The 115343-nt window shown below is 69.6% G+C and carries 84 protein-coding genes and 1 pseudogene (1 of these 85 running past the window's edge); 34 read left to right on the forward strand and 51 right to left on the reverse strand.

Annotated features, from left to right (window positions below; genetic code table 11):
• Positions 1-279 precede the first annotated feature (279 nt).
• A complete protein-coding gene (locus WI697_RS18045) occupies positions 280-3900 on the forward strand; it encodes a hypothetical protein (protein WP_345959414.1) in 3621 nt (1206 codons plus the stop codon).
• A 135-nt stretch (positions 3901-4035) separates the two neighbouring features.
• On the opposite strand, the gene WI697_RS18050 is transcribed toward WI697_RS18045, so the two are convergent.
• The 4 genes from WI697_RS18050 to WI697_RS18065 form a co-directional block, all read right to left on the reverse strand.
• Positions 4036-4245, reverse strand: a complete 210-nt coding sequence (locus tag WI697_RS18050; protein ID WP_409351435.1) for a HipA N-terminal domain-containing protein — start codon at positions 4243-4245, stop codon at positions 4036-4038.
• Positions 4242-4484: a helix-turn-helix transcriptional regulator gene (locus tag WI697_RS18055; RefSeq protein WP_345959415.1), complete on the reverse strand. Its 243-nt coding sequence runs from the start codon at positions 4482-4484 to the stop codon at positions 4242-4244. Before WI697_RS18055 ends, WI697_RS18050 begins: the two co-directional genes overlap by 4 nt.
• 195 nt (positions 4485-4679) lie before the next feature.
• Entirely contained in the window at positions 4680-6800 is a 2121-nt protein-coding gene (locus tag WI697_RS18060; protein WP_345959416.1) for a catalase, read from the reverse strand.
• Positions 6801-6934: 134 nt separating this feature from the next.
• Positions 6935-7408, reverse strand: a complete 474-nt coding sequence (locus WI697_RS18065; protein WP_345959417.1) for a CBS domain-containing protein — start codon at positions 7406-7408, stop codon at positions 6935-6937.
• A gap of 170 nt (positions 7409-7578) precedes the next feature.
• Between WI697_RS18065 and WI697_RS18070 the strand changes: the two genes are divergently transcribed.
• The 7 genes from WI697_RS18070 (at position 7579) to WI697_RS18100 (ending at position 31660) form a co-directional block, all read left to right on the forward strand.
• Positions 7579-8289: a UdgX family uracil-DNA binding protein gene (locus WI697_RS18070; protein ID WP_345959418.1), complete on the forward strand. Its 711-nt coding sequence runs from the start codon at positions 7579-7581 to the stop codon at positions 8287-8289.
• 209 nt (positions 8290-8498) lie between these two features.
• Positions 8499-24104, forward strand: coding sequence for an amino acid adenylation domain-containing protein (locus WI697_RS18075; RefSeq protein ID WP_345959419.1), 15606 nt, complete (start codon positions 8499-8501; stop codon positions 24102-24104).
• Positions 24105-24146: 42 nt separating this feature from the next.
• A complete protein-coding gene (locus WI697_RS18080) occupies positions 24147-27662 on the forward strand; it encodes an AMP-binding protein (RefSeq protein ID WP_345959420.1) in 3516 nt (1171 codons plus the stop codon).
• Entirely contained in the window at positions 27655-27849 is a 195-nt protein-coding gene (locus tag WI697_RS18085) for a type II toxin-antitoxin system ParD family antitoxin (RefSeq protein WP_062762379.1), read from the forward strand. The genes WI697_RS18080 and WI697_RS18085 overlap by 8 nt, the downstream gene beginning before the upstream one ends.
• A gap of 121 nt (positions 27850-27970) precedes the next feature.
• Entirely contained in the window at positions 27971-29824 is a 1854-nt protein-coding gene (locus tag WI697_RS18090; protein WP_345959421.1) for a methyltransferase domain-containing protein, read from the forward strand.
• 143 nt (positions 29825-29967) lie between these two features.
• Positions 29968-30126, forward strand: a complete 159-nt coding sequence (locus WI697_RS18095; protein ID WP_345959422.1) for a hypothetical protein — start codon at positions 29968-29970, stop codon at positions 30124-30126.
• A gap of 529 nt (positions 30127-30655) precedes the next feature.
• On the forward strand, positions 30656-31660 hold the full coding sequence (locus tag WI697_RS18100) for an SAM-dependent methyltransferase (protein WP_345959423.1): 1005 nt from the start codon (positions 30656-30658) through the stop codon (positions 31658-31660).
• A 2-nt stretch (positions 31661-31662) separates the two neighbouring features.
• On the opposite strand, the gene WI697_RS18105 is transcribed toward WI697_RS18100, so the two are convergent.
• Positions 31663-31968, reverse strand: coding sequence for a PqqD family peptide modification chaperone (locus WI697_RS18105; protein WP_062762373.1), 306 nt, complete (start codon positions 31966-31968; stop codon positions 31663-31665).
• Between the two features lie 421 nt (positions 31969-32389).
• Between WI697_RS18105 and WI697_RS18110 the strand changes: the two genes are divergently transcribed.
• Complete coding sequence (locus tag WI697_RS18110; protein WP_345959424.1) at positions 32390-34270, forward strand: asparagine synthetase B family protein; 1881 nt, start codon at positions 32390-32392, stop codon at positions 34268-34270.
• A gap of 15 nt (positions 34271-34285) precedes the next feature.
• Here the strand turns inward: WI697_RS18110 and WI697_RS18115 are convergent, their stop codons facing one another.
• The 3 genes from WI697_RS18115 to WI697_RS18125 all read right to left on the reverse strand — a co-directional run bounded on the left by WI697_RS18115 (position 34286) and on the right by WI697_RS18125 (position 36658).
• A complete protein-coding gene (locus WI697_RS18115) occupies positions 34286-35278 on the reverse strand; it encodes a putative 2OG-Fe(II) oxygenase (RefSeq protein ID WP_345959425.1) in 993 nt (330 codons plus the stop codon).
• Positions 35279-35342: 64 nt separating this feature from the next.
• Entirely contained in the window at positions 35343-35486 is a 144-nt protein-coding gene (locus WI697_RS18120; protein ID WP_345959426.1) for a hypothetical protein, read from the reverse strand.
• Positions 35487-35665: 179 nt separating this feature from the next.
• Positions 35666-36658 (reverse strand): putative 2OG-Fe(II) oxygenase, encoded by a 993-nt coding sequence (locus tag WI697_RS18125; protein ID WP_345959427.1) that lies wholly within the window; start codon positions 36656-36658, stop codon positions 35666-35668.
• A gap of 528 nt (positions 36659-37186) precedes the next feature.
• Here WI697_RS18125 and WI697_RS18130 point away from each other — a divergent pair.
• A complete protein-coding gene (locus WI697_RS18130; protein WP_345959428.1) occupies positions 37187-38098 on the forward strand; it encodes a LysR family transcriptional regulator in 912 nt (303 codons plus the stop codon).
• Here WI697_RS18130 and WI697_RS18135 read toward each other — a convergent pair.
• The 5 genes from WI697_RS18135 to WI697_RS18155 form a co-directional block, all read right to left on the reverse strand.
• Positions 38028-38999: an NAD(P)H-dependent flavin oxidoreductase gene (locus WI697_RS18135; RefSeq protein ID WP_345959429.1), complete on the reverse strand. Its 972-nt coding sequence runs from the start codon at positions 38997-38999 to the stop codon at positions 38028-38030. The two genes, WI697_RS18130 and WI697_RS18135, sit on opposite strands and share 71 nt — an antisense overlap.
• A gap of 3 nt (positions 39000-39002) precedes the next feature.
• Complete coding sequence (locus tag WI697_RS18140) at positions 39003-39575, reverse strand: cytochrome b (RefSeq protein ID WP_345959430.1); 573 nt, start codon at positions 39573-39575, stop codon at positions 39003-39005.
• A gap of 137 nt (positions 39576-39712) precedes the next feature.
• The gene (locus tag WI697_RS18145; protein WP_062762358.1) at positions 39713-40771 is read right to left on the reverse strand and encodes an ornithine cyclodeaminase; all 1059 of its coding nucleotides are present in this window, start codon (positions 40769-40771) and stop codon (positions 39713-39715) included.
• Positions 40768-41751 carry an arginase gene (gene rocF, locus WI697_RS18150; protein WP_345959431.1) on the reverse strand — a complete coding sequence of 328 codons (984 nt, stop codon included), beginning with the start codon at positions 41749-41751 and terminating at the stop codon, positions 40768-40770. The genes WI697_RS18145 and rocF overlap by 4 nt, the downstream gene beginning before the upstream one ends.
• 146 nt (positions 41752-41897) lie before the next feature.
• Positions 41898-42701 (reverse strand): PDZ domain-containing protein, encoded by an 804-nt coding sequence (locus WI697_RS18155; RefSeq protein ID WP_345959432.1) that lies wholly within the window; start codon positions 42699-42701, stop codon positions 41898-41900.
• Between the two features lie 168 nt (positions 42702-42869).
• Here WI697_RS18155 and WI697_RS18160 point away from each other — a divergent pair, with 168 nt between their 5' ends.
• The 4 genes from WI697_RS18160 (at position 42870) to WI697_RS18175 (ending at position 46749) form a co-directional block, all read left to right on the forward strand.
• Positions 42870-43322, forward strand: coding sequence for an Lrp/AsnC family transcriptional regulator (locus WI697_RS18160; RefSeq protein WP_062762351.1), 453 nt, complete (start codon positions 42870-42872; stop codon positions 43320-43322).
• Between the two features lie 102 nt (positions 43323-43424).
• A complete protein-coding gene (locus WI697_RS18165) occupies positions 43425-44930 on the forward strand; it encodes an amidohydrolase family protein (RefSeq protein ID WP_345959433.1) in 1506 nt (501 codons plus the stop codon).
• Positions 44927-45904, forward strand: coding sequence for a CobW family GTP-binding protein (locus WI697_RS18170; protein WP_345959434.1), 978 nt, complete (start codon positions 44927-44929; stop codon positions 45902-45904). The genes WI697_RS18165 and WI697_RS18170 overlap by 4 nt, the downstream gene beginning before the upstream one ends.
• 20 nt (positions 45905-45924) lie before the next feature.
• Complete coding sequence (locus WI697_RS18175; RefSeq protein ID WP_345959435.1) at positions 45925-46749, forward strand: IclR family transcriptional regulator; 825 nt, start codon at positions 45925-45927, stop codon at positions 46747-46749.
• 63 nt (positions 46750-46812) lie between these two features.
• Here WI697_RS18175 and WI697_RS18180 read toward each other — a convergent pair whose 3' ends face one another.
• Complete coding sequence (locus tag WI697_RS18180; protein ID WP_345959436.1) at positions 46813-47064, reverse strand: AbrB/MazE/SpoVT family DNA-binding domain-containing protein; 252 nt, start codon at positions 47062-47064, stop codon at positions 46813-46815.
• A 167-nt stretch (positions 47065-47231) separates the two neighbouring features.
• Here WI697_RS18180 and WI697_RS18185 point away from each other — a divergent pair.
• Positions 47232-47396, forward strand: a pseudogene (locus tag WI697_RS18185) (transposase); the annotation flags it as partial.
• Positions 47397-47559: 163 nt separating this feature from the next.
• On the opposite strand, the gene WI697_RS18190 reads toward WI697_RS18185, so the two are convergent.
• The 8 genes from WI697_RS18190 to WI697_RS18225 form a co-directional block, all read right to left on the reverse strand.
• A complete protein-coding gene (locus WI697_RS18190; protein ID WP_345959437.1) occupies positions 47560-48426 on the reverse strand; it encodes a hypothetical protein in 867 nt (288 codons plus the stop codon).
• A gap of 155 nt (positions 48427-48581) precedes the next feature.
• The gene (locus WI697_RS18195) at positions 48582-49811 is read right to left on the reverse strand and encodes an NAD(P)/FAD-dependent oxidoreductase (RefSeq protein WP_345959438.1); all 1230 of its coding nucleotides are present in this window, start codon (positions 49809-49811) and stop codon (positions 48582-48584) included.
• Between the two features lie 61 nt (positions 49812-49872).
• Positions 49873-51567 carry an ABC transporter ATP-binding protein gene (locus tag WI697_RS18200; protein WP_345959439.1) on the reverse strand — a complete coding sequence of 565 codons (1695 nt, stop codon included), beginning with the start codon at positions 51565-51567 and terminating at the stop codon, positions 49873-49875.
• 4 nt (positions 51568-51571) lie between these two features.
• Positions 51572-52402: an ABC transporter permease gene (locus WI697_RS18205; RefSeq protein WP_345959514.1), complete on the reverse strand. Its 831-nt coding sequence runs from the start codon at positions 52400-52402 to the stop codon at positions 51572-51574.
• A 29-nt stretch (positions 52403-52431) separates the two neighbouring features.
• Positions 52432-53373: an ABC transporter permease gene (locus WI697_RS18210; protein WP_062762340.1), complete on the reverse strand. Its 942-nt coding sequence runs from the start codon at positions 53371-53373 to the stop codon at positions 52432-52434.
• 70 nt (positions 53374-53443) lie between these two features.
• Positions 53444-55060 carry an ABC transporter substrate-binding protein gene (locus WI697_RS18215; protein ID WP_345959440.1) on the reverse strand — a complete coding sequence of 539 codons (1617 nt, stop codon included), beginning with the start codon at positions 55058-55060 and terminating at the stop codon, positions 53444-53446.
• A 268-nt stretch (positions 55061-55328) separates the two neighbouring features.
• A complete protein-coding gene (locus WI697_RS18220; RefSeq protein ID WP_345959441.1) occupies positions 55329-56507 on the reverse strand; it encodes an ATP-binding protein in 1179 nt (392 codons plus the stop codon).
• Complete coding sequence (locus WI697_RS18225; RefSeq protein ID WP_345959442.1) at positions 56504-57196, reverse strand: response regulator; 693 nt, start codon at positions 57194-57196, stop codon at positions 56504-56506. The genes WI697_RS18220 and WI697_RS18225 overlap by 4 nt, the downstream gene beginning before the upstream one ends.
• Before the next feature lie 192 nt (positions 57197-57388).
• On the opposite strand from WI697_RS18225, the gene WI697_RS18230 reads away from it, so the two are divergent.
• Both WI697_RS18230 and WI697_RS18235 read left to right on the forward strand, forming a co-directional pair.
• Positions 57389-58183: a phosphatase PAP2 family protein gene (locus tag WI697_RS18230; RefSeq protein ID WP_345959443.1), complete on the forward strand. Its 795-nt coding sequence runs from the start codon at positions 57389-57391 to the stop codon at positions 58181-58183.
• Positions 58184-58265: 82 nt separating this feature from the next.
• Positions 58266-58949 (forward strand): YkgJ family cysteine cluster protein, encoded by a 684-nt coding sequence (locus WI697_RS18235; protein WP_345959444.1) that lies wholly within the window; start codon positions 58266-58268, stop codon positions 58947-58949.
• Positions 58950-58995: 46 nt separating this feature from the next.
• Here WI697_RS18235 and WI697_RS18240 read toward each other — a convergent pair whose 3' ends face one another.
• Entirely contained in the window at positions 58996-59256 is a 261-nt protein-coding gene (locus WI697_RS18240; protein ID WP_062762332.1) for a hypothetical protein, read from the reverse strand.
• A gap of 166 nt (positions 59257-59422) precedes the next feature.
• On the opposite strand from WI697_RS18240, the gene WI697_RS18245 reads away from it, so the two are divergent.
• The 4 genes from WI697_RS18245 to WI697_RS18260 all read left to right on the forward strand — a co-directional run bounded on the left by WI697_RS18245 (position 59423) and on the right by WI697_RS18260 (position 62140).
• The gene (locus WI697_RS18245; RefSeq protein WP_345959445.1) at positions 59423-60547 is read left to right on the forward strand and encodes an AraC-like ligand-binding domain-containing protein; all 1125 of its coding nucleotides are present in this window, start codon (positions 59423-59425) and stop codon (positions 60545-60547) included.
• A 202-nt stretch (positions 60548-60749) separates the two neighbouring features.
• On the forward strand, positions 60750-61088 hold the full coding sequence (locus tag WI697_RS18250; RefSeq protein WP_345959446.1) for a hypothetical protein: 339 nt from the start codon (positions 60750-60752) through the stop codon (positions 61086-61088).
• A 136-nt stretch (positions 61089-61224) separates the two neighbouring features.
• Complete coding sequence (locus WI697_RS18255; protein WP_345959447.1) at positions 61225-61452, forward strand: hypothetical protein; 228 nt, start codon at positions 61225-61227, stop codon at positions 61450-61452.
• A 253-nt stretch (positions 61453-61705) separates the two neighbouring features.
• The gene (locus tag WI697_RS18260; RefSeq protein ID WP_345959448.1) at positions 61706-62140 is read left to right on the forward strand and encodes a DUF4276 family protein; all 435 of its coding nucleotides are present in this window, start codon (positions 61706-61708) and stop codon (positions 62138-62140) included.
• A 714-nt stretch (positions 62141-62854) separates the two neighbouring features.
• Here WI697_RS18260 and WI697_RS18265 read toward each other — a convergent pair.
• The 28 genes from WI697_RS18265 to WI697_RS18400 form a co-directional block, all read right to left on the reverse strand.
• The gene (locus tag WI697_RS18265; protein ID WP_345959449.1) at positions 62855-63454 is read right to left on the reverse strand and encodes a hypothetical protein; all 600 of its coding nucleotides are present in this window, start codon (positions 63452-63454) and stop codon (positions 62855-62857) included.
• The gene (locus WI697_RS18270; protein ID WP_345959450.1) at positions 63451-64155 is read right to left on the reverse strand and encodes a hypothetical protein; all 705 of its coding nucleotides are present in this window, start codon (positions 64153-64155) and stop codon (positions 63451-63453) included. The genes WI697_RS18265 and WI697_RS18270 overlap by 4 nt, the downstream gene beginning before the upstream one ends.
• A gap of 60 nt (positions 64156-64215) precedes the next feature.
• Positions 64216-65319 (reverse strand): hypothetical protein, encoded by a 1104-nt coding sequence (locus WI697_RS18275; protein WP_345959451.1) that lies wholly within the window; start codon positions 65317-65319, stop codon positions 64216-64218.
• A 6-nt stretch (positions 65320-65325) separates the two neighbouring features.
• Positions 65326-66792 (reverse strand): hypothetical protein, encoded by a 1467-nt coding sequence (locus WI697_RS18280; RefSeq protein WP_345959452.1) that lies wholly within the window; start codon positions 66790-66792, stop codon positions 65326-65328.
• Positions 66789-69539 (reverse strand): type VI secretion system Vgr family protein, encoded by a 2751-nt coding sequence (locus WI697_RS18285; protein WP_345959453.1) that lies wholly within the window; start codon positions 69537-69539, stop codon positions 66789-66791. The genes WI697_RS18280 and WI697_RS18285 overlap by 4 nt, the downstream gene beginning before the upstream one ends.
• 109 nt (positions 69540-69648) lie before the next feature.
• Entirely contained in the window at positions 69649-70158 is a 510-nt protein-coding gene (locus tag WI697_RS18290; protein WP_345959454.1) for a hypothetical protein, read from the reverse strand.
• Between the two features lie 756 nt (positions 70159-70914).
• Entirely contained in the window at positions 70915-72585 is a 1671-nt protein-coding gene (locus WI697_RS18295; RefSeq protein WP_345959455.1) for a formylglycine-generating enzyme family protein, read from the reverse strand.
• On the reverse strand, positions 72578-73798 hold the full coding sequence (locus WI697_RS18300) for an FtsX-like permease family protein (protein WP_345959456.1): 1221 nt from the start codon (positions 73796-73798) through the stop codon (positions 72578-72580). Before WI697_RS18300 ends, WI697_RS18295 begins: the two co-directional genes overlap by 8 nt.
• Positions 73798-74502: an ABC transporter ATP-binding protein gene (locus WI697_RS18305; RefSeq protein ID WP_345959457.1), complete on the reverse strand. Its 705-nt coding sequence runs from the start codon at positions 74500-74502 to the stop codon at positions 73798-73800. The genes WI697_RS18300 and WI697_RS18305 overlap by 1 nt, the downstream gene beginning before the upstream one ends.
• Positions 74499-76451: a vWA domain-containing protein gene (locus WI697_RS18310; protein WP_345959458.1), complete on the reverse strand. Its 1953-nt coding sequence runs from the start codon at positions 76449-76451 to the stop codon at positions 74499-74501. Before WI697_RS18310 ends, WI697_RS18305 begins: the two co-directional genes overlap by 4 nt.
• On the reverse strand, positions 76451-77854 hold the full coding sequence (locus WI697_RS18315) for a serine/threonine-protein kinase (RefSeq protein WP_345959459.1): 1404 nt from the start codon (positions 77852-77854) through the stop codon (positions 76451-76453). Before WI697_RS18315 ends, WI697_RS18310 begins: the two co-directional genes overlap by 1 nt.
• Complete coding sequence (locus WI697_RS18320; RefSeq protein WP_345959460.1) at positions 77847-78617, reverse strand: PP2C family protein-serine/threonine phosphatase; 771 nt, start codon at positions 78615-78617, stop codon at positions 77847-77849. The genes WI697_RS18315 and WI697_RS18320 overlap by 8 nt, the downstream gene beginning before the upstream one ends.
• Positions 78614-79330, reverse strand: coding sequence for a type VI secretion system-associated protein TagF (gene tagF / locus WI697_RS18325; RefSeq protein ID WP_345959461.1), 717 nt, complete (start codon positions 79328-79330; stop codon positions 78614-78616). Before tagF ends, WI697_RS18320 begins: the two co-directional genes overlap by 4 nt.
• On the reverse strand, positions 79312-83040 hold the full coding sequence (gene tssM / locus WI697_RS18330; protein WP_345959462.1) for a type VI secretion system membrane subunit TssM: 3729 nt from the start codon (positions 83038-83040) through the stop codon (positions 79312-79314). Before tssM ends, tagF begins: the two co-directional genes overlap by 19 nt.
• The gene (gene icmH, locus WI697_RS18335; RefSeq protein WP_345959463.1) at positions 83040-84596 is read right to left on the reverse strand and encodes a type IVB secretion system protein IcmH/DotU; all 1557 of its coding nucleotides are present in this window, start codon (positions 84594-84596) and stop codon (positions 83040-83042) included. The genes tssM and icmH overlap by 1 nt, the downstream gene beginning before the upstream one ends.
• 3 nt (positions 84597-84599) lie before the next feature.
• Entirely contained in the window at positions 84600-85943 is a 1344-nt protein-coding gene (gene tssK / locus WI697_RS18340; protein ID WP_062762927.1) for a type VI secretion system baseplate subunit TssK, read from the reverse strand.
• A 694-nt stretch (positions 85944-86637) separates the two neighbouring features.
• Entirely contained in the window at positions 86638-87171 is a 534-nt protein-coding gene (gene tssJ / locus WI697_RS18345) for a type VI secretion system lipoprotein TssJ (protein ID WP_345959464.1), read from the reverse strand.
• Positions 87171-88589: a type VI secretion system-associated FHA domain protein TagH gene (tagH, locus tag WI697_RS18350; RefSeq protein WP_345959465.1), complete on the reverse strand. Its 1419-nt coding sequence runs from the start codon at positions 88587-88589 to the stop codon at positions 87171-87173. Before tagH ends, tssJ begins: the two co-directional genes overlap by 1 nt.
• Positions 88590-88622: 33 nt before the next feature.
• Entirely contained in the window at positions 88623-91226 is a 2604-nt protein-coding gene (gene tssH, locus WI697_RS18355) for a type VI secretion system ATPase TssH (protein ID WP_345959466.1), read from the reverse strand.
• Positions 91227-91271: 45 nt separating this feature from the next.
• On the reverse strand, positions 91272-92312 hold the full coding sequence (tssG, locus tag WI697_RS18360) for a type VI secretion system baseplate subunit TssG (protein ID WP_345959467.1): 1041 nt from the start codon (positions 92310-92312) through the stop codon (positions 91272-91274).
• 11 nt (positions 92313-92323) lie between these two features.
• Positions 92324-94165 (reverse strand): type VI secretion system baseplate subunit TssF, encoded by a 1842-nt coding sequence (gene tssF / locus WI697_RS18365; RefSeq protein ID WP_345959468.1) that lies wholly within the window; start codon positions 94163-94165, stop codon positions 92324-92326.
• Positions 94166-95245: 1080 nt separating this feature from the next.
• Positions 95246-95707, reverse strand: coding sequence for a type VI secretion system baseplate subunit TssE (tssE, locus tag WI697_RS18370; RefSeq protein ID WP_231889400.1), 462 nt, complete (start codon positions 95705-95707; stop codon positions 95246-95248).
• A 53-nt stretch (positions 95708-95760) separates the two neighbouring features.
• Complete coding sequence (locus WI697_RS18375) at positions 95761-96624, reverse strand: type VI secretion system accessory protein TagJ (protein WP_345959469.1); 864 nt, start codon at positions 96622-96624, stop codon at positions 95761-95763.
• Between the two features lie 71 nt (positions 96625-96695).
• Positions 96696-98087 (reverse strand): type VI secretion system contractile sheath large subunit, encoded by a 1392-nt coding sequence (gene tssC, locus WI697_RS18380; RefSeq protein WP_062763859.1) that lies wholly within the window; start codon positions 98085-98087, stop codon positions 96696-96698.
• Positions 98088-98103: 16 nt separating this feature from the next.
• Complete coding sequence (gene tssC, locus WI697_RS18385; RefSeq protein ID WP_062763858.1) at positions 98104-99600, reverse strand: type VI secretion system contractile sheath large subunit; 1497 nt, start codon at positions 99598-99600, stop codon at positions 98104-98106.
• A gap of 5 nt (positions 99601-99605) precedes the next feature.
• The gene (tssB, locus tag WI697_RS18390) at positions 99606-100139 is read right to left on the reverse strand and encodes a type VI secretion system contractile sheath small subunit (protein ID WP_345959470.1); all 534 of its coding nucleotides are present in this window, start codon (positions 100137-100139) and stop codon (positions 99606-99608) included.
• 69 nt (positions 100140-100208) lie between these two features.
• Complete coding sequence (gene tssA, locus WI697_RS18395) at positions 100209-101351, reverse strand: type VI secretion system protein TssA (protein ID WP_345959471.1); 1143 nt, start codon at positions 101349-101351, stop codon at positions 100209-100211.
• A gap of 316 nt (positions 101352-101667) precedes the next feature.
• Positions 101668-102159, reverse strand: a complete 492-nt coding sequence (locus tag WI697_RS18400) for a peptidase S1 (protein WP_231889398.1) — start codon at positions 102157-102159, stop codon at positions 101668-101670.
• Positions 102160-102451: 292 nt separating this feature from the next.
• On the opposite strand from WI697_RS18400, the gene WI697_RS18405 reads away from it, so the two are divergent.
• From WI697_RS18405 to WI697_RS18465, 13 genes are all read left to right on the forward strand, one after another.
• Positions 102452-102925 (forward strand): Hcp family type VI secretion system effector, encoded by a 474-nt coding sequence (locus WI697_RS18405; protein WP_014747172.1) that lies wholly within the window; start codon positions 102452-102454, stop codon positions 102923-102925.
• Positions 102926-103095: 170 nt separating this feature from the next.
• Positions 103096-103728, forward strand: coding sequence for a hypothetical protein (locus tag WI697_RS18410; RefSeq protein WP_345959472.1), 633 nt, complete (start codon positions 103096-103098; stop codon positions 103726-103728).
• Between the two features lie 13 nt (positions 103729-103741).
• Positions 103742-104332, forward strand: coding sequence for a hypothetical protein (locus WI697_RS18415; RefSeq protein WP_062763853.1), 591 nt, complete (start codon positions 103742-103744; stop codon positions 104330-104332).
• Positions 104333-104336: 4 nt separating this feature from the next.
• A complete protein-coding gene (locus WI697_RS18420; protein WP_345959473.1) occupies positions 104337-106319 on the forward strand; it encodes a type VI secretion system Vgr family protein in 1983 nt (660 codons plus the stop codon).
• A 32-nt stretch (positions 106320-106351) separates the two neighbouring features.
• Positions 106352-107110 (forward strand): hypothetical protein, encoded by a 759-nt coding sequence (locus WI697_RS18425; protein ID WP_345959475.1) that lies wholly within the window; start codon positions 106352-106354, stop codon positions 107108-107110.
• Between the two features lie 46 nt (positions 107111-107156).
• Positions 107157-107570, forward strand: a complete 414-nt coding sequence (locus WI697_RS18430; RefSeq protein ID WP_296719815.1) for a DUF1795 domain-containing protein — start codon at positions 107157-107159, stop codon at positions 107568-107570.
• 4 nt (positions 107571-107574) lie between these two features.
• Positions 107575-112080, forward strand: a complete 4506-nt coding sequence (locus tag WI697_RS18435; RefSeq protein WP_345959477.1) for an RHS repeat-associated core domain-containing protein — start codon at positions 107575-107577, stop codon at positions 112078-112080.
• A gap of 17 nt (positions 112081-112097) precedes the next feature.
• Complete coding sequence (locus WI697_RS18440) at positions 112098-112928, forward strand: hypothetical protein (RefSeq protein ID WP_345959478.1); 831 nt, start codon at positions 112098-112100, stop codon at positions 112926-112928.
• A gap of 16 nt (positions 112929-112944) precedes the next feature.
• Positions 112945-113778 (forward strand): hypothetical protein, encoded by an 834-nt coding sequence (locus WI697_RS18445; protein ID WP_345959479.1) that lies wholly within the window; start codon positions 112945-112947, stop codon positions 113776-113778.
• A 50-nt stretch (positions 113779-113828) separates the two neighbouring features.
• Complete coding sequence (locus WI697_RS18450; protein ID WP_345959480.1) at positions 113829-114119, forward strand: hypothetical protein; 291 nt, start codon at positions 113829-113831, stop codon at positions 114117-114119.
• Positions 114120-114349: 230 nt separating this feature from the next.
• The gene (locus WI697_RS18455; RefSeq protein WP_345959481.1) at positions 114350-114709 is read left to right on the forward strand and encodes an immunity 22 family protein; all 360 of its coding nucleotides are present in this window, start codon (positions 114350-114352) and stop codon (positions 114707-114709) included.
• A gap of 88 nt (positions 114710-114797) precedes the next feature.
• Entirely contained in the window at positions 114798-115220 is a 423-nt protein-coding gene (locus WI697_RS18460; RefSeq protein ID WP_345959482.1) for a hypothetical protein, read from the forward strand.
• A gap of 10 nt (positions 115221-115230) precedes the next feature.
• Positions 115231-115343 carry the 5' portion of a hypothetical protein gene (locus WI697_RS18465; protein ID WP_345959483.1) on the forward strand. The gene runs 118 nt beyond the window's last position, so the window shows 113 of its 231 coding nt (coding positions 1-113); it begins with the start codon at positions 115231-115233; its stop codon lies off the right edge, out of view.

Genomic DNA, 115343 nt, shown 5'->3' on the forward strand with positions numbered 1-115343 from the left:
CCCGGCCGCTCATAAACACGGCGGGTTTCCGTCGTCCACATTCTGTCCGCTCCCATTTCCTTTGGGGCGGCATCGAATCACAACAGATTCACCGGATTCAATAACATTCCGGACGGGCTCTCAGGCCAGGCCGTTCATAAACCCGGCGGGTTTCCGTCGTCCACATTCTGTCCGCTCCCGTTTCCTCTGGCGCGACAGAGAATCACAACGGATTCACCGGATTCAATAACCTTCCGGACGGGCTCTCAGTCCTGGGATGCACCCCAGGGCCGCCTGACCGTGAACCTGCTGCTGGTGCCGGTGGGCGACCCGGCCCAGCCGCTGGGCCCCCCGACAGCCCCGGCCTTTCAGGGCACGGCGCTGCGCCTTGCCGCCCATATCTCGGATGATCCGGGGCGGGTGGCGACCCTGGCCGATGTGCCGGCCGGGCCCCAGGTCTTCGATCTGGCGCCGCCGCCCGGCCAGGCGGCGCTGTTCGACTGGCTGCGCGCCGAATTCAAGCTCACCCTGCCCGAGACGGTGCATGTCCGCAGCGACGACTTCCGGCTGCGCAAATACCTGCCGCTCAGCTATCGCCGCTCCCATGGTTTCGTGGCGCCGAAAACGCCGCTCGCCTCGATCGACGACACCTATCACTGCCTGCTGAAATGCCCGCCGCCCCCGACACGCCCCACCCCGCCCGAGACCGACGAAATGAGCTGGGGCGAAGGCTTCGCCGTGCTGCTGCGCCAGCCGCCGGTGGCCCGCGCCGCCGGGCTGATCCACACCGTCACGCTCGACCTGCCGGAACCGGCGCCGGGCCAGGCCCATCCGGGCGGCTGGCTGTTCTTCTCGCTGGCGGCCGGCCATCCCTTCGCGGCCGAGGCCGCCGCCGATCCGGGCTGGGCGAAGCTTTACGCCACCCGCCTGCCCCGGCTGGACCGGGCGGAGCCGCGGCCGGTCTTCACCGCCACGCTGTTCCCGGTGGCGGCGGATGCCGCGGCGGCGGCCGGTCTCGGCCCGCTGGACCAGGTGTTTCCGGAAGCCGCCGTCTTCGACGACGGTTTCGCCAAGATCGTCCATGCCCGCCAGCCGATCCATGCCGACGGCAGCGCCGAGGATGCCGCCGGCGGCCCGCCGCTCCGGCTCGACCCCGGCATTCAGCTCGCCTGGGACGACGAGGACACGCTGGTCGCCACCAACCGCGCGATCGGCACCGAGATGGACGGCTCGCTGCCGCCCGAGGCGCCGAGCGCGGTCTTCGGCTACCGGGTCGATGTGCGCGCGGCCGGCGATGCCGGCTGGACCTCGCTGCAGGCGGTCACCTCGCCCGGTTTCGCGGTCGGCGGGGCCGCGATCCCCGCCTTCGATGCCGAGGGCATCGTCGAGGTCCACCCCATGACCGTCGCCGGGCAGTTCTGGCTGCCGGTGTTCTTCGCCCGCTGGGCCGGCGGCTCGCTGGTCGCCCCCGGCGATGACGAGGTGCTGCTGCGCGGGCCGGCACGAACCGCGGCCCTGCCCTATTCCGGCACCGGCGCCGGGGCGGTGCCGCTGCGCTATGGCCGCGACTATGAATTCCGGGTGCGGCTGGCCGATACCACCGGCGGCGGCCCGGCGGCGGATGCCGATCCGGTCAACCCGGCCGCGGCACCGGTGGCGCGCCAGGCCTTCCGCCGGATGATCCCGCCCGGCCCGGTGCGCAGCCGCGACCTGGACGGGGCCGGCGCCCACACGCCCCGGCATTTCCAGATCCACCGGCCGCGGATCGGCTATCCCCAGGCGGTGTTCACCGGCTTCCCCGGCGCTTTCGACCATCTGGCCGCGATCGGCCGCGCCAATCAGGGCCGGCCGCCGGCCGCCTGGGTGGTGCCGGATATGCCCGACCCCGATGCCGATCTGCTGGAGATCCGCGTCCTGGTCCAGGCGCCGCGCTTCGACCCGGCCGGCGGCGATGCCGGCTTCACCCTGCTGTACCGCACCACCCGCGCCTTCCCGGCGCTGGTCGATCCTGCCGCACCCGCGGTGCTGGACCTCACCCTCGACTGGGTGGATTGCGCGCGCCTTTCCGACATCGCCTGGCCGGTGGATGGCGGCCTGCCCGGCACCGGGCCGGTGGTGGTGCCGCGCGGCCGCAATGTCCGGGTGCTGGTGCGGGCGCTGGGCCGCGCGGATCCGGGCTATTTCGGGTCCGAGGCCGCGCGTCTGGGCAGCCCGGGAGAGCTGTGGCCGGGCACAGTGACGGTGCCGCTCTCGCCCGAACCGCCGCTGTTTGCGCCCACCACCGATCAGGAGCGTCTGGCCTCGGTCTTCCTGCAACCGGAAGTACCGCGCGCGGCCGAAACCGCGGTGGCGGCCGCCCAGCCGGGGGCCACGAAGCTGATGGTCACGCGGCTTGCCGCCGCAACCGGGCTGGTGGCAGAGGACGGCACGCTCTACGGGGTCCCCGGCCGGCGCACGGTTTTCGGCTGCGCCGGGCTGAAACATCACCTGGCGCCCGATGGCGGCGCGCTGACCCTGACCAGCCCGGTGGAACTGGAACAGGTCTGGCTGAACCTGGTGCGCCTCAGGCTGGATCGCGACTGGAGCTGGACGGGGTTGTCCAGCCCCGCCGTCACCGTCTCGCGGCGGGTGGAGCTGCTGCCGATCGGCCAGATCTCGACCCGGTCGCTCGGCAGCATATCGGTCGATCATGCGATCAACGGCCAGGCGCTCAGGGCCGCCCCCGACCGCGAGAGCCTGGATCTGGTCTTCCTCGACGCGCTGGAACCGCCCACCGGCCCCGACGGCCACCCTTACGAGGTCCGTCTGACCTATACGCTGACCGCGCGTTTCGACGATGGCGGCACGCAATCGGTGGAGGTGGAAACCCGGCTGCCGGTCGCAACCGCGCCCAAGGTGGCGCCGAAACTGGTCTCGGCCGGCCATGCCTTTTCCGACTACACCATCCTTGGCGATTACGAGGCGACCGGCCGGCGGCGGCGCATGCTCTGGCTGGAATTCGAACCCGACCCCGCCCGCGACCCGCGCGACATCATCTATGCCCGGGTGCTGCACCACACCCCGGATCCGATGCTGATGCCGGGCTGGGAACCGGCGGCCGACCCCGCCCCCTATGCCGGGCTCGACCTCGACCCCGAGGCGGTGCGGGTGATCCGCCCCGGCCAGGGCGACGACCATGCCGGGCTGAACGCCATGCAGCCCCTGATCAAGGCGGTGGACAGCGACGTGCATTACGCCCTGCCGCTGCCGGCCAATCTCTCCAGCCAGTCGCCGGAACTCTTCGGCTTCTTCACCTATGAATTCCGGGTCGGCCATCCGCAGGGCACCGAGGCGGCGCCCTTCTGGTCCACCGCCCAGGGCCGCTTCGGCCCGGCGCTGGTGATCGAGGGCGTGCAGCACCCGGCGCCCGATCTCGCCTGCGCCATCCGCCGCACCCGCGCCGGCATCACCGCCAGTGCGGGCTATGCGGTGGCGGTGCAGGATGGCCGGGTGATGCGCATCCAGCCGCCCAACACCGAAATCTGGTTCGTGCTCTACGGCCGGGTGATGCAGGCCGACGGCCAGAGCTGGCGCAACATCCAGCTCGACCTCCGCCGCGCCCAACCGGCCCCCCGCCGCCCGACCCAGGGCCGCCCCGGCCTCGGGCATCCTGGCGCCGGGAATCCTGGCCTCGGGCACCTCGGCACACACCACCTCGCCCCCACCGGCCACACCGCCTGGACCACCGCCGACATCGAAGCCCGCCTCGCCGCCTTCGGCTTCGACGACGCCACGCCGCTCACCGCACTCGCCATCGAACTCCTCCCCGAACCCAACGGCGCCTTCGACGCGCCGCTGGCGGGCGATCTGGGCCAGGTGAGGATCCTGCGCACCTCGCCGCTGGTGGCGGTGGGTGGGGCGTGTTGTCCGCCGGAGGTGTGATCCGGAAGATCACGTAGAAGAGCCACTTCGCTCGCGACACCACGGGGTTGGGTCACCCCTGGCTCTCACCGGGTCTTCCCCGCGACCGTCAAGGCACAACGCTCGGCACGGTCGCGGATCATGCCAGCACACTGCTCACTGGCCGGTCGGTCCAAGCCGGACGGCGCAAGGTCCTCTGCGACGACTGAACGGCTCCGCCCGCTTCGGCAGCGAGGCGGACAAGGGCGGCACCTCTGCATCGCCCAGCCACTCCGGCGCATATGCGAAGCCGAGTTCACCGTGCGGGTTCTGTGTCAGCTGGCCGACCAGGCGCCCGTCCCACCAGATATCGAGGGCGCGCGTCATGCCTTCCGCCCTCCGTTGGTATCGGGCGGCGGTGTGATAGCGAAGGAGCATCCAAGGGCCGCCAGGACCTGAAGCGTCTTGCCGATCTGCGCGGTCGGCTTGCCCGCTTCGAGATCGACGATGAAGCGCAAGCCGACCCCGGCTGCGCCCGCAAGCTCGTCCTGCCGCAGGCCTGCGGCCTTGCGGGTGGCGCGGACAATGTCGCCGATCTCGGCAGGGGTGAGCGTGCGTCTGGCCATGATCTTTCCCGATCGGGAAATTATGATCGAGCCCCGGAGATTGTCCATTAAAATTTCCCGATCGGGAAAGCACCTCGCGCGCATCATGGTGGCGAACCGTCTTAGAGAGACATAAAAGGCAACCGCGGTCTCGGCAAAAAAAGCCCCGACAGGCCCAAACCCGCCGGGGCAATCCTTCATCAAAGACGGCCGCCCTCACACCGCCGCAATCACCTTCTCCCGCGCCCAGAAACGCAGGTCGCGGCAGGTTTTCAGGAAGGCGGGGGCGTCCGAGGGGGTGGCCAGTTTCGCGAAGCCGGCGTCGCGTTTGGGGGGAGCCACGCCCGCTTCGGTCATCAGCGCGTCGGCGTCGGGGGCCCAGGCGATGAATTTGCGGTGGGCGTAGGCGTCGCCGATGAAGTCGAGCGCGGCCGGGTGGGTTTTCAGCCGGTCGGCGCCCTCGGCCGAGGTCAGGATGGCGACGGCGTCGTACAGCACCGAGGGGCCGCCGTCGATCTTCTGGGCCGCCGGCACCAGCATGCCGTCGCTGAGGGTGACGCCGGCGATTTCGGGGGCGATCACCTCGATCATCGCACCTTCGGCCGAGACCGCCTTTTCAAGCGCGGCATAAAGATCGGCATCGGCGCCGTCGGTCAGCAGCACGCCGAGCTTGCGGCCGCGGAAGCTGTTCGGGCCGTTCAGCACGATCGACAGCGCCGGCGAGGGCGGCAGGTCGGTGCGGGTCGGCTTCGCCGCCGGGGCCGGGTCGGGCATGTCGCGCACGCCCAGCCCCGCCGCCACGGCATCGGCCAGATCCTCGTGCACGTTCTGAAGATGCGACAGCATGCGCAGGCGGATATCGGGGCGTTCCACCTTGCTCAGCTCGAAGACCAGCGCATTCGCCATATGGGTGCGTTCCTCGGGCGTCTGGCTGATGTAGAACTGCCGCGCCTGGCTGTAATGATCGGCGAAGCTTTCGGGGCGCATGCGCAGCTTGTCGGGCTCGTGCTCGGTGACCCGCAGGCTGGAGAAGCCGGTTTTCGGGTCTTCGCGCGGCCCTTCATTCCAGGAATTGGGTTCGTAATTGGCGCGGCCCTTGCGCACCTCCATGCGCATATGCCCGTCCTGCTGGAAGTGATGCATGGGGCAGCGCGGCCGGTTGACCGGGATCTCGTTGAAATTGGGGCTGCCCAGCCGCTTCAGCTGCGTATCGAGATACGAGAAGTTCCGCCCCTGAAGCAGCGGGTCGTTGCTGAAATCGACCCCCGGAATGATGTTCTGGGTGCAGAAGGCGACCTGTTCGGTCTCGGCGAAGAAATTGTCGACCACGCGGTCGAGCACCAGCCGGCCCACCCGGCGCACCGGCACGATTTCTTCGGGGATGATCTTGGTCGAATCCAGAATGTCGAAATCGAAGGCCTGGGCGAAGCTTTCGTCGAACAGCTGAAGCCCCAGTTCCCATTCCGGCGCGTCGCCCTTGGTGATCGCATCCCAGAGATCGCGGCGGTGGAAATCCGGATCGGCGCCGTTGATCTTCACCGCCTCGTTCCACACCACCGACTGCATGCCGAGCTTGGGCTTCCAGTGGAACTTCACGAAGGTCGATTTGCCGTCGGCATTGACCAGACGGAAACTGTGCACGCCGAAGCCTTCCATGAAGCGGAAGGAGCGCGGGATCGCCCGGTCCGACATGATCCACATGACCATGTGCATGCTCTCGGGCGTCAGCGAGATGAAGTCCCAGAAATTGTCATGCGCCGTCTGCGCCTGGGGGAAGCCGCGATCGGGTTCCTGCTTGGCGGCATGGATCAGGTCGGGGAACTTGATCGCGTCCTGAATGAAGAAGACCGGGATATTGTTGCCGACGATGTCCCAGTTGCCGGCCCCGGTGTAAAGCTTCACCGCAAAGCCGCGCACATCGCGCGCCAGATCGAACGAGCCCTTATTGCCGGCGACCGTGGAGAAGCGCACGAAGGCTTCGGTGCGCCGTCCCGCTTCCTGAAACGGATCGGCGGTGGTGATGTCGGCGAGCGATTCATATGCCTCGAAGAAGCCGTGCGCGCCCATGCCGCGGGCATGCACCACCCGTTCCGGGATCCGCTCGTGATCGAAATGGAAGATCTTGTCGCGGAAATGCACATCCTCCATCAGGGTCGGCCCGCGCGGGCCGATCTTCAGCGAGGACTGATCATCGGCGACCGGCATGCCGTGCGAGGTGGTGAGCACCGGCGTATCGCCGCCGGCGGTCTGGTGCAATTCCCCGCCAGGGCCGCGCAGCGCCTCCTGGTCGTGGATCTTCACGGGCGTGCGGGCATCGGGATCGGTGGTATTGGCCATCTGGTCGGGGCTCCGCTGGCGGGATCAGGCGATCCGGGGCTGGCTGAGTGAAGGGGGCAAAGAGAGGGAGGGCGGGCGGCCCGGCCGGGGAGGCGGGGCGGAGCGGCCGGGCCGCCCGCCGACGGGGGCAGGGCTCAGCGCCCGCCGCCGCCATTTCCGGCCGAGCCGTGCCCGGCGCGGCTCTGGTTGTGCGCACCGCCCGGGACGACCACGCCGGTCATCGCGGTGCCGGTGGAGTCCGGCGAATAGCCGAGAGCGCTGTCGGCCAGCGACAGCACGCCGACCAGCCGGTCCTGCCGGTTCATCACCGGGATGCGGCGGACCTGAATGTCGCCCATGTTCTGGACGACATGCTCCACATCCTCGTCCTCGTAGCAGTATTTCACGTCGCGGGTCATGACCTCGGCGACCTTGGCGGACCCGTCGCGGCCGGCACCGACGCCGCGAATCGCGATGTCGCGATCGGTCACCGCGCCGACCAGACGGTCGTTCTCGCCGACCGGCATATAGCCGATGTCGCAATCCGCCATCCGCTCCGCCACCGCCCGCAGGCTTTCATTCGGCGTGGCAAGCTGGATGTTGCGGTTCATGAGTTCCTGGACCTGCATGTCTCGATACTCCGTCACGGTGCCCGGCCGGAAAGACGGGGGCCGGGCCAGGGTGTGTCGGGGATCCGGGTGCGTCGGGATCTGGGCGCTCAACGCGCCCCGGCGGCGATGGTTCCGGAACGGATCGCGCGGAGAGGCGATTGAGGGGCCGTATCCCCAAGGAGCCCGCCATGCCCGCCCCCTCTCTCGACGACCACCCCGACAGCCAGACGGCCATCCGCTCGCTCGACGAGGCCCGCCGGCAGGCGGAAGGCTGCCGGCGCTGCGATCTCTGGGCCAATGCCACCCGCACCGTGTTCGGCGAGGGCCCGCCATCGGTGGAAGGGGTGACGGGGGAAGGGGTGACGGCGGAAGGGGTGACGGGGGAAGGGGCGGCGGGGGGCCCCCGGCTGATGCTGGTCGGCGAACAGCCCGGCGATCGCGAAGACCGGGCCGGTCATCCCTTCGTCGGCCCGGCGGGCGCGGTTCTGGACCGGGCGCTGGCCGAGGCGGGCATCGATCGGGCGCGGGTCTATGTCACCAACGCGGTCAAGCACTTCAAGAACGAGCCCAGGGGTAAGCGCCGGCTGCACAGGCGCCCGGATGCCGGCGAAATCGACCGCTGCCGCTGGTGGCTGGAGCTGGAACGCCGCTTCGTGCGCCCGCAGGTGATCGTTGCGCTGGGGGCAAGCGCCGCCCGGGCGCTCACCGGCCATGCGGTCACCATCTCGCGGGTCCGCCGCCGGGTGCTGGCCCTGGGCGAGGCCGGGGTCGCACCGGCGGCCCGACTGCTGGTCACCACCCACCCCTCCTGCATCCTCCGCCAGCGCGACGACGCCGCCCGCCGGCGGATTTTCGAGGCGGTGATCACCGATCTGGTTCTGGCCGCCCGCCAGACATGAGGCCCGGCTTGCCGGTGCACATGCCGGATCTCTGATGCGCAGTGTGCAACGATCTTTGAAGGTGGACCTCTCAGGCATCAATGAACGTCCATAAAGCCGCCGGGATGACTTGCAGGTGACACAACCTGCACTCTACTCTGCTCGAAAATCAGGGTCATGCCGGCGGTCGAACCGGCAGGCCCGGGGTAGTCGGGCAGCGGGAGGCTATCGTGAGCGTGATCGGTCGGGCAGGTCCGGGCGGGCGGCAGGATGCGGCGGCAGAGACCATCGCAGAGGCCGCACCTATATCACCGCTGCCGCTGTCGGGTGCGCAGGCCGGGATCTGGGCCGATCTGACGTCGGGCGGGGTCGGCCCTGCCGGCTACAACATCGCCGACCGGATCGATCTGGACGGGCCGCTCGACCCCGCGGCACTCTGCACCGCCATCCGGCTGACCGATCAGGCGACAGAGGCGGTGCGGCTGCGCTTCATGGTCGACGAGAGCGGCACCCCCTGGCAGTGGCTCGCCGATGCGCCGGGCCGGTTCGATTTTGCCCGCATCGACCTCTCGGACGCCGACGACCCCGAACTGCTCGCCCAAGAGGCCTTCGAAGCGCTGCAGGCCCGCCCCTTCGACACCGCCCACGGGCCGCTCTGCCGCCATCAGCTGCTGCGGCTGGCGCCCGACCGCCATCGCTGGATCCGCTGCTATCATCACCTGATCGTGGACGGTCAGGCGGGCATCATTCTGGCCGGCACCGTGGGGCGGATCTACACCGCCCTCGTCCGCGGCGACGCCCTGCCCGACCGGGATCTGCCGGCCTTCACCGACCATCTGGCGCGCGAAGCCGCCCATGTCGCCGGCCCGGGTGCCCGGGCCGATGCCGCCTGGTGGCGCAGCCGTCTGGACGGGCTGCCGGCCACGGCCGGCTTCCGGCCGGCCTCCACCGCCTCCGCCCGCTTCGACGGGCGGACCGGATCGGTGACCCGCCCGCTCGGCGCGGCGCGGCTGGCGGCGATGGACCAGGTGGCGCGCAGGCATGGCCTCGGCTCGCGCAGCAGCCTGGCGCTGGCGCTGTTTCTGGTGCTGCTGGGCCGGGTGGCCGGCACCGACACGCCCGTCTGCAACGTGCCGCTCGGCAATCGCATGGGGCGCGCGGAGCGGCGCACCCCGGGCGAATTCGCCTATACCGTCCCGACCGGCACCCGGATCGACGGCACCGAAAGCCTGGCCGGGCTTGCCCGGCGGATCGGTGCCATGACCCGCCGCGACCTCCGGCACATGCGCCTCGCACCCATGCGCTGGCCCGAGGCCGGCTTCTTCCCCGACAGGCCGGCCAGCCGCGGCGCGATGTTCAATGCCATGGACCTGCCCGCGACCTATGGCTTCGACGGGTTGCAGGTGCGGGTGGCGGACTCGATCTTCGGCGAGTTGCACGACGTGATGGCCTGTCTGCGGACCTACGGCGCCGCCGATGCCTCGGACATGCAGTGGAGCTTCCCGCCCGCCCGCATCGACCGGGCCCGGGTGGAAAGGCTGGCCGCCGCCTTCGACACCATGCTCGATGCCGCCCTCGCCGATCCGACGCAGCCGGTGGATCACCTGCCGGCGGGCGATCTGCCGTCACCCGTCGACACCGCCGGGCCGGTCCCGCCGCAGCCGGCGACGGCGCTGATCGACACCGCCACGCGCACGGCGCTTGAAGCCGAAGTCACCCGGCTGTTCGCCGACCTGCTGGATGCCCCGGGGCTCGGCGCCGACGACGATCTCACCGCCCACGGCCTGCACTCCCTGCGCGCGATCCGCGCGGTGGCGCCGATCAGCCGGCTGATCGGACGCGAGGTGACGGTGGCCGACATCCTGGATCATCCCTCGGCCGCGGCCCTGGTCGGCCATCTGTTCGGCCATCTCTCGGGGCCGCTTGAGACGGCGGCAGCGGCGGAAGAAATCCGACATACACAGGTTGCAGCATCTACGGAAACAACCTCTTTCCGGTTGCCGGCCCGGCTGGAGGGGCAATGGCTTGCCCGACGCGATGCCGGGCCCGGCACCAGCTATTCCATCGGGGTGATCTGCGACCTGCCGGCCGGGACCACGGCAGCGGCCCTTGAACAGGCCCTGCACCGGCTGCTCGACCGGCATCCGGCCCTGCGCTCGACCTTCGCCGAGGATGCCGGCGGCCAGGTCGTGCAGCGGGTCGGGCCGGTGCCGCCGATCCGGCTGGCCGGCTATGACGATGCGGCGGAAATGCTGGCGCCCTTCGACCCGGCGACCGGGCCGCTGATCCGCTTCGGCTGGGAGGCGGACCAGCCCGAGCGGTTGCGGGTGGTGGCCGATCATCTGGTCTTCGACGGCGAAAGCCGGGCGGTGTTCCAGCGGCAGTTGACCGCCCTGCTGACCGGGCAGCCCCTGCCGCCGCCGGCACCGGCCGATCCCGGTGCGCTCGACGCCGCGACAGAGGCGGCGGCGCGCGCCTTCTGGGCCCCGCGCCTCGCCCGGCTGCCCGAACGGGCCCTTGCCGCCGAACCCGATCCGGTCCCGCCGGGGGATGGCCGCCGGGCGATGATCCGGCTGGCGCCGGAAACCGCCCGGGCGCTGCACGGCCTGACCGGCCGGGGCGCCACGCCGACGGCGGTCTGGATCGCGATTGCAACCACAGCCCTGTGGCGAATTCTTGAAGACACGGAAAGGTTGTCGGTCGGCGTCACCTTTGCCGGGCGCGGTCGCCGCGACACCACCGATGCCATCGGGTGTTTTGTGAATTTGCTTCCTGTGGTTGTTGAACCGACCGCAGACGAGGCCCTGCCCCAGCTGGCCCGGCGGATCGGCCGCGACATTTCTCAGGTGCTGACCGTCCAGGATTATCCGCTCTCCCGGCTGTCGGCAGACTGGGCGCGCGCGGTGCCCGGCCGCGGGCCCGAACCGATCGATGTGGTCTGCACGCTGGAAAACGACCTCTCGGCGCTGGAAGCCGCCGATATCTCTTTCGCCACCGGCAAATTCCCGCTGCTGATCGGGCTGATGTGGCAGGGCGATGCGGCCGCGCTCAACATCGAATACGACCCGGCCCGCTTCGGCAGCGCCTGGATCGGCCGGCTGCAGACGATGATCACCCGGCTGATTGCCGCCGCTGCCGCCGATCCGTCGACCCCGGTGGACCGGCTGGACCTGCTGGGTGCCGAGGATCGCGCGGTCATCGCCGCCGCGAACGCAACCGACTTCGCCTGGCCGCGCGATACCGGCCTTGGGCAGCAGCTGGACCAGGTGCTGCGGGCCGATCCGGACCGCATCGTCCTCACCGAGGATACCGGTACCCTGGCCGCCGGAGATCTGCGCGCCCGGCTGGGTGGGGTTGCGGCAGCCCTTGCCGCCGCAGGTGTGCGGCCCGGCGCACCGGTGGCGCTGGCGGTGGAACGCGACGCCGACGGTCTCATCGCGCTGATGGGCATCATCTGGGCCGGCAACGCCTTCCTGCCGCTCGCCGCCACCTTCCCGGTGGCAACAGCGCGGGAGCTGCTGGCCGCCGCCGGCTGCACGGTGCTGGTGGCGGATGGTCCGGGCCTGGCCCGCTGGGCCGACCTCGCCCCCGACATCACGCTGATCCCGCTGCCGACCGGCCGGGCCGACCTCGCCCCCGCGCCACGCGGCCCCGAAGATCCCGCCTGCCTGCTCTATACCTCGGGCTCGACCGGCCTGCCCAAGGGCGTGGTGGTGCCGCATCGCGCGATCCTGCGTCTGGCCTATGGCGGCCTCTGCCCGCCCGGGGGCTGCATGGCCCAGGCGGCGCCCATGGCCTTTGATGCGATCAGCCTGGAACTCTGGGCGCCGCTGCTCAATCACGGCCGGGTGCGGGTGCTGCCGGCGACCACCATGTTCGATCCGCCGCTGCTGGAACGCACGATCCGCGATGACGGCATCGATACGATGTGGATCACCGCCAGCCTGTTCAACCAGATCGTCGACGAACGGCCCGGCACCTTCGCCGGCCTTAAAAGGCTGATGACCGGCGGCGAGGTGATCAGCCCCGATCATGTCCGCCGGGTGATGGCCGCCTGCCCGGGGCTTGCGCTCTACAACGGCTATGGCCCCACCGAGAACGGCACCTTCACCACCATCCACCGGATCACCGCCGCCGATCTGGAGGGCGGCCCGGTGCCCATCGGCCGGCCGGTTCCCGGCACGCGGGTGCATATCGTCGACGGTCGCGGCCAGCCGCTTGCGATCGGCATCTGGGGCGAGCTGGTCACAGCCGGTGACGGGCTGGCCACCGGCTATGCCGGCCGACCGGATCTGACGGCGAAATCCTTCGTCACCCTGAGCGGCGTGGACGAGCCGCTCGTCTATCGCACCGGCGACCGGGCGCGCTGGCGGGCGGACGGCACGATCGATTTCGGCGGCCGGCGCGACGGTCAGCTGAAGATCCGCGGCCAGCGGATCGAAACCGCGGCGGTGGAGGCGATCCTGACCGCACAGCCGGGCGTGCGGGATGCGGTGGTGGTGGGCGTGGGCCAGGGTGCCGATCAGGTCCTGGCGGCGCTGATCGCGGCAGACACCGCCGACGAGCCCGGCTGGCGCGCGGCCATCGCTGCACGGCTGCCGGCCTATATGGTTCCCGAACGCTTCCGGCTGGTCGACCGGCTGCCGGTCAATGCCAACGGCAAGGCCGATCGCCGGCAGGCGGCCGGGATGCTGTCCGAAGCCAACGCCGTCATCAGCGCGCCCGCCGCCACGACGACCGGCTTCACGGGGGCGGTGACCGGCGCCTTCGAAAGCCTGTTCCCCGGGGCCCGGATCGATGGCGATACCGATTTCTTCGATCTGGGCGGCCACAGCCTGGCCGCCATGCGGCTGTCCGCCCTGCTTCAGGCATCGACCGGCCGGCGCCCCGGGCTGGCGCAGATCATGGCGGCGCGCAGCGTGCGCGCGATCGCGGCCCTGCTCGACCGCCTGCCCGCCGAGGTGGTGGAACCGGCCATCCCCCGCGCCGCCGGCCAGGAGCACCCGCTCTCCCCCGGGCAGCTGCGGCTTTGGGTGCTGCACCGGCTGTATCCCCGGCTTGCGACCTATTCGGTGCCGATGCTGCTGGCGCTGGACGGCCCTCTCGACCCCGATGCGCTGGATCGGGCGCTGGTCGGTCTGGAAACCCGCCATCACGCCCTGCGCACCCGCTTCGTCGCCCGCCCGAATGATGGCGATGGCGTGCGGCAGATCGTGGCGCCGCCGGGTGCCCTGACCGCCCGCCGGCTCCACCTGGATGCGGCCGCAGCCGATCAGGCGATCGCCCGCGAAATTGCGCGGCCCTTCGATCTGGCCACCGAACCGCTGGCCCGCGCGGTGCTGATCCGCATCGACGAGCACCACCACCGCCTGCTGCTGGTCCTGCACCATGCCATCGCCGACGGCTGGTCGCTGCCGGTGCTGCTGCGCGATCTGGGCCGGCTTTATGCCGGCGCGGTGGACGGCCGGCCGGACGATCTGCCGCCGCCCGCCCGCCAGTTCGCCGATATCGCCGTCTGGCAGCGGGCGCGCGCCGCCGGCGCCCGGGGCCGCGCCCTGATCGACCGCTGGCGCAGCCGGCTGACGCCGCCGCCCCAGCCGCTCCGCCTGCCGGCCGACCATCCGCGCCCGGCGGTGCGCAATTTCGCCGGCGAGATTCTGAGCCTGACCCTGCCCATGGCCGCCACCGCCGCGGTCGACCGCATGGCCGCGGCCGCCGGGGTGACGCCGTTCACCGTGCTGACCGCCCTGTTGCAGGCCCTGCTGCACCGGCTGACCGGCGCCCGCGACATCGCCCTCGGCCTGCTGGTCGCCGGCCGCGGCGCGCCGGTGCCGGACGATCTGGTCGGCTTTCTGGTCAACACCGTCGTGCTGCGCCAGTCGGTCGATCCGGCCGCCCGCTTCGCCGATCATCTGGCGATCACCACCGACCGGCTGGCCGAAGCGGTGGCCGATCAGGATGCCCCCTTCGAAGCGGTGCTGCAGGCGCTGGGCACCGATCGCGACCCGGCGCGCAACCCGCTCTTCGACGTGCTGGTCACCTGGCAGGACGACATGCCGGCCATGCCGGCGATGGCCGGGCTGACGGTCAGGCCGCTGGACTGCGTGCTGCCCTTCGCCAAATTCGACCTCTCCTTCCATTTCCAGCGCGATGGCGGCCGGATCCGCCTGCATCTGGAATATGCGACCGAGCTGTTCGAAGCGGCGACCGCCCGCCGGCTGGCCGACCGTCTGGCGGTGCTGGCCACCACGCCCGGCCTGGAGGGCGGCCCGCTCGGCGCATTGCCGCTGATGACCGATGCCGACCGGGCGGCGCTGGCCCGCTGGAACGACACGGCATGCGCCTTCGATATCGCCCGGCCCCTGCCGCAGCGGCGCCATGCCGGCGACCCCGCCGCCCCGGCCCTGATGGCGCCCGGCCTCACCCTCGACAATCAGGGCCTCGACCGCCGCGTGGGCGGGCTGGCCCGCCGGCTGCTGGCGGCGGGCGTGCAGCCGGGCGATGTGGTGGCCCTGGCCCTGCCGCGCAGCCCCGATCTGCTGATCGCGGTGCATGCCGTGCTCGCCGCCGGTGCCGCCTGGTGCCCGCTCGGCCCCGACCTGCCGCCGCAGCGCCGGGCGCATATGATCGAGGATCTGGGCGACCCCTGGTTCCTGAGCGATACCGCGCACGCCGCGGGCCTGCCGGCCGCCCGGCTGATCCTGACCGGCAGCGACCTCGCCGATCTGCCGGTCGTGCCGGCGGGGCCGGACGATCTCGCCTATGTCCTCTTCACCTCGGGCTCGACCGGCCGGCCCAAGGGGGTGGAGATCACCCGGGGCGCGCTCGCCAACCGCATCCTGTGGATGCAGCAGACCTTCCCCATCGGCCCGGCTTCCATCGGTGCTGGGGACGTGATCCTGCAGAAGACCCCGGCCGGTTTCGACGTCTCGGTCTGGGAACTGGTCTGGTGGGCCTGGACCGGTGCCGCCGTCGCCGTGCCGCCGCCGGGCATCGAGCGCGACCCCCAGGCGCTGGCGGCGGCGATCCGCGAGCATCGCGTCACCGTGATCCATTTCGTGCCGGCCATGCTGCGCGCCTTCCTGGATGCGCTGGACGACGGCCGGATCGATGGGGCCCACCTTGCCACGCTGCGCCTGGTCTTCGCCAGCGGCGAGGCGCTGGATGCCGCCACCGCCGCCCGCTTCGACCGGCTGCTTCATGCCCGCTTCGGCACGGCGCTGCACAATCTCTACGGGCCGACCGAGGCCACCGTCGACGTCACCTGGCAGCCCTGCACGCCCTGGGATCCGGCGGCGAAAACGGTGCCGATCGGCCGCCCGGTCGCCAATACCCGGGTGCTGATCCTGGACCGCGCCGGCCGCGACCTGCCGCCCGGAGTGGCGGGCGAAATCGTGCTCGCCGGCCCCCAGGTCGCCCGCGGCTATCGCGGCCGGCCGGATCTGACCGCAGACCGCTTCCGCCCCGATCCCGACGTCGCGGGCGCCAGGGTCTATCACACCGGCGATCTGGGCCGGTGGACGGCCGACGGCGTGGTCGAGTATCTGGGCCGGATCGACGATCAGGTGAAGATCGGCGGCGTGCGGCTGGAACCGGCCGAGGTCGAAGCCGCGCTCGATGCCTGCCCGGGCGTGGTACGCGGCCTGGTGCGGGTCGGCCGGCGCGACGGCCTGGCCGAGCTGGAAGCCTGGGTGATGGGCGCAGCCGACCTGACGCCCACGGGGCTGCGCGCGGCGCTTGCCGACCGGCTGCCGGCGGCGATGATCCCGACCCGCTGGTTCCGGATCGATCAGGTGCCGCTGTCGCCCAACGGCAAGGTCGACCGCAAGGCGCTGGCGGGCGTGCCGCTGGCAGGCCGCCCGGCCGTGGCCGCCGCCCCCACGGGCCATCCGGCCGAGGCCGAGATCGCCCGGATCTGGCGCGAGGTGCTGCCGCCGGAAGCCGTGTTCGGCCCCGAGGACGGGTTTTTCGAAGCGGGCGGCAGTTCGCTGATGCTGCTGCGGCTGCACGACCGGCTGGAGGCGCGCTGGCCCGGCCGGTTCAGCCTGGCCGGCCTGTTCGCCGCATCGACCGTGGCCGCCCAGGCCGCCCTGCTGGATGACGGCGACACCGCCGCCGGCACCGCCGCAACCGCCGCAACCGATGGCGCGATCGCCATCATCGGCATCGGCCTGCGTGTCGCCGGCGCCGAGGATCTGGCCGGCTTCTGGCGGGATGTCGCCGCCGGTGCCGACCGGGTCGGGCCACCTGCCGCCGCACGGCTCGGCAGCGCCCGCCATATCGCCGCCGCTGCCGGCATCGCCATGCCGGCCACGCCGCGCGACGCCGCCTGGCTGGACGATATCGACGGTTTCGATGCCCGCCGCTTCCGCTTCTCCCCCGCCGACGCCGCCCTGCTCGATCCCGAACAGCGGCTGTTCCTGGAAACCGCGCACCGGGCGCTGGAAGATGCCGGGCTGGGCGGCACGGGGCTGAAGGGCGCCCGGGTCGCGGTCCATGTCGGCGGCAATGCCAACCCGCTGCACCGCCAGGCGCTGCGCCATCTGTCGGGCGCGCGGCTGGAACAGGCCTTCGCGCTGAACGTGCCGTCGAACATCGCGACCCGTCTGGGTTTCCTGAACGACTGGCACGGCCCCGCCAGCCTGGTCGACACCGCCTGTTCCTCAGGGCTGGTGGCGGTGGATGCCGCCTGCCGCGATCTCGTCCGCGGCACGGCCGATCTTGCGATCGCGGGCGCCGCCCGGCTGATCCTGGTGCCGCAGGGCGATGACCAGCGCATGACCATCGAAAGCAGCACCGGCCGCACCCATGCCTTTGCCGAAGGCGCCGACGGCACCGGCGCCGGCGAGGGCGCGATCGCCCTGGTGCTGAAGCCGCTGGCCCGGGCGCTGGCCGATGGCGACCCGGTGCATGGGGTGATCCTGGCCACCGCCGTCAACCAGGACGGCGCCTCCAGCGGTGCCGCCGCCCCCAACCCGATCGCCCAGGCCGATGTGATCCGCACCGCCTGGGACCGGGCGGGCGTGCCCTTCGCCAGCGTTTCCTACATCGAAGCCCATGGCACCGGCACCCGGCTGGGCGACCCGATCGAAATCGAGGGGCTGACCCGGGCGGCCGGACCCGTCGCCTTCGCCGCGCCGGCGATGATCGGCTCGGGGAAGGGCAATTACGGCCATCTGGACAATGTCGCCGGCGCGCTCGGCCTGGTGCGTGCGGTGGCGGCCCTTGCCCACGACACCGCACCGCCGCAGCCCTTTTTCGACCGGCCCAACCCGGCGATCGATTTCGCCCGGGCGCCGGTCAGGGTCGCCGCCCGCGCCACCCGCCTGCCCGATCGCGGCACCCCGCGCCGCGCCGGGGTCAGCTCTTTCGGCCTCAGCGGCATCAATGCCCATGCGGTGATCGAAGCCGCCCCGCCCCGGCCGGCGGCGGCCATGGATCCGGATGGCCATGCGGTCATCACGCTCTCGGCCGGCGACCGTGCGGCGCTCGGCCGCTATGCCCGCATGATGCACGATCGCATCTCGGCCGATGCCGGGCTCGATCTCGCCGGCATCGCCTGCACGCTGGCCCGGGGCCGCAGCCATCTGGGCCGGCGCTTCGCGGTCGCCGTGCCCGACCGGGCGGCGCTGCTGGCGGCGCTCGACCGGCTGGCCCGGGGCGATGATCGGAACACCGCCGAGGTCGCGACCGGCCGCAACATCCGCCACCAGACCGTCGCCGCCTGGCATGCCGATCCGGCCGCGGCCGATGCCGCCGCCCGCGCGGTTCTGGATGGTGCCGTGCCGGTCTGGCCCGACGATCTGCCCGCCCGCCGCCACCACCTGCCGCCGGCGCCGTTCAGCCGCACCCCCTGCCGGCTCGATCTACCCGTTACAGATGTAAATAGTGCGGTTAATGCCACTTATGATCCGGTCTGGGCCACCTTCCCCGGCGGCCGGGCGCTGGCCCTGCCGCTGGCCGATCCGGCGTTCTGGCCGGTGGCGGAGCACCGCCTGGCCGGCCGGCCGACCCTTGTCGGCATGGCGATCCCGGCGCTGGTCGCCGCCGATCGCGGCGCGGGCTTCGTGCTGCGCAACCTGGTCTGGCGCCGCCCGCTCCATGCCGGATCGGGCGAGGCGAGCCTGGTGATCGCCCGCGACGGCAGCGTCACCGCCGGCCATGCCACGGCGGACGGCGGCTGGGCGGTTGCGGCCGAGGCCCGGCTTGAGACCTCGTCCGCACCGGATCCCTCGGCCGTGGACCTGTCGACCGACGGCCTGATCGCCCTCGACCTCGCCCCCTTCGACGGGGCGGAGGGGGTGATGCAGGTGGGCCCGCGCTGGGATTGCCGGCAGGCGATCTGGCTGGCGCCCGATCGGCGCCGCGCCGTCGCCCGGCTGGCCCTGCCCGCCGCGGCCGCCGCCGATCGCCGGCTCTGGCCCTGGCATCCGGCCCTGCTCGACATCGCCGCCAGCCTGCTCGCGGGGGCAGGAGAGGTCCCGCGTGAGGTGGCGGCCATCCGCGTCCTGGCGCCCCTGCCCGACACCGTGATGGCCCGCGCCGACCGCCGGCCCGACGGGCTGGTCGACATCCGCCTGGCCGACGCGGCCGGCCGGCTGTGCCTGCTGATCGAGGGCCTGCGCTTCGTGGCGGCAGACGGCCGGGCGGCGCCCGAGCTTCTGGCGCCGGTCTGGGGTCCCGCCCCCCTGCACCCGGCCCCCCTGCCGGCCGACAGCCGCCTTGTCCGCAACGCCGACGATCTGGCGGCGGCTCCGGCCGATGCCGCGCTGATCCTGCAGCTGCCGACCGGCCCCGATCTCGCCCGCCGGACCGCCGATCTGCTGAAGATCGCGCTCGCCCGCCCGGGCACCAGGCGGATCGCCGTCACCGGTGCCGGCACCGCAACCGATCCCGACCGCGCCGCCGCCGCCGGGGTGGTGATCGCCGCCGCCCATGAAACCCGGCATCAGGATCTGCGCTATCTGGACGTGGCCGATGATGCCGCCGCGGCTGCGGTCGCCGCCGAATGGGCGGCGGCGGCGGTGCCGGAGCGCTTCAGCCTCTGGCGCGACGGTCTGCGCCATATCCGCCGCCTGGACCCGATCGCCGCCGATGGGGCACCCGCCTGGCCCGATCACGGCGTGGCGGTGGTGACCGGCGGCACCGGCGGTTTCGCGGCCGCCCTTGCCGAAGCGCTCAGCCATGGCGGGCGGGTGGCCCTTGCCCTGCTTGCCCGCCGCGCCACCGCCGATGACATGCTCGCCGCCGCCATCGCCCGGATCGAGGCCCGCGGCGGCCGCGTGCGGCTGTTTGCGACCGACATCACCGACCAGGCGGCCCTTGCCGAAACGCTCGCCCGGGTGCGCGCCGATCTGGGGCCGATCACCGCCGTGGTGCACATGGCGGGCATCGCCGACGGCGCCATGCTGGCGGTGCGCGACATGGCCGGATTCGACGCGGTCATGGCGCCCAAGATCCAGGGCGCGCGCAATCTCGACGCGCTCACCCGCGAAGACCCGGTCACCGCCTTCGTGGTCTTCGCCAGCCTGACCGGGCTGGTGGGGGCCGCCGGCCACACCGCCTATGCGGCGGCCAATGCCTGGCTCGACGGGTTCGCCCGCCGCCGCCGGGCCGCCGGCCTGCCGGCGCTGGCCATCGACTGGTGCGCGCTTGCCGATCAGGGCATGGCCGCACGCGCCGGGGCCGATCGCGCGGCCGGCGCGCCGGTGATCTTCCCCGCCCAGGCGGTCGGCGCCATGACCGGCGCGCTCTCCACCGGCGCCGCCCAGGTGGTGGTGCTGCCGGCGGGGCTTGCCGCAACGCTGACGGCGCCCCAGCCCGCCCCTCAACCCCAGCCAGAACCGGCATCCAGGCCCGAACCCGCCGACCTCGCCACCCGCATCGCCCGCATCTGGGCCGAGGTGCTGGGCCACGACAGCGTCGGCCCCGACGACGATTTCTTCGACCTCGGCGGCGATTCGCTCGCGGGCCTCGACATCGCCGAGCGGTTGACGGCGGAAACCGGCCAGCCGGTCACCCTGCAACTGTTGTTCGACCACACCACCCCGCGCGCGCTTGCGGCACTTCTGGCGCCCGAGGCCGCCCCCACCACCATCCCCGCTCCCAACCTGGCCCACCAGATCGCCGCGATCTGGGCCGAGGTGCTGGGCCACGACACCGTGGGCATCACCGATGATTTCTTCGATCTGGGCGGCGATTCGCTCTCGGGCATGGAAATCGCCGATCTGATCGCCGCCAGGCTGGGGCTGGCCGCCACGCTCACCGTGCTGTTCGACCACACGACCCCCGCCGCGCTGGCTGCCGCCCTGGCGCCCGCCGCCACCACGCCCGAACGGCAACCGGCTCCCCCCGAACCCGTCCTGGCCGATCCCCGCAAGGCGCCGGCCGGTCTGGACAGCTGGCCGCTCGCCTGGGAACAGCGCGCGGTGGTAGAGACCGAGGCGCTGGCCGGCATGGGCACCGCCTTCAACCTGCCCCATGAAATCGACCTGCCCGGCGATGTCGATCTGTCCCGGCTGCGGGATGCGGTGGCGGCGCTGGTCCGGCGGCATGCGGCGCTGCGCACCGGTATCCTCCGCACGACCGATACCCTCCGCACGACCGATACCCTCCGCACGACCGGCGGGCAGGATGGCGACGACTGGCGGATGGTGCCGGTCGATCCCGCCGCCGCGACCCCGGCCCTCGACATCCAGCCGATGGCCGCGGCCGCCGGCACGGCCCCCGCAGCCCCGGTCCGGCCCTTCGCGCCCGATGGCGGGCCGCTCGCCCGCTGGTCGCTGCATCGCGACCCGGCCGGCCGGCTGGTGCTGGCCTTCGACATCCATCACAGCATGTCCGATGCCCAGGGCGTCGAGATCCTGTTGACGGAACTGGGCGCGCTCTATCAGGGCCAGACCCTGCCGCCGGTCCGGGTGGATCTGCGCGATTACGGCTGGTGGTCGGCCAGGCACGGCGATGCGGCGCTCCGCGACGCGCGGGCCTGGTGGGAGGGGATCTTCCCTGCCACCCCCCATGGGCGCGACCTGCCCCGGCTCGACCTGCCGGCCGATCGGCCGCGGCCGCCGGTGCATGGCCATGATGCCGCAGCAACCGGCTTCGAGCTGCCGGCGGCGCTCTCGCGCGACATCCGCGATCTGGCGTCCCGCCGACGCACGACCCCCTTCACCGTGCTGCTGGCCGGCTGGGCAATTCTGCTCTCCCGGCTGGCGGGGCATGACGACATCACCGTGGCGCTGCCGGTCAACACCCGCGCCGCCGCCGGTTTCGACGGCGTGGTCGGCATGCATGCCGCCCTGGTGCCGGTGCGGATGCGCGTGCCCGCCGATGGCAGCGCCGCCGCCCTGCTCGCCCATATCCGCGACCGCCAGGCCGGCGCGCTCAGCCATCACGCCCTGTCGCTCGGCCGGATGCTGGCCGAATTCCAGGCCCCGGCGATGCCGGAACGCAGCCCCCTCTCGGAAGTCTCGATCTCGTATATGAACCATGCCGCAACCGCGGCGGGCGCGCTGGACGGCAGCGGCTTCCGCCTGCGCGGCGTGCCCCGCGCCGACGGCAAGAACGATCTGTCGGTGTTCATCGCCGATCGGGGCGAAGGCTTCGGCCTGGTGCTGGAATACGACACCGGCCTGTTCGATGCCGCCCGGATCGAGGCCTTCGGCCCGATGCTGACCCGGATCCTGGCCGGGCTGACCGCCGATCCCGACCGGCCGGTCGGCCGGCTGCCGCTGCTCGACGATGCGACGCTGGGCCTGCTGGCGGCGCGCGAGGCGGCAGAGGGGCTGTCGGTGCTGGACGATCGGGGCCAACCCGTCCCGCCCGGGGTCTGGGGCCATCTGCACCGGCTGACCGATGACGGCTGGCAGCCCACCGGCAGCAGGGCGCGCTGGCGGCCCGATCTGGCCGGGATCGAGACCGGCGGGCGGATCGATCGCCTGACCCGCTGGCAGGGCCATCTGCTCGACCCGGCGCTGATCGAGGCGCAGCTTTCAGGCCTGCCGGGCGTGGGCGCCCTGCGCATCCTGCCCCGCCCGGACATGCTGGTCGCCGCGATCACCGGCACCGCGCCCGATGCGACCCGCCCCGATGCGACCCGGCTGCGCCGCGCCGCCGGGGCGATCCTGCCGCCGGCCCTGGTGCCCGGCGCCTGGTATCTGCTCGACAGCCTGCCTGACGACGACACCACGCTCGCCGCCCTGATCGCCGCCACCCCGCCGCTGGCCGATCCGGCCCCTGGCGCCACCGGCCCCGGCCATCTCGCCACCGTTCTGGGCGTGGTGTCCGCGGTTCTGGGCCGGCCGGTGACCGATCCGGCGGCCGATTTCCATGCGCTCGGCGGCCACAGCCTGCTGGCCATGCGGGTGGTGAACCGGCTGGAGGCGGCGACCGGCATCCGCCTTTCCATGCGGGCCTTCTTCGCCGATGCGACCATGGCCGGCATCGCCCGCAGCCTGGCCGAGGCGGCCGGTGAGGCGACGGATGCGGCGGCAGACGATGCCATCCCGCCCGGCGCCGGCCCCGGCACCCACCCGGCCAGCCATGGCCAGCAGCGGCTCTATCTGTTGCAGCAGATGCAGCCCGAAAGCCCCGCCTGGCTGATGCTCTTCGTCCTGCCGGCCGGCGCCGTCGATGCCGGGGCGCTGCGCCTGGCGCTCGACCGGCTCTCGGCCCGCCATGCCACGCTGCGCACCGGCTTTGCCACCACCGATGCCGGCATCGTCCAGCTGGTTGCGGCAGAAGCGCCGCCGCCGCTGGTGGTGGACGATCTCCGCACCCGTCCCGACGGCGTCGACGAGGCTCTGCGCCTGGCCCGGCACGAGGCCGCCACCCCCTTCGACCTGGCGGCGGCGCCCCTGTTCCGCGCCCGGCTGATCCGGGTCGGCGACCATGAAAGCCTGCTGCTGCTGGTGCTGCACCACATCGTCGGCGATGGCTGGTCGAGCCGGATCCTGCTCGCAGAGCTTGCAACACTTTATCAGGCCGCAACCGAAGGACGTGGCGACCCGCTGCCGCCCCTTCGGATCGGCTATGCCGATTACGCCCGCTGGCAGCAGGGCCGGGACTGGCAGGCGGCGCTCGACGGCTGGCGCGACCGTCTGGCCGGGGCACCCGATGCGATCGCGCTGCCCACCGACCGGCCGCCCCGCCCCGATGCCTCGGGCCGCGGCGCCACCGTCCGGCGCGAGCTGCCGGCCGAAGTTCTGGCCGGGCTCTCGCGGGTTGCCCGGCGGCACAATACCGGCCTCGCCGCGGTCGGGCTCGCGCTCTTCGCGGCCGTGCTCTATCGGTTGAGCCGTCAGGGCGACATGGTGATCGGCATGGGCGTCGCCGGCCGCGACCGGGCCGAAACCGAGGGGCTGATCGGCTTCTTCGTCAATGTTCTGCCGATCCGGCTGCAATTGGACGACGACACCGGGCTCGGCCAGCTGATCGATCTGACCCGCGACCGCCTGGCCGAGGCGCTGGACCGGCGCGAGCTGCCCTTCGACCGGCTGGTCCGGGCGCTGGCCCCGGGCCGTGCCGGCGGCCGTCAGCCGCTCGCCAATGTGATCTTCGAATACCAGCGCTTCGACGACGTGACGGCGGCCACCACCGAGGCGCAGCTGCCGCCGCCGCCGGCCGATGGCGGGCGTCTGGAATCGGCCGTGGCCGGGCTGGTCGATGCCGCGACCGCCAAGCATGACCTGATCCTGTTCTTCGAGGATGGCGGCGACCGTGCCAGACTGTCCTTCGATTACGACACCGACCTGTTCGATGCCGCGACGATCGAGGCCTGGGCCGGCTATCTGCTGCGCATCGCCACCGCCGTTGCCGCCCAGCCCGACGACATCTGACCCGACGACGTCTGACCCCCTCCTGCCGCTTTCGGAGCCTCCATGAAGATCGGCGACCTGCTGCTCGACGACATCACGCCCGGCCCCCGCCCGGCCGAGGCCCCCGCCCCTGCGGTCGAGGGCACGGTCGTGGATGCCATTCTGCGCCGGGCGGCCGCCCATCCCGACCGGATGGCGGTGCAGGATGAAGATGGCGCGGTCAGCTATGCCGGGCTGGTGGCCGAGGCCCGCGCCATTGCCGGCGTGATCGCCGCGGCGGGCCTTGACGACGAGGCCCGGGTGGGGGTGATGACCGGCCGCAGCCGGCAATATATCGCCGCCGTGCTGGGGGTGATGATGGCGCGGGCGGCCTTCGTGCCGCTCGATCCCGCCATGCCCCTGCCCCGCCGGCAGATGATCGCGCGGGCCGCCGGGCTTGCCATGATCATCGCCGATCGGGACCGCATGGGCGATGCCCGCCGCCTGGCCTGGAGCTGCCCCGATATCGCCCATCTGGTCTGCCCGGATCTCGACGACGTCGACAGCCCGACCGAGGCCCATGGCGCGCGGATGAACGCCGAGCTCTGGGATCATCTGGCCGGCAGCGCCGCCGACGACGTCGCCGCCGCCGGCTGGCGCAGCCCCTTCACCGGCCAGCCGATCGCCGAGACGGTGATGGCGGATTTCGGCCAGGCCGCGGCGGGCAAGCTGTCCGGTCTGGTCACGCCCGCCAGCCGGGTGCTGGAAATCGGCTGCGCCTCGGGCTTCACGCTCCGCGCCCTGGCGCCGCTTGCCGGCCCCTATCTCGCCACCGACATCTCGCGCCGGGCGGTGGAGCGGGCGGGCGGGGTGGCGCGCCGGCTGGGCCTCGACCGGGTCGACCTGAAGCCGATGGCCGCCCATGATCTGGACCTGCTGGCGGGGCGCAGCTTCGACCTGATCGTGCTCAACAGCGTGATCGAAAGCTTCCCGGGCTTCGGCTATCTGGCCGATGTGCTGACCCGGGCGGCCGGGCTGCTAGCGCCGGGTGGCGCCATCTTCCTGGGCAATATCCGCGATCTGGACCGCCGCGACGCCTTCCTGGACGATCTGGCCGGCTTTGCCCGCAGCCATGCGGGCGACGCCCAGATCGGCACGCGGCTCGATGCCGCCGACGACCTCTTCGTGCCGCGCCGCTTCTTCGAAGACTGGGCCGCCCGCCATGGCGGCTTCCGGGTCACGGCAAGCGCGCTGGAGGTACCGGGCTTCGACCTTGCCCCTTATGTCTATGATCTGGTGCTGACGCGCGACGAGGCCGCACCCGCCGCACCGCCCCGCCACAGCCATCACGGCCGCGCGGCGCTGGCCAAAGCGGCATCCGGCCCCCTGCCGGCGGCCCCCACGCCCGACATGCTCGCCTATGTCGTCTTCACCAGCGGCACCACCGGCACGCCCAAGGGCGCGATGATCGAACACGGGTCGCTCGCCAATCTGGCCATGGCCGCCGCCGAGGTGTTCTACGCGCCGCTCCAGCCTTCCGACACGCGGCCGCTCGATCTCTGCTGCATCGCGCCCTTCGCCTTCGACGCCTCGATCATCCAGACCCTGCCGGTGCTGGCCCAGGGCCACCGGCTGCATCTGCCCGACGACGACACCCGCCGCGATCCGGCCCTGCTCGACGGCTTCCTGCGGGCGCGCAACATCGCCATGATCGACCTCACCCCCAGCCAGTTCACCCTGCTGCTGGACCACTGGAAGACGAGCGGCACCCACGCGCCCGTCCTTCAGGTTGTGCTGGGCGGCGAGCCGGTGACCACGGCGCTGGTGGAGCGGATCTTCGCCGAGCCCGCCCATGCCGGGCTGCGGCTGATCAACGCCTATGGCCCCACCGAATGCTGTGTCGGCGCCGCCGCCCATGCGATGACCGCCCATGGCTGGCGCGAGATCCTGCCGCCGCCGATCGGCCGCCCCTTCCCCGGCGTGGTGATCGAGATCCGCGATGCCGCCGGCCGGCCGGTACCGCCGGGCGTGGCGGGCGAAATCGTGATCGGCGGCCGCGGTGTCGGCCGTGGCTATCTGGGGGCGGCAGGCGCCGCCGCCGCCCGTTTCGAAACCGATGCCGCGGGCCGGCGCTGGTATCGCACCGGCGATATGGGCCGCAGCCTTGCAGGCGGTGCCATCGCCTTCATCGGCCGGGAAGACGGCCAGGTGAAGATCCGCGGCAACCGCATCGAGCTTGGCGAGGTGGAAAGCGCGCTGCTCGCCCATCCCTTCATCCGCGCCGCGGTCGCGACGCTCGCCGATGGCGCGCTTCTCGCCCATATCGTGCCGCGACCGGGCTTCGACGAGGCCCGCTGCCGCGCCGATCTGGAGGCGCGGCTGCCGGCGGTGATGATCCCGTCGCGGATCCTGGTCATCGACGAGATCCCGCTCACCGTCAACGGCAAGGTCGATACCGCCCGGCTGCCCCGGCCGGCCCCGGCCGGCACCGACCGCCCCGCCGCCACCGCCCCCCTTCGCCCGCTCGCCGACGAGACCGAGCGCCGCGTCGCCCGGATCATGGGCGAGGTGCTGGAGGTGGCCGTCGACGATGCCGCGGCCGATTTCTTCCGCCTGGGCGGGCACAGCGTGCTGGCGGTGCAGCTGGTCGACCGGCTGCGCCGGGACTTCGGCGTGAAGCTGCCGCTCTCGGACCTCTTCGCCCATGCAACCGTCGAAGGCCTGGCCCGGCGCCTCGCCCGCCAGGCCCGGGCCCGGCCTGACCGGCTGGTGGTGGTGAATGCCGCGGGCCACCTGCCGCCGATCGTCTGTTTCCACCCGGTCGGCGGCAATGTGCTCTGCTATCAGGCACTGGCCGCCGGGCTCGGCCCCGACCAGCCGGTGGCGATGGTCGAAGCGGCGGGGCTGGAGGCCGACGACACGCCCGAACCGTCGGTCGAAGACATGGTGGCCGCCACCCTTAACGACATCACCCGCTTCGCCGCCGGCCGGCCGCTCCACCTTGCGGGCTGGAGCTTCGGCGGCCTGCTGGCGACAGAGGCCGCCCGCCGGCTGGATCAGGCGGGCAGCCCCACGGGCCGGGTGCTGCTGTTCGACGCGGTCGCCTCGCCCGATCCGATCCGCGACCTGCTGGCCAAGGACGATGCCGACTACCTGGCGACACTTTTCGCCGGCATGGGCATCGCCGACGCCGCCACCTTCCGCGCCCTCGCCCCCGAAGCCCGGCTCGACCTGCTGATCGACCGCGGCAAAACGGCCCTCGGCCTGCCCGACGGCGTCGACCGCGACGCCATGCGCCGCCTGCTGGCGGTGTTCCAGAACAACGCCGTCGCCGCCATCCGCTACCGCGTCCCCCGCCTCGACCGCCTCTCCGCCCTCCTGGTCCGCCCCAGAACCCCCTCCGCCCAGGCCCCGGGCCTCCCCGGCGACCCCTGGAACGGCTGGCGCGACCGCTTCGGCGCCGGGGTGACGCTGGCCTGGATGGACGGCGACCACGCCTCGATGATGATGCCGCCGCATGTGGAGGTGCTGGCGGGGCTGGTCAGGGGGTATCTGGAGGGGGATGCGACAGGCGACAGAGGTGCGACAGGCCATGAGTGACGACAGCGGCAAACGCAATGACGCAGGCCACGCTGACGACGTTCTGCGGCGTGCGGACCGCACGGCAGATGACCGGCGCATCCGCGACCTGATGAACGCCCTCGACGCTGGCGAATGCTCCGGCGAACCGCGCCCCTGGGACCACGAGGCCTTTCTGGCCCGGATGACCGCCCGGTATGGCGGTTGAGCAGGGCGCCCCCGGGCCTGCCGGGCCCCGGCCGGCCCCTCCGCCCCCCGATCAGGACTTTCCTTCCCCTGCCCGCCCCGCCATCATCGCCCGGTCTCAACAGCCTGAGCCCGGGGGCCCCATGACCGATCCGATTGCCCTGTCACCGGCCGAGCTGATCCGGCGCGGCGCGGCGTTCAGCCGGGCCTGGCGGATGAAGGAGGCCTATGCCGATCTGACGGCGGCGCTGCGGCTGGCGCCCGATGATCCCGAGCTGCGCTATCAGATCGGCCGGCACCATATGCGCAACGGCCATGTCGAGATGGCGTTGATCGCCTTTCACGATCTGCGGCGCCGCGCGCCCGGCTACAGGGATGTGGCGGCGCGGTTCGAAACCTGTCTCGGCCGGCTGCGTTTCCCGCCGCCCTTCGACATCACCGCCGATCTGATCGCGGTGCTGGATGCGGGCCGGGCGGATGATCTGCAGATTGCCGGGGTCGTCACCCGGGTGCTGACCGGCCGCCACGGGATCGGTGCCGACATGGCGCTGGATGAGGCACGAATCGCCACCCTTGCCGGCAATCGGCTGTTTCGCCTGTATCTGCGGATCTGCCGCAACGTCGATCCGGCGATCGAGGCGGTGATGCGCCGCCTGCGCCGCCTGGCCGCGGGGCTTGAGCCCGGTCCCGCCCTGCCGCCGGGGCTGCTGGCGGATCTTGCCGTCGGTTTCGCCAATGGCGATTACGTGGTGGACCAGCCGGCCGACGAGGCGGCGGTGACAGACCGGCTGCGCGCCGGTCTGACGGGGGCGGAGGCCGTGGTGCCGGGGGCTGCCCCCGGCCCGGTGATGACCCTTGCGCTTTATGAGGCACCGCCCGTCGCAGCAGTCGCGCAGATCCGATCCGCGGGGGCGGATGACGACGGTATCGCCGCCTTCATCGCCCGGTTCCACGACGAGCCCCTGGCACTGGCGGCCGAGCCGGTAGCAACGCTCGGGCATGCGGAGCCGGCGACCACGGATGCCGTGTCGGCGCGCGTCCGCAGCCAGTACGAAACCGCCCCCTATCCGCGCTGGCGCGGCGTGGCGTCGACCGGGATCACCGATTTCCCCGGCACCCTGGCCCGCGCCCTGCCCGTCGCGGCCCTGCCCGACAGCGTGACCGCCGCCATGCCTGCGCAGCCCGATGTGCTGATTGCCGGCTGCGGCACCGGCCGTCATCCCGCCAACCGGGCCAGCGCGACCACCTGCCGGTCTCTGCTCGCCATCGATATCAGCCACAGCAGCCTTGCCTATGCCGCGGTCAAGGCGCGCGAGCTTGGCCTGGCCGACCGCATCCGCTTCGCCCGTGCCGATATCCTCGACCTGCCGGCGCTGCTGCCACCGGCCGGTTTCGACCTGATCGAGGCGGTGGGCGTGCTGCACCACATGGACGATCCATTCCGCGGCTGGCAGGTGCTGCGCGATCTGCTCCGCCCCGGCGGGTGGATGCGGATCGGGCTCTACAGCCGCACGGCGCGCCGCCACATCACCCGGGCGCGCGCCTGGCTGGCCGACCGGAACTGGGGCAAAACCCCGGCCGATATCCGCCGCTTCCGGCGGGAGCTGGTCGCCGGCCGGCTGGATCCGGCGCTGGACCCGCTGAAGGACATCACCGACATCCACAACCTCCACCATCTGCGCGACCTGTTGTTTCACGAACAGGAACTGACCTTCACGCCCGGGATGATCCGCGACCACCTCGACCGCCTGGGCCTCCGCTTTGCAGGGTTCACCACCGGCCAGCCCGAAACCCTCCACGCCTATCGCCAGCGCTTCCCAGAAGACCCCACCGCCACCGATCTGGACCGCTGGGCCGCCTTCGAAGCCGATCATCCGGATGCGTTTCTCGGGATGTATCAGTTCTGGTGTTATGACCCGCGGCAAAACGACATGATCACTGGCGAGAGTGCGGTCCGCATTCAAAGCAGCGGTAGATCGGTGCATCTTCCTGGGTGACGGATAAACTTTCAGAGTTTCATTTGGTTTAGAGAAATCATCTGTAGTTGTTGAGATGTATGATACGTGTCTTATTGGTTAGATATCGCCCTGCCGACTCGGCATACCATGGGATTGGTGCATTCAAACCGATGGAGATGCCGATGTCCCTGTACCACCACGAGAGCACCGCCACCCAAGTCGAGGCCGATGCGCTTCGCCCTGCACGCAAGACCTGGCAGCAGCCGGTGCTGAGTATCGACGCCCTGCGTGACACGGCCGTCGGCGCGTTCTCCAATGCCGACGGCAACATCGCTTCCTGAAACCTGCCCACGGGTCTTTCCGATCCGCCCGGGATTGCGGGCGCAACGGCCGGGTCCGCGTCCCGCTCGCGGGCCTGCCACCGCTGACGATTGTCTGCGCTGCTGCCGGTCATGACCGCTTTACCGCGGCGGTGAACGCCGTGCGGTCAACCGCCGACCATGCGGGTGACGGAGCCGGAAACCGAGCCGGGGCAGCCCCTGTTCATCCGCCGCAGGAGCGGGGTGATACCGGCGGCGGCGGCGATGATGCTGCGGCCTTCACCCGTTGTGCCGGCCATTCCCGTCGGCATGGTGAGAGCACCATCAACACCCACCGTATCCAGGGTTGCAAAAGACCGCCATCTTCAGGAACTCGTCTCATCTGGTTCGCAATGGATCGGCATAATCGATATGTTGTGGACATGGACCATGCGGAGATCCGGGCGGGTCGAGGCGTACACAGCGACGCCCCCGCCCCTGCCTCACGCTGGAACATGCCAACATGACAGACTCCAGCCTTGAACGGCCAGGTCACGGGAAGAGTTCGACAATGACTGAGATGTCCAACATCGGCAGTTTGACGGTGGTTGGTAGCGGCATCACCGCGATTTCCCATATGACCGTGGAAGCCATCGGCCACATCCGGGAAGCGGATATCGTTCTGCATAATCTGCACGGCGTCGCCGCGACCCATCTGGCCACGCTCAACCCGAACTGTGTCGAGCTTGGGCATCTCTATGATGAAGGCAAGCCGCGTGCCGCAACATACGTTCAGATGGCCGAGTTGATCCTCCGCGAAGTTCGGGCCGGCCATCGTGTCGTCGCGGCTTTTTTCGGCCATCCGGCCTTTTTCAGCAAGGCGACACGCCGCGCGCTTTCGATCGCCGAAGCCGAGGGCGCCGCGGTGGCCATGATCCCCGGGATCAGTTCGATCGACACGCTGCTGGCCGACCTGCGCGTTCATATCAGTTCACAAGGGTGCCAGATTCTGTCGGCCCACGCGATCGTCTCCGGACGGCCCAACCTGGCCACCGACGGCCACCTGATCATCCTGATGCCCAGTTCCATCGGTCACGAGACCGGTCCGTCAAAGGCGGGATATGATCGCGCGCGACCGGAACATCTCTTCCAGCGATTGGCGGAAACCTATGGAGCCGATCATCCCTGCGTCATCTATACCGGTGCGGCGATCCCGTCCGAGTCTGCGATGGCGTGGCGACGCTCGCTCGGCGTCTGCGCCTCGCCGGAAGGCCTGCAAGACCTGCCCTCACAATGGACCCTCCATATTCCTCCCCGCGTCCCGGCCGGGGCGAACGCGCCGACTGCGTCCGGTCCGGACGAGGAGGCCGACGAGGAGGCACCCCGCCATGTCGAACACTACGGCCCCTTCGAAAGGGCGGCCATCGCGCAACTCGACCGTGACGGCACCGTGGGCCGCAAACCCCGGGTGGGTGGCAATGCTATGCTGCTGAAGATCATGACCAGGATCGCCGAAAGCCCGGCGTTTGCGGCAACGGTGCCCTGGCTGCGTCGGGGTTTCCGGCAGGGTGGCTGATCTCAGGCCGGCTGCGCCGATGAAACGTCCTGGGGCCGAACGCCAATCAGGCCCTTTTCAGCCATACGGTCGAGCAATGCCAACACGTCCCGGCGAATGATATCGGGATCGGCATCGTATTCGGCGCTCAACGCCCGGCACAACCCTTCCACCTCGGTGGGTTCGGCTATGCGGTTCCAAACGTCGGTTCCGATCGGGTCCAGGTTGTAATAGGCACCGTTTTCGGTACTCATCATCACCAGTTCGCCATCGATTTCCGACACGAACACTTCCTCGGCTTGAAAGACGTGAGAGTTCAGGGTCAACATGGGCACATCCTTGTCCTGCGAGGCTTGCGGAGCGTAGCATGGTCCCGGATTAAATGGAAAGGCTCGGCTTTTGCCGGGAAACTCGGCTTTTGCCGGGAGACACTGGGCGCTCTCGCCTTTATGGCCTGACCATCGGCCCGGCAGGGCGATGTCCGGATCACCGTCGAACCAGTCGTCCCCCCGGACACCGACATCGTCGACATCACGGAGACTTCGGTATGTATCATGATGGTGGCGCCCTGGGCGAGCCGGGGCCCGATCGGTGTGCCGCGCCCGCCTTGTCTGACGAGATCGACCGCCGGGCCGCCGTTGCCGAGGCGCGATGCCGAGCCGATGCCGCGGGCAGCGCGGTCCCATGACGGGTATTTCCGGCCTTTGGTATCCTGATGGACGGCCGGGCGCAGCCGAAGACTGCGCCCGCATGCAGGCGGCACTGGCGGTCTACGGACCGGACCGCTCCGGCCTCTGGGATGATGGCGATGTCGCGCTGGGCTGCCGGCTCAAACGCCTGCTGCCTGAAGATCGACTGGACCGACAACCGGCGACCAGCGCCGACGGCCGCTTCGCCCTGGTGGCGGACGTGCGACTGGACAACCGGCCGGAACTGGCGGCGGAGCTGGGGATTTCCGCCGGGCGGCTGGCGGCGATGGCGGATTCGGCGCTGCTGCTGGCGGCCTGGGAGGCGTGGGGCGAGGCCGGTATCAACCGGCTGTATGGTGATTTCGCCTTCGCCGTGTGGGATGGACGCGCCCGCCGGTTATCCCTGGTGCGCGATTTTCCGGGCATGCGGCCGCTATTCCTCCACCAGGGGCGCGGCTGGATCGGCTTCGCGTCGATGGCCAAGGGCCTGCACGCCCTGCCCGACGTGCCGGTGGCGGCCGATCTGGAAACGCTGTGCCACTATCTGCTGGTCATGCCCAGGGCTGGAACCAACAGCTTTTTCACCGGCATTCAGCGGGTCGAGCCCGGCCATATCACGGTCGTCGAGGCGGACGGGGCCGTCCGCTCGACCCCCTGGTGGCGACCGCCGGGGAAGCTGCCCGAACCCGCGGACCCGCGCGAGCTGGTCGAAACATTCCGCGCCACCTTCGACCGCGCGGTGGCAGACCGGCTGCGCGCGGTGGGGCCGGCCGCTTCGACGCTGAGCGCCGGGCTGGACAGTTCGGCCGTGACGGCAACCGCCGCCGAGCTGCTGGCGCCGTCCGGCCGGCGGCTCACCGCCTACACCCATGTGCCGCTTCCCGGCGTCCCGCTGGAGCAGAACCCGGGCCGGTTCGGGGATGAGGGGCCCTTGGCGCGCCTGCTGGCATCGCGTCACCCCAACATCGATCATGTCGAGGTGGACGCGGCCGACCGGCATATCGGCGACGACCTGGACCGCCGCTTCTATTATGCGGAGGCGCCGGCGCTGAACCTTTGCAACACGCTTTGGATTTCGGAGATCACGCGCCAGGCCGCCATGCGGGGCCAGACCGTGCTCCTGGTCGGGACTGCGGGCAACAAGACCATCAGCGCCGACGGATTGGAGAGGCTGAACGCGCTGCTTTATCGAGGACGGCTGATCGCCTGGGCGCGGGAGGCGGTGGCCCTGATGCGGGCGGGGGAAATCGGCATCAAGGGCCTGGGTTTCTGGAGCTTGAGGCCGCTGATGACCGGGGCCCTGGAAGAGCGGTTGAGTTCTCTGTTCGGCCGCCGGAACCTGAGCCTTCGGGACTATTCCCCCCTGCGTCCCGATCGTCTGGCGCGCTTTCTGGAGGACCGGCCGCCCGAGGCGCGGGGCGGCAACCGTGTCGTCGGGCGGAACGCGCTGGACCGCGTGCACCAGACGCTTCTGGTTTTCCCTCAACAGGAAGCGGTGACCCTCAGTCGGAAAGGGATGCTGGCCAGCCATGGCGTCGACCATCGCGACCCGACCGCCGATCGCCGGTTGATCGAGCTGTCGCTGGCCCTGCCGGATTCGTTGCTGCTGCGGAACGGCCAGAAGAAATGGCTGTATCACCAGGTGTTTGCGGACCGCGTTCCCCCTGAAATCCGGCTCAACCGGCGCAAAGGCCTGACCGGGGCCGATTGGGCGGAACGACTGCTTCGCGCCCAGGCAAGCCTGCAAGGGGAACTCGACCGCGGGGCGGCCTGCGCCAACGCCCGGGACCTGCTCGACCTGGATGTGCTGACCACCCTGCCGGCCAGCTTGCCGGATCCCGCGACGGCCAGGGGGCCGGTCATGCACACCTATCGATTGAGGATGCTGCGCGGCCTTTCAGCGGCTCATTTCCTGCGGCGCGTCGACGGGGGCAATCTCTGACGGCCCCGTCGGGCGTCACGGCTCGGCACAAACATCGATGGCGACGGCGATCCGCAGCCCCGGCTGTTTCAATGGCCTGGTCCAGTGCAGGGCGTAGGACGGCATCATCACCAGGCGCCCGGGAACCGGCGCAAATCTCAGCATCCGCCATCCCGGCGCCTCGGCGGGGATGAAATCATAGCGGCCGATATACAACGCCCCCTGATCTTCGCCAGGCGCCAGCGCCACCTCGGGCACCGCCGCATAGAAGACGCAGGTGATCCAGCCGCGGTGATGCTTGTGCGGAAGCGCGTGGCCGCCGTCGTGGGAGATCACGCTCCAGGTGTCGAGCCGATAGCGGGCGGGACCGGCGCCCATAGCGGCATGGACCTGCGCGCCAAGCTCGGCGCGGTAGCGATCGACCCGCTCCCGCACCGCCGTCATCAGGTCGGTGATCGCCGGTTCGGCGATCCGGTGGACATGGTCGATCCGGGTGCTGCTGAGGATGGCCTGATCACGTTCATGATAGGTGCCGGTGTCCAGCCGGTCCAGCAAGGCCCGGGCGACCGCGCCCGGATCCACGATGGTCCCGCCATCAGAACCGTCGGTCAGATCGTGACACCGGATAAAAGCGGGATCCAGGATCCGCCCCACTTCGTCGTAATCCCCCGCCCGCACCAGCAGAGCGAGATAGCGCTCCACCATCAGGCTGCCGACGCGGCCGCCGGCGAACAGTCCCCGGTACTCGTCCAGGGCCTTGTCCAGTTCATACCGATCGGCGGCGTCCCCGAAGGCGCCGTGGATCGACATGTCGGCACCATGCCGGAAGCCCAGAATCACCAGGCGTTCCGCCACCTCCGGCAAACCGGCGGCGGCCAGCATGCGGGCGTGTACAGCAACGGGAACGGCGTTCGCGCCGCCATCCCGTAAAATCCGGCCATAGGCGATCAATCCGCCCTCGACATCGCCCCGGCGGCATCGCAGCAAAGCCTCGGCGGCAAGATGGTTGGCCGCCCCGCCATCAAGCACGGCGGCGCCTCCCCATCCCGGCCATTATGGCCCTCAGAACGGAACGGGCCATGGCGATGCGCTCTCAACTACCCAGGCAACAGTCGACAGCGCCACCCGCCTGCAACAAAGTCGCCTCAACCAGGTCGATATCACCAAGACGCGGTGCCGTCCAAGCCTTGCGCGGCAGCGTGGTTTGCTCATCCGAAGCGGTGACGTTCTGCTCCATCGGTTCTTTTGCCATCCCGAAAGCCCTCAAACACATTTCAAAGCCAGGCCCCATCCTAGTCTTCCGAAACGGGGCGAACAAGTCGCCCATGCCCACCGGTGGCCCGATCACCGGCGGCGACAGCGAAAATTCCCGACGCGTTCTGACGCCGTCCCGCGAAAATCCTCAGGGCTCAGGGCTCAGGGCTCAGGGCAGATGTCGATGGCGACCGCAATGCGCAGACCCGGCTGCTTCATGGGTTTGGTCCAATGCACGGCGTAGGACGGCATCATGACCAACTGGCCGGGGACGGGGGCCACCGCAATGGTCCGCCAACCCGGCGCCTCGTCGGGAATGAAGTCATAACGACCGATGCACAAGGCCCCCTGGTCATCATCCGACATCAGCGCCTCGGCCGGCGCGGTGGGGTAAAACACGCAGGTAATCCACCCGTGGCTATGCTTATGGGGAACCGTATAACCATCGGTTTCGGATATCACGCACCAACTTTCCAATCTGAAACGCCGGGGTACGTTGGTCATGATGACATGGGCGTCCGACGGGAGGTCGGCGCGGTAACGCTCGACCCGCTCCCCCACCGCGCGCACCAGCGACGCGATGGCCGGATGCGGCAGCCGATCGACATGGTCGATGCGGGTGCTGTTGCGGATGGCCTGAAAGGTACCGCGATAGGCCCCGGACTCACGATGCTCCATCAAAACCCGCGTGATCTCGACGGGGTCGACCACGGTGCCACCGTCACGGTCATCGGTCAGATCATGGCGACGGATCAGGGCGGGATCCAGAATGCGCCCCACCTCGGCGTACGCGCCGACCTGCACCAGCAGGGCCAGATAGCGTTCCACCATCAGACTGTCGATGCGGCCCTGTGCGAAGAGCTGGCGATAATCCTCGATGACCTTCAACAGGTCGGTCTTCCCGAGGGCGCCTCCGAAGGCCCCGTAGATCGACATGTCGGCGCCCTTGCGCAGCCCCACAAGCGTCAGGCGCTCGGCAATCTCAGGGAAACCGGCGCTGGCCAGCATACGGGCGTGAAGGGCAACCGGCAGGACCCTCGCCCCGCCCTCCTGCAACACCTGGGCATAGGCGTCCAATCCACCCTCGACGTCACCATGGCGGCACCGTGACAGGGCGTTTGCGGCACGCAAATTGGCGGACGCGGTGTCAAGCATCAGGACATTCCACTTTGACCAGGATAGAGGCTCTCATACAACCATTGCCGCGTGCCGATATCCAGGCGGTTGGTGCGCACGATATCGGCAACGGCACCTGTCCCGTCATTATTCGCCGCAGCAACGGCGTCATGGAGGCACAGACATCCCGGCCGGAACCCCCGTTCGGATCTCTATTTATAATAGAATTTATTTTTGACATAATCGTCATACGTTATTTTATTCAGACCGGACCCGTGATACCACATATTTGATGAATTCAACGGTTGGAGAGAAAAATGCCGATGTCCCCCGACTGCCACGAGAACGGCACCCCCACCAGGACCGGTCCCCTCCTCGCGGCACGCACGCCCTGGCAGCGGCCGGTACTGAACGTCGAAAACGTGGAAAGTACTGCACTCGCTCTTAGCGGCTCGCGCAACGACGGCGGCCGCCTCTCCTGATCTCTGCTCTGCTGTACGCCCCCGCCCCGATGCCATAGACTGATGCATTGACCTCTGATGCATCACTCATGGTGATCGGATCTCCATGGACCTGCGCCAGCTGAAGATCTTCTGCGCCGTCGTCGATCACGGCAGTTTCACCGCGGCGGCAGAGGCCGTGCACACCGTGCAGTCCAACGTGACCATGCGGGTGAAGGAGCTGGAGGCCGAGCTGGGGCAGCCCTTGTTCATCCGCCGCAGGAGCGGGGTGATGCCGACGGCGGCGGGCGAGATTTTTCTCGGCTATGCGCGGCGCATCCTGCAGTTGACCGACGAGAGCCGGGCCGCCTTGCAGGATGGCGGCCGGCCTGCCGGCCCCTTGCGGCTGGGGGCGATGGAGACCACCGCCGCGATCCGCCTGCCCCGGCTGCTCGGCACATATCGCGCGCGCCATCCCGAGGTGCGGATGTCGCTCACCACCGGCACCACGGCCGAGCTGATCCGGGCGGTGGAAAGCTGCCAGCTGGACGGCGCCTTCATCGGCGGCCGGCATCAGCACCCGGCCCTGGTTCAGGAGGCGCTGTTCGACGAAGAGCTGGCGCTGATCAGCACCAGCGATATCACATCGCGCGACGCCCTGCTCGACACCCTCCCCGATCAGACGGTGTTCGTCTTCCGGGCCGGCTGCTTCTACCGCTCCACGCTGGAAAGCTGGTTCCATCAGGCCGGGCTGGTCCCGGGGCAGGTCATGGAAATGGGCACGCTGGACGGCATTCTGTCCTGCGTCGCCGCGGGCATGGGCATCACCCTGCTGCCGGCATCCGTGGCCCGCAACGCCAGCCTGGCCGATGCGCTGCACTGCCATGCCCTGCCGGCAGGCGTGGCCACCGTCACCACGGTTTTCATCCGCCGGCGCGACAGCCTGCCGGGTGCGGCGCTGAAGGCCTTCATGGCACTCGCCCGGGCGACGTTCCAGCCATCGCCGCTTCGGCCGCCGCAGCCGGCAGACCCTGAATGAGTTCCGCCATGCGCTCCGCGGCGGGAACGATGTCGTGGATGCGGCCCACCCCCTGCCCGGCATAGAGCGACAGCTTGCGCGCCAGCGCCGGCCGGTCGATCGCGCGTGCGCCGCCGCCCACAAGGCGCAGCAGGTTCCAGCGGTCGCGATTGGGGATCACGCGATGCGGGGTGCCGTAGCGCCAGCCGAATGAATATCCGGTGCGGTATTCGGTGTCGTCGGTGGTGGCCTCGACGATCTTGCGCTTGTAGAGCGGATGCGCCTCGGATTCCGCGCTCGCCACGAAGGCCGTGCCGACCAGCACCCCCGCGGCACCCAGCCCCATGGCGGCCCTCACATCCTCGCGCGTGGTGATCCCGCCCGCCGCCAGCACCGGCCGCCCGGCCGCAGAGGCGACGATCGCGGGCAGCAGCGCCATCAGGCCGATGGTGCCGCGATTGAGATGCCCGCCGGCCTCCGCCCCCTGGGCGGCGATGATGTCGGCGCCCGCCGCGATCGCCCGGCGGGCCAGCGCCACCGTGCCCGCCTGCACCATGACCACCAGCCCCGCCGCCTTGGCCCGCGGGATCATCTCGGCGCCGTAATCCTCGGCATAGAACAGCGACAGCAGCCGCGGCCGTTCCTCCAGAACCACCCGGAACTGCGCCTCGAACACCTCGGGCCCGCCGAACTGGGGCACCAGATTGACGCCGAAGGGCCGATCGGTCAGCGACCGGGTCTCGCGGATCCATCCCCTCAGCGCCCGCGGCGGCAGGCGCAGCCCGCCGAGCACGCCCATGCCCCCGGCATTCGCCACCGCGGCCACCAGCCGGGGCCCCGAAATCGCCGCCATGCCGGCCAGAAACACCGGATGGCGGACACCGCAGAGCCCTGCGACGGCCTGGTTCTTCGCCTCGACCATCTCTCACAGCTCCACATGCTTGCCGAGCATCCGCTGCACGGCCGGGGTCTTGAGCACGACGTGATTTTTCCAGGCGCCGAACAGATGCAGCGCCAGCCCGGCCAGGAATGCCGTGCCGCCGATCGCGAACAGCGTGTCGACCAGGGCTTTCAGCCCGGGGGCGGGATCGATCAGCCGCGGCAGGGCGTGGCCGCCCGGGAGGACGACCGCCGCGCCGCCCGCCGCCCTGGACAGCCAGACCGCCGCCGGCAGCAGCACCATGGCCAGGGCCAGCGCCGCCGCGACCGACCGGCCGATGATCACCTCCACCGGATTGGCCACCTCCACCGGATCGGGCCTGCCCACCGGCAGCGGATGAAACGAGGTGATCCGCGCATAAAACCGGTAGATCGAGACCAGAAACAGCACCAGGCCCAGCAGGTTCTGCACCTCCGCCAGCCCGGCATCCGCCACCCCGTCGGGCGCCGCGGCTATCGCGATCTCAAGCCCCAGGATCGCCACCAGCAACGCCGCCACCATCCAGTGCAGCACGATGGTGACCGGCGAAAAGCCGAGCCCGTTATCCCGCCATTGCATGTGTTCCTCCCGCCATCACGCCTGCCAGATCCATCCGGAAGGTTAGGCGGGGCGGATCATCATGAACAATGATTTGAAATGATCCTGAACATCTTCATGAATGATACATGGCGACGAAGGGACGGGATGGACGCGCCTCACCCCTGCCCCGCCCGCATCACCATCCCATACAGATCCCGGGGATCGTCCGGATCCGCCAGCAGGTCCAGATCCTGGGCGAAGGGCGTCTCGGCCACGCGGTCGCGGATGTAACGCAGCGCCGAAAAGTCTTCGATCGCGAAGCCGACGCTGTCGAACAGGGTCACGGCATCGGCGGCGCGGCGGCCCGGGGCGTCGCCGGTCAGGACCTGCCAGAATTCCGTGACCGGATGGTCGGGGGCCAGCTGCTGGATTTCGCCCTCGATGCGGGTCTGCGGGGCGTATTCGACGAAGATGTCGGCGCGGGTCAGGATGCCGGCCGCAAGCTCGGTCTTGCCCGGGCAGTCGCCGCCCACCGCATTCAGATGCACGCCCGCACCCACCATATTGTCCGACAGGATGGTGGCGCGGCGCTTGTCGGCGGTGACGGTGGTGATGATCTCCGCCCCCTCCACCGCCGCCTCGGCCGAGCGGCAGGCGGTGATGGTGAAGCCGGCGGCGTCCAGATTGCGGCGGAATTTGGCGGTCGCCGCCGGGTCGGTATCCCAGAGCCGCAGCCGGTCGATGCCGAGCAGGGCGCGGAAGGCCAGCGCCTGGAATTCCGACTGGGCGCCGTTGCCGATGATCGCCATGGTCGTGGCACCTTCAGGTGCCAGATGCCGTGCGGCCAGCGCCGACATGGCGGCGGTGCGCAGCGCCGTCAGAATGGTCATTTCGGTCAGCAGCACGGGATAGCCGGTCGCCACATCCGCCAGCATGCCGAAGGCGGTGACGGTCTGGCGGCCGGTGGCGGTGTTCTTCGGGTGGCCGTTGACGTATTTGAAGCCATAGGCGCGGCGGTCGGCCGCGGGCATCAGCTCGATCACCCCATCGGGGCTGTGGGCGGCGATGCGCGGGGTCTTGTCGAATTCCGGCCAGCGGCGGAAATCATCGGCGATATAGCCGGCCAGATCGGCCAGCACCCGTTCCACCCCCAGATGCAGCACCAGCTTCATCATGTGGTCGACCGAGACGAAGGGCACGAGATTGAGCGTGGCGGGGGTGTGCAAAGCGGTCATGACCGGTCACTCCGTGTCGGGTAGTCCATGACCCGGCGGCCCAGCAGGCTGGCCAGCAGGTCGACCATCAGCAGCGCGGTGCGGCCGCGCTCGTCCAGGAAGGGGTTCAGTTCCACCAGATCGACGCTGTCGACCAGCCCCGCCTCGTGCAGCATCTCCATCACCAGATGCGCCTCGCGGAAACTGGCGCCGCCGGGCACGGTGGTGCCCACACCGGGCGCGATGGCAGGGTCCAGGAAGTCCACATCCAGGCTGAGATGCAGCCGCCCGCCGGCCGCCTGAACCCGGTCCAGAAACGGGCGGAGCAGGGCGACCATGCCGTGTTCGTCGATGCGGCGCATGTCGTGCACGGTGATGCCCGAAGCCGCCAGCGGCCCGCGTTCGGCCGCATCCACGCTGCGGATGCCGATCATGCAGATATGGGCGGGGTCGACCAGCGCCGCGGGTTCCGGGAAATGCCCGGCAAAGCCCGGCCGGCCGGTGGCATAGGCCATCGGCACGCCGTGCAGATTGCCGCTGACGGTGGTCTCCAGCGTGTGAAAATCGGGATGGGCATCCAGCCAGAGCACGAAAAACGGCCGCCTCTCGGCCGCGGCCCGCCGGGCCAGCCCGGTCAGCGTGCCCGCCGCCAGCGCATGGTCGCCGCCCAGAAACACCGGCAGATCGTCGGGCCCGGCGCTGGCGGCAAAGGCCGCATCGGCAATCGCCGCCGTCCAGCCGGCGATGCGGGCCAGGTGTTTCAGCGCCGGATTGTCATGGGGTCCGGACAAACGATCCGTGCGGGCTGTCGGCTCGGCGCGGGGCGCCAGATCGCCCTCGTCGGTGACGCGATGGCCCAGCGCCGCCAGCGCCTCGACGATGCCGGCGGTGCGAAAGGCGGCCGGCCCCATGGCGCAGCCGCGCCGCCCGGCTCCCTCTTCCAGCGGCACGCCGATCAGCCGGCAATGGCGCGGCCGCTCCCCCTGGTCGGTCTCCGTCATCGGGCAGTTCCCTTCCTGTCCGGTGATCACCTGACAGGAATCGAAACATGGCCGCGCGGCGGAGTGGAGACGGCAGATCGGCGGAAAGCGCTGCCGGATTTACCGGAGTGGCAGCAGCTTCCGCCGAAATGGCAGGCCCCTCTGAATTACGCCGCCCCGAACGCCCAGGACATATAGCCGACCACCCGCCGCCGGTCGGGTTCGGGGAAGGCGGCGAGCGCCGACATCACCGCCGCACCGACCACGCCGCCCAGGATGCACAGTCCGGCGCGGCTTTCGCAGAAGCCGCGGGATGCCGCCGCCTCGGTCTGCGGCGGCTCGATCGCCCGCACGCGGATCACCGGCTGGCTGCGATGGGTCACGGCCGGCGTGGTGGTGTGGGCAGTGGCGGCGGGTGTCGGCGCCGGGGCCGGGGCCGGCGTCACCGCGGCCGCCAGCGCCGTGCCGGCCGCCCGGCCATTGGCCAGCCCGTCGATCGATGCGGTGCGCACCGGCACGGATTTGGCGGTCAGCGCATCATCGCGGTCCAGGAAATAGACCGTGACATTCTCCCCCGGCCGATGCGCCGCAATTGCGGTGAACACGTCGTGGGTGCGCTGCAATTCGGTATCGTCGATGCGGAACAGATAATCCCCGGCCGCCACCGTGCCCGCCAGCGGCGAGCCGGCATCGACCTCGGCGACGCGGACGAAGATCCGGCCGTCCTTGCGATAGGGCACCGCTTCCAGCGTAATGCCCAGCCGGGCGCCCTGATCGGCGGCCAGCCGGCCGGCGGACCAGTCATGCGCGAAGGGTGCCCTCCCCTCGCCAAAACGGCCCTCGCCAAACCGGCCCTCGCCAAAACCGCCTCTACCGGAACCGCCGATATCTTGGGAAGCTTCCGCGGCGAGCGCGGGTCCGGACATCCACGACAGGCTAAAGATCAACGACGCGGCAAGCGCCTTCTTCATCTGTCCTCCCCGGCCGATGTTTCGGCCTGTCTCTTATATTTATGAGAGTGATGGTAAAGGAGGGTAGTCCCAAGTCAACGCACAAAAGCACCGACTCCCAAATGCTGCAGAGCAATATTCATCTCGGATTGGTTGAAAATCCGATCCGGATCGACCCCAGGAGCCCCGATGTCCCTGCCCGAACTCGACCCGCTGGACCAGCGCCTGATCACCCTGCTGCGCCATGACGGCCGGCGCAGCATTTCCGACCTCGCCATCGATCTGGCGGTTTCCCGCGCCACCGTGCGGTCGCGGATGGAGCGGCTGGAAAAGGCCGGGGTGATCCTGGGCTACACCGTCATCCTGCGCGCCGATGCGGTGGAAGATCCCGTCCGCGGCATCATGCTGATCGAGGTGGAGGGCCACGCCGCCGACCGGGTGATCAAGGCGTTGAGCGGCATGCCCGCGGTCCAGGAAATCCACACCACCAACGGCCGCTGGGACCTGATCACCACCCTCTCGGCCACCAGCCTGCCCGATCTGGACCAGGTGCTGCGCCGCATCCGCCTGATCCCCGGCATCACCGCCAGCGAAACCAACCTGCTGCTGGCGACGCCGCGGACGACGCGGGCCAGATTGTGAGACGCCGGGGGCAGCCCCGCTCTGGACAGACCGGGGCACCCTCTGTCATGGTGGACTCAATGGCATTGTAAAGGGCATTGCCTCTTATAAGGGACACGGGATATGGCCGACGCCGCAGTGTTCGATCTGGTCATTCGTGGGGGGCGGGTGGTCGACCCGGAAACCGGGCATGATGCCGTGGCCGATGTCGGGATCACGGGTGACCGGATCGCGGCGGTGGGGCCGGCGCTCGCGGCCGGGCGGCGCGAGATCGATGCGGCGGGGCTGGTGGTGGCGCCGGGCTTCATCGATCTGCATGCCCATGGCCAGTCGATCCCGGCCGACCGGATGCAGGCCTTCGACGGGGTCACCACCGCGCTGGAGCTGGAGGTGGGCGCCCTGCCCGTGGCGGCCTGGTACGATCATCAGCAGGCGGCCGGCCGGGTGCTGAATTACGGGGCGGCCGCCGCCTGGCTGTTCGCACGCAAGGCGGCGATGATCGGGCTGGACCTGAACAGCGGCCTGCCGCCGATCGCGATGATGGGCGCGGGCGCCGGTGACATGCGCTGGTCGGTCGATGCCGCCACGCCCGCCCAGACCGAAACCATCGTCGACCTCACCCGCCGGGGGCTGGACGAGGGCGCGCTCGGCATCGGCATTCCCCATGGCTATGCCTCGGGCGCCGGGCTGAAGGAGATGAGCCGGATCTGCGCGCTCGCCGCCGCATACGACCGCCCGACCTATACCCATATCGCCTATATGTCGAACATCGACCCCAGAAGCTCGGTCCAGGCCTATGTCCAGCTGATCGGCCTGGCGGGTGCCACCGGCGCGCATATGCATATCTGCCATCTGAACAGCACCAGCCTGCGCGACATCGAAGAGGCGGCGGGGCTGATCCGCACCGCCCAGGCCCAGGGCCTGCCGGTCACCACCGAAGCCTATCCCTATGGCACCGGCTCCACCGTGCTCAGCGCCGGCTTTTTCATGGAAAGCGATTTCGCCGAGCGCACCGGCACCGGCTATGGCGCGATCGAGGTGGTGAGCACCGGCCGGCGTTTCGCCGACCGCGACGAACTGGCCGCAGCCCGTGCCGAGGCGCCCGAATCCCTGGTGCTCTGGCATTTCCTCGACACCGACGACCCGCACGACACGAAGCTGCTCGACATCTCGGTCACCTTCCCCGGCGGCGCCATCGCCTCCGACGCCGTGCCGTGGAGCAACCCCGACGGCTCGCTCTATGACGGCGAGGACTGGCCGCTGCCGGCCGACAAATCCTCGCATCCCCGCTCATCCGGCACCTTCACCCGCTTCCTGGCCCAATGGGTGCGGGAACGCGAGGTGGTGCCGCTGGTCGAAGCCATGGCCAAATGCTCGCTGATCCCGGCGCAGATCGTGGAAAGCTGCAGCAGCGCCTTCCGCCGCAAGGGCCGGCTGCAACCCGGCTGCGATGCCGATATCGTGGTCTTCGATCTGGCCCGGGTGCAGGACCGCGCCACCTTCGAAGCCATGCATCTGCCGGCCGAGGGCATGGTCCATGTGCTGGTCAATGGCGAGGCGGTGATCAGCGGCGGCGAACTCGTCATCGACGCCCGCCCCGGCCGGCCGATCCGGAGCGATCCCAGATGACAGCCGCACCTGCAACCGTCCCCATCCTGGTCATCACCGGCTGGCTGGGGGCGGGCAAGACCACGCTGATCAACAGCCTGCTGGCGGGGGCCGGCGGTCGGCGCATCGCCGCGATCGTGAATGATTTCGGCGCCATCAACATCGACGAAGAGCTGATCCGCGCCCGCACCGATACCGTCGTCGGCCTGGCGAATGGCTGCGTCTGCTGCACCTTGCAGGGCGATCTGTTGCGCACCCTGAAACTGCTGCTCGCCGACGATCCGCCGCCGGATCAGATCATCGTCGAGGCGAGCGGCGTGGCCGACCCGGCCGGCATCATCCAGGCCCTGTCCGACCCGGTGCTGTGGAAGAGCACGCGGCTGGATGCCGTGCTCTGCGTGGTCGATGCCGAGGATCTGGTGGCAAACCCTGCCCGGCGGGCCGACCCGCTCTGGCAGGCGCAGCTGGCGGCGGCGAGTTTCGTGGTCCTCACCAAGGCCGGCGGGCTCGACGCCGGGGCGGCGGCGGATCTCGCCCGCAGCCTGTCGCCCGGGGCCAAGCCGCCGGTGATCGACACCGCGCGCGAACCCCTGCCGACGACCCTGCTGCTGGATGGCGGCCCCGACCTCCCCGCCCTGCCCGGCCGACGCTTCACCGCAACCCCGACCGCCGCCGGTGAAGGCCAGGGAGAGGGGGGCCATGCGGGCAGCCGCTTCGCCACCACCACCTGGCAGGGTGCGGGCCCCGTCAGCCTGGTGGCGCTTCAGGCGCTGATCGGCGCGCTGGCGCCGGTGCTGGTCCGCGCCAAGGGGATCTTCCGCTTCACGGAAAAGCCCGGCCAGACCTGGCTTCTCCAGATGGTCGGACAAAGGGTGACGCTGGCACCGCTTTCGGGAGATTATCCGGAAGGCTGCCGCCTGGTCCTGATTGCAGAGGCCGGGCGGCTTGACGGCGCGGCCATCGCCGCGCAGCTTGCGCCACAGACACCTCTTTAACCGGAAGAAGAACCGCATTCATGCAGCGTGCGAAGGGCACCGACCGCATTCTCGACATCCTTGAACATCTGGAGACCGAGACCAGGCCGGTCAGCCGCAATGCGCTGGCCAAGGCGCTGAACTGCCCGCGGTCGACGATCTATTCCCTGGTCGACCAGCTGGTCGCCCGCGACTGGCTGACCCAGGACGACAGCGGCACCATCAGCCTTGGCCATCGGGTGGGGCTGCTGGGCCTCGCCTATTCACGCAATGCGCGGTTCGAGCCGGTGGCCCGCGAGGTGGTGCAGCGGGTGGCGAGCGAGGCCGGCGTGGTCACCGAAATCAACATTGCCGACAGCTGGCAGCAGCTGGTGCTGATTTCGGCCACCGGCCGCAGCCGCAATTATCTGCGCACGGTGGAAGGCTCGCGCTATCCCCTGCCGATCACCGGCTCGGCGCGGCTGCAACTGGCCGACATCCCGCGCGAGGTGATCCGCCGCAACATCCCGGACGAAGACTTCCGCCTGGGCTCGGGCGAGATCCTGCCCTTCGAGACCTTCTGCGCCGAAATCGACCAGGCCCGCCGCGACGGCCATTTCATCGCCCGCGGGCTGATCGACCGTTATGTCGGCACGGCCGGGGTGCCGATCCTGAACCGCCACGGCCACTGCGTCGCCACCCTCAGCATCATCCTGCCCCAGGCCGACCTGGACGCCCGCCAGAACGACCTGCTCGACATCCTGCGCCGCGGCGCCGACGAATTGTCGGGCTACCTCCGCGCCGCCGTCTGGCCGATGGGCGACCGGGCTTATGGGCATCTGTTTCATGATCGGGTGGGGGTTGGGGGGGCGGTGGGGGCGGGGTGAGAGGCCCAGACCACTGCAATCACGTGATGATATCATCATCAAGAGGTTAGCATCGGACATCGGCTACCACTCCCATTCCTCCTCGTCCCACTCATGCGCCATCGTGTCGGGGACAAGCGGCAGGTCGTCCTTGGCTGCGGCCATCCTCGCGAAGGCGTCGTCCCAGCCATCGCGTATGCGTCGCGTCGACGCCAGCACGACGACGCCGTGCTCGACGCGCATCTCGATCTCGTCGCCGAAGCCGCATTCCTTGATGACCGAGCTGGGAATCCGCACGCCCTTGGAATTGCCGATCGGGATCAGGTTCACTTTCATGGCCAAATCCTCCTATGTAATTACAATGCGATTACCGCAGCAGATACTGTCAATGCTTCCCCACAGGCCGTGATCACGGTAGCGAGGCAGCGCCGGTCATCCCCACTGGCTCCGCGTTACCGCTCCGTTGCGTCATAGAGGCCGGGAACGGTTTGGTCGCCCTGAGCGTCGAGCGCCTGAACGACGAGATCAAGCGCCGTACCGAGATCGTCGGCATCTTTCCGGGCGAGGCCGCCATCACAAGGCTCATCAGCGCCATTTTCCTGGAGCAGGATGATGAATGGGCCGTCAGCAATGATCCACACATCATACTTCCCGCCGTCGCAGCATGAGACAGCCGGCCAGACATACCGGAGACTTCGGCGCTATTGTGCGAGCTACACCACGGGGTGGGACACGATTTGGACAGAGATGGACGCCGATGCCGTAAGGCGCCAGATTGAAAGCGAGTTGCGATGAATCAAAAAGGGGCGCTATCGGCGCCCCTTTTCTACATCAGTGGTTCTTCACAAAGAAGAATGTCTTCCCTTGGTGGAGAATGATTGGATATTTTAGAAAAGACATGTGTCCGGATTCGTTTTGATAAGCGAGGGTCATCGCCGGGAAGAGTATATACATCCATTCCGGTAGGCGCGCAGTGTAATCTGTCATTATATCGTAGTCAGGAAATGTAGCCTTCGCATAGTCGATTCGCGAATCAGGGACGTAACTATAGGATGGAAAACCGGAAGTTGAGAGTATGCCAGACTTTACTGGCTCGGATTGTGGGGGAGACAGTGGACCAATTTCGGTCGGCGGGAGAATAGAAAGCTGGTAACCGCACCTTTTTGATTCAAAACATTTTTCAGACGTGAAATTGTATTGGATACGATATCCATCGTAATTTTTGCCGATCCGTTCTTCTGCGCGGACAACTGCGACGTCTGGCGCAAATTTTTGAACCGAAACCGTTATATCCGCCGTCTCGATCGCCTCGACGATCGCCTCGACAGCGTCTGTTGCAGTGGTCGCCTTCTCAGGTGGCACCCATGCGATCAGCACGGGCCAGGTCGGTGCTTTTGGTCCGCTGGCGCCTGCCAGAAAGCCTAATGCACCGCTTGTGAGCGATGTGAAACCCGCCGCAGGGGAGAGTGCACCGACAACGCCGCCGACGATGCTGCTGTCGAAGATGCCGGTGGAAGGGATGTTCGTGCCCTCGGGGATCCTCACGTCCCGAATCCCCTGGATGCCGGCCGCCCGCGCTATCCGGTAAGCGCGACTGTCACTTGGCAGTCCCTCGTAGCCGCTCTGGGGGCCGCTTGAAGCGCAGGCCTGTAAGATGAGCGCAAGGGCGGCTGTAACGGCGAATGACGTCTTCTTCAAGGCGCTGGCTCCCGAGTGGTGGTGTCCCAGCATACAACATTGGTGCGGTCGAACGAGGGGCCTGCGAGGGGCTTCCAGAGCGCCGTCGCAAGCGGCATCGTTCTACTCGTGGTTTTTACGCTCTGGCTGTCGATGATCGCAACCGACGACAGGCGCTACGCGATCCCCCCCAACCCCAACTCCCCCGGCACCCTTTCATTCCCCGCCAGCTCCCCCGCCAGCATCCGCCCGGTGGTCGGGCCCAGGGTGAAGCCCTGGTGGCCGTGGCCGAAATTCAGCCACAGCCCCTTGTGGCGCGGGGCACGGCCCACAACCGGAAGCATGCCGGGCATGCAGGGGCGGTTGCCGAACCAGGCCTCGGATTCGACCGGGGTGCCCAGGTCGAACAGCTCGCCGGCAGCCATGCGGGCGCGGTCGATCTGGTGGCGGGTGGCGGTGGCGGTCAGGTCGGTGAGTTCCGCGCCGGTCAGCACCCGCAGCCCCTTGCGCATCGGCGCCACCACGATGCCGCGATCGGCATCGATCAGCGGCAGGTCGGGGCCGCGGCCGCCGGTGAAATGGCGGTGATAGCCGCGCTTGAAGAACATCGGCACCCGATAGCCCAGCGGCCGGAGCAGATCAGCGCTCCACGGCCCCAGCGCCACCACCACATGTTCGGCCTCGATCGGCCCGTCGGGGCCGTCGATCCGCCAGGTGCTGCCGGTCTGGCGGAGCGTGGTGGCATCGGCGATGACGGTGGCACCGCCCCGCGCGCTGAACAGCCGGGCATAGGCGGCAACCAGCGCGCCCGGATCGGCGCAGCTCCAGGCATCGGTCCAGTGCACCGCGCCGGCAAGCCCGATGCGGAGCGTGGGCTCGGCCTGCGCGAGGTCCTGGCCGGTTTCGATCCGCGCCGCCACGCCGAAATCCTGCCGCAGCCTTTCGGCCTCGTGCACCGCCTGATCGAAGCTGCGGGGCCTGCGATAGACGTCGCGAAACCCGTCGCGGCGGATCAGATCCCCGGCGCCGGCCGCCTCGATCAGCGGCGCGTGGTCCTCTCCGGCCTGCCGGATCATCGCGCTGTAGACCGCGGCGATGCGGCGATGGCTGGCCGGGGCCGACGCCAGGAAATAGCGCAGCACCGGCCCCGCCCAGCGATGCAGCGATCCCGCCCGCCAGCGGACCTTGTCGTTGAAGCCCAGCGCCGCCGACAGGATCTCCCCCGCCTGGCGGGGGAAGGGATAGGGCTCCACCGCCTCCATCTGGATGATGCCGGCATTGCCGTAGCTGGTTTCCTCGCCCGCCGGGCGGCGATCGGCCAGCGTGACCGCCACCCCCAGCCGCTGCAACGCCAGGGCCGTGCCGACGCCGACCATGCCGGCGCCCAGAACGATGCAATCCTTCATGAAAATCAGATCCCCGATGACAGAAGACAATGAGAGGGAAGGTTACGGACCCGGTTGGAGGTTATGCACCCGGCCGGAGGGGCGCAATCTCGCGGCAGGCGGCGAAATCCCAGCCGCGGCCGGGGGCGGCGTCGATCAGCGCGTGGGTATAGGCATGGCGCGGGGCCACCAGCACCCGGCCGGCCGGGCCCTGTTCCACCACCCGGCCCTGCTGCATCACGATCACCTCGTCGCAGATCTGGGCCGCCACGCGCAGATCATGGGTGATGAACAGGATGGCGATGCCCAGCTCGTCCTGCAGCCGTTCCAGCAGTTTCAGCACCTGATCCTGCACCGACACGTCGAGCGCCGACACGGCCTCGTCGGCCACGATCACCTCGGGCTCCATGGCGACCGCCCGGGCGATGGCGATGCGCTGGCGCTGCCCGCCCGAGAACTGATGGGGATAGCGGTCCAGCGCGTCCGCCGTCAACCCCACGGTCTGAAGCAGGCTTCGCGCCCGGGCCAGCGCCTCGTCCCGCGGCCGGCCGAAATTCATCGGCCCCTCGATCAGGCTGTCGGCGATCCGCCGCCTGGGGTTCAGCGAGCGGTACGGGTCCTGAAACACGATCTGGATCTTCTGGCGCCGCCGGCGCATCGCCCCGGGGTTCAGATGGGTGATGTCGGTGCCGGCCAGGCTGATCCGGCCCTGGCTGGGATCGATCAGCCGCATCACGCAGCGTGCCACCGTCGACTTGCCGGAGCCGCTTTCGCCCACGATACCGATGGTCCGGCCGGGCCTGAGGGCGAAGCTCACATCCTCGGCCGCCCGCTTGGCCAGGGTCGGTTTCAGGAAGCCGCCGCTCCGATATGTCTTGCCCAGCCCCGCCACGTCCAGCACCGGCGGGCGGGTTTGCGGATCCCGGGCCGCGCGCGGCCGCAGGCTCGGCACCGCCGCCAGCAGGGCCCTGGTGTAGTCGTGTTCGGGGGCGCGGAACAACCGTTCGGCGGGGGCGGTCTCGACCAGCCGGCCCTGGCGCATCACATGCACCGTGTCGGCGATTTCCGACACCACGCCCATATCATGGGTGATGAACAGCACCGCGGTGCCGTGCACCCGCTGCATCCGGGCGATCAGCGACAGGATCTGCTTCTGGGTGGTGACGTCCAGCGCCGTGGTCGGCTCGTCGGCGATCAGCAGGGCCGGTTCCAGGATCAGCGCCATGGCGATCATCACCCGCTGGCGCTGGCCGCCCGACAGCTGATGCGGATAGGCGCGAAAGATCCGCGCGATATCGGGCAGATGCACCTGTTCCATCGCCGCCAGCACCCGGGCGCTGCGCTCGGCGCGCGACAGCCTCGCCCCTTTCGATCGACCATGCGTCTCCAGCACCTCGGCGATCTGGTCGCCGACCCGCATCACCGGGTTGAGCGCGGTCATCGGCTCCTGAAAGATCATCGCCATCCGGTCGCCGCGCAGGCCGCGCAGCTGGCGCGGCGTGCGGGTCAGAAGCTCCGTGCCCTGAAGCAGGATCCGCCCCGACCGGACGTTCAGCACGCCGGGCGGCAGCAGCCCCATGACGGCAAGCGAGGTCAGGGACTTGCCCGACCCGCTCTCGCCCACCAGGCAGGCGGTCTCGCCCTGCCTGATCTTAAGGCTCACCTCGTCCAGCACCGGCCGGGGGCCGGCCGCGGTCTGAAGGTCGATGCACAGCCGGTCGATGGCGAGCACCTCTTCGGCCCCGTCGAAGCCGGCGGTCTTGAAACGGCTCGTCATCGGCTCAGCCCTCCCGACGGCGCATGCGCGGATCCAGCATGTCGCGCGCCGCATCACCCAGAATGTTGATCGCCAGCACACACAGGGACAGCAGCAGCCCGGGCCAGAAGATCAGCGACGGCTTCAGCAGGAAATAGCTGCGGCCCTCGGCCATGATATTGCCCCAGCTGGGCGTTTCGGTGCCGATGCCCAGCCCCAGGAAGGACAGGATCGATTCGATCAGGATCGCCGAGGCACAGATATAGGTGCCCTGCACGATCAGCGGCGCCAGCGTGTTCGGCATCAGATGCCGCCACAGGATCACCGGCATGCGCGTGCCCAGCGTCATCGCCGCCTCGACATAGGGTTCCTCGCGCGCCGACAGCACGACCGAGCGCACCAGCCGCACCACCCGCGGGATCTCGGAAAAGGTGATCGCCAGGATCACCGACAGGACGCTGGCGCCGTGGATCGCGACCAGCGCCACCGCCAGCAGCACCGGCGGGATCGCCATGAAGGCGTCCATCACCCGCATGATCACCGCATCGGCGGTGCGGAAGAAGCCCGCGACCAGCCCGATGACCAGGCCGGCCATGATGCTGACCGCCGCGGTGCCGATGCCGATCAGCAGCGACACCCGGCCGCCATAAAGCACGCGCGACATGAGGTCACGGCCCAGCGCATCGGTGCCGAGCGGGAAGTCGCCCCCCGGCGGTTTCAGCCGGGTCAGCGGCGACAGCGCCAGCGGATCATGCGGCGCCAGCAGCGGCGCCAGAAGCGTGGCGAGCACGATTGCCGCCAGCACCAGCACGGCCAGGCCAGGAACGATCAGGCCGGGGACGATCAGTGCCGGCATCTGACGGATCGAACGAAACATCTGTGCCATCAATAGCGGATCCGCGGGTCGAAGAGCGTATAGGCAAGGTCGATCAGCAGGTTGACCAGCACATACAGGCCGCTGGTCAGCAGGATCATGCCCTGGATGACCGGGTAGTCGCGTGCCATCACCGCATCGATGGTCAGCCGGCCGATGCCGGGGATGTTGAACACGCTTTCCACCACCACCACGCCCGACAGCAGCATGGCGAAGCCGGTGCCCACCACCGTCAGCACGGGCACGGCGGCATTGCGCAGGCCGTGGCGCAGCAGCACCCGGGTCTCGTCCACGCCCTTGGCCCGGGCGGTGCGGATGAAATCTTCCCCCAGCACGTTCAGCAGGCTGGCGCGGGTCATGCGTGCGGTCAGCGCGACATAGGCCGCGGTCAGCGTCAGCGCCGGCAGGATCGCGTGGCGCAGGAATTCGCCGAAGCCGGCCGAGGGTGCGCGATAGCCCTGCACCGGCAGCCAGCGCAGATCGGCGGCGAAGATCTTGATCAGCACATAGCCCACCACGAAGGCCGGGACCGAAAACCCGGCGACCGAGACGATCATCACCACCCGGTCGCCGATGCGGCCATGGCGCCAGGCGGCGAAGGTGCCGAGCGGCACGGCGATCGCCACCGACAGGATGATGGTCAGCACCGCGATGTTGAGCGTGGGCCAGATCCGGTCGGCGATCAGCGCATTGACCGATGTGCCCGACAGAAGCGAGGTGCCGAGATTGCCCTGCAGCAGCTGCCCCACCCAGTGGATGAACTGCATAAGGATCGGCTCGTTCAGGCCCATGGTCTGGCGCAGCTTTTCGATCTGATCAGGGGTTGCGGCATCGCCGGCGATGATCGCGGCCGGGTCGCCGGGCGTCAGCCGCAGGATCAGGAAGACGATCAGCGCCACGATCGCCATCACCGGAACGACCGCGAGGATGCGTTTGACGATATAGCCTGGCATGGGCTTGGGCTCCGGGCGGGCAGCTGCCCGGCCCGCCGCAGGGCGGCAGGGCCGGGCCGGCGGATGGGGATCAGTCGGCGAGCTTCAGGTTCCAGAACACCGGAACCGCCGTCGGCAGCATGTCGGTCAGCCGGTTGCTGCGCGCCTGCACGAAGGGATAATTGCCGAGCGGCACGAAGATCACCTGGTCCAGCACATGTTCCTGGATCCGGTGCGCCACCGCCTTCTGCGCCTCCAGCCCGTCGGCCTTGAGATAGGCGGCGCGCAGGGCTTCGAGTTCGGGATCGTTCGCCCAGCCGAACCAGCCGGTATCGCCGGTGGACGGCAGGATCGGGTTGATCAGCGGCGTGTTGGACTCAACCCCGCTGATGAAGCTGGTGAAGATGTTCCAGCCGCCCTCTGCCGGCGGCTTCTGGCTGGCGCGGCGCGACACCAGGGTCTGCCAGTCCATGGCCTGCAGATCCACCTTGAACCCGGCCTCGCGCAGGGCGGCGGCGATCACCACCGGCGCGGTGCCGACGGTGCCGAGATCCGTCGCCTGCATGATCACCACCGGCGTGCCGTCATAGCCGGCCTCGGTCAGCATCTGCCGCGCCCGGGCCGGGTCGCCGCCGGCCTTCAGGCTTTCCGACCCCGCCTCGCTGCCGAGCGGCGTCCCACAACCAAAGATCGCACCACACAGCTTATAGTAGTCGGGGTTGCCGATCAGCGTGGCCATGACCTGTTCCTGGCCAAGCGCCGCCATCGCCGCCCGCCGCAGGCGGACATCGTTGAAGGGCGGATGCTTGAAATTCATCCGCGCGAAGACCTGATAGCCCAGCGGATCGCGGGTCTCCACCGTCACGTCGGGGCTCGATTTCAGAATGTCGAGCAGATCGATCTGGACGTTCTCGATCAGGTCGACCTCGCCGCCCATCAGCGCGCTGATCGCGGTCTGATTGTCGGGCATCGTCACCCATTCGACGCGGTCGACATTGACGACCTTGGCCCCGGCAAGGCCGGAGGCCGGCTCGCTCCGCGGCTTGTAGCCGTCGAAGCGGTTGTAGACCACCTTCACCCCCGGCTGGAAATCCGCGCTCGAAAACACGAAGGGGCCGGAGCCGACATAATCGGTGATCGTCTGATCGGCAGGCGTCGCCGCCACCCGCGCCGGCATGATGAAGGCCGGCACCGAAGACGGCTTGGCCAGAACCTCCAGCAGCAGCGGGAAGGGCTCGGTCAGGGTCCAGACGACCTTGTCGTCACCCTCGGCCGCGATGCCGGCCGTGGCGACCATCAGAAAGGCGGCGGCGCCGTCGCGCGCGCCCCAGCGCTTCAGCGAGGCCACGACATCGGCGGCCGTCACCGGCGCACCGTCGTGGAAGCGTAGCCCGTCGCGGAGCGTGAAGGTATAGACCAGCTTGTCGTCCGAGATGCTCCAGTCCGCCATCTGCGGCCGGATCACACCCTCGCCATCGCCCGCGACCAGCACGTCATAGACCATATAGCCGTGATCGCGGGTGATATGCGCGGTGCTGACGATGGGGTCGAGCATGCGCAGCCCCGAATGCATCACCGCCGTCAGGGTTTCGGCCTGCACCGGCCCCGCCATGGCCGCCAGCACGACGGCGGCGGCGGCAAGATTGCGCCCTGCCCCCGTCCCGGTCACCCCTCTGGCGGCCCTGCGGAAACGCCTGTTGAACCGCATGTCCAATGCCTCCTCTGTGCACCGCCGCATCGGGCGGCCATGCAGCACCCACGACCGGACCGCCGACGAGCCTGCTCCCCAGCCTCGCCATCCCGCCCCTTTTGGGCCTGCATGTCTTTTGTAATGGACTTATGTTCCCCGTAATGATCAGCTTATTTTATTGAGGACTGATGTCAACGCCAATTCGGCACGCGCGCCGATGCGGCGGGCATGTGGGGCAGAGGCTGTGCGGAAGAGAGGTACCGGTGCCGGTACCGGTGGCGGGGCGCTATGCCGGGCGGAGATGGATCGCGACCACGGCCCCGCCCTCGGGGCGGTTGGCCAGCGTCAGATCTCCGCCATGGGCAACCGCGATGGCCTGGACGACCGAAAGCCCCAGCCCCGTGCCGCCCGTGGCGCGCGACCGCGAGGCGTCGCCCCGCCAGAACGGGTTGATCGCGACCGCATCCATGTCCTCGGGGAAACCGGGGCCGCGGTCCAGCAGGCGGATGACCACGCCGCCATCAGGCAGCGGCGCGGTTTCGACGCGCAGCCAGCCGCCGCCGGCTGCATAGCGGCGGGCATTGTCGACCAGCGCCAGCACGGCCTGGCGAAGCCTGGACGGATCGGCGGAGACGGGGGCCGGCTGAAGATCGGTTTCGACCGTCAGACCCTCCGCCTCCAGCATCGGCTGCGCGGCCGACAGAACCGCCGCCACCACCCCGGCCGCATCCAGCCTCTGGCGCTGCATCACCAGCTGCTGGCCGATCGCCAGCGACAGGGTGCGCAGATCCTCGACGATCCGGCCCAGACCTTCCACCTGAAGCAGAAGATCCGCCAGCATCCTGCGGTCCATCGGGAAAACGCCGTCGAGTATGCCCTGCAACCCGCCCTGCAGAACCGTCAGCGGTGTGCGCAGTTCATGGGCGACCGCCATGTTGTTGAAGCGCAGCCGCGTCTCCATCCGCTCAAGGTTCGCAGCCAGCGTGTTGAAGGTGCGGACCAGGCTTTCCACCTCGCGCGTGCTGCCGGCCGAGGCGGCGACGCGGGCGGAAAAATCACCCGATCCCAGAACATCGGCCGCCGCGGTCAGGTCTTCCAGCGGCCGGGCGATCCGCCGCGCCAGATAGACCCCGATGATCGCCGAGACCACTGCCGACAGCAGGCTGTAGGCCAGGGTGGCGATCTGCACCTTCAGATCCGCCTCGGCCGATGCCGTCTCCAGATGATCGATGAGCGTCTTAAGCCCGGCCTCGTCGGGCAGCAGCCCCTCGTAGACGCGCGTATAGGCAAGCGCCGCCTCGGGCGGCAGGCTGCGATTGATGCTCTCTTCCAGATAGGCCGAATACCAGGTGACGCCGATATAGGCGAGGCCCACGCTCAGCATCAGCATGGTCGCGATGGCGATCGCGGTCAGGGTGGCGAGCGGCAGGGCGCGGGCTCTGCGCCAGCGCGTCGGCCGGCTCATTGCGGGTCCGCCAGACGATAGCCGACGCCGCGCACGGCCGGGAAAAAGCCGGTCTCGCCCATTTCTTCCAGCTTGCGGCGCAGATTGGAGACATGGGTGTCGACGGTGCGGACCAGCGCATCGCTTTCCGGCAGGCAGGCATCCAGAATGTCGGCGCGCGCAAAGACCTGGGTCGGGTGGCGGATCATATGCGCCAGGATCCGGAATTCGCTCAGCGTCAGCGACAGCAGCCGGCGCTCGCCGTCGCGGTTCACGAAGGCCGCATGGCTGCCGAAATCCACCTCGATCGCCCCGAAGCGGCGCAGCACGGTATCGGGCCGCTCCAGGGTCCGGCGCAGCACGGCCTTGACCCGCGCCACCACTTCCTGCGGGTTGAACGGCTTCACGACATAGTCGTCGGCCCCCAGATGCAGGCCGCTCAACCGGTCGATATCGTCGGCGAGCGCCGTCACCATGATCACCGGGGTCGCACTGGTCTGCCGCATCCGGGCCAGCACGGCGAAGCCGTCGATCTTCGGAATCCGCACGTCCAGCAGCACGATATCGGGCTTCAGAAGCGCGTGATGCTGAAGGGCGGTTTCGCCATCGGCGGCCTGAACGGTGCGGAAGCCCTCGCGCAGCAGATAGCCGTCCAGAATCCGCGCAATCGCCGGCTCGTCCTCGACCAGAAGGACAAGATTATTGTTCATATTGAATGCCTTGCCGCCGTTGACCGGGTCGTCGTCGCCAGCGGCGACGCCGGACCATACGGGCTTCGGCCGTCGCCGACAATGCCCGGGCGGGCGGGTGGCCCGATCCACACAGGATCTTCATCCGGTCTTCGCCATTTCTTGACAATCGCGCCTCACCCTTCAGTCGTCCCATCTCAAGGAGAGGCCGGCATGCACCCCGCCCCACAGGGCTATGCGCCCCCGATTTCCACCCCCCTGCCGGGACCCACCCCCCTGCCGGGACCCGGCCCCCTGCCCGCACCCGGCCGCCGGACCGGCATCGACCGGGCACCGTCGGTGATCGCCAGATCGATCATCATCGTCAGCTTCGCCTTCATGATCTTTCCTGCGATCGATCTTGCGGTCGCCCATCGGGTCGCCGACGGGTCGGTCTTCGTTCTGGCGCAGGATCCGTTTCTGAAGGGGCTGCGCGCCTTCGGCCAGGGCAGCCCGGCCTGGATTCTGGGGCCGCTGCTGCTGCTGATCCTGGCGCACCGGTTTCTGCCCCGGCGCTATGCGATCTGCCCGCCACACAAGCCGCTCTTCGTGCTGATGAGCTTTGCGGCAGGCCCGCTGCTGATCGTCCACACCCTGAAACCCCTGATCGGCCGCGCCCGGCCGCGCCAGCTGCTCGATTTCGGCGGGGCGGCGGATTTCACCCCGGTCTGGCAGTTCTCCGATGCCTGCGCGCGCAACTGCTCCTTCCCTTCGGGAGAGGCCGCCGGGGCGGCGGCGGCGCTGTCGCTTCTGGTCTTCGTGCCCGCGCGGCTGCGATGGGTCGCGGCCCTGATCCTCGCCCCCGTGCTGATGATGATCGCGGGCAACCGCGTGCTGTTCGGCGCCCATTTCCTGTCGGATGTGGTGCTGGCCTGGCTGTTCACCATGCTGGCCATGGCCTGGATCTGGCGATGGATGCAGCCGCGCGCGGCGCGCATCGACCGCGTCCTCTCAAGCGCCCGGCCATAGGCTGCACCTCCGTCAATCCGCTGGACGGCCGGCACGGCCGGTGTGACCATCTTCGTCACGCGCCCAGCCAGAGATCCCGCCCATGCCCGATCCCCAGCCAGACCCGCTCACCCCCGTTCTCGACGACATCGCCGATCTGGGGGCGCTGACCCGCAGCCTGTCGGGGCGGTACGAGGCGATCTTCCGGGGCTTCCGCGCGGCACTCGCCCGGCGGCTCGATCAGGCGGAAACGATGGCCGACGCGGCGCTTCAGGCGATGGCCATGGCAGAGGCGACCGTGGCCGCCTTCCGGGCGGCCTTTCCCAACCAGCCGGCGCTCGCCTGCACGGGGGGCTGTGCCGCCTGCTGTCATCTGTTCGTGGCGGTGCCGCCGGGGGTGGCCGAGGCGATGGCCGCCCATATCGCCGCCACCCATCCGCCCGCGGCGCAGGACCGGCTGATCGCCGATCTGCGCGCGGCGGCGGCCGCCGCGGCTTCCATGGCCGATCCGGCGCGGCTCAGGCGGCGCTGCCCGCTTCTGGGCGCGGATGATCGCTGCACCGTCTATGACGTGCGGCCGCCGGCCTGCCGGGCCTTCACCTCGACATCGGCGGCGCGCTGCCGCCAGCTGCTCGATGATCCCTCGCGCGACGTGCCCCAGAATGCCGGGCAGTATCGCCTGTTCATCGAGGCGACGGCCGCGCTGCAGGAAACCGCCCGCCGGCGCGGCCTGGCGGACGGGCAGCGGGGGCTTGCCGCCGCCCTGCTCGATGCCCTGGGCGACTAGCGTCTCAGGTGCTCTGGGCGACTAGCGTCTCAGGGCAGCCAGATTGTCAGGCCGCCGGCTGGGGCGGGGCTTCGGCGCGGCTGCGACGACCGGCCAGGACCTCGTCGAAGGCATCGGCGATGCGCGCCACCGCGGTCAGCAGCGGCACATCCCGCAGATCATGGCCTTCGGCCAGGGCGGCGGCGTTCAGCCCCGATCTGCGGGCGCGGGCGACCAGCCGTTCGGCCAGGGCGTAATCGGCGGCGATCCTGCGGGCCAGCGCTTCCAGAACCGGGAAGGCGGTTTCAGACTGTGCGACGTTCGACATGACGACGATCCTTGGAACGGCACGTCCGGGACATCTGATGGGGGGAGACGACGGGCGTGCCAGGGCGTTATCATAGCCCGGGCGCCCCCGGCAAACCCGGCCCGGCGTCTCAGATACCCGGCCCCGCGTCTCGATCCGCGGCGGCCGTTATGAAAGACCACCGACCGTGCCCAACCCTTCCGTTCCCCGCCCGGACCAGCCCGCATCCGCCCCCGCACCGGCGGCCGGCGTGGTCCGGCTGTTCGATGCCGATGCCGGGGCCCATGATGCTGCCTTCGAAGGCTGGCGCCTGGCGCTGGACGGCCTGTTCGACGTCTCGCGCCCGCGCGATGACGCCGAGCCGTTTCGGGGCGGCATCGTCGCGCATGATTTCGGCCAGGCGGTCGTCACCGACACCCATGCCGGCGGCCAGCGCTTCCGGCGCGACGGCCGCACCATCGCCCGCGGCGGCCTGGATCATTTCCTGGTGCAGCTCTACCGCCAGGGCGGCTTCGACGGAGAGGCCGAGGGCCGCGACATGGCGGTCCGCCCGGGCGATGTCTGCCTGTTCGACCTGTCGCGGACCATGCAGACCGATGCCGGGCGGTTCCGGAACGTCACCCTGCTGCTGCCCCGCACCCTGCTGGCGCCGCTGGTCGACACGCCCGACGATCTGCACGGGCTGGTGCTGGACGGCAGTTCCGGACCCGGCCGCATTCTGGCCGCCCATCTGCAAAGCCTGGTGGCCCAGGGCGCGCTGATCGATCCGGCCGATGCCGGCCCGGTGCTGGAAGGCACGGCCGGGCTGATCGCCGGCTGTTTCCGCCGCGCCATGGCGCTGGCCGGCCCCACCGACGGCGAGGCCGCCCAGGTGGTGCGCCACGGGGTGCGCGATGCCGTGCTGGGGGCCATGCACCGTTTCATCGATGCCAACCTGACCTCGCCGGAGCTGACGCCCGAGGCGCTGATGCAGCGTTTCCACATCTCGCGCCCCACCCTCTACCGGCTGTTCGAAAGCTCGGGCGGGGTGGTCGCCCATATCCGCGCCCGGCGGCTCCGGCGCTGTTTCGCGGCGATCACCGATCCGGCCCAGGCACATCGCCGGCTGTCGGACATCGCCTATGACTGGGGCTTCACCGACGACACCGCCTTCGCCCGCGCCTTCCGCCGCAGTTTCGGCCTGTCGCCGCGCGATGCCCGCCGCGCGGCGCTGGAAGCCCGTGCCGCCGGCCACCACGACGGCACCACCCGGGCGCTCCCCGGCGGCGACCCCGGCCTGCAACGGCTGATCCGGCAGCTGCGGACCGTCTGAGGCCCCCTGCTGCACCCTCCCCCCCTGCCACCCGTGCAGCCCGGCCCTGCACATTCCGCCATCTGCAATCACTCGCCTGATCGCGCGGGATAGGGCACACTCTCAGCCTTGAGAGGATGCCGGTTCGGGAGGACCGGCCGCGACGCGCGGCCAACGCGCGCGCAGAAACGGCAGAACCTGGGCAGTCGCGAGGCGGGGTCGGATGACGAGGTATAAGAGCGGCGGCGCTGCCGATGCAGCGCTGATGGGATCGCTGGTGCGCCTGTGGCTGGAAGCGGGCACGGTGATGATGATGCGCACCGGCATGAGCCTGTTCCAGACCGGCCCGGCCGGAGAGGAAGTCCGGATGATCGCCGAAAAGCCGGCCGCCTTCCTCCAGGCCCAGGTCGCCGCCACCGCCGCCGCCGGCGCCGCCATCACCCGCGACCCGATGGACCCGATGGGCGCCATGGTCGCCGCCGGCCGCGCCTGGACCGGCGTGATCTCCCGCAAAACCAGCGCAAATCGGCGCCGGCTGAACCGGCATATTTCGGCGAAGTGAGGGGTGGGGGTGGCCGCCGAGGCTTTGCCGGCAGCCATCAGATCGGCGGAAGCCCGGCAGGCAGGCAGGCCGGTCAAGAGGTCTTCCGGACATCCTGTTCTTCGACGAACCGGAGCCTGGTCTGCACCCGCATGCCATGACGCTGGTGTCTGAAATGCTCAAGCGTCTAGCCAGGACGCGGCAGGTGTTTATCGCAACCCGGTCGCCCTACATGGTGGACTGCTTCGACCTCGACAATATCGTGGTCGCCGAAGCCAGCGACGGGGCGACGACGCTGCGCAACCTCCCCCGGGCGCAGTACCAGCAATGGCTGGATGACGCCTGGCTCTGTCAGATATCTGGCTCCTGTCGGATATCTGGCTGAAAATGCCCGTCGGGGTACCCGGATGATCAGGGTGGCCGGATGAATCGCGTCTGCATCGTCTGCGAGGGTGCGACCGAGGTGGAGTTCGTCAAGGGGTGTCTGGCGCCACATCTGATGGATCATGGTGTGAGCGCCTATCCCTCCATCCTGCGCGCGCCATCGGGCGGGCATCGCGGTGGCCGCATGTCGGTCGAACGGCTGGCGCGCTTCCTGTCCCATCAGTATCGGGAGACGCGCCGGCTAGACGACCCTGGTGGATTACTACGGGTTCCAGGATGCCGGCGGCTGCACGCGTGCAGATCTGGAACAGGACATTCTGGCGCATGTTACAAAGCATGCGTCCGGCATCGATACCCGGTTCATCCACCCCTATGTTCAGATGCATGAATTCGAAGGGTTGCTGTTCTCGGATGTCGAACAGTTTCAGTATGTTCTGGACGGCTGGGATGCCGGGGTCCGGCAGAGGCTGATCGCCATACGCGCGCAGTTCTCGACACCTGAAGACATCAACAACAGCCGCGCAACCGCGCCTTCTAAACGGATCCTGGCCGCCTTTCCGGACGGAAGCGACAACAAGACCGAACACGGCCCGGTGATCGCCGAAGCCATCGGCCTCGCCACGATCCGGCGGCACTGCCCCCAATTCGACGCCTGGGTCGCCATGCTTGAAGCCTGGGGCAACGGCTGAGCGGCCGGGCACCGCCCGTACGGGATCCTGACGCGGCGACGAAGCCGGATCCCCGCCTTGCGCCGGGATGACGGTGGGCAGGATGTGCCGGGACCGGCAGCGCCAGCGCCGGACATCAACGGCGCGCCGCGTGGATGGCCAGAGGGCTGAATCGACCGCCAACCCGGGGGGACCGGGTTGCGCGGTTTCCATGACCAGAGCAAATGGTCATGCCTTCAAACGTTGGACAACGCGGACGAAAGCCTGACCAGGTTTCCATGACCGGAGCAAATGGTCATGCCTTCAAACGTAATTTCAGCACAATCGGCTGGCTGGCAGAAGTTTCCATGACCGGAGCAAATGGTCATGCCTTCAAACTGCTGGAAGGTGCACAAAATAATCGACCAAGCACAAAAAGTTTCCATGACCGGAGCAAATGGTCATGCCTTCAAACTCCCCCTCTTCCAAGCCCTTGTCAAGGGCCCTCCGAAAAGCGTGGCTTCCGTCGGGTTCAGGCCATTTGCATAACCGGTTATGCATCCCGGACAACCATGTCTTTTTTCTCAATATAATCAATATTATAATAATTCCACTGGGTTATCCGTAGCCGGCTGCGGCTCACACACCCCTCTACTGCCATCCCCGCCCGTCGTCTCCGCCTGCGCGGGGAAGAGGGGGTGAGGGGGCAGGCATCGCCCTACCGCCCGGGACCACCCCATCGCCGCCACCCGGCCCTCACAAGGTCGCCACCTCCCACCCGATCCCATGCTCCGCCGCCACCCGCCGGAAGCGGTCATGCAGCCGGTCGAAGCTGGCGGTGTCGCGGGCGACCAGCAGGAAGCCTTCGCCATCGGTCAGCGGCAGCACCACCGCCTCGATCGGGGCACTGAGCGCGGGCGCCGGTTGTGCGATCTCGGGCCGGCCGGGCGGGCGCCAGGCCAGAAGTTCGGTCTCGAAAAGCAGATCGGCCGTCGCCGTCAGGGTGTCGTGATCCGGCGTCGGGGCCTCTGCCGGCACCAGGATCAAAACCTGCTGCTGCATGCCCCAGCGCGCATTGTCCAGCGCCCCGTCGATCACCGCCGCCGCCGGGCCGGTGGCAAAGATCAGCCGCCGGGTCAGCCGATAGCGGATCCGGGCGCCGAGCGTCGCGCAATAGGCCGGGTCGATCCAGAATACCACCCGCCCCTCTCCGGTCACCGCCTCGGCCAGCCAGGCCGCCAGCTCCGGCGTCGGCTGGGCATCCACCGGCGGCGGTTCGGTGGAGAAGGCGACCCGCACGCTCCGGCCATCGGGCCGGACCGGATCGGCGATCAGGCGGTTGCCGGGCGTGGTCACGGCTGCGCTCCGCCGGCCGCCGCAGGCAAGCTGGTCTCGGGCAATGGCGTGAAGAAGGTATCCGCCGCCCAGTCATAAACCTCGCCCGAAACCGCCTCGCCAAGCGCATAGCCGCCGATGCCACCGACGATGCAGCCACCCAGCGCACCCACGCCCGTGCCCAGCCCCGGTTCCACGAAGGTGCCGGCGGCAGCGCCCAGCTGGCCGACACCCCGGCAGCCCAGCCAGGCGCCGGTCCAGCCGGAGACGACCTGCACCGTGCGCCGGATCGGCCGGTCGGCGACGACGATCGACCAGGCATCGATCGCGACACCGGCAATCAGAAACACCCGCCCGGCATAACGATAGGCCCGCGCGCCCTGATAAAGCGCGGCCCCGCCGCGCCCGGCCGGCGCATGGTCGCTGATCCGGAAATTGTCATGGGTGCCGCGCTGGTTCCAGTGATAGTCGATGGTGCCGCTGCGCGGATTGGGGCCGTAATCCAGCCGCAGCACCCGCTTGCCGGTCACATCCTGGAAGAACAGGGTCGAGGTCGAGCGGCCCCGAAACCGCGGATCGCGCGTGTCCAGCGCCACCGCCAGCCCGTTGGTCCCGGGTATCGGAATCCGCACCACCGACCCCGCCCCCACACCCACCGGGATCATCCCCGACATCAGGTCTTCGTCGCTGGTCACCTCTTCGCTCAGGGTCGGATCTGCCATGATCTGTGGTCCGTGATGGTGGTGGCGGGCGTGATGGTGATGGCGGTTGGGGGCGGGCCGTCACCCCCCGCCAAAACTCCCCCGCACGATCTCGAACACCCGCCGGTTGGCGGCGTCGATCAGATAGGGGTCGGGGTCGGGGCGCGTGCCGGCCAGGGCGAAGACCACCCAGCCGCGCGGTTCGCGGACGATGGTCATCTCCACCCGCACCGGCACGCCGGCCGGGTTGACCGCGGTGGTGCTGCCGGTCTGCACCTCGGCCGTCGCACCCGGCGCGCTTGCCCGGTCCAGGGTCGGGGTGTCGAAGGTCAGGTCCTGCCGGGTGCGCAGCGTTTCGGCCACTTCCGCCGCCAGCGCCGCATGATCCGTCGCCGCCGCAGGCGCCAGCGTGCCGACATAGATCAGCCCCACCGGCCGGCCGCCGGCATCGGTGGCGGTGAACTGCCGCCCGGCCGCGCGGGGCAGGCGATCGTCCGCCGCCATCTTCCAGGCGGCCGGCACCAGCAGCCAGGCGGGGATCGGCCCGTCCCAGGCGGCCTCGCGCATCGGCTCGGCATAGGGGCCGCCGATCAGCCCTTCCAGCCGGAAGCCTTCGGTGGCGACGAACAGCGTCTCTTCCGCCGCCGCAAAGCCCTCGCGTGAGACCGAGGCATCCACCAGAAACATCAGATCGCCGGATTTATAGCTGCGCAGCCGGTGCACCCGCCCCTCGCGCGCGGCCAGAACGTCGCCCTGCGCACCGGCTGCCCCCGGCAGGCGGCGGGCATCCAGCACCTGCCAGTCATTGGCCGTCAGCCATTCCACCATCCAGTCGGCCGGCGCCAGTTCGCGCCGCATGCGCTGCACCGCCACCTCCAGCCGCACATCACCATCGGGCGCCGACCACGCGGCCAGCACCGCCAGCCCGTCGGTCTCTTCCGCCCGGGGCGGCAGGGCATGGGTGGTCCAGCCATGGGGGATCAGCACCGAGAAATTCGTCCCCGGCCGCCGGGCATCGCCATAGGGCACCCGGCTGTAGCCGGCGGCGATCTCAGGCCGCGGGGTGACGGGTTCGGTCATCAGCCCGGCGGCTTTGGCCCTGCTGCCACCCGCCGGGACGGCCAGCAGCAAAGCGATGCCGAAGATGATGGTCGGACGATGCCGGGCGGCGCGGTCAGACGACATCAGGACCTACCGGAGCGAGAGGCTGCGGCGTGCGATGTCATAGGCACGCGCATTGATGCCGTCGATCAGAAACGGATCCGGATCAGGGCGATTCCCCACCAGCAACAGACTGATCCAGCCACCAAGAGCCTGCCCGCCTGTCACGGTGACGGCCACCCGGACCGGCTCGCCCGCCGCATTGCGTCCTGCCGTGACGAGCTGCCGCGCCGGTCGGCCGTCGATTTCCGCAGCCTGAGCAAGCTCTGCGCCCTCGGGAATCGTAACTTTCTGATCCCGCTCGATCATGGCCAGGAGATCTGCGGCAACCGCCTTATCAGAAGCATAGCGATCGCGTGGAGCTGACATGACGTGGATCAGTCCGACGACACGATCGGGGGTCGCAGGATTGGCGAAGAACAAGGATGTCGTATCCGCCCCCGCATCGGTATCCCGTCGCATGGACCAGATTTCGGGCATTATCAGATGGAAGGCGACAGGCCCCGATACCTCCACCTCGCGCATCGGCTCTGCAAACGCATCGGGTGGAACCTCGCCCGCGTCGAAACTTTCGACAGCCACCAGCATGGCTTCCTCCTGGTCGGCAAGACGATGTCGTGCCGTCGATGCGGCGACCATGAATAGCAGCCCGGCCTTGCGATAGGTGCGCAGGCGGACGACGTCGGCGCCCTTCGCCTCGCGGATCGCAAGCACGTCGATGCCGATGTCCGGTCCGGATGCGCGCGATCGCTGGTCCAGGATGCGATAGCCGTTTGCGCGGCCCCAGACCAGAAACCAGTCAAGGGAATGAACCTCCCTCAGGAGACGCTGCGCGTAAACATCGACCCGGGCCGCGCCATCCGGCGCTGACCACGCAGCAACGCGGGCCAGCCCGCCTCCCGGGGCAGGGAGAGGGGTCTCTACCGGCTCAGTCGACCAACCATGCGGAACCACGATGCTGAAATCCAGATCAGGTGCCCGATCGGCCGAGAAGCTCACACGCGACATGCGCCGTTCGAGCACCTCCACGGGAGTCTTGGGTTCGGTCAGGAGACGCATTTCATTCATGTTCCCGATTGCGATGGCTTGGGACGCGCGACTGTCGACGGGCAGGAGGGCTGCAATAACGAGGCCTATGATCCAGATGGCGAAGCACTGGATCGCGAAGGCATTGCCGAGCAGATTATCCGCAGCCAGCCGCCGGATCTGACCTTTTGAGAACAGAAACAGATAGATGCGAAGGCCGCGGGGAATCCGGTCTGGCGTCATCCGGGTCTGACGGCTCTCGAACGTCGTCTTGGCCAGGATGGCGGTCGCAGCGGAGAAGGCGACGAACAATCCGAGAAAAAAGACGCCCGTAAAGAGGTAGGCCATGATCGTCAAGCCGTCGAGAAGATAACCCGCTGCACCGGAGGCCACCATGACCACCATGGCAAGGACAGCAAGACGACCAAGGCCACGACGGTTCGGCAGAAGTCTTGCAAGGGCTTCCATCATTTTTGCCCCGCCGGGCCGATGCTGCCATTCAGGCGGTAGCCCAGGCCGAACACCGTGCCAAGTTTGGCATAAGAGCCGACATGCAACCGCCCATCTACGTTATCATAGTAGCCAAAGCCACCTCCCGATAGTGCAGCCGAACCCGCAGATGCAGAGCCGGTCGCATTGATCTGTGCGGTCCAGTCATCCGGTACGCCCGGCAGCCAGCCGAGGGGTATCGACAGGCCCCCTTCGACCACACCTTCCGCAGCCACAGCACTCGCCGTACCGCCCAAGGCAAAACCCGTTCGCCGGCCATCATGCCCCAGAAGAACGTCGCCCTTGGCTTTGGCCTGCATTTGCCGGAATTCGCCGGCCGCCTTTCCTCCAAAGGAGGACATGTCCCCAAGCGTCGCCTCGCCACGCATGGTGGCCATGGTCGCCGACGCTTCCCCATATGCACCTGCCCCAAAAGGCGTAATACCCGCATGGCCTTTGCCTTCGGCCGCCATGACGTCAAGGCTGCCGCCAATGCTCCCGTATTCCCCTTCCAGTTTGCCGTCCAGGAAGGCCCCGCCCCCCTTGAACTCCGCCTCCACCCGGCCGTCATCGGCGGTGACCGATCCCTCGCCGCCCATCACCCGGGCGGTGCCGCCATCGCCGTCGCGCGTGCCGGCCCAGGCCTCGCCTTCGGCTTTCCAGGCCTCGCGGTCGCCCTCGGTTCCGGGTGTGGCCGGCTGGTTCTGGACATAATCGCCATAGGCCGGCCCGCAATTCAGCATCACCAGCGGGCCGTTGCTGCCGACGCCGTCGGCGGAAATCGTCACCGAGGATGTGCCGCCGGCATCTTCATCCAGCAGCACCTTGCCCTTGCGCACCACCCCGTCTTTGTTGACGAAGATGAAATTGTCGGTGTTGCGGACCTGAAGCAGCTTGTTGGTCGATGAAAAGCTGATGCCTTCGGCCGACAGGTCGAAGAAATGGCCGTTGGTATGTTCGAACCGCACCCGCTCGCCATCCAGGATGATCCGGCTCATCACATGCTGGATCAGCACATTGGCGCGGGTCTTCACCACCTCGCTGTTGCCGACCGCACTGCCCCAGAGCGTGTTGGTGTCCTCGGTCGAGACATTGGCGGTGTTGATCATGCGGTTGCGGCCGGCCATGCGGGCATGGTCGCGCTCGGCCCGGAACAGCAGTTCCTCCGCCCCCGCCAGATCTTCGAAGCTCAGCTCGTTGAAGCCGCCGCCGCCGGGGCTGGTGGTGGATTTGAACGAGGTCCGGGTCTTGGTCGCAGGCAAAGTCAGGGGTGGCATGGTCTCGGCATTGGGCACGGTGCCCACCACCAGCGGCCGGTCGGGGTCGCCCTCGATGAAGGCGACCATCACCTCCATGCCGATGCGCGGGATGGTCTGCACCCCCATGCCCCGCCCGCCCCAGGGCTGCATCACCCGGATCCAGCAGGATGATCGGTCGTCGCCGGTGGCATAGCGATCCCAGGGAAAGCGGACCTTGATCCGGCCATAGCGGTCGGTGTGGATCTCCTCGCCCTTGGGGCCGACCACGGTTGCGGTCTGGACGCCGTCGATGGTGGGGCGCGGCGTGGTCTCGGGCGTCACATAGCGGGTCGCCGCCGGAATGGCGCGGAATTCCGCCGCATAGCGCGGCGCATCTCCGGCGGTGCCGACTTCATACCCCTCGGCGCTGGCGCGGTGCGACACCGCCGTCACCACATGGGGGCCGCCGTTCTCGATCTCCGACGGGTGGCCGGTCAGGGTGAACATGTCGCCCGGCGCCAGGCAGCGATTGGTCGCCAGCGCCTCGACATGGTCGACATCGCTTTCGATCGCCGCCATCCAGCGCGCGGCCCCGCGCCTGCCGCTTTCCGGCGTCAGATGCCGGCCATGCCAGTCATAGATCTCGTAGGGCCCGTTGGTCGTCAGCCCGGCGACCGATCCGGCCCGGCCGGCAAGATCCACCTCCGGCGCCTCATAATCATAATCCGACCGGGCGACCGCGCCGGTCACGAAGCGGAAATGCCGGTCCCAGCGGATCACCCCGTTCAGGTCGATATCGGTGGGGGCGAAGCGCAGCACCTCGTCCGGCGCCGGCTGATAGGCGTGCACGCCATCGGCCACCACCAGCAGATGGGCGTCTTCGCGATGGCGGAAGGTCCAGAACAGCCCGTCCTCTTCCATCAGCCGGGCGACGAAGTCGAAATCGGTCTCGCGATACTGGACGCAATAATCGCGCTTGGGCGGGGTGTTGATCACGCCGCCGAAATCGAAATCCTGAAAGCCGTTCTCGGTAAAGATCCGGCGCATGATCTCCAGGCTGGTCATGTCCTGGAAGATCCGGCAGTCCGATGTCTGGGTCAGCAGCCAGGTCCAGGGCCTGACCACCAGCGTATAGGCGCGCCGTCCGCGGGCGACCGCCTCGTCGGCGGAAAGCTCGGTCACGATGCCGCACCAATGGCGCCGGTCGCCGCCGGCCGATCCCGCCGGCAGTTCCAGCGAGAACCCCACCGGCCGGCCGATCAGCTCGTCGGGCGCCACATCCTCGCGCGTTGCCCGCACCCGCAGCTCGAAGCGGAACAGGGTGGACAGCGCCTCGAACCCCTCCAGCTTTTCCAGCAGGAAGACGTCGCGGCCAAGGCTCGTGTCCAGCACCAGCAGCCGGCCGTCCTGGATCGGCGCCGAGGATATAGGCGCCCCTCCCAGGCTTCCGAGACCACCTTCCATCATTCCGGCTCCCTCATCGGTCTCCATCTCCGGCTTCGGCTGGCCGAGCCTATCATCGCCATCCGCGGGTCTGAACCGGCGGCGCGCGCCGCCCCGGCTTTCACACGATCCTGCCGCAGCTTTGCCTCAGCCCCGCTCATTGACAGCCGCCCTCCGCCTCGTTCAGCAGCCGTTCAGCGCGGGGCGAGAGCGGACAGCCCTTTTCCGCCAGCAGCTGCACCGCCAGCCGCGCCTTGCCCGGATCGACCAGATTGCCGGCGAAACTCGACAACCTTCCGTGGAATTCCAGCACAACATTACAGGTCCCGGCTGTGCGCCGCACATCCACCCGCGACACCGCCGCATAGGGAAGGCGATGGCTGCGCACCACGCCGTATTCCACCACATCCGGATGCAGCGCCAGTCGCGGCCGGATATCGCTGCTGGCCCAGCTGATCCAGGGCAGCCCTTTGATCCCGGCAAACCCCGCCGCCAGCGGCAGATGCAGCACCTCGCCATCCGCTGCCGCCCCACCGCCCGTCACCACCTCGCGCCGCACCGGCGCCGCCGCGGTGGCGTTCAGCTTGCCGCGCATCATCATCACCAACGCAAAACCGCCCACGCCCACGAACAGCAGCGCGAAAAGGGTGAAGATCCAGCCGGCCATCAACGGGGCCTCCCCTGCCTGCACCGACGCAAGAAAAGAAAGGTGGATCCCCGCCTTCGCGGGGATGACGGTGTTTCTTTTGTGCGGACACGATCGACGATGGTGTCGGACAGCAGCGGCGACGGCCGGGCGGCGCGGACACGGTCGACGCCGGTACCGGCAGTATCGGGACGGCGGGCAACACCGCCCATTCCCGCAGAACACACCGCCCATGTCCGACACCACCCCCACCCGCCTGCGCACACCCTCTCCACCGTCATCCCCGCCCCTTCCACCGTCGTCCCCGCCCCTTCCACCTTCATCCTCACCCCTCCCGCCTTCATCCTCGCCCCTCCCGCCTTCATCCTCGCCCCTCCCGCCTTCATCCCCACCCCTTCCACCGTCATCCCCGCCCCTCCCACCGTCATCCCCGCCCCTTCCACCGTCATCCCCGCCCCTTCCACCGTCATCCCCGCCCCTTCCACCGTCATCCCCGCCCCTCCCACCGTCATCCCCGCCCCTCCCACCGTCATCCCCGCCCCCCCCACCGTCATCCCCGCGAAGGCGGGGATCCACCTTGGCCGCCCTGCGAAGACCGCCGACAAACCGACCACCGGCCGCGAGGACGCAGGCGTCGAAGGGCCGACAAAGCCGTGGTCGCGAACGGTCATCGATCAGTCCTCGGGATTGATGTCATGCCTGGGCGGCGCCAACCCTGCATGCCATGAACAGCCGGGGCGCGGGTCCGATCGGTCCGGCCGGCACTGTCCGGCACTGTCATTCCGCCACCCCCGCCTCTTCCGCCGCCGCCGCCCCGCCGGTGCGGGTCAGGTCCGCCGTCCAGGCCGTGCCGTCCGGGGCGCCTGCCCCGCCGAAATCGGCGACATGGTGCAGGAAGACGTCCAGCAGCTCCGCCATGTCCGTGGCGCCGCGGGCGACCAGGGCTGCGCGCACGGGCGCCGCCTGGCGGGCGACCACGGCCGAGGGGTAGTCGCGGGCCAGCCGCACCACCGCTTCGACATAGGCCTCGGTCGACCGGGCGAGTGCCCTGGCGAGGCCGGCGCGGCGGGCCTCCATTTCGGCCACCGCCGCTTCCGCCTCGGCCAGCATCGCCTTGGCACGGCTGCCCGACCCCGCCTGTTTGCGCATTTTTTCGAGCGTCGGCCGCGCCACCTCGTCCACCGCCCGAGCCACCGCCGCCAGCCGGAGCGCATCGCCCCGCACCCGATAGCCCGACAGCGCGCCCGCATTCATCACCGCGCGCAACGCCCGGTCGCGGGCGGCATTGCTTTCGGCCAGCACCTCGCGGATCTCGCGACCCAGCCCGGCCAGCTCCGCGCGCGCCGCCTCGTCGGGCAGGCCCGCGGCCAGGGTTTCCAGCCGGGCGACCGGGTCGCCGCCGCCGCCGTCTTCGCCGCGGATCCGGGCCAGCATGGCATTGGCCTCGGACATCCGTTCCCAGGCGGCCGAAATCTCGCCCAGCCGTTCCTGCGAGGTGACGGCCGGCAGGCCGATCGCGAAGCGCGCGCCGATGGTGCGGCCGGTGGCGGGCCGGCCGGTGCGGGCATCGAAGGGCGGCAGCTCGCGGCGGTCGGCCGAGCCCAGCCGGTCGGCCGGGGTGGTGATGTCGCCGCCGCGCACCGCCAGCCCGCCGGCCTGGCCATGCGGCCGGCCGCGGCGGTTCAGGCGAAACGGTTCCTGCGTCAGCTCCGCGGCATTGCCCAGCATGTCGTGCAGCCCCAGCGGATCGGGTTTCAGCAGCCCCACCGGGTGCAGCTTTCCGCCGGCCGACCGGCTGCCCTGGTGCCAGGCATAATCCGATGGCGGCCCGTCCGGCATCGGCGCGTGGCGGGCCAGGAAGGTTTCGGTCGCAACCGCCGCCCCGCCGCGCGCGGCATATTCCCATTCCGCCTCGGTCGGCAGGCGCACGAAACCGGTCATGCCCGCCCGGCCCGGCAGGGCGTCGGGCGCCTCGGCCATCAGCCATTCGGTATAGCGCCGGCCCAGATCGACCGCGTCGAACCAGCTCATCTCCACCGCCGGCAGGCGGGTGCGGATGGTGGGTCTGGCGCAGTCGCCCAGAAGCGCGCGGCGCTGCGCCTCGGTCAGTTCGTATTTGGCCAGCAGGTAATAGCGCTCGCCCGGCCGGGCGGGATCGGTGAAGCCGCCGGCCACCGCCTCGATCCGCCGGCCGTCGATCGGCGACAGCGCCGCCCCGGCATCGCCCGCCTCGACGAGCACATCGTCCAGCGGCCCGTCGGCCGGGTGGGCCACGCGCCGGAACACCATCGATCCGCCGCAGGGCATGGGCAGCACCACATCGCCCGCGGCCGGCGCCGGGTTGAACATCTTTTCCGGCCACGGTTCCGCAGCATCAACCTGCCCTGCCGTCAGCGCCAGGGCAAGCGCCGCCAGCCACCACCGTTCAGCCCCCCACCGCCTAGCCATCGCGCAACCCCTCCGCCGGGGCGATCCCGGCCGCCCGCGCCCCCGCCCAGCCGGCGGCGAGCAGGGCGGCCGCCAGCGTCACCGCCGCCCAGATCCCGAAATCTTCCGCACTCAGCCGCGCGATCCGCTCCCCCGGCGCCAGATCGCCGGCAAAGACCCGGTCGAGTGCCGCGGCAAGCCCCAGATAGGCGAGCCCCGCCAGCGCCAGCGCGCCCGCGGCAAAGGCCGCCGCCTGGGTCAGCGGCACCACCACCAGGGCGCGGGCCGGAAAGCCGATCAGCCGCAGCACCGCCAGATCGCGGCGCTTGCGCTCCACCTGCGCCCGCAGATTGGCGGCCAGCGCCACCAGACAGCCGATCCCGGCCAGCCCCGCCACCATCCAGAACACCCGGCCCAGATTGCGGTCCAGCGCCTGCATCCGCCGGATCTCGGCGCCATTGGTGCGCAGCTCCACCCCGAGGTGCCGGGCGGTATCGGCCGCCAGCCCTTCCACTTCGTAGATCGTCGAGGCATACAGCCGGAAGCGGGCATAGCGCCGCGGCCGGTCGGGCGGCGGGTCGCCGCGCCAGCCCAGCGCCGGCACCGCCAGCCCCTCGCGGAAATCCTCGGTCGCGGTCAGCAGGTCCAGATGCACCAGGGCGGCGGTTTCGGGCCGCACCGGCCCGTCGGTGATGCCGACGACCGTCACCGGCAGCCGCGCCAGTTCGAACCGCCCGCCGCGCTGGCGGCTGACCTCGGCGATCAGGGCCGTGCCCGGCCCGGCCTGCAATCTCTCTGCCGCAGCCCGGCTCAGCACCAGCCGGTCGGCCGCCCCGGGCGCCGGCAGGCGGCCCAGCATCGGATCCCCCTGCCCGGTCGGCTGGATCGCCAGGCCCGAAATGGAGGTGCGTGCTTGGCGGTTGCGCAGCCGGGCCAGCCCCGCGGCGATCGCCCGGGTTTCGGGGGTCACGAAGGCCGTGCGCGGATCGGCGGCGATGGCGGCGATGTCGTCCGCGCCGAAACCGCCGCTCGCCACCGGCACGATCAGCCGGTTGGCGGGGTCGCGCACCAGCCGGTCGGCCATGGTGCCGATCACGCCTTCGCGCAGGCCGAACAGCACCAGCAGCGGCGCCAGCACCGCCGCCAGCGCCAGAATCTGGCAGAGCGACAGCCGCCGGTCGGCGACCATGTCCTGAAATGCCAGACGAAGGGGTAGAGGGGCGCGCAGGGGCATCACGCGGCCTCCGTCCAGAACCGCGCCCGCACCACCGGCCCCTCGGCCGCGATCTCGTGGCGGATCATCGCGCGCCCGGTCGCCGCCAGCCGCTGCCAGTCATGGCTGGCGATGATCGCGGTGGCGCCGGTGCGGTCCACCAGATCCAGCAGCAGGGCGAAAACCCGGTCGGCATTCGGCGGGTCCAGCGCCGCGGTCGGCTCGTCGGCCAGCAGCACCGCCGGGCGATGGGCCAGCGCGCGGGCGATCGCCACCCGCTGGCGTTCGCCCACCGACAGCGCCGCCGGCTTCGCCTCCAGCCGATGGCCGATCCCCAGCCGCCCGGCCAGCGCCGCCAGATGATCGGCATCCAGGCGCCCCGCCAGCTCGGCCGGGAGCGCGATATTGGCCCGCACCGTCAGATAGGGCAGCAGCCCGCCGGTCTGGAGCACATAGCCGATCGCCCGGGCCCGCAGCCGCGCCAGCGCATCGCCCTGCCGCCGCGCCCAAAGATCCGCCAGATCCACCGCCCCGAACCGCATCACCGCCGCCCGGTCGGGCGCCAGACAACCGGCCAGCAGGTTGAGCAGCGTGCTCTTGCCCGACCCGCTCTCCCCCGCCAGCAGCAGCACCTGCCCGCGGGCCAGCCGGAAATCCGGCACCTCCAGCTCATAGCCCGGCCGCGCCAGATGCAGATCGCGGATGTCGTAGATCGGGTCGGTCACGGCAGGGCATCCAGCGCGATCGGGTAGACCGCGGCCCCGCCCGCGCGGTCGTCGTCGAGTGCGATCCAGAGGTCGGCGTCGTCGTGGATGGCCCGGTAGAGCCGGATCTTGGCCGCCAGATCGTCGAGGAATTCGCGCTGCTGGCCGAAGCTCCAGGCCAGCCAGTCATCCTCGGTCAGCTCCAGCACCCGCGAGCGATAGGGCAGGCCTTCGAGATATTCTCCGATCAGCCCGGTATCGGCCAGGCGCCGCGCCTCTGCCCCCGCCACCCGGTCGGGCCGGCGGCTCATCGCGGCGGCGGCCCCCTGCAAGGCGCCGAAGAAATCGCCGGGCGCGATCCGCGTCGCCTCGCCCGCCTCAAGGATCGCCTGAAGCGTCGCCTGAAGGTCGCTCAACTGGTTGCGGGTGATCAGCACCCGCACATCCAGCGCCTTGGAGGCCGGGTTGGCGAGGTCGCGATCGGCCACCCAGGCCTGGAACAGCTCCGGCGGCCGGCTGCCCTGCTGCGCGCCGGCCCAGGCCAGGCGCATCGCCTGGCCGACCAGCCCGGTGCGCTCCAGCGCCTCGGCCACCGGCGCCGGCGCGGGCGTCACCTCCGCCGGTGCCGTATCCGGCCGCATGCCCTGGGCGATGGTGGTCGCCAGCCGCTCGACCACCGCCTCATAGGCTGCGACATCGCCCCCCGCCACCGGGAAATACAGCGACCCGATATTGGGATAATCGGTCAGGTCGCGATAGGCGGCCGCGGCGCGGGCGTGATCTTCCGCCCCGGCCGGGGTTTCCAGATGCACGGCGGCGATCGCGGTGCGGTTGGCGCGCGCCAGCAGGCGCAGCTGTTCGGTGCCGAGCCCCGAGGCGCCGCCGTCTTGGGCCCCCGTCCGCGGGCTTGCATCGGTGATCAGCACCACGAAACGCCCCTCGGCATCGCCCCAGTCCACACCCTCGATCGCGGTGCGCAGGCCCGCATAGGCATCCTCGCGGAAGTCGCGGTTCGACACCGTCGACGCCTCCAGCCGGCCGAGTGCGGTCAGGAAATCCGCCTGATCCGGGTCCGCCACCGGTTCGGCGAAAACCTTCGAGACATAGCCGTCGGGGCTGCCATCCTCCATCACGTCGCGGAAGCCGACCAGGCCGAAGCGCGGTGCGGCGGGCCCGAATTCCTTGACCAGCCGGTCGCGCACCCCGGTCATCACCCGTTCCGCCGCGCGGATATAGCGGTCGAACGAGATGCTGGTATCGACAACGAACACCACCCCGGTGCGGTAGCCTTCCGCGACGACATCGGGCTCTGGTGCCGCTTCAGGCGCCGTTTCGGGCGCGTCTGCCCCCTCCGAGGTCGCCGCCACATTCAGCGCCAGCGCCTGGAAGCCGTCGGGGAACCAGACCTCCTGCCAGTCCAGGATCGGCAGCAGATAGAACTGCCGCGAGATGTCGACATGGGCGGGCGGTTCGGCCGCGATCACCGGCGCATCGGCCGCCAGCGTGCCGGTCTGGATCGCGGTCAGCGTGTCGCGGGCGAAAGCGCCGGCATCCTCTTCCTCGACGATCCGACGCAGATCTTCCCCATCCTTAAAGAACAACGCCCGGTTGCGGTTGACCCGGTCGGTGAAGGCCACCACCAGGTTCTGCTTCCAGTCGATCACCGTTCTGGCCGGCACCCAGCCGACCGGCACCGACCGGCCGCCGCGGCCGACCTCCACCCAGTCTTCCCCGCCCGCCGTCTCGCGCCCATAGACGAAGAGCAGGCTGAGCGGCGGGATCGCCGCAGCGCCCTCCGGCGCATCCGCCCCCGGCCGCGCCACCGGCACGGCCCCCGGTCGGGTCAGCACCCGCTGTTCCAGGGTCGATTTCCCCGCCATCAGCAGGGGCCGCCGCTCGGGCGCGGATTGCGCCAGGCCAATGACAGGCAGCAGCGCCAGGGCCGTGGCCATGGTCAGCGTCTTCAACATCACCCCTGGCCTCCGCTACCCGCCGTTCCGTCCAAGGCATCGAACAGGCTCTGCGCCTCGCCATCGCCCAGCCTGGCCGCCTTGGCATAAAAGGCCCGCGCCCGTTCGACATCGGGCGATTTGAAGGGCGAGGGCTCGCCCGGCGCCAGGCGCGGATCATAGAACCGCCCGATCGCCCGCGCGGCCGGCGCGCTGCCCTCGGCGGCGGCGCGTTCCCACACCACCAGCGCGGTATCCAGATCGCCGCGGTCATAGAAGGACCGGCCGGCGTCGTACATCTCCGCCGCCGGCAGCTTCGCGATCCGCGGCAGATCGGCCACCGTCCAGCCGGGCGCCGCCTCCATCCGGGGCATGACCACACTCACCGCCCCGTCGGAGGCCTGCATCCGGTGGCTGAAGCCGAAGCCGATCGCCAGCACCAGCCCGATGGCGGCCGCCCCCACCGCCGCCAGCGTCCGAAGGCTCCAGCCCTCGCGCCGCACGGGTTCCGGCGGCAAGGCCGCGGCATCCCCGCCGATCAGCGCCCGCATCGCATGCGGCCGGTCCAGCGGGTCGGGGGCGAGCAGCCGGGCGATGTCGCCGCGCAGCTCTTCGGGCAGGCCCGACAGATCCGGCACCCGGCGCCGTGCCTCCACCGCGGCATGCAGCGTCCGGCCCATATCGAGCGGCCGCCCGGCCGCCGATGCGGCCAGCACCAGCCCCAGGCTGTAGATGTCGGTGCGCTCGTCGACCGCCCCCCCGAACAGCCCCGCCTGTTCGGGAGAGGCCCAGGCGAGCTTGCCGGCGAAGGCATCGCCGAAAATCGTGCGATGATCGGCACGGGCCAGCTTGGCGATACCGAAATCGATGATCTTGGCCCGGTCCAGATCGCCGCCGGCCAGCAGCACGTTGTCGGGTGCCAGATCCCGGTGGCAGATCCCCGCCTCATGCGCCACGGCAAGCCCGGCGGCCAGCCGGTCGCGCAGCCGCCGCACCTCGTCGGGCGTCAGCGGCTTCTGGCGGATCCGGTCGGCCAGCGACGGCCCGTCGACGAATTCCATCACCAGATGCAGCCGGCCGGTCTCGTCGCGGAACAGCCCGTCATAGCCCACCACCGCATCATGGCGGATCCGGCGCAGCGCCTCGGCCTCGCGCAGGAACAGGGTCACCACGCCCTCATTGCCCATCAGCTCGGGCAGGATCACCTTGATCGCGTGCTCGGTGCCCTGGTCGACATGGGTCGCGCGCAGAATCTCACCCATGCCGCCGCGGGCGATCACCCCGGTCACCCGCCAGGTGTTCAGCAGCACCCGGCCCACCGGGTCGGGCAGCTGCGGGACCACGGGGGCCGCGTCACCAGGGGTGTCGGCTGCCACGGTCGGCAGGGCGCCGGCCAGAATCGTGCGGTCGTCGTTCTCAACCATGGGGACGGCTCCAGGGCGTCAGGGTCACGTCCTCGATCGCGTCGCAGGCCAGCGCCACGGCGGCGATGTTGTCGGGGGCGTTGCGCGACAGCGCCAAAGTTTTCAGGGTCTGCACCGCGCGGGGTGCGGGGAAATTGGCGATGACATCGGCGATCTCGCCATCGCCCACGCAGCGCGCGATGCCGTCGGTGCACAGCAGAAAGCGGTCGCCGGGCAGCACCGCCGCCGCCTCCATCTCCAGCGCCAGATCGCCGAAGGCGCCCACCGCGCGGGTGATGATGTTGGCGGCCGGGTGGTCGCGGGCCTGATCTTCGGTGATCACGCCGCGATCGATCAGCTCCTGAACATGGGAATGATCGCGGGTGATCTGCCACAGCTGGCGGTCGCGCAGCAGGTAAAGCCGGCTGTCCCCCGCCCACAGGCACACGAAGCGGCCGCCATGGATCATAAGCACCACGACCGTGCTGCCGATCATCTCGCGGTCACCCAGCGCCCGGCCCTCGGCCCTGAGTTCGCCATGCACCTCTGCCAGCGCCCGGCGCACATCGGCCAGAAGCTCGGCGCCCGATGCCGGCACGGGGATGGCGTCCAGCCGTTCCATGATCATGCCGCTCGCCCGGTCGCCGCGGGCATGGCCGCCCATGCCGTCGGCCACCGCCCAAAGCCCGATATCGCGCCGGTCCAGAAAGGCGTCCTCGTTATGGCGCCGCACCCGGCCGGCATCGGTCATGCCGGCCGATCGCAGCATCATCGCCGCCCTCATGGCGCGCCTCCCCTCAGGATCTCGTGCCAGAGCCGCGGCTCGGGCAGGTCGGGCGCGAAGACGAAGCGCCCGGGCAGGGGGCCCGCCTCGCCGCGCCGGGGCAGGGTCCAGAACTGGACAGGCCCCGCCGTGCCCTGCGGCTCGGCGCGATGGGCCAGCGCCGCGAAGGCCGGGCCCAGATCGCCCGGCCGGTCCAGGCGCACCGCCACCACCCCGCCATCCAGGCTCTGCCCGGCGCCCCGGGCGTAGTGGTCGGCCATGACCGGCCCCTCCAGTTCCAGCAGCGCCCGTTCCCAGCGGTCGGGGTCGACATCGGGGTCCAGCGCCGCCAGCGCCAGATCCTCCACCCGCGCGAACCAGTCGGCCGCGGCCGAGGCCAGCCCCGGCGGCGGCGGCATCTCGTCCAGCCGGGCGGCGATGGTCAGCGGATAATACCGCCCCACCCGGTCGACGCTGGCCATCAGCACCCCCGCCGCCCCCTGGCGGCCGCAGATCCCCGGCGGCAGCACGAAGCGCCAGACCGGGGCCTGAAGGTAAAGCGCCAGCCAGGCATCCGGCAGGTCGTCGCGCACCCGGGCAAGCCCCGCGCGCACCCAGCCGTCCCAGGGCTCCACGAAGCCGTCATCCAGCCGGCGGCGGACGAAATCGCCCAGCCAGGGCAGCTTGCCGCACACGCCCGGCGGCGTGGCGGATCTCAGAAGCGCCGCGGACATGAAAACGACCTCAGATCGTCCAGAGAGAAGGGGTTGAGCACCGATCCGGCGCGGACCTCGAAGCGCGCGGCATTCTGCCCGGCCCTGAAGGTCACCTCGAAACGGTCGCTGGCGATCTGGCGCACCTCCGACCGGTCGATCAGCCGGAACAGCGCCCAGGGGCCGGTCAGGCTGGTCCCGCCCGCGGGCGTGCCGTCGGTGCCGATGAAGGTGACGCGCACCTGCTGCGGCCCGTTGCCCGGCCAGCGCAGCGGGATCGGCCGCACCGGCCCGTGATCATAGGCGGCGGTCTGGCCGTTCACCTCCACCACCACCCGGGCGGCCGACGGCGTCAGCGACACCGGCACCAGGTCGAAGCCGATATCGGGCACGGTGCCGCCGCCGGGGAAGAAGGCATCGCGGATCCGCGCCGCCTCGCGGAAATCGGCCAGCACCGCATTGGGAATGCCCAGATCGGCATTGTTGATCTTGCGCCAGCTCCAGCGCCGGCCGCCGGTCTCCACATAGGGCGCCAGCTCCTTGCGGAAAAAGCCGTCCAGAATGCCGCCGCCGGCGAAGATCCGCGCGAAATCATCCAGCTTCACATCCTGCCGGCTGCCGCGATCGAAGGGGTAGCGGCCGGCGAGCGCGGTGCGGCACAGATCGCGGCCGTCCAGCGCCCAGGCCTCGTTCAGCCGCGCCCTGGTATCGCCGATGGTGCGGGTCGAGGCGCGCTCGGCGATGGTCTCGGCCCAGCCGCGCATGACATCCGGCGCGCGGCCCGCATCCAGCGACAGCTGTTGCGCCAGCCCGGCCAGCTCCGCCTCGGCCGCAGCCCCGCCGCCGGGGCCGTCCACAGCCATGCGGCCGCGGCTCATCGCCCGGTAAAGCTGGCCCAGATCGTCGACGATCGCATCCACCGGTGCCTGGCCGCCGGGGCCGGCGGTGACGAAGCCGTCCAGCTCCTTGAACCGCTCTTCGACATAGGCGCCGGGCAGTTCCTGCGCCCCACCGCCGCGGCCGCCCGCCAGCGCATCAGATGCCGCATCGCGCAGCAGCAGGCTCGCGATCCGGCCGCTGAAGCCGAACTGGCGCTGCATCCGGCTCTCGGCCTCAAGCCCCACGGCATCGCCCGCGCGCTCGCTGCCGGACGGCCGGCCATTGCCCGCCTGCCCGGTATCACCGCCCCCGGCTGTGGCATCCTCCCGCGGGGTCGCCAGCCGGGTTTCGTCGGCCACCGCCTTCAGCAGCGTCACCATCGGCGATCGCGGCGAGGACAGCACGTTCAGGCTTTCCACCGCATGGGTGTCGCTCTGAAACGTCGCCAGATCGATATCGGCGATCAGCCCGTTCCAGATCCCGACATAATCGTCGTAATAGAGCTGCAGCGTGTCGCGGGCAAGCTTCGCCACCTCGTCGTCGGTCAGCGCGCGGGTCTTCTCGCTCAGCACCCAGCCCTCTTCGGCGGTGGCGCGCACCTCCGCTTCCAGCGCCGGCAGGAAGGTGTTGTGAAAGCCGTCATAGGTATAGATGCCGGGAATGCCTTCCGACAGCCGCTTGCCCGATCGGCGGACCAGCACCCGCGCCGCCTGCGGCCCGGCATGGTCGACCGGCGTCCAGGCCGGCAGGGCGGTTGCGGCCGGGCTTTCGACCAGCCGGGCATAAACCCGCTCCGCCAGAGGCTGAGAGGCCAGCAGCGTGCGGACCTGTTCGACCAGCGCACCATCCAGCGGCACCGAGGCGATCGGCCGGTCCAGCAGCGCCGCCAGATGGGCCTGAAGCGCGGTGCGCAGCGGCGCATTCTCTTCCCCCGGCCAGCGGTTCTGCCAGTCCAGCGCCATCCAGGCGCCGATCACCTCGGGCTCGATCGGCCCCTGTGCGCCCAGCATCAGATAGACCTTGAGCGCGGTATAAGACACATCCGACGGCGAGGCCGCCGCCCGCAGCTGGTTCTCCAGCCGCACAAGCAGCCGCGGCAGGAACAGGCGGTTCAGCGCCCGGTGATAGGCCGACACCGTGCCCTGCGACAGGGTGGGCGCCTGGTCCAGCCCGAAGCCGCGATCGATCGGCGCCGGCAGCCCGGCCTCGGTTTCGGCCGCACCGGTCGGCAGGTCGCGCAACCGGTCCAGAACGGGCGAAAGCTCCGCCAGATCGTCATCGGCCACCGCCGTTTCGGCAAACGGCGTCACCGCCGCGCGATAGTCTTCGATGCCGGCCTCTGCCTCGTCGATCAGCCGGCTGTTGCCCAGATAGGACACGGTCCAGGCGGCGATGCAGGCGATGGCCAGCACGGCCGCGGTCGCAAAGCCGGCATGGCGGATCAGCCGCCGGCGCCGGGCGACCGCGGGATCGGTCGCCACCACGCCCGCTTCGGCAAACACCACCCGGTTCAGCAGATCCGACAGGAAAAAGGCGCGGCCGCGGCCGGTCATCGGCGGCTGGGTGGTGCGGTCCAGGCCGAAGGACCGCGCCATGGCGCCGGTCAGCCGGTCGAACGGCGTGCCTTCCTGGGTGCCGCTGGTCAGATACACGCCGCGCAGCAGCGGCCGTTCGGCCAGCCGGGTCGGCTGGAACACCTGACGCAGGAAATCCCCCAGGGGCGCGCGGACCGATGCCATCTGCGCCGGAAAACCATGGATCAGCGCCCGGCGCTCGCCATCGGGCTCGGCATGCATCCGGTCGATGACCCGGGCGTTCAGCCGGTCGATCAGCCGGTCGAATTCGGCATCGAAATGCGCGACGGCCCCAGCGCTGCGGCCCGTGTCTCCCGCGCTGCGGCTGCCGCTCTCCCCCTCGCTTTCCACCTCGTCGTCGAAGGGGAAGGTCATGCCCCAGACCTGGGCGCGGCCGGCCGCGTCCAGATCGTCGAAAAACGCGGTGAACCCGGCCAGAAGATCGGCCTTGGTGACCAGCACATAAACCGGCACCCGGACATCCAGCTGTTCGGTCAGCTCGCGCAGCCGGCGGCGCAGCGCCCGGGCATGGGCATCGCGTTCGGCGGCAGAGGCCAGCGCCACCTCGGCCAGCGAAATGCAGACCAGCACGCCGTTCACCGGCTGGCGCGGGCGGTGCTTCTTCAGCAGATCCAGGAAACCCTGCCAGCCGGCGCGGTCACGGCTGCCGGCACCCGTCCCCGCACCCGTCCCCTCGGCGGACATGCCGCCATCGCTGTCCTGGGTGGTATAGCGGCCGGCGGTGTCGATCAGCACCGCCTGGTCGGTGAACCACCAGTCGCAATCGCGGGTGCCGCCGATGCCGCGCATCCGCCGCTCGGCCTGATCCTCCGCCAGGGGGAAATCCAGCCCGGAATTGATCAGCGCGGTGGTCTTGCCGGCACCGGGCGGGCCGATCATCAGATACCAGGGCAGCTGATACAGCCATTGCCGGCCACGGCCCAGCCGCGACCGCTTCAGCGTTTCCAGCGCCTGGACCATGCGTTCGCGCAGCCGGTCGACCTCTTCATCCTCGGGCGTCGGGCCCTCGGCCGAGGTCATGGCCTCGATCATCGCGGCATTGCGGCGGCGGGCGGCGATCACGCTCCACACGAAAGCCACCGCCCAGATCAGGAACAGCCCGCCCGCGATCAGCGCGCGGGTCAGCACCGGTTCGAACGGCCGGCTGTCGCCGATCGCGACCAGCGGCCCGCCGATCCAGACCAGCACGCCCAGCAGGGCGACGCCCAGAAAGCTCAGGAACCATTTCGAGGCCAGAACCTCGATCACGCGCGACATCAGGAAGCCCTCCCCCTGGTCGTGGTGGCGGCGGCGGGGCCGGGTTCGGCGGTCTTCATCAGGATGATCTCGATGCGGCGGTTCTGGGCGCGGCCGGCGGCGGTGGCGTTGTCGGCGATCGGCTCGGCGGCGGCCCGGCCCTCGACCGTGAACCGGCCGGGGTCGGACACATGTTTCGCCAGCAGCTCGACCACCGCCTCGGCACGGGCGACCGACAGCGCGGTATTGTTGGGGAAGCGGATCGTCGAAATCGGCTGGCTGTCGGTATGGCCGACCACCTGCACCCGGCCGGGTTCGGCCTCCAGCGCCTGGCCGATCCGGTCCAGCGTAGGGCGCTGGCCGTCCAGCACCGTGTCGCTGGCCGATGCGAACAGCCCGTTGCTGTTCAGCCGCACGGTCACCGACTGGGCGTCTTCCAGCACGGTCACCAGGCCTTCCCGGATCTCGGGCTCCAGGAAGCGGCGCAGCCGCTCACCGGTCTGGTTCTCCGTCACCACCAGCGGCGGCGGGGTGGGTGCGCTGCGCGCGATCACCACCGCATCGGTGGGCGGCAGGGTCTCCACCGCCGCCAGCACCGGCTGGGTGCGGGCATCCAGCGCCAGGCGGAAACCGGCGAAGACCAGCACCAGCAGCACCAGCGTACCCACCCCCACCAGCCACAACGGCACCAGCGTGCCCAGCGGCCGATGGGCGGCTTCCAGCCCCTGCCAGTGCGGTGACAGTGCGGCGGCGGGTTCGTCGCGCACCTGGCGGATCGCCCGCCACACCCGGTCGCGCACCAGGCCCAGCGTCTGGGCGCCGGCCGGGTCGACGCGATAGCGGCCCTCGAAGCCCAGCGACAGGCACAGATACATCAGCTCCAGCAGCGTCACATGCCGGGCCGGCTGTTCAAGGCTGCGGTCCAGGATGTCGAAGAAGCGTTCGCCGCCCCAGGTCTCGTTGTAAAACGTCGACACCATCGACTGGCCGGTCCAGATCGACCGGCCGCCCCAGGGGGTGTTCAGCACCACATCATCCACCGTCGCCGCCACGGCATAGCGCGCGGCGCGCAGCGTCTCGCCATCCACGCCATCGGCCGCGGCGCGGCGTTCGAAGGCGCGGATCTCGGCGATCACCCGCTGGCGCAGGGTCGGCACGTCGCGATGCACCGCCCGGCTCTTCAGCCGCACGATCAGCGCGAACAGGGGGGCGGCTGCCCGGGCCAGCGGGTTCACGCCGGTGCGGGCGAAGATGCCGGCCGTTTCCGGCATCGCTTCGGCCGCACCGCCATCCCGCAACCAGGGGCCGGCCTCGTCGTCCAGCGGCCCGACCCCCGGCTCGACCGGCCCCGGCCGGAACGGCCCATGGCCCAGGGCATCGTGACCCAGGGCGTCGTGACCCGGGGCATCATGATCCGCATAGCCGCCATGGGCGCGGGCCTCGGCCAGCCGGCCCAGCGCCGGCACCACCGTGCGTTCGGCCGGGTCGGTCACCACCGCCGCGGCGCGGGCGCGCCCCGGGCGCGGTCTCAGAATCGTGCGGTCGGCATCTTCGCCGAAGGGATCGTCATCGACCATGGGTCACACCTGCGGCGCCTTGATCGCCCAGCATTCCAGAACCAGCCCCGGAAACTCGCCCGCGACATGAACCGCCATGCCGCCAGAGGTTTTCAGGTCGTCCCAGAACCGGCTGGTGCGTTCGAGTTCGAAATACTGCACCCCCGGATGGAAGGGCAGCTGACGCGGCGCCACGGCCAGCGGCCGGATGGCGATGCCGGGCAGGGCCGCGTTCACCAGATTGCGGATCTGTTCCACCGGGCCGATCTTCATCTGCTGCGGCAGATGGCGGCGCACGGCTTCGGCCGGGGCATCGGCCTTCACCGCCAGCACGAAAGCCGCCTGGTCCAGCAGGCTGCGATCGTCGATGCGGGCAACGCGGATGCCGTAATTGCGCAGCTCCAGCGGCACGGGGATGGCGGTCTGTTCCAGCACCGCCGACAGCGCCTGGCGCAGTTCCGTCATCACCGCCCGGAAGGTCCGGCCAAGATCCTCGTGTTCATAGGGCGGCAGCGATGCCGGCCGCTTGGCGCCGGCGGTGAACACCGCCAGATCGCCCATCAGCGCCAGCATGTCCGTGTACAGCCGTTCCGGATGCAGCCGGCCCAGCGCCAGCAGATGCGCGAACACCGGTTCGTGGCGGTTCACGGTCTGCAGCAGCATGTAATCGGCAATCTCGGCCACCCCGCCCGCCCCGGCATGGGCAACCCGGTCGGCCAGCGCCTCGCCGCGCTGATGCAGCATGCCGGCAATCTCGGTCGCATGGCCGGTCAGCACCGGCGATGCGGTCACCGTCAGCACCGGCGGCACGAAACGGGTATCCAGCACGATCTGCCGGTCGGGCCGGACTTCGACGATCCGGGCCAGCGCGATCGTGGCATAGCCGGCGCGGTCTTCCCCCTCCAGCAGATAGCGCAGGCGCAGCCGCCCGATGCCGATCCGGGCCTCGGCGGTGCTGAAGGCGTTGGCATCGGCCACCTCGATCTCGCGCGCCGCAAACCGGGTCGCGGCCTCGGGCGCATCGGCATGGTCGACATCCGCGGCACCCGGCCGGCGCAGGGGAACCCCAAGATAGACAAGCCGGTTACGGGTATCGGGCGGCACGGCCAGCGGCGCCGGGTGGTCGGTATCGTCGGGCACCGAAAACAGGGTGCCGTCCTCGAACACGCCCCGCACCCGGGCGGCGGCAAAGCGGCCGGTCCCCAGAAGATCCTGATCGACGGCAAGCTCGACCAGCCCCCAGGGGCAGGGTCCCAGATCGGCCACCCGGCCACGCACCAGCTTTTCGATCCAGCGATCCTGCTGCTGGAAATGCTGGGGCCGGATGAACATGCCCTCGGACCAGACGACCTTGTTGTCCCATGACATGGATGCGGATGTCCTTAACGAAGATCGGGGGAAGGGTGGCTCTGGCGGCGGGAAAGGTGGATCCCCGCCTTCGCGGGGATGACGGTGTTTCTTTTGTGCAGAGACGGTCGATGATGGAGCCGGACAGCGGCGGTGGCGGTAGGACGGTGCGGCCACGATCGGTGGCGCTGCCGGCCATGGCGGGCCGGCGGACGGCCTCGACCGTCCCCACAGACCCCCTCGCCCATGTCCGACACCACCCCCACCCGCCTGCGCCACACCCCCTCCACCGTCATCCCCGCGAAGGCGGGGATCCAGGTTTGCCGCCGTGCGAAGACCGCCGACAAAACGGGCACCGGCCGGGAGGGCGGGGGCGTCGGACAATGCCGGCGCGGCGGGCACGGTCCACCGTCCCCTCGGAACGCGGCGCCCATGTCCGACACCACCCCCACCCGCCTGCGCCACACCCCCTCCACCGTCATCCCCGCGAAGGCGGGGATCCAGGTTTGTCGCCGTGCGGAGGACAGCGACAAACCGGGCACCGGCTGCGAGGACGGGAGCGTCGAAGGGCTGACAGGGCCGTGGTCACGAGCGGTCATCGGTCATTCCTGTGGAGGCCTACCTGGATCCCCGCCTTCGCGGGGATGACGGTGTCTCTTTTGTGCAGAGACGGTCAACGTTGGTGCCGGACAGCGGCGGTGGCGGTGCCCCGCAGTCACTCCTCGGGCTTCAGCCCGATGGTGACGTCGGTGCCGTCGATCACCACCTGAAGCGGTTCCAGGTCGTAGGGGTCGACCTCGATCAGCGAGCGCCAGCGGGCCTCGTCGATGTCGCGGAAGCCGGCGACCACGCCGATGGCGCGGGTGCGCTGGTCGGCTGAAAACACCAGCTCGCGGCTGCTGCCCGGGGCCATGACCAGTTCGCCCTGGTCGATCAGCGTGCCGCCCAGAACTCCGCGCGGGTTTTCGTTCAGCGCGAAGTAATCCGCCTGCTGAAAGGCGCCGGGCTGGCTCAGCTGGAAGAAGCGCAGCACCACCGGCGAGGCGCGGCCTTCGGCATCCGGGTTGGCGTCCTTATGGGCCAGGATCGCGATCTCGGCCTCGTCGGGGGCGCTGTCGCCGAAGCGCAGGCTGAACAGGCGGTCGGCGGTGCCGATCAGGTCGCTGACCGGCCGGTCGCTGCAGGCCTGGAGCGGCAGGGCAAGGCTTATGGCCACAATGGCCATACGGAAAATGGACGATCTGGCCATCAGCGCCGGGCCTCCCCGCCCTCCGCCGGTGTCGCGCGCTGCATCGGGATGGCCCCGTGAGAGGTGGCATAGCCGCGGGCGAAACCTTCGGCGAACAGCGACCGCGCATCCTCTTCGGCGCGGCTGCGGATCTCGGCATGGCGGCGGCGATAGCCGTCCCAGAGTGCCGCCTTGCGGGCGGTGGAGACGATGGCCCCCAGCCCTCCGACAGGACCGACGGCGCGTTCAGTCGCCTCGGGCGACAGGGTGTCGATCACCACGCCCAACCCTGCTTCCAGCCCGCGCACCATGGCGATCTGGTGGGCGGCGATGTCGTCGAAGCCCTGTTCCACCGCCTTCACCCCCGATGAAAACGCCGGCAGGGTCGGCTGCAGAAAGGCCAGCATCGCCTCTTCGGGCGTCGCCGAAAATTTCAGCGGGTTGTTGTTGCGCGGCTTGATGGTGGTGCGCTCGATGCGGAATTCGCCCTTCAGCTCGGCCCGGGCCGACAGGGTTTCGATCAGCCCGCGGGCGGTGGCGCGGAACACCTCGCCCGCGATCCGCAGCACCTCTTCGGCGCGGGCCGGGGGCAGCTGCTCGCGGGTCAGCCCGGCGCCCGACAGGAAGGCGTCGTAAAGCCGGTCGTCGCGCAGCCGGTATTCCGATGGCGGCGGCGTCTGGCGCGGCGGCGGGTCGCGATAGGGTTCGGGGTCCTCGTCCGGGTCCGGGTCGGGCAGCGGCTCGGGGTCGCGGATCGGCACCGGATCCTCCAGCGGCACGTCTTCCGGGTCCTCGACCGGGATCGGCTCGGGGTCGCGTGGTGGCCCGGGTGGTTGGCGACGAGGTGGTTGCTCCGGCTGAGGCGGGCGGCGGATCGGCGGGGCCGGCGGGTCCGAGGGGTCGTTCTCGGGGGCCGCCATCAGCCCATCGACGTTCCGGCCATCCACATCCCAATCCTCGGGGATCTCGACCCTGGCGACCCGGGGCGGGGTGAAGGCGAAGGCGGTGGCCGGCGGCTCGCCGCCCGAGAAGGCCGCCCCCGGATTGGGGCGCGGGGCCGGCTTCGGCGCCGCGTGCAGCGGCCGGGCCGGCCGGGGTGCCGGCGCCTCGTCCGGCACCGGCATCAGCCCCAGCGTCAGCACGTAATCGCCAACGAACACCCGGTCGCCATCGGCCACCACATGGCCGGTCTCTCGCGGCACCGGCCGGCGCGGATCGTTGACGAAACTGCCGTTGGTGCTGGTGTCGATCAGCCGGAAGCGGCCGCTGTCATAGTCGATCAGGCAGTGCTGGCCGGAAATGACCCGGGTCGGATCTTCCAGCACCACGTCGTTGGCCGGGCCGCGACCGACACGCAGGCCGCGGCGGTCGAAGCTCCGCGAGGGCCCGATCCGGGTTGCCGGATCGTCGCGATGGGCGATGTCGATCACGAGCCGCATGGCTTCCTCCGTAAATTCCTCATCCGCGGGCCGTCACGACAGCCGGGGCATCAGGCTGCCGTCGGGCCCGGTTGCGATCTCGACCGCCCGGGGCGGCGCGCCCTCTTCCGCCAGCCGGTCCAGGATCAGCCCGGCCAGGCCCGGCATCAGCTCGCCGGAAATCACCGCCTCCACCGCACGGGCCCCGGCGTCGCGTGCCCGGGCGCGGGCCAGCACCGCCGGCGCCACCTCGGGTGCCACCGTGACCGGCAGATCATAGGTTTCGGTGATGCGGCGAACCGCGCGATCAAGTTGCAGGTTCACGATAGCAAGCAACCTCTCATCATCCAGTGGCATGAATGGGACCACTTTGAGGCGCCCAAGGAAGGCCGGCTTGAAGCTCTGCCGCAGCACCGGTTCCAGCGCCTCGGCCAGGCCCTCCGGTCCCGGTGCGGTATCGGGGTCGTCCATCAGTTTCGTGATGGTCTCCGATCCGGCATTGGTGGTCAGAATCAGGGTCACGTTACGGAAATCGATCTCCCGCCCCTCGCCGTCGCGCACCCGGCCTTCGTCGAAGATCCGGTAGAACACGTCCTGCACGCCCGGATGCGCCTTTTCGATCTCGTCCAGCAGAACCACGCCGTGGGGGCGGCGGCGCACCGCCTCGGTCAGCACGCCGCCTTCGCCATAGCCGACATAGCCGGGCGGCGCGCCCAGCAGCATCGAGACCTTATGTTCCTCCTTGAATTCCGACAGATTGATCACGGTCAGCGCCCGGGCGTCGCCGTGCAGCAGCTCGGCCAGCGCCACCGCGGTTTCGGTCTTGCCCACGCCCGATGTGCCGGCGAACAGGAACACGCCGGCCGGCCGGCGCGGATCGTCCAGCCCGGCGCGCCTGGTGCGCACCGCCCGCGCCACCGCCTCCAGCGCGTGGTCCTGGCCGATGATCCGGGTGCGGAGCCGGTCCTCCAGCCGGCGCACCGTCTCCAGCTCGTCATCGGCCATCCGGCCCAGCGGAATGCCGGTCCAGTCCGAAATCACCGCCGCCACCGCCCGGGCATCAACATCAACCGGAAGCAGCGGATCTTTCCCTTGTACAACTTTCAGCTGCTCAAGCACGGCCGATTGTGCGGCCGCACGCGCCGCGGGCTCTTCCATCGCCCGCGCCTCGGCCAGCTCGGCCACCAGCCGCGACTCCTCTGCGAAGGAAATAGCCATTTCGGCTATTTCGGCCTCCAGACTAGCCATATCGGCTATAAGCGTCTCAACCGACAGCGCCGCGCCGCCCAGCGCCGCGTCACGCAACCGCATGTCTCGCGCCCGTTCCAGCGCGGCATGTTCCGACCGCCGCCTCTGCAACGCCTGTGGCACCACCGCCCGGCCCATCGCCACCCGGGCGGCTGCCGTGTCCAGCACGCTCACCGCCTTGTCGGGCAGCTGCCGCTCGGGCAGATAGCGGGCCGACAGCCGCACCGCCTCTTCCACCGCGGCATCATGGATATGCACCCCGTGATGGGCTTCCAGCTTCTCCACCAGCCCGCGCAGCATGGTCACGGCCCGGGCCTCGGACGGCTCTTCCACCTTCACCACCTGGAAGCGGCGGGCCAGCGCCGGGTCGCGTTCCACATGGCGCTTGTATTCCGCCCAGGTGGTGGCCGCGATGGTGCGCAGCTCGCCGCGGGCCAGCGCAGGCTTCAGAAGATTGGCCGCATCCCCCTGCCCCGCCGCCCCGCCGACGCCGATCAGGGTATGCGCCTCGTCGATGAACAGAATGACCGGGTCGGCGCTGGCCTTCACCTCGTCGATCACTGATTTCAAACGGTTTTCGAACTCACCCTTCACGCCCGCGCCTGCCTGCAACAGGCCCAGATCCAGGGTCAGCAACCGGGCGCGGGCCAAGGCCGCCGGCACCTCGCCCGCCGCCACGCGCAGCGCCAGCCCCTCGACCACCGCGGTCTTGCCGACCCCGGCCTCGCCGGTCAGGATCGGGTTGTTCTGCCGCCGCCGCGACAGGATGTCGATCACCTGGGCGATCTCGTCATCCCGCCCCAGCACCGGATCCAGCCGGCCCGCACGCGCCGCCTCGGTCAGGTCGATGGCATAGGTGGCAAGCGCCTTGCCGGCCTGCTGCGACGACAGCGGCGCCTCGGCCGCCGCCGCGGCCGGGCCGCTGCCCGCCGCCTCGTCGCTGCCGTCTGCCAGCTCCGGCAGCCGCGCCAGAACCTGATCGGCCGACAGCCGCCCCAGCACCGGGATCACCTGGGCCAGCTGCTGCGACAGCAACTCGTCGCGCAGGGCCGCCACCAGCAGATGGCCCGATCCGATCTGCTCCGCCCCATCCTCGATCGAGGCCACCGTCCAGGCATGGCGGATCATGGCGATCAACCCCGGCGCCAGGGCCGGCGCCCGGTCATTGCCGCTGCGCAGCCGGTCGAGCGCACCATCGAGCGCGGTCAGCGCCCGCGGCACCGCGACGCCCGCCTCGGCCAGCGCCCGGGGCAGCACCGCGCCGTCATCGGCGACCAGCGCGCGCAGCCAGTGTTCGATCTCGATCGCAGGATTGCCGCGGTTGACGGCATTGCCCGCCGCGGCTTCAAGCGCCTTACGGCAGGTCCGGTTCAGCTTGTCGACCAGGGAACGGATCTGGGTGGTGGCCATGGGGTGCGGGTCCGGAAAAATGAGAGGAAGATCAGGTACAAAAGGTCAGGCGCCGGTCTCGAACACGGCATCGTCGGGGTCGCGGGGCGGGGGTGCCGTGCCGGTCAGCCAGCCGGTCCAGCCCAGGCGCAGGCCGCCTTTGGCACCCAGTTCGGCCGGCGGCACCTCGTGCCGGTCCAGCACCAGGCGAAGCGCGAACGACATCGCCGGGCCGACGTAAAGCCGCACCAGATCGGTCAGCGCGCGCACCGCGGCACCTTCGGGCAGCAGCGCCGCAAAGCGCGCGCGCGGCAGCGGGCCGACGATGATCTCGAACCGGCCGTCGACATCGCGGACCTTCTCGCCCGCGACCATGTCGACCCCCAGCCGGCAGAAGCCGCCGGGCGTCAGGCGGCTGCGCTCGGCCTCGTCCAGCCGCACCCAGCTGCCTGCGAACTGACGGATCCGGACCGGCGCCCCAAGCTGGCCGGCCAGCATCGCCTCCAGGGCGGCGGCAGAACGCGGCCCGCGCGCGAAATGGCCGGCATGGCGGATCACCGTCAGATCATCGACCGCCAGCCGCCCGGCCAGATGCGGCGTGCCAAGCCCGGTCAGGGCCCGAAGCGCGCCGGTGATCGCATCCTCGCGGCCTTCCGCCGCCGCGCGCTCATGCGCCAGCGCCAGCCGGTATTTCACCTGGGCGCCGTGGAAGAAGGCGCCCTGGCGGTCCAGGAACAGGTCGACGAAGCGGGCGAAACCGGGGTTGCGCCGCCGCTCGGCCTCGATCGCCGCCGCGGTCATATGCGAGGGCAGCACGCCCGAGGGGCCGAGCAGGCCCAGATGGGCGATGCGCAGCACCGCGGGCGCGCCCTCCACCTGGCCCAGACGCGCACCGGCCACCGCACTCGCCGGGAAGGCCAGCGGCAGCACGCCCTGGAAGCGCACGGCATCGGCCGGGTTGCTTCCGGCCGCGCGCTCCAGCACCCTGACCGCCTGCACCGGCTCGAACGACCAGGGCGCGCGGGCGAGATCGGCCAGAACGCCGGTGGGCGCCGGCACCGCGGGGGCCGGAACCCTTTCGGTCTGGGGCGGTTGCATGGTGGTCATGGGCGCCCCCCTCAGACCAGGTCCTGTGCGCCGGCGCGCGGCGGCCAGGTGCGGATGGTGCCCGGCCGGCCGCGCAGTTTCGCGGTCAGGCGGGTGAAGGAATTGATCGTGCAGTAAAGCCCGAACACCCGGTCGAGCACCGCCGCCAGCAGGTAGAGCCCGCCGGTCGCATAGCGCTCGGGGTCGAGTTCCAGCGTCACGTCCAGCCCGCGGGCCATGCCGCCGAAGCGGTCGCCGGGCACGCGTGCCATGCCCCGGCGGTGCGAAATGCCGGTGATCGCATCGATCGCCGCCCGGGTTTCGGGCGCGTCGCGCAGATCGTGCAGCGCCAGCAGTTCGCGCAAGGCCGCCGCCCCGTCGGTATCGTCGGTGAGCGACAGATGGTTGAGCGACAGGAAGGAAATCAGTCGCCAGCGGCCATGCGCCCCGGCCTCGGGCCGCAGCGTCCGGGTGGGCGGGGTCAGGCAGGTGACGCCACGGATCGCCGACATCGCCTCGGCCGGTTTCAGCACCGGATGGCCGCCGCCGAAGGGCAGCCGCGCCGGCAGGTCGCGGTTCAGGCACAGCGTGTCGACCGACAGCACGCCGTTGGCCGGCTCCGACGGATTGAAGCCGTCATCGACCAGGCTGAGATAGATCTCGCTCGCCGGATCGCGCGGCCCGGCCGGCCGGCGCTCGGCATGCCACCAGCGCCGGGTCTCGTCGGCCATCGCCGTGCCATGGGCGACGGAATGGAAGGGTTGATAGAGCTGGCGGCGGCCGCCGGCATCACTGCCTTCGACCCGCAGGATCCGGAAAATCTCGGTCGAGAGCGGCCGGCGGGCATCGGGCACCACCCGATAGGCCGACTGGCGCTGATCCAGCCGGATCGGCTCGGCCGCCTGGCGGAACAGGTTGACGATCGGCACGGCGCCCAGCGCAAAACTCTCCGCCGTCACCGCCCGCTCCAGATCCTGGTCGTGACGGGTGAGGAAGACATGGATCTCCAGCCGGTCGCCGACGGGTGCCAGCGTCCGGGCGTCCAGGCCGTTCAGGTCCAGGAACAGGAATTTCTCGGGGAAGGCGAAATATTCGGTCAGCAGCCGATAGGCCGGCAGGGTGCGGGCATCGTCGGGCAGCAGCCCCTCATCCCCGGCAAAGCCCACCGGCGCCACCGCATCCGGCCCCAGCCGCACCGGCCGCGGATCCTCGGGGCCGGTGGCGACCGCGATGCCTGCCACATCATTGGTCAGCCGCTCGTAAAGCCGGGTCGCCTGGGCGCCGGGGGCGGCGATGAACAGCCGCAGCCGGTCCAGCCCGATCTCGGTGAAGCTGCGCCCGGGCTGCGTCATCCGCAGCCCGATCTTCAGCACCGCCACCGCCTGCTCCACCCCGGCAATCGCAGGGGCAGCCACCGGCCGCGCCTTCAGCGCCACGGTCTCGATCTCGATCGGCCAGAGGGTGGCGGGCCAGGCGGTGCGGAACCGGCAGGGCTCGGGCGCGCGCCCCTCGGCCGGGGCCACGGGGCCGGTCACCAGCTCGGCCCCGGCCGGCACGGTATGGGGGCCCGAAAGATCCGCCTGGGGCGTAAACCGCGCGATCGCCATCGAGGGCACCGGCGCCAGCCAGTGCGGGTGCAGCACCCCCAGAAGGGCATCGGTCAGCTCGGGGAAGGCATCGTCCAGCCGCAGCTGGATGCGGGCATTCAGATAGGCCACCGCTTCGATCAGCCGGGCCACGAAAGGATCGTCGGCGGCATCGGCGGTCAGGCGCAGCCGCCCGGCGATCTTGGGATGCGCCGCCGCGAACTCGCCCGCCCGGCGGCGGATCTCGACCAGCTCGCGCTGGTAATGGGGAAGCAGTTCGTCGGTCATGGGATGCTCATCTGCGGTTCTATACCGGCCGACTTCTGTACGACATGTCCGCCGTCATCCCCGTGAAGGCGGGGATCCGGGCTTCTTTCCGCGCAAAGACTGCCGGATACACCGTCTCCGGCACCGATGGCGGCGGATCTTCTGATGCCCGACATGACAGCCCCCCGGAAAATGATCATCGTTCATACCTGTAGAAGCCTACCTGGATCCCCGCCTTCGCGGGGATGACGGTGGTGAGTGTTGCGTGAGGAACACCGGCAGCCGTGTATGACACCCGCAGTATCCGGATCAGGACCCGGCGCTCATGTCATGTTCTGCACCGACCGAACTCTGTATTCCCTCTATACCGTCATCCCCGCGAAGGCGGGGATCCAGGTTCCTTTCCGCGTGAAGACTGTCGGACACACCGTCTCCGGCACTGATGACGGCAGATCTTCTGATGCCCGACATAACAGCCCCCGGAAAATGATCATCGTTCATACCTGTAGAAGCCTACCTGGACCCCCGCCTTCGCGGGGATGACGGTGGTGAGTGTTGTGTGAGGAACACCGGCGGCCGTGTATGACACCAACAGTATCCGGATCAGGACCCGGCGCTCATGTCATGTTCTTTACCCGGACGAACTCTGTATTCCCTCTATACCGTCATCCCCGCGAAGGTGGGGATCCAGGTTCCTTTCCGCGTGAAGACTGTCGGACACACCGTCTCCGGCACTGATGACGGCAGATCTTCTGATGCCCGACATAACAGCCCCCGGAAAATGATCATCGTTCATACCTGTGGAAGCCTACCTGGATCCCCGCCTTCGCGGGGATGACGGTGGTGAGTGTTGTGTGAGGAACACCGGCGGCCGTGTATGATATCGACAGTATCCGGATCAGGACCTGGCGCTCATGTCATGTTCTTCACCGACCGAACTCTGTATTCCCTCTATACCGTCATCCCCGCGAAGGCGGGGATCCAGGTTCCTTTCCGCGTGAAGACTGTCGGATACACCGTCTCCGGCACCGGAGAACATCGGCGACTGTGCAGGACACCGGCATGCACGGTTGGAGCCGGTTCGAGAGACGCCCTCCCTCCTCATATCAGGCCGCCATCGCTGGTGGCGGTGACCCGCACGCCGCGGTCGGCAGGGTCGACGACGCCGTCGAAGCTCATCGGTTCGGGCGCCGGCTCGGCGGCGACCAGGGCGTCGATCCGCAGCCTGAGCGTGCGGTCACCGGCTTCGGAATTGTCCAACAGATGTACCGCCACCGCCCGGAACCGCGGTTCGGCCTGGCGGATCGCCGCCTCGATGCCGGCGCGCAGCCGCTCGCGGTCGTCATCGGACGAGACCGGCTGGGCGGTGAAATCGGCGATGCCGTAATTGGTGAGCGCGGTTTCCACCTCGGGCAGTTTCGCCCCCCAGCCCACCGGCCGGCGGCGGGTGTTGAGCAGGTCTTCCAGGTCGCGGCGCAGCCCCTCACGGAAGGCCTCGATGGTGAAGCGGTCATCGGGGGCCAGGCGCTCGTCATCGACCAGCAGCCGGTCCAGGATCGACATCCGGACCGATCCGGCCTCGCGCCGGCCGCCCGCGGAAGATCGCCCGGCCGGCATCACGCGGCCCCTTCGCCGCTGCCGGCCGCCGGGCTGAGCCGGCGGATCTCCGTCAGCTCCAGCGCCGGCATCAGCTCGTCGCCGGCCAGGAAGCAGCGCTGGCCGCGGCCCGAAATCGGCCCGGCCTCCGGCGCGCCGGGCCCCTCGCCGGTGGCCCAGTCGGTGCGCCGACCCAGTTTGAGGGCGGCATCCTCGCTGTCGGCGGTCAGGGCATAGATCGTGGGCATGAAGACCACGCCGTCGGGCCCGCCTTCGGTTTCCACCTCGACCGGCCGCCAGATCAGGTCGATCAGCCGCCGCGGCGCCTGGAAGACCATCCGGCGCACGCGTTCAAGCGGCACCCAGAAATAGCGGCCCGAGGCCGTGAGCAGTTCCAGCACCGGCCCGGTCAGGTCGCAGGCATCGCGGAAATCGTCGACCCGGGCGCCGTTCACCTCCACGGCCCCGCGCGGCCGCAGGCTTTCGGCCTCGATCACCGCCGCCGCCGCATCGGCATGGCGGCCGGCGCGGATCGCGACCAGCGCCTCCAGCGCCTTGGCGACCGCGGGCGGCGGGGTGTCGAGGAAATCGGGCACGCGGCCCTCGGTCATCACTTCGCGACGGATCTGTTCGGCGCGGATCAACTGGCGGAAACCCGCCAGCCCCACCGCCTGTTCCGGCGCCTGATCGGCGATCATGTCGAGCTGACGATCCGCCCGCGTCAGCTCCCCCGCCGCCACCATCAGCTCGGCCAGGAAATGGCGCGCCGTGGTATCGGCCGGGTGCGCCCGCACCCGCAGGAGCTGGGCATCGATCGCCTCGTCGAGCAGACCCGCCTGGAGCAGTGCCGCAGCACCGTGAATATCGGCGGTGGAGGTCATCATCTTCATCCCGAGATCCGGTCGTTTGTCTTGCCTGGCCACAGGGGTCCGGCCGGTCGTGGTCGTGGGCGGCATCATGACTGGGGCAGCCCCCGCGCCACGAACCAGGTGACCAGGCGAAAGCCCGAACTCACCTCGTCCAGCTGGAAATGCGGCCTGAGATGGATGGTGCAGTCATAGATGCCCGGGCGGCCGGGGGACTCGCGCACCGAGACCGCACATTCCCGAAGCGGATAGCGCGCTTTCTGTTCCGGCGTTGCGGTGTCGCTCGCGATCGAATAGCCGAGCAGCCAGCGGCGGAGATATTCCTCGCAGGCCGCGGCATCGGAGAAACTGCCCACGCGATCCCGTCCGATGACCTTGACGTAATGGGCGAAACGGCTGACACAGAGCATGTATTGCAACATCGCCGACAGCCGGGCATTGGCGCTCGCCGCCTCGCGGTCATAGGGCCGTGCCAGCTGCAGCGACGGGTTGCCGTGAAACACCACCCAGGGCGTGTCGCGGGCAGGCGCCAGCGCGATCAGCCCCAGATCCGCCAGCCGCTTGTCCTGGGCATCGGTCAGCTGCACGTCGACCGGCGGCTTCAGCCCGACATCGGGGCGGTCGGTGCCGAAATGATCGGCCGGCAGCTCGCGCACCAGCCCGCCCAGCTCGTGATCGCGGGCGGCACCGCGGATGTCGGCGAACCAGCCGGTGGCATCATGGGCGCGGATCAGCACCAGGGCGAAAGCGAAGGCCGCCACCCCCCACAGATACTTGCCGGCATCGGGGCCCGAGACGTCCTCGACATAGCGGAAGCCGTCGATGCGGCCGGGATCCTCTCCCCAGGGCCGTCGGAGCAGGATCCGGGGGCAGGTCAGCCCCAGGAAGCGGGCATCCTCTCCCATCCTGAGCCCCCGCCAGCGGACATGATCCGCGCCCTCGAAATCGCCCGGATCGAAGCCGCGGCCCAGCGCCTCGAACCGGTCGAGGCCCAGCAGCCGCGGATGGGCGCCGGCGATGAAGGGCGCGAAGGCGGCCGCCGCCACCGTCGCCATGCCCTTCAGCCCCGTGACGTCGTCGGTCGGGTGGCCCTCGTCGCGCAGATGCATCAGCTCGTAGGCGCCGATCAGCACGCCGAAGGGCTCGCCACCGGGGCTGCCGAACTCGTCCTCGTAGATCTTGGCGAACATCTCGGCGCGGTCGAATTCGACCGCGCGCTCGAAATCGCGGCAGATCATGTCCCAGCCGGCATCCAGCACCCGCACCTTGGTCGACCGCGCCCGGCCCGCCCGTTCCACCACCAGCGCCAGCCCGCGCCAGGCCGCCTCCAGCGCCTGCATCCGCGGGTGATGCAGGATCCGGTCGAGCTGGCGGCCGATCGCCGCATCGATCAGGGCGATGACCCGATCGATCAGCGGCCGGAGCGCCGTGGCACGCAGCGGCGGCGCGGTCCCGGTACTGAGAGGCAGGGAGACGGACATGGGAACCGGCCCCCGGTCAGTTGCCGCTGCCGGGGATGCGGGCGACCATGCGCAGCGAGGTCGTCAGCTCTTCCATCTGCAGCCAGGGCCTGAGCCAGGCGACGGCGTTGTAGGTGCCGGGGGCACCGGGAACTTCCTTCACCGACACCCGCGCCTCGGCCAGCGGATAGCGGGCCTTCATGTCGGGGCCGCTGTCCTTGTTGGCGTTGACATAGTTCATCACCCAGCGGTTCAGCCAGGCCTCGCAATCCTCGGCCTCCATGAACGAGCCGATCTTGTCGCGGCCCATGACCTTCAGGTAGTGGGCGAAGCGCGAGGTGGCCATGATATAGGGCAGCCGGGCCGAGATCGCGGCATTGGCGGTCGCCTCGGGCCGGTCATAGGTCTTGGGCCGCTGGGTGGTCTGTGCCCCGAAGAACACCGCATAGTCGGTGTTCTTGTAATGGCAGAGCGGCAGGAAGCCCAGCCGCGACAGCTCGGCCTCGCGCCGGTCAGTGATGCCGACCTCGGTCGGGCATTTGGCATCCGGATCGCCGTCGTCGGAAACGAAGGTGTCGAAGGGCAGGCCCTCGACCTTGCCGCCGCCCTCGGCGCCGCGGATCGCGGTGCACCAGCCATACATCGAAAAGGCCTCGGCCAGGCGCGTGCCCATCACATAGGCCGCGTTCATCCAGCAGTAATCGCCGTGATCCATGGCCTTGCGGTGGCCGCGATCATCCAGCGGCGCCTCTTCGAAATCGAAGGCATCGACGCGCTTCGTGTGCCGGCCATAGGGCAGGCGCGCCAGCACCCGCGGCATGGTCAGCGTCACGAAGCGGCTGTCCTCGCTGTCGCGGAAGCTGCGCCACTTGGTGTATTCGGTCGATTCGAAGATCTTCTCCAGATCCCGCGGCCGGGTGAGTTCGGTGAAGTCGTCGAAGCCGAACATCTTGGGCGAGGCCGCCGAGATGAAGGGTGCGAAGGCCGCGGCCGAAACGTGGGAGACCTGGCCCAGCAGCTCCATGTCTTCAGGGCTGCCGGTGAACTCGTAATCGCCGATCAGCGCGCCATAGGGCTCGCCGCCGGGGGTGCCGAACTCGTTCTCGTAGATCTTGCGGAACAGCTGGCTCTGGTCGAATTCCACCGCCCGGGTCAGGTCGCGGTGCAGCTCGCGCTTCGACACGTTCAGCATGCGGATCTTCAGCATGCGCCCGGTCTCGGAGAAGTTGACCATGTGGTGCATGCCGCGCCACGAGCCTTCCAGCTTCTGGAATTTCTCGTGATGCATGATCTGACCCAGCTGTTCCGACAGCTTCTCGTCGATCGCCTTGATCGCGCGGTCGATGGTCTGGGTCAGGTTCTTGGAATAGCGGACGGTGCCCTTCAGCGCCTCTTCGGTCAGCGCGCGCAGCAATTCCTCCGCGCGGTCGCGATCGGTCTGGCGGGTGGCGGAAATCGCCTGGTCGAGCAGCGAGACCGGGGCGTCGGCAAGACCGGCTTCGGCGGCGCGGCTCTCTTCGCGGATCACGGACATGGACCTTACTCCCCGGGCTTGTGGTCGACGGGGGCGCGAACACCCAGGGCATCCGACAGCTCGGCCAGCCGGGCATCGTCCTGCAGCACGCGTTCAAGCAGGTCTTCCAGCTCTTCCGAGCGGTCGACCTTGCCCATCAGGTCGCGCAGCTTCTCGCGCGTTTCCAGCAGCCGGCGCAGCGGCTCCACCTGGCGGACCACCGCACCGGGCTCGAAATCGTCCAGGCTGGCGAAGTTGAGATGCACCGCCATTTCGCTGCCGTCGCCGGCCAGCGTGTTTTCGACGCGCAGGTCCAGCCGCGGCGCGATGCGGGCCATGACGTCGTCGAAATTGTCGCGGTCGATCTGCACGAATTTGCGGTCGCGCAGTGGCGCCAGCGGCCGTTCGGGGTCGGGATCGCCCGAGAAATCCCCCAGCACGCCGATGACGAAGGGCAGTTCCTTGTCGACGACGGCGCCTTCGGTCTCGACCTGGTAGGTGATGTGAACCCGGGGCTTGCGCACCCGGTTCAGCTTTTCATGGATACTGGTCGCGGACATGGTGTTCCTCGTGGGTGCCCTTGCTATGCGCAATGCGGTCGGCGTGGGTCGGGGTCGGGTCTGTCGACGTCAGGCGGCGTCGGCCGGCTTGATCCCGGCGGCGATCAGGAAATCGCGCCGGGCGGTCTCGTCGCGGATCAGTTCGGTGATCAGATCGGTCAGCGGCAGGCGGCCCCGGCGGACCGCCTCGTCCAGGGTGTAGGCGATGGGGGAATGCGGCTCGGCGGTGCGGAACCAGCCCGCCACCGCCTCGATCACCCGAAAGGCGTCCTCGCGGGTGGCGATGGCGGTCACCGGCAGGGCCATGCCGGCCGGCACCGGTGCAGCGACGGCCGGTGCCGCGGCCGTTTCCTCCGCCGGTCGATCGCCGGACGGTGCGGCCGTCCCGGCAACAGGCTCCGGGGTCCGGGGCGCCCGGGCGCCAAGGCCCAGGCGCAGCCCCTGTTCGGCGGCCTCCAGCACCTGGCGGATGCGGGCCAGCGGCGGGGCGTCGCGGCCGGCGGCCTGGTCGAGTGCCGCATCCAGCCGCGCCAGCGCCGCGCGGGCGGCGGCGATGCCGGCCTGGGCATGATCGATATCGGCGCTGGTCATCTCGCGGCCGGCGGCTTCGATCATCGCCATGCTGGCGGCACCCTTGGCCAGGCGCTGTTCGCGGCGATCCGGCTCCAGCCGGCCCAGTTCCACCGCCTGATCGATCTGCCAGAGGGCGATGCCGCGGCCCTGCGGCCCCAGCACCGGCACCTTGCGGATCGCCTGGACCAGCACGCCGTCGCCGCTTTCGCCGTTCAGTGCCATCAGCGGCCGCACGCGCGAGGCGATACCCTCTTCATCCGGGGCGGGCCACAGCCCATCCCAGAAATCGCGGATCAGACCGGTCGCCACGTCGAAACCGAAAGCCAGGCCGGCAAAGCCGTTGAGCCGCACCTCAGCCTCGATCAGCAGCCCGGCCACCTCCAGATCCTTGGCCTTGTGGCGCAGCAGGTCGGCGGCCAGGCGGTCGATCTCGGGCCAGTGTTCGGCCGGCGCCTGGGGTTCGTCTTCCACCTCGGCCGCGCGTTCGGCGGCGCGGGCGGCGGAGCGCAGATCCTTCAGACGCCGGAACGGGGCATCGACCCGGTAATCCTCGCGCGGGTCCTCACCCGCGGGGCGGGCCCCCGCAATCGGGTCCAGCAGGGCCTGAACGGCAGGATCGATCTTCGGGCTGGGCGGCACCGGATGGGGCTTTCCTGTCTGGTGTGACAAGACCCCCGCATGTGCATCGCGGTCACCTTCGGGGGCTGTGACAGTCATCGTTCAGTCATCTTTCCGCGATCATCGGTCATCCAAAGCATCAGATGTCGTCGAAACGCGGCGCGAGGTGTCTGCCTGAGTCGGCAGTTTTCCTGCATTTGCGCGAATTGCCACGCCACAGGGAAATCTGTCGTCTCGCTTTCTCAGTGATAGGCAAAACCGCCTGTGACCGGGTGGAGCATTTTTAGGGTCGTTCCGGCACAGCAGATAGAACCGGTCAAAACTGTCATGGAACCCATCAGCGATAAGGTTCCACTTCGCTCACGATCACGGCACCGGGCACCGGCAGATCCCGACGCTCGACCCCCGCCAGCCAGATCGCATAGCGGCCCGAGGCCGGGGCATCGATGGTCAGCGCCGGGTTGCGATCCCCCGCCGCCCCGTCATCGGCGCAGCGCCAGCTGCCGTCGGGGAAGCCCACCACCAGGGCCGTATCGCTGGCGGCAACCGCATAAAGATGCAGCGGCCGGTTACCCGCCTGAAAATCCAGAACCAGATCCGGACGATCGCCGCCCAGGAATCCCGGGCATCCGGCCACGAAATCCGCCGCCGGCACGGTGCCGCCGCCGATCACACCCACCGGATAGGGGTCCTGCACGAAGCCGCTGGTCAGCTGCACCGTTCCGAAATGCGGGGCGGCCATACGCGCGCCCTCGGGATCCGCCGCCAGCGCCTGGGGGCAGAGCATCAGACAGCCGCCGACAAACACGTTACGGAGTGTTGATTTCATCTTCACCAACCTCTGGGTTGCACATCCGGGCACCTGTTCCGAAGCCCGCAGCCTGCCTCACTCTGCCGTCGGGCCTGTGACCAAAAAAGGTTAATAAGCTGTTAATTGAAAGACGTGACGCAATGTTCAGAGGTAAAAACCGGATTTCACGAAACGACCATTGACTCAATTTCGGACTCAGTGAAAAAACGTTAGCGGGAACCGGCGGAAACTGCGAGCCTCGAATAAGAGGTACTTCCCGCTTGCTCCGGAAACGGCATCCATGAACCCGAAAGAGGCGTAGAGGAACGCAATGATCTATCTGAATATCGAGGGAATTCAGGGTGACGCCACCCACGAGACCCACAAGAACTGGATCGACGTGTCGTCGATGACCTGGGGCACCCACCGGGCAGTCTCCACCCCCTCTGGTTCGGCCCAGAACCGCGAAGCCTCGGAGCCGGTGATCGGCGAAGTGCACATCACCAAGCTGATGGACGGTTCGTCGCTGAAGCTGTTCGAGGCCGCCGCCACCGGTAATCAGGGCAAGCAGATCCAGATCCACCTGGTCACCACGGGCAATCCCGGCAACACCTACATGGAATACACCCTCACCGACACGCTGGTGAGCGGGTACCAGATCAACACCTCGGGCGATCGCCCGGTCGAGGAAATCACGCTGAACTTCACCCGCGTGGACATGAAGTACACCACCTACGATGCCAACAACCGGCCGCTGAACAACATCGCCGCCGGCTACGACATCGCCACCACCCGGAAGTCCTGACCGGTCACGCATGATCGGGCCATCCTGCCCGATCACCATGGGATCCGATGCCGTTCATGGGGCCGCCCGCGCCGGCTGCGCCCGCGGCCCCTCTCCCGCTCGGGTTCCGTGCTGCCCGGACCTCCTTTCCTCTATCTCCCCCCTTCCTCCGTCACAAACCCCGGCACGCCATGTCTCCGAGGACCAGACGTCTGCGCTCGCTCACCGTCGTTCTGGCGGCGGCCCCTGTCTGGGCCGCCTGTTCCGGCGCCGATCTGGCCGGGCTGGACCGGCCCGAAGAGGCCGGCACGCCGGTTGCGAGCTTCGATACCGGCGCGCCGCCCAAGACTTTTGCGGCCACGATGAAGATGTCGGGCGGCGGCTTCGCCACCGGAACCTCGGACGTGCTGCCGCCGCCGCTGCTGCCGGACGCCGCCAGCCGTGCCGAAACCGCCCGCGCCATCGCGCTGAAGGCCGAGGCGCTGGCCGCCGAGGCCGAGCGGGACCGCGCGCTGCGCGCGCGGCAGCTTGATGCGCTAACCGTACAGCTTTCCGCTTTGCGCACGCGCGACGAGGCCGCCGATCCGGCCGAGGCCGAGGCCCGTGCGGCACTTCGCCGGGCCGTTGCCGCCAATCGCCCGCCGGGGCGGGTGGTGGTGCGATCCTCCGACGGCGGCATGGCCGAAATGGGCGGCATGATCCGCTCGCTCGGCGGCGTGGTCCGCGGGCTGGGCGATCCGCTGCCTGCCGAACCGCTGCCTGCCGATCCCCTGGCCGCAGATCCGGCCGCTGCCGCGTCTCCCACCCCGCCTTCCGCTGAATAGGACGACCCGACCGATGGCCCTCGACGACACCCTGAACCGCCTGCACCGCACCTTTTTCGACCTGACCGTGGTGGTCGACACGGCGCTGCGTGCCGAAACCCCGCCCGCGATCGACGAGATCTGGCCGCGGATCGAGCCCTTCGGCCGGATCCTGACCTATCTGCACGACGAGCTGCGCGCCGCCGCCCCCTCTCCCGGCGGGCGGGCCCGGCTTGCCTGGTCCGGTGCCGCCCGCGACACCGCGCCGGCCGCCCATGGCGCGGCCGAGACCACCGTCACCCGCGGCATCACCTGCGCGGTGCGCGCCGAGGCGGGCCTGCGCTTCTGGCATCTGGGCGAGGGCCGGCCGGGCGATGCCGCCTTCCGCGCCTATGTCGACCGGCTGGGCCGCACCGCGGCGGAAGCCGGCGGCAGCGTACCCGCGGCGGCGATCCGCGGCTTCATCGGCGACAATGGCAGCACCACCACGCTGATCCGCCGCCCGGTGCAGCAGGCGGACCTGCCGCCGATGGCGCGGCTTGTGGCGCTGACCGCCCTTGTCGCCGCCTCGATCGAGATGCTGGCCCCGGCGCATCCGCCCGTTCCGGCCGCAATGGAAGCCTGAACCGATGACCGACCTCACCAGCCCGCCGTCTTTCGGGTCGGGCGATCTGGCGGCACTCTTCGGCGATGTGATCCAGGACGGCCGCCTGCTCACCATCGACAGCCCGCTCGGGCCCGACATGCTGCTGCTTGAACGCCTGGTCGGCGAGGAGGCCCTGTCGGAGCCCTTCCGCTTCGAGCTGACGGTGCGCGCCAAGCGCGACGACATCGCTTCGGCAGAGCTGGTCGGCCACAGGGTATCCTTCACGCTGGAGCGTGCCGACGGCAGCCGCCGGCCGTGGAGCGGCCATGTCGAGCGGGTGGTGGCGGGGGCGGCCATCGCCAAGGGCCAGCGCTATTATCACCTGGAAGTGCGCCCCTGGCTCTGGCAATTGACCCACAAGACCGATTGCCGGATCTTTCAGGACAAGTCGACGCTCGACATCCTGGAAGAGATCTTCGGGGAATTCGGCTTCCGGGATTACGATTTCTCGGGCGTGCTCAACACGCCGCCCAAGCGCGATTATTGCGTCCAGTACCGCGAAAGCAGCTTCGCCTTCGTCTCGCGGCTGCTGGAAGAAGACGGCATCTTCTACTATTTCGCCCATACCGACGACGGCGCCCATGTGCTGACGCTTGCCGACGGCGCCCATGCCTATGTGCCGGTGCCCGAGCAGGAGCTGCGCTATGCCGCGACCGATGTCGACCTGAACAACGTCACCCGCTGGCGCCATGCCTGGCGCTTCGTGCCCGGGCGCTGGGCAGGGTCGGATTACAATTTCGAGATGCCCGGCACCGATCTCGCCAGCGAGGCCGCCTCGGTCACGCCGCTGGAGACCAACCGCGCCTTCGAGATCTATGACTGGCATGCCCGTTTCCAGACCCGCGATGCCGGCGCCCGGATCAGCCGGCGGCGGATGCAGGCGATGGAAACCGGCCATGACACGGTGCAGGCGGCCTCCACCGCCCGCGACCTGGCCCCGGCGCTGTCGTTCACCATCTTCGGCCATCCGGCGGCCGACGAGGCCGGGCGCGGCTATGCGGTGGTGCGCATCCGCCATCACGCGATCGACACCACCTATGACACGGGGCCCGACCGGCGGCCGCCGACCTACGAGAACAGCTTCACCGCCCTGCCGGTGGAGGTGGGTTTCGTGCCCGCCCGCACCACCCCGCAGCCGCGGATCGACGGCATCCAGACGGCGACCGTGGTCGGCCCCGCAGGCGAGGAAATCCACACCGACCGCTATGGCCGGATCAAGGTGCAGTTCCCCTGGGACCGCTATGCCACCGGCGACGACCGCTCATCCTGCTGGCTGCGGGTGATGCAGCCCTGGGGCGGGCGCAATATGGGCGCGCAGACCATCCCGCGCATCGGCATGGAGGTGATGGTTTCCTTCGTCGAAGGCGACCCCGACCGGCCGCTCGCGATCGGCATCGTGCCCAATGCCGGCACCATGCCGCCCCTGACCCTGCCCGCGACCAAGACCCGCACCGCCTTCAAATCGGCATCCAGCCCCGGCGGCGGCGGCTTCAACGAAATGACGTTTGAAGATCTGGCCGGGGCGGAAGAGCTGATGATGCGCGCACAGCGCGACCAGACCGAACTGGTCGGCCGCAACCGCATGGTCAACACCGCCAATGTCTCCACCCAGGATACCGGCACGCTCTGGGGCAGCCGGGTGGGCGACAGCGAGATCGTGATGACGCAGGCCTCGATCCTGATCCAGCACAAGCAGAGCCGGATCATCCTGGATGGAGAGCGGGTGCGGATCGAATTCACCAACGGCCATTTCATCGATCTGTCGGCCGAGGGCGTGATCATCTCGTCCACCGCCAAGATCGTGACCGTGCGCGACGAGAGCAATTTCACCGCCGTCGACGGCGAAGGCGTGGTCGCCAAGGGCAAGGTGGTCCACACGGTCGATGCCGGCGAGAGCAACGATGTGACCGTCTCGGCCGAAGGCGTCGCCGTCAACGGCAAGGTCGTGCTGCTCAACTGCGAGTGACATCTGAAGCCATAGCAGGAGATCCCTCCCCCATGTCCTTTCCCGGATACAGCGTCGGCGCACCGGTGATGGGCGGCCATCAGGGCATCAAGGATTATGCGCTGGGTGCCATCACCGAGGTCGCAGCCCCGATGCTCGGCCCCCGCGACCGCACCGACATCGTTCCCGAACTGCCGCCGGCGATCGCGCGCGCGGCCGAAGCCGCCCTGCAAAGCAAGGCCGCCCAGGCGATTCAGGGCGGCGGCGCCGCCGTGGCCCAGGGCTATGCCGCGGATCTGGGGCCAGTGACGGGTGCCGCAGGCGCGGTGGCGGGCGGCGCGAGCGGTGCCGGCGGCCTGTTCTCAAGCCTGCAGGACGCCGTGGCCGGCGGCATGACGCTGCCGCTTCAGGAACTGACCCCCGACATCCTGCCGATGGCCGCCCGGCTGGTGCAGGCGCCGGAAGTCGCCGCCGCCGACCTGCTGCGCCGGGCCGGCGCCCGCATGGCCGAACGCGCCCGCGCGGTCGCCATGGAACGCATGGGCCTGTCGGGCAGCCTGGCCGACGCCGCAACCCAAGGCCTGGCCCAGGTGGCCGGCGGCGCCGATCCGGCCCAGGTCGCGATCGGCGCGCTGATGGGCGGCGCGGTGCCCTTTGGCGACGGTACCGAAGACGGCGGCACGGGCGATGCGGTGCTCGATGCCGGCGCGAAGGTGCTGTCGGGAGAGGTGCTGAAACCGGTGACCTTCTCCGAGGCGGCCGCCCCCGGCGGTACGCCCGGCTTCGCACCGCCCGGCCTCCACACGAAATAACGCCCTCGTCTTCTTTCCCACCATCATTCACGGATGACCCCGCCCCATGTACGCCCTTCAGGAAGGCCATCTCGATCTGCCCACCGACTGGGAGGACCAGTCGGTCAACGTCTTCGCGCCCCCGGGGGCGAAGTCTCAGGGGCTGTCGCTGGTGGTGACCCGCGAGCCGCTGCCGCCGGCGACCGATATCCGCGCCTATGCCGAGGCGGAAGTGAAGCGCATGGGCAAGGAGCTGAAGGCCTTCTCGCTGCTCGCCCGCCATCCGCTGGAGATCGGGGATCAGGCGATCGAGGCCTATGAGGTGCGGTGGAAATCCGACAAGGGCCTGGTCCATCAGCTGCTGGCGGCGGTGGAGGCCGATGGCCGGGCGCTGATCTTCACGGCGACGAAGCCGGTCGACATGGCGCCGGCCCTGCGCGACCGCCTGCTGGCGGTGATCCAGAGCTTCCGGAAGGCCTGAGCCGATGGGCCGCGCGGCACGCGTCGGGGACGCCATCGCCCATTCCCACAAGCTGGCGGGGTTCCTGATCGGTGCCGCGATCGGCATCGGCATCGGCCTCGCCATCGGTTTTGCGGTCGCGACCGGCGGTCTCGGCGCGCTGATCCTGGGGGCGGTGGCCGGGGCGGCGATTTCCTACGCCACCGAATCGATCGGCTCGGCCATCGGCGACAGTATGATGGGGCCATCGACAGGGGCGATCACCGTGGGTGCGCCCACGGTGCTGGTCAACAACCGCCCGCTCGCCATCGCCATGGATGGCCAGGCGAGCTGTTCGAAGGAACCCACCCCGAACGCCCCCGTGGCCCAGGGCTCGGAAATCGTCTTCGCCGAGAACTGGAACGCGGCGCGCGAGGGCGACAAGATCCAGTGCGACGCCAAGATCACCGAAGGCTCCGACGATGTGAAGATCGGCGGCCCCCAGGCGACGGTGATGGAGATCGACGATGGCATCCCGCTCTGGGCCGAGGTGCTGGTGATCGCCGCCGGCTTCATCGGCCCGGGCGGCGTGAAGGGGCTGTTCAAGCTGGCCGGGCGCGGCGGGCTCAAGGCCGCGATCCGCGGTGCCGGCCAGTCGATCCGCGGTGCCTCGCGCGCCATCGTGACCGGCATGACCCGGGCGCGGGGCCTGGCCTCGGCGGGCGCGCGGCGCATGGCTCAGGCCGCGCGCGGCATGCCCGGCCGCATCCGCCAGTTCCTGAAGGATCCGGTCGACATGGCGACCGGCGACTGGGTGGACTGGCGCACCGACATCGCCGTTCCGGGCGTGCTGCCGCTGGAACTGACCCGCCTGCACCGGTCGGGTGCGGCGGGCGCCACCGGCGGTTTCGGCCGGCGCTGGACCGACAGCTGGTCACAGCGCCTGCTGCATGATGCCGGCCAGGATGCCCTGGTCTGGCTGACCGAAGACGGCAGCGAACTGGCCTTCCCCTGGCCCGGCCATTGGGGCGACGGCGAAAACCCGCTGCATCCGGGCTGGGTGATGGAGGTGCGGGGGCCCGAGACCACCATTCGCGACCTGCCCTCGGGCCGCTGGTGGGCCTTCCCGACGCCGGATGTGGAGCCGGCCCGGCTGGCGCTGGCCGGCGCGCGGGCGCGCGACGCGCTCGCCCCCGCCAACGACCATGCCGCCCCGCCGGCCTATGTGATCGCGATGGGCGATGCCTATGGCAACCGCATCGATCTGGACCGCGACTCCGCCGGCCGGTTGCGCGCCGTGCGCCATACCGATGGCCATCATCTTCGGGTCGAAACCCTGCCCGACGGCCGCTATCTGTCGGTCGATCTGGTCTCGGACCCGGCCGGTGCCGATTTTTCGCCGATCCGCCTGCTGACCTGCCGCTTCGATGCGCGCGGCCATCTGACCTTCGTCGATGCCCGCACCACCGGCATCTACCGCTATGAAACCGATGCCACAGGCCGGGTGACCCGCTGGTCGGATGGCGGCAGCACCTGGTCCGAGCTGTTCTACGACGATGCCGACCGGGTGGTGGAAACCCGCGCCGCCGACGGGCTCTACGGCGCCCGCTTCGCCTATGACGATGCGGCGGGCACCGTCACCTGCCTGGCCGATGACGGCGCGGTCACCACCCACACCCATGATGCGCTGGGCCGGCTGATCCGCTCTGTCGATCCCGAAGGCGGGGTGACGGAACAGATCTGGGGGCCGCGCGGCGATCTGGAAGCCGTGATCGACCCGCTGGGCCGGCGCAGCCGCTATACCCATGACCGTTTCGGCAATCTGACCGGCATCACCCATCCCGACGGCAGCACCGAAATCCTGGACTACGACGCCGAAGGTCGCCCGGTCGCGATCACCGATGCGCTGGGCAATCGCTGGCGCCAGACCCGCGACGACACGGGCCGGCTGACCGCGGCCATCGACCCCGAAGGCGGCGAGATGCGCTGGCGCTATGACGCCACAGGCCGGGTGACCGCCATCGCCGCCGGCCCGGGTGCGGGCCAGCCCTTCGCCGTTACCCGGCTCAGCTATGACACCGCCGGGCGGGTCACCGCGATCACCGATCCCACGGGCGCCACCAGCCGCTTCGCTTACGACCGGCTGGGCCAGGTGATGGTCAGCATCGACCCCGCCGGCGCCGTCACCCGGCTGCAGCGCGACGATCGCGGCCGGGTGGTGGCGGCGGATCTGCCCGATGGCGGCCGGATCACGGCGGAATACGACGGCGAGGGCAATCTCACCCGGCTGGTCGATCCCCTGGGCCGCGAGACCCGCAATGTCTATGGCGCTTTCGATCTGCTGCGCGAGACGGTGGATGCGACCGGTGCCGCCTATCGCATCGCCTATGACGGCGACGCCCGGCCGGTCGCGATCACCAACCCGCTGGGCGAGACCGCGACGCTCACCTGGGACCGCAACGGCCGGCTGATCGCCGAGACCGATTTCGGCGGCCGCAGCTGGACCTATCTGCGCGATGCCGCCGGCCGGATGATCGAGCGGCACGAGCCGGATGGCGACATCCGCCGCTTCAGCTATGACGAGGCCGACCGGCTGATCGCCGAAGAAACCGCCTCGGGCATCCGCCGCTATGGCTGGGACGCCGCCGGCCGGCCGGTGCGCGCCGAAGAGGGCGGCCATGTCACCGAATGGCGCCATGATGCGCTGGGCCGGGTGGTGGCCGAAATCCAGGACGGGCTGGAAGTGGCGATCAGCCATGCCGGCGCCGGGCCGCGCAGCCGGGTGACGACCCCCTGGGGCGCCACCGGCTTCACCTGGGATCCGGCCGGCCGGCTGAAGGGCCTGACCGCCGGCCCCGGGACGCTCGCCTTCAGCTTCGATGCGCTGGGCCGCGAGACGCTGCGCCAGGATCCGCAGGGCTTCACCCTGGCCCAGAGCCACGACCCGGCCGGCCGGTTGACCGGCCAGCGCGTCACCGGCGGGGCGGATGCCCGGCCGGTGGTCGACCGGCGCTGGCGCTGGGACGTCGCCGGCCAGCCGGTCGCGATCAGCGATGCCCGCTGGCCCGAACAGCGCTTCACCTATGACGGCCGCGGCCAGATCGCCCGCGCCCTGCCCGGCCGGCCCCAGGGCTCGGCCCAGGTGGAGGCCTTCGTCTACGACGCCGCCCGCAACCTGGCCGGCCGCGGCCGCGACCTGCCGGAGGGGGCCGAGACCACGGCGGCACGGCCCGGCAGCCCGCCCGACATCGCCCCATCTGCCGGCCTGGACCGGTGGCGGCTGGGCCCCGGCGGCGCGATCCTGGCCCGCGGCCATACCCGCTATGCTTACGACGCCCGCGGCCGCCTGGTCACCCGGCGCACCGACCGCCCGGGCTTCCGCCCGGAAATCTGGCGCTATGTCTGGGATGATCGCGACCGGCTGACCGGGGTGATCCGCCCCGACGGCAGCCGCTGGGCCTATGGCTATGACGCGCTCGACCGCCGCATCCTGCGCCGCCGCGTCGATGCGGGCGGCAGCGTGGCGGGGGGCAGCGTGGCGGGGGGCAGCGTGGCGGGGGGCAAGGCGGCGAGCGCAGCCAGCCCCGACGCCGTCCGCTATCTCTGGGAAGGCGACCGGCTGGTGGCCGAACTGCCGCTGGATGCCGCCGGCCGGCCCGATGCCGCCAGGGCGACGCTCTGGCATTACGCCCCGGGCGAGATCGTGCCCCTGGCCCGCCAGCAGGGTGAGCGGCTGTGGTATGTGATCACCGACCAGATCGGCCTCGCCCGCGAACTCGTCACCGCCGACGGCCGCCTGGGCTGGGCCGCCGCCCACGACCCCTGGGGCGCCGTCAACGACAACGCCACCCCGGACCCCGACGCCGCCACCGACTGCCCCCTGCGCTTCCCCGGCCAGTGGCACGACCCCGAAACCGGCCTCCACTACAACCGCCACCGCTATTACGACCCCGAAACCGGGCAGTATCTGTCGCCGGATCCGATCGGGTTGCATGGCGGCCCCCGCCCCCAGGCCTATGTCGAAAGCCCCACCGAACTGGCGGATCCGCTGGGGCTGAAGCCCTGCCCCACCATGCTCGCCCGTGGTCAGGCCGCCCTCCGCAACCTCCAGCCCGGCGAGGGCCTGCGCCCCGCCATGCTCGGCCTGGAGACGATTGCGGACAACCCGCGTCTGTTGCAGCATTGGAATGATGCGTTGCGCGCCAAAGGCACAAGCCCCTTCGGAAACTCCTACACGAGATATCTTGAGCATCTCGCCAACGGCCTCGAACCAAGCAAGAAGATGCTGGATGACGCTTTTGGCGCCGTAAGTAAGGAATTCAAAAAACTTGCCCGATCAGACGGCTTCAACATTGCCGAGGTACATCACTGGAATTTTCCAAAGAATACTTTCTCGACGCAGGTACTCGATGCGCGAAATCTGGTACCGACTAAGACTCGTGCCGAGCACGAAGCACTCCACCAACTCACGACATCTGGGCAGCTGTTCTCCGGGCCCATCCAACAGCTGCATGAAATAAAACTCGACCAATGGATGAGCGTTCTAGAATAAGTATAGGCTGGTCTCAAATGTATGAAGACATCGTAAGAAATCTCCACGCTCGTGAATGGATTTCGGATTTCCAAAATGGCGCTCTTCTATCGGATGCATTTCAGGGAGAAAATCGGCCGCCCGACTGGTACGGCTGCCCGCCAGGATTGATTCCGCTGACAAGCGACGGGTCCGGCCCGGTCTATATTGGGGTCTGGGTCCGTTGGTTCGAAGAGCCACGACGACACACCTATGTGATGTGTTCCGTAGAAAACGGGCATCTCCTTCGGGAAATCGCACGGACGGATGAACAGTTCTCGGTGTGGCTGACCCTCAGGGCCATTGCCTTCGAGGGCGCGATCACCGATGAAATCGTCACCTTCTGCAAGGAAACCGGGCCGCTTTCTGTTTCGGATATCGAGGCACATGCCAGGGCCTTTGGCGATGATCCCGAGCGACTGACGGATCTGCCGATGTTTCGCGACCAGCGCCCAAACGACATCGGCCCCGAAGCTGTCGCGACTTACGGCGTCCTCCACCCCCAACACACCGACCCCGCGCGTTTCCGCGACGCCTGTTGGTTCGAACTCAGCGAAGAGCAACAGCGCATCGCCCTCGATCATGCCGACGCCGCCCCCTGGCTGCGGCGTGATGCGCCTGTGGCCCGGCTTTTCGACGGCTATCTCAGTAGCGGCCGTCAGGCCGAAGCCTGGGCCACGCTCAACAGCACCGGCTGGTCTCTGCCCGACGCCCGCGCCGCGGCAGAGCGGCTGGCGGCCGCCACCGACCTGCCAGGGCTGGCGCTTCAGCTGAGAGCCTGGATCGCGTTTTCGCAGCAGACGGATATCCCGGAGCGTTATGGATACTGACGAAGCCTGCCCTATCGTGCCCTACGATCGCGTGATCGCCGATCTCGGCCTGCCCGCCTGGATCGGCGAGGTCCGCAGCGGCCGCTGGCTGGCGGACGCAATGGGATGGGACGCACCTGCAGACTGGTACACCTGCCCGCCGGCCCTCATCCCGCTGACGTCGAACGGATCCGGTCCGAGCTATGTCGGCATCTGGATCCGCTGGACAGCCGGAGGCCGCGCGCTGCACTTCGTACATGCGGGCCCGGAAGATCGCTTTCTGTTGAAAGAAGACGCACTGACGACGGAGCAATTTGCGGCCCGTCTGGCCATGCATGCGATGTCGGCAGTTGATGACGTAACCGATGGCATCCGCGCCTTCGCCGCGGCCGCAGGCATCGCCGATCTGGATGCGCTCGACCAACACACGAGCAACTACAGCGACCAGTCTGACGATCTCGTCCATCTGCCGCTCTTCGACACCCCACGCCCGGCCACCGCTCGTGCTGATGGGCTATCCCGCAAGGGCATCACCCCCTTTGCCGCCGACACGCCCTCGCCCGAGGAACCCGGCGCCGCCTGGTTCGAACTCTCCGGCGCCCGCCGCGCCGCCCTGGCCGACGATCCTGCCGCCGCCCCCTGGCAGCGCCGCAACGCGCCGGTCGAGGCGCTGTTCGCCGATGCCATGGCCCGGGGCGACCATCTCCGCGCCTGGGCGATCCTGAACAGCACCGGCTGGAAACTGCCCGCCGCCCGCAAGGCCGCCACCGATCTGGCGGCAGCCGTGGCCGATCCGGTCATCGCGGCGCAGCTCAGGGCCTGGGTGGATTTCTCGCAGAGGTCGTTCGATCCGGATCGGGAGGATTATTGAGCGGCGGCGTCATGGGGAACGTCGCCTCTTAGTCTCAGGGTGAGGACGACATGAACACCTATGGCGCCTTACTGGCAGAATCGGGACTCCCCGCATGGCTTCACGACGTCAGCCAGGGTGCCTTCCGCTTTCAGGCCGACATCGGCTACGACGCGCCGGCAGCGTGGTACACCTGCCCGCCCGCGCTTATTCCTTTGGCGTCGGATAGTTCAATGCCGGACTATCTGGGGATCTGGACACGGTGGTTCAGCAAGGATCCGTACCTCCATGTCGTGATCACGGGCCTTGAGGATCGTTTCCTGTTGCGGGAAATCGCCCTGAATTTGCGACCTGGATCGTGACCAAAGCTGCCGGAGATTCGGACTTCACGAAGCAGATGACGGCGTGGTGCAGCTTTTCCGAAGACGCATTCATCCCCGAGTCCGATGCCTATTGAGACGCCCCGTGGAGGATCCACCCCCGTGGGGCGGCAGCCTCATGACACGCACAGGCATGGATCATCAAACGCCGCGCACCTTTTTCCGGCCGGGGGCGATCCGGAATCTGTCGTCAGAAATGAGAGGGCCGGACAATGACCATCAAGCCGCAATCCGTCTCCATCTGGCTCGGCCATTTTGAGTCTGAAGAGGCGATGACCGGGTATTTTGATGAAGATTTCACGGAAGATGGGGATGCCATCCCGTCTCCCTTCCAAAGCTCATTCCACATCGGTTACGATCCTTATAAATTCGAGGCAGCTATGTTCAAAGAGGCGTCGGAAATATCCTGTGCGCTGGAGGATGCCTCCTATTCAGAATATTACGCCGAGGATGTCAAAAAGAGTCTCACCACCCTCAGTTGGGCAAATACAATCTGCATTCTATTCGACTGTGATCCGCCCCAGAAGAAGAAGGACACGCACCTGACTCATATCCTTTACAAGAGAATTTGATGGACAGGGCTTTCATAAACCCCCTCGCCCGGACTTTCGGAAACGCGACCGGCTGTGGATATGACCGCCGCCCCGATCAGGCCTGCCCATGACTGAAGACGCGCCCCATTGCGAACGCTGCGGCACGCCGATGATCCCGCGTCACGATGCCACCACCCGCGGGCTGATCTGCCCGACTTGCGGCTGGTCGGTGGTGTCGACCGCGCTCTCTGCGGTACTCACCGACGATCGCCCCTGGCGCCTCTTCGCCGCGGGCTTCCCGACCACCGACCGGGACCGGCTCAAGGCCCTGGCGGAGGTGCGCGGGATCAATCTGGTCGAGGCGGCGAAACTGGTCCGCGCGATGGGCCCCGCCCCCGATACCCCCGTCTTCGAGGGCCGGGCGTCGGAGCTGGTGCAGCACATGGCCCGGCTGCGGGAGGCCGGCATCACGGTTGCGACCGATCCCGGGTTTCCGCACGACACGCCCGCCGCCCTTGCCGCGGCGCGGCGGGTGCGGGTGGCGCTATGAGGGGCATGTGATGGACGGATATGATGCGCCTGTGGCCCGGCTTTTCGACGACTATCTCAGCAGCGGCCGTCAGGCCGAAGCCTGGGCCACGCTCAACAGCACCGGCTGGTCTCTGCCCGACGC

Source organism: Tistrella mobilis (assembly GCF_039634785.1).
In the GTDB taxonomy this organism is placed as follows: Bacteria; Pseudomonadota; Alphaproteobacteria; order Tistrellales; family Tistrellaceae; genus Tistrella; species Tistrella mobilis.

Bases quoted from the DNA above. Each gene is read 5' to 3' on its own strand.
- WI697_RS18240 (WP_062762332.1), bottom strand. From the start codon at position 59,256: ATGTCGAACGTCGCACAGTCTGAAACCGCCTTCCCGGTTCTGGAAGCG.
- WI697_RS18250 (WP_345959446.1), top strand. From the start codon at position 60,750: ATGACGAGGTATAAGAGCGGCGGCGCTGCCGATGCAGCGCTGATGGGA.
- WI697_RS18310 (WP_345959458.1), bottom strand. From the start codon at position 76,451: ATGTTGAAGACGCTGACCATGGCCACGGCCCTGGCGCTGCTGCCTGTC.
- WI697_RS18230 (WP_345959443.1), top strand. From the start codon at position 57,389: ATGCACCCCGCCCCACAGGGCTATGCGCCCCCGATTTCCACCCCCCTG.
- WI697_RS18255 (WP_345959447.1), top strand. From the start codon at position 61,225: ATGACGCTGGTGTCTGAAATGCTCAAGCGTCTAGCCAGGACGCGGCAG.
- WI697_RS18120 (WP_345959426.1), bottom strand. From the start codon at position 35,486: ATGGAGCAGAACGTCACCGCTTCGGATGAGCAAACCACGCTGCCGCGC.
- WI697_RS18430 (WP_296719815.1), top strand. From the start codon at position 107,157: ATGTACGCCCTTCAGGAAGGCCATCTCGATCTGCCCACCGACTGGGAG.
- WI697_RS18090 (WP_345959421.1), top strand. From the start codon at position 27,971: ATGACCGATCCGATTGCCCTGTCACCGGCCGAGCTGATCCGGCGCGGC.
- WI697_RS18210 (WP_062762340.1), bottom strand. From the start codon at position 53,373: ATGCCAGGCTATATCGTCAAACGCATCCTCGCGGTCGTTCCGGTGATG.
- WI697_RS18215 (WP_345959440.1), bottom strand. From the start codon at position 55,060: ATGCGGTTCAACAGGCGTTTCCGCAGGGCCGCCAGAGGGGTGACCGGG.
- WI697_RS18450 (WP_345959480.1), top strand. From the start codon at position 113,829: ATGAACACCTATGGCGCCTTACTGGCAGAATCGGGACTCCCCGCATGG.
- WI697_RS18205 (WP_345959514.1), bottom strand. From the start codon at position 52,402: ATGCCGGCACTGATCGTCCCCGGCCTGATCGTTCCTGGCCTGGCCGTG.
- WI697_RS18290 (WP_345959454.1), bottom strand. From the start codon at position 70,158: ATGGCCGGCTGGATCTTCACCCTTTTCGCGCTGCTGTTCGTGGGCGTG.
- WI697_RS18460 (WP_345959482.1), top strand. From the start codon at position 114,798: ATGACTGAAGACGCGCCCCATTGCGAACGCTGCGGCACGCCGATGATC.
- WI697_RS18455 (WP_345959481.1), top strand. From the start codon at position 114,350: ATGACCATCAAGCCGCAATCCGTCTCCATCTGGCTCGGCCATTTTGAG.
- WI697_RS18110 (WP_345959424.1), top strand. From the start codon at position 32,390: ATGCAGGCGGCACTGGCGGTCTACGGACCGGACCGCTCCGGCCTCTGG.
- WI697_RS18130 (WP_345959428.1), top strand. From the start codon at position 37,187: ATGGACCTGCGCCAGCTGAAGATCTTCTGCGCCGTCGTCGATCACGGC.
- WI697_RS18235 (WP_345959444.1), top strand. From the start codon at position 58,266: ATGCCCGATCCCCAGCCAGACCCGCTCACCCCCGTTCTCGACGACATC.
- WI697_RS18400 (WP_231889398.1), bottom strand. From the start codon at position 102,159: ATGAAATCAACACTCCGTAACGTGTTTGTCGGCGGCTGTCTGATGCTC.
- WI697_RS18070 (WP_345959418.1), top strand. From the start codon at position 7,579: ATGCCCGCCCCCTCTCTCGACGACCACCCCGACAGCCAGACGGCCATC.
- WI697_RS18175 (WP_345959435.1), top strand. From the start codon at position 45,925: ATGCAGCGTGCGAAGGGCACCGACCGCATTCTCGACATCCTTGAACAT.
- WI697_RS18125 (WP_345959427.1), bottom strand. From the start codon at position 36,658: ATGCTTGACACCGCGTCCGCCAATTTGCGTGCCGCAAACGCCCTGTCA.
- tssJ (WP_345959464.1), bottom strand. From the start codon at position 87,171: ATGGCCAGATCGTCCATTTTCCGTATGGCCATTGTGGCCATAAGCCTT.
- WI697_RS18180 (WP_345959436.1), bottom strand. From the start codon at position 47,064: ATGAAAGTGAACCTGATCCCGATCGGCAATTCCAAGGGCGTGCGGATT.
- WI697_RS18170 (WP_345959434.1), top strand. From the start codon at position 44,927: ATGACAGCCGCACCTGCAACCGTCCCCATCCTGGTCATCACCGGCTGG.
- tssF (WP_345959468.1), bottom strand. From the start codon at position 94,165: ATGACCGACGAACTGCTTCCCCATTACCAGCGCGAGCTGGTCGAGATC.
- WI697_RS18140 (WP_345959430.1), bottom strand. From the start codon at position 39,575: ATGCAATGGCGGGATAACGGGCTCGGCTTTTCGCCGGTCACCATCGTG.
- tssG (WP_345959467.1), bottom strand. From the start codon at position 92,312: ATGACCACCATGCAACCGCCCCAGACCGAAAGGGTTCCGGCCCCCGCG.
- WI697_RS18060 (WP_345959416.1), bottom strand. From the start codon at position 6,800: ATGGCCAATACCACCGATCCCGATGCCCGCACGCCCGTGAAGATCCAC.
- WI697_RS18415 (WP_062763853.1), top strand. From the start codon at position 103,742: ATGGCCCTCGACGACACCCTGAACCGCCTGCACCGCACCTTTTTCGAC.
- WI697_RS18085 (WP_062762379.1), top strand. From the start codon at position 27,655: ATGAGTGACGACAGCGGCAAACGCAATGACGCAGGCCACGCTGACGAC.
- WI697_RS18135 (WP_345959429.1), bottom strand. From the start codon at position 38,999: ATGGTCGAGGCGAAGAACCAGGCCGTCGCAGGGCTCTGCGGTGTCCGC.
- WI697_RS18270 (WP_345959450.1), bottom strand. From the start codon at position 64,155: ATGGCAGATCCGACCCTGAGCGAAGAGGTGACCAGCGACGAAGACCTG.
- rocF (WP_345959431.1), bottom strand. From the start codon at position 41,751: ATGACGGAGACCGACCAGGGGGAGCGGCCGCGCCATTGCCGGCTGATC.
- WI697_RS18055 (WP_345959415.1), bottom strand. From the start codon at position 4,484: ATGGCCAGACGCACGCTCACCCCTGCCGAGATCGGCGACATTGTCCGC.
- WI697_RS18050 (WP_409351435.1), bottom strand. From the start codon at position 4,245: ATGACGCGCGCCCTCGATATCTGGTGGGACGGGCGCCTGGTCGGCCAG.
- WI697_RS18295 (WP_345959455.1), bottom strand. From the start codon at position 72,585: ATGGCTAGGCGGTGGGGGGCTGAACGGTGGTGGCTGGCGGCGCTTGCC.
- tssM (WP_345959462.1), bottom strand. From the start codon at position 83,040: ATGTCGCGCGTGATCGAGGTTCTGGCCTCGAAATGGTTCCTGAGCTTT.
- tssK (WP_062762927.1), bottom strand. From the start codon at position 85,943: ATGTCATGGGACAACAAGGTCGTCTGGTCCGAGGGCATGTTCATCCGG.
- WI697_RS18440 (WP_345959478.1), top strand. From the start codon at position 112,098: ATGTATGAAGACATCGTAAGAAATCTCCACGCTCGTGAATGGATTTCG.
- WI697_RS18155 (WP_345959432.1), bottom strand. From the start codon at position 42,701: ATGAAGAAGGCGCTTGCCGCGTCGTTGATCTTTAGCCTGTCGTGGATG.
- WI697_RS18065 (WP_345959417.1), bottom strand. From the start codon at position 7,408: ATGCAGGTCCAGGAACTCATGAACCGCAACATCCAGCTTGCCACGCCG.
- tssC (WP_062763859.1), bottom strand. From the start codon at position 98,087: ATGTCCGTCTCCCTGCCTCTCAGTACCGGGACCGCGCCGCCGCTGCGT.
- WI697_RS18285 (WP_345959453.1), bottom strand. From the start codon at position 69,539: ATGGAGACCGATGAGGGAGCCGGAATGATGGAAGGTGGTCTCGGAAGC.
- WI697_RS18280 (WP_345959452.1), bottom strand. From the start codon at position 66,792: ATGATGGAAGCCCTTGCAAGACTTCTGCCGAACCGTCGTGGCCTTGGT.
- WI697_RS18105 (WP_062762373.1), bottom strand. From the start codon at position 31,968: ATGTTGACCCTGAACTCTCACGTCTTTCAAGCCGAGGAAGTGTTCGTG.
- WI697_RS18275 (WP_345959451.1), bottom strand. From the start codon at position 65,319: ATGTCGTCTGACCGCGCCGCCCGGCATCGTCCGACCATCATCTTCGGC.
- WI697_RS18080 (WP_345959420.1), top strand. From the start codon at position 24,147: ATGAAGATCGGCGACCTGCTGCTCGACGACATCACGCCCGGCCCCCGC.
- tagF (WP_345959461.1), bottom strand. From the start codon at position 79,330: ATGTCCGCGGCGCTTCTGAGATCCGCCACGCCGCCGGGCGTGTGCGGC.
- WI697_RS18200 (WP_345959439.1), bottom strand. From the start codon at position 51,567: ATGACGAGCCGTTTCAAGACCGCCGGCTTCGACGGGGCCGAAGAGGTG.
- WI697_RS18095 (WP_345959422.1), top strand. From the start codon at position 29,968: ATGTCCCTGTACCACCACGAGAGCACCGCCACCCAAGTCGAGGCCGAT.
- WI697_RS18195 (WP_345959438.1), bottom strand. From the start codon at position 49,811: ATGAAGGATTGCATCGTTCTGGGCGCCGGCATGGTCGGCGTCGGCACG.
- WI697_RS18225 (WP_345959442.1), bottom strand. From the start codon at position 57,196: ATGAACAATAATCTTGTCCTTCTGGTCGAGGACGAGCCGGCGATTGCG.
- WI697_RS18320 (WP_345959460.1), bottom strand. From the start codon at position 78,617: ATGAGGGCGGCGATGATGCTGCGATCGGCCGGCATGACCGATGCCGGC.
- WI697_RS18410 (WP_345959472.1), top strand. From the start codon at position 103,096: ATGTCTCCGAGGACCAGACGTCTGCGCTCGCTCACCGTCGTTCTGGCG.
- WI697_RS18435 (WP_345959477.1), top strand. From the start codon at position 107,575: ATGGGCCGCGCGGCACGCGTCGGGGACGCCATCGCCCATTCCCACAAG.
- WI697_RS18220 (WP_345959441.1), bottom strand. From the start codon at position 56,507: ATGAGCCGGCCGACGCGCTGGCGCAGAGCCCGCGCCCTGCCGCTCGCC.
- tssB (WP_345959470.1), bottom strand. From the start codon at position 100,139: ATGTCCGCGACCAGTATCCATGAAAAGCTGAACCGGGTGCGCAAGCCC.
- WI697_RS18100 (WP_345959423.1), top strand. From the start codon at position 30,656: ATGACTGAGATGTCCAACATCGGCAGTTTGACGGTGGTTGGTAGCGGC.
- WI697_RS18425 (WP_345959475.1), top strand. From the start codon at position 106,352: ATGTCCTTTCCCGGATACAGCGTCGGCGCACCGGTGATGGGCGGCCAT.
- tssC (WP_062763858.1), bottom strand. From the start codon at position 99,600: ATGTCCGTGATCCGCGAAGAGAGCCGCGCCGCCGAAGCCGGTCTTGCC.
- tssH (WP_345959466.1), bottom strand. From the start codon at position 91,226: ATGGCCACCACCCAGATCCGTTCCCTGGTCGACAAGCTGAACCGGACC.
- WI697_RS18300 (WP_345959456.1), bottom strand. From the start codon at position 73,798: ATGCCCCTGCGCGCCCCTCTACCCCTTCGTCTGGCATTTCAGGACATG.
- WI697_RS18160 (WP_062762351.1), top strand. From the start codon at position 42,870: ATGTCCCTGCCCGAACTCGACCCGCTGGACCAGCGCCTGATCACCCTG.
- tagH (WP_345959465.1), bottom strand. From the start codon at position 88,589: ATGCGGCTCGTGATCGACATCGCCCATCGCGACGATCCGGCAACCCGG.
- WI697_RS18420 (WP_345959473.1), top strand. From the start codon at position 104,337: ATGACCGACCTCACCAGCCCGCCGTCTTTCGGGTCGGGCGATCTGGCG.
- icmH (WP_345959463.1), bottom strand. From the start codon at position 84,596: ATGGTCGATGACGATCCCTTCGGCGAAGATGCCGACCGCACGATTCTG.
- tssE (WP_231889400.1), bottom strand. From the start codon at position 95,707: ATGTCGATCCTGGACCGGCTGCTGGTCGATGACGAGCGCCTGGCCCCC.
- WI697_RS18145 (WP_062762358.1), bottom strand. From the start codon at position 40,771: ATGACCGCTTTGCACACCCCCGCCACGCTCAATCTCGTGCCCTTCGTC.
- WI697_RS18315 (WP_345959459.1), bottom strand. From the start codon at position 77,854: ATGGTTGAGAACGACGACCGCACGATTCTGGCCGGCGCCCTGCCGACC.
- WI697_RS18165 (WP_345959433.1), top strand. From the start codon at position 43,425: ATGGCCGACGCCGCAGTGTTCGATCTGGTCATTCGTGGGGGGCGGGTG.
- WI697_RS18375 (WP_345959469.1), bottom strand. From the start codon at position 96,624: ATGATGACCTCCACCGCCGATATTCACGGTGCTGCGGCACTGCTCCAG.
- WI697_RS18405 (WP_014747172.1), top strand. From the start codon at position 102,452: ATGATCTATCTGAATATCGAGGGAATTCAGGGTGACGCCACCCACGAG.